We start from the raw sequence: 115,343 nt of genomic DNA on the forward strand, positions 1-115,343 counted from the left end.
GATGCGCTTCACGTCGCCCTCGTCGGTGCCGATGCGAACGAGATCGCCGATCTTCACCGGCCGCTCGGCGAGCAGGATCAGGCCGGACACGAAGTTCTGCGTGATCGCCTGCAAGCCGAAGCCGATGCCGACCGACAGCGCCGACAGCAGCAGTGCGATCCGCTCCATGCCGATGCCGAGCGAGGCGAGCCCCCACAGGACCGCCAGGATGATGGCGATGTACCGGGCGATCATCGCGAACGAATTGCGCGCGCTGACATCCATCGCCGTCGTCGGCAGGTAACGGTCGTTCAGCCAGCGCAGGAACAGCCTTGCCAGCGCCAGTCCGACGACCAGCACGACGACGGCGCGGATGATCGCGCCGGGCGAGATACTGACATCGCCCACGGTGATGCCGCTCGCGACGGTGCCGAAGCGCTCGACGGTGCTGTCCACGCCCGAACCGAACGGCGTCAACAGCATGACGATCGCGACCAGCGCCAGCCCGAGCCGTAGCGCTCCGGACATGAGTACGCCGAACTGGTCGATCGCACTCGGCCGGATGCCGACGCCGCGCGCCAATACATGGCCGGTGCGGCTGTCGGCGGAGAACACCGTCGTGACGACATCGTCGACGAAGGCGAGCAACAGGTAGAAGGTACCGATGACGATCGCCAGCCACTCGATCGCGATCCGGGTCAGGAACAGGCTGAACGTCGTATACCCGATCAGCAGCGCCCCGGCGCTGGCCAGCGTCACCAGCCACACGACCAGCGTGATGACGCCGACCCCTGCTCGTGCCGCGCCCGCGCCGCTGACCGCCGGCGCTTCGGTCGCGACGGCCTGCGCCTCCGCTTCGGCGCGCGCACGGCTGCGCAGCCGGCCCAGCGTGAACAACAGGCCGCCGATCGCCAGCAGTCTCACCGTGGCGATCGCCGAATCGGTCACGAAGACGGCGGTCGTGCTCAACCGCATCGCCTCCACCGTCGCCGACAGCAGGATGTCCGCGGACGTCAGGACCGCCAGCACCCACACCCACGGCATCAACGCGCGGGCGACCGCGTCGTCGATCGGCAGCAGCCGCCACGATCCCTGGCTGCGCATCAGCAGCGCCCCGCCGAGCGCGCCGATGAATGCGCCCATCCCGATCGCGAACAGCGCTGCGCTCAGGATCGGCTCGACGGTCGCGCCCGTCAGGCCGGACCAGCGCAAGCCCTGCGCCACCGCCAGCGCCGCCAGCGTCGGCAGCGCCGTCCCCGTGACCAGCCGCCACATCGCGTATCCGGTGCGCCGCACCCGGTGGCCGGGCGCGGCACCGATCGCGTAGCGCCGCCCTGCCTCCCTCAAGGCGATCCTTGCCGGCCAGCCGAGCACCACCGCCACTACAGCGCCGAGCAGCGCGATCCAGCCGCCACCGCCGATCAGGCCCGTGCCGATATCGGCCATCACCTGTTCCAGCACGCGCGCGACGCGGCCGACATCGCGTGGCGTCGCGTCTACGATCGCCGCCCAGAAACCCGGTGTCAGCGGCGAAGGATTACGCGTCCTCCAGCTTCGCCCGAGTTCCGCCGCCTGATCCGCCGCGATCCGGTCGGCGAGCTGCTGCGCCTCGACGTTGAGCAACTTGCCGCGGCGGATCGCGGAGTCGATCGTCGCGCGCCGCTGCGCCAGCAGCTTGCGCTGCGCGGCGATGTCCGGCGCGTCGACGATACCGGGCGTCACCGGGCCGATCTCCGCGATCTTGGCATCGACCAGCGCCATCTGCGCGTCCAGCGTCGTGCCCGCGTCGGCGGCGGTGGCGCGCACCGCCGACAGGCGATCGGTCAGCGCGGCGCGATCCTCGCGTGTGTCGACGGTGTCGGCGGCACGCTCGACCGCGCGCACCTCGTTCGACGCCGTCGACAGGTGGGTGACCACGCCACCGACCGGATCCTCGGTCTGCGCAGCCAGCGGCGAGGCCACGAGCAGCGCGGCGATCAGCCACGTTAGAAGCGCAGCGACGAGAAGGTTGGAACGACGAAACACGGGCCGCTCCTTACCCGCTCGCACTCGCTGGAGCGACCCCGAACCCGTCAGTCCGCCTTCGGATGCCCACCGACCAGCTGGCGCACCGTCTCCATCATCACGCGACCGGCACCCTTGTCGCCCTTCGCCATGGACGACATGAACGCCTTTGCCTGCTCGAACGTGACGTGCGGCGGCAGCGGCGCGACCTCCGGATCGGTCTTCACCTCCAGCACCACCGGCCGGTCCGCCGCCAGCGCCCTGTCCCACGCAGCACCGAGCTGTTCGGGATCGTCGACGAAGATACCCGTCAGCCCGATCATCTCCGCGAACTGCGAATAGCGCACGTCGGGAATGTCCTGCGTCGTGGCGAAGCGCGGATTGCCCTCCATCACGCGCTGCTCCCACGTCACCTCGTTCAGGTCCTCGTTGTTGAAGACGCAGACGATCAGCCGTGGATCGGCCCAGCGTTGCCAGTATTTCTGGACGGTGATGAGCTCCGCCATGTTGTTCATCTGCATCGCCCCGTCGCCGACCAGCGCCACGACCGGCTTGTGAGGAAACGCGAACTTCGCCGCGATTGCATAGGGGACCGCCGCCCCCATCGACGCCAACCCGCCCGACAGCGACGATCGCTGCCCCCGCTTCACCTGATAGTCGCGCGCATACCAGTTGGCGCAGGACCCCGAGTCGGACGTGACGATCGCATCGGCGGGAAGGCGCGGCGACATCTCGTACACGACCCGCTGCGGGTTGACCGGGTTGGCGGCGGCGAACGCCCGCTTCTTCAGCGTCTCGTGCCAGTCGCGCATCCCGTCGACGATCCCGTCCAGCCAGCCACGATCCGTTTTGCGCTGAAGGAAGGGCAGCAGCGCGCGCAGCGTCTCCGCAGCGCCACCGTGCAGGTTGACCTCCACCGGATAGCGCAGGCCGAGCATGTCGGCGGCGATGTCGATCTGCACCGCCCGCGCCTGTCCGTCCGCCGGCAGGAACTCCGCCCACGGAAAGCCGGTGCCGATCATCAGCAGCGTGTCGCACCCCTCCATCATGTCCGACGACGGCTTCGTGCCGAGCAGCCCGATCGACCCGGTGACGAAGGGCAGGTCGTCGGGCAGCACGTCCTTGCCCAGCAGCGCCTTGGCGACGCCCGCACCCAGCAGGTCGGCGACATGCTCCACCTCCGCCGCCGCTGCGCGCGCGCCCGCGCCGATCAGGATCGCGACCTTCGACCCGGCGTTCAGCACCTCGGCGGCGCGGCGCAGGTCCGCCTCCTGCGGCACCACCAACGGCCGCGAATAGCCCGGGCCGGAGCGCGTGAAGCCATGTGCGCGCGCCGGCTCCTCCCACGGCTCGTCCTGCACGTCCTTTGGGAAGATCAGTGCGGTGACGGTGTTGCCCGCGATCGCGACGCGCAGGCCCCGGTCGATCAGGTGCCGGATCTGCGCCGGCGCGGCGGCCTCCTGCACGAACGCCGCGACATCGGCGAAAACGCGGTCCAGGTTCAGTTCCTGCTGGTACACCGCCCCGCGCACCGTCGACTCGGCCTGCCCGCAGATCGCCAGCAACGGCGCATGATCCAGCTTGGCGTCGTACATCCCGGTCAGCATGTGGGTCGCGCCCGGCCCGCCGGTTGACAGGCACACGCCCAGCTCACCGGTGAACTTCGCATGCGCAGTGGCCATGAACGCCGCCATCTCCTCATGCCGGACCTGGATGAACTCAATGCCCTCGCCCGCCTTTTCCGCGCGTTGCAGCGCGCCCAGCACGCCGTTGATGCCGTCGCCGGAGTAACCGTAGATCCGCGTTACGCCCCACGCCTTCAGACGCTCGACGATGAAGTCGCTGGTCGATTTGCTCATGCCGAAGTCCTTGGGGTTGTTCGGGACTCAGTACGTCAGGAGAGTCGGGGGGTTCCGGGCGAGCCTGAATGAGCGATCTGGACACGAAACATACCTGTCGGTACACAATGCTATTGACGAACCTGTCACGCCGTTTATATACCGTTCAGTATAGAACGTGACGGCCCCACCGACCGATCGCGTCCCAGCGTAACGCACGGCCTTCGCGGAGTGGGAGGGCCGGCTTGTCCTTTGCCGGAGCGATCCACGGCGCGCGACTGCGTGGCCGAACATACCCCTGTGCCGAATTTCATCCGCCACGGACGCCCCGTCGCAACAGGGCCCGCGGGCAACGACCCGCTGTGCCCATCAGACATGATCGAGGGAGATCATCATGGCCCACCAAAACGTCACCGCCGCCCCTACGCCGAAGGGAAACCGCGCATGAACATGTATTCACCCGTCGAGGCCCCGCAGGGTCAGGCGCGGGACGACCCGTCGCCAGCACACGCCAAGCCACGCTGGCGCAAGCCGGCGCTGCTGCTGCTGCCGGTAGCCGCCGTCGCGCTCGGCTACACGCTGATCGACCGCGACGCCCCCGCCGCCGCGGCGCCGCCGCCACCCGCCGTCACGGTCGCCCAGCCGCTGCTGCGCGAGGTCAACGAATGGGACGATTATGTCGGCCGCTTTGAAGCCAGCCGCAGCGTCGAGGTACGCCCGCGCGTGTCGGGTGCGGTCACCGCGGTCCACTTCACCGACGGCGCGATCGTGCGAAAGGGCCAGTTGCTCTTCACGATCGATTCCCGCCCCTTCGCCGCCTCGCTCGCCGAAGCGCGAGCCGGTCTGGCGAGCGCACAGAGCGACGTCGCCCTTGCGCGCGCCAATCTCGACCGCGCCAACCGGCTCGTCGCCGATGATGCGGTGTCGAAGAGCGACGTCGACCAACTCAACGCCCGCCTGCGCGCCGCGACCGCCAGCCTCGCCGCAGCACAGGCTCGCGTCCGCTCGCGCGCGCTGGACATGGAGTTCACGCAGGTCCGCGCGCCGATCGCCGGCCGCATCTCCGACCGTCGCATCGACGCCGGCAACCTGGTCGCCGCGGGCGACTCGAACGGCACGCTGCTAACCACGATCAACGCGCTCGACCCCATCTACTTCACCTTCGACGGCTCGGAAGCGCTGTTCCTCAAGACCAGACGCGCCGCCGCCTCGGGCGCCGACGTGACGCCGGTCGAGGTCAAGTTGCAGGACGAGGGCGACTATCGCTGGAAGGGTCGCCTCGATTTCACCGACAATGGCCTCGACCCGAAATCGGGCACGATCCGAGGCCGCGCAGTGCTCGCCAACCCCGGCCTGTTCCTGACGCCGGGCCTGTTCGGCAACATGCGCCTCGGCAGCGGCGGCACCACGCGCGCGCTGCTGGTCCCCGACTCCGCCGTCCAGACCGATCAGGCGCGCAAGACGCTGCTGACCGTGGCGCAGGACGGCTCGGTCGTCGCCAAACCGGTGCAGCTCGGCCCCGTGCTGGGCGGGCTGCGCGTGATTCGCGCCGGCCTGTCGCCGAACGACCGCGTCGTCATCAGCGGCACGCAGATGGCGATGCCCGGCACCAAGGTCACCGCCAAGCCCGGCCGTATCGCCCCCACGGCGGATGCCGCGCCGCCCGGCGGCGGCGCTGCGCCGGTTGCGGGCGAAGTCACCTTCGCCCGGTAACATCCACTCACCCTCACCCGCGCACATCGCCGGTGAGGGTGAGACCGACACACCTGTCGAATTCCATCCTCTTCCGGGGAGCCTGCCATGCGCTTTTCGCGCTTCTTCATCACGCGCCCGATCTTCGCCGCGGTCATCGCGGTCATCATCACGATCGTCGGCGCGATTGCCTATTGGGGCCTGCCCGTCTCCCAATATCCCGACATCGTGCCGCCGACGGTGACGGTCACCGCAACCTATCCCGGCGCATCGGCGGAAACTGTCGCGGAGACGGTCGCCGCGCCGATCGAGCAGGAGATCAACGGCGTCGACAACATGCTCTACCAGAGCAGCCAGTCGACCGGCGACGGCACGGTCACGATCACCGTCACCTTCAAGCTCGGGACCGATCTCGACGCCGCGCAGGTGCTGGTCCAGAACCGCGTCGCGGTCGCGGTGCCCCGCCTGCCGGAAGAGGTGCAGCGCCTCGGCGTCGTCACGCGCAAGACGTCGCCCGACTTCCTGATGGTCGTGAACCTCGTCTCGCCCGACCACAGCCTCGATCGCGGCTACATCTCCAATTACGCGCTGACTCAGGTCCGCGACCGGCTGGCGCGCATCGATGGCGTCGGCGACGTGCGGCTGTTCGGCGCGCGCGACTATGCAATGCGTGTGTGGATCGATCCCGGCCGCGCCGCCGCGCTCAACCTGACCGCGGGCGACATCGTGTCGGCCCTGCGCGCGCAGAACGTGCAGGTCGCCGCCGGCACGCTCGGCCAGCCGCCTTATGCGAACGGCAGCGCGTTCCAGCTCAACGTCGAGACGCAGGGCCGCCTCGTCGATCCGGCGCAGTTCGCTCAGGTCGTGATCCGCACCGATGCGGACGGTCGTCAGGTCCGCGTCGCCGATGTCGCGCGGGTCGAGCTCGGCGCGGCCGATTACGGCTCCAACACCTATCTGTCGGGCGAGCCGACCGTCATCGCCGCCGTCTTCCAGCGCCCCGGATCGAACGCGCTCGCCGCCGCCGAAGCGGTCAGCGCCGAGATGAACGCGATGGCGAAGGACTTCCCCAAGGGGCTGGAATACCGCGTCATCTACAACCCGACCGAGTTCATCGCCCAGTCGATCGACGCGGTGAAGCATACCCTCGTTGAGGCGATGATCCTCGTCGTGCTCGTCATCCTTGTCTTCCTGCAGAAATGGCGCGCGGCGATCATCCCGATCGTGGCCATTCCCGTTTCGCTGATCGGCACCTTCGCGGTGCTGGCGGCGCTCGGCTACAGCCTCAACAACCTGTCACTGTTCGGACTGGTGCTGGCGATCGGCATCGTCGTCGACGACGCGATCGTCGTGGTCGAGAATGTCGAGCGCAACCTGGAGCGCGGGTTGACCCCGCTGGAGGCGGCACGCACGTCGATGGACGAGGTGTCGGGCGCGCTGGTTGCGATCGTGCTGGTGCTGTGCGCGGTGTTCGTGCCCACGCTGTTCCTCACCGGCCTGTCCGGCGCGTTCTACCGCCAGTTCGCGGTGACGATCTCGACGGCGACGATCATCTCGCTGCTGCTGTCGCTGACGCTGTCGCCGGCGCTCGCCGCGATGCTGCTCAAGGCGCACGTCCATGCAGAAAACGGCAATCGCCTGACCCGCACCGTCCGCCGCGCGGGCGATGCGTTCAACCGCGGCTTCGAACGGATGAGCGCCCGCTACGCCGCGCTCACCGCCGCGCTCGTCGCCCGTCCCAAGCGGATGATGACCGTCTATCTCGGCCTGATCGCCGCTACCGGTGCGCTGTTCTGGGCGACGCCGTCGGGCTTCATCCCGGCGCAGGATCAGGGTTACTTCCTGACCGTCGTCCAGCTTCCCTCCGGCGCCTCGGTGGAGCGCACCGACGCTGTCGTGCAAAAGGTCGCCAAGCGCATCCTGCCACTGGCCGGCGTCAAGGGCGCGGTGATGCTCGCGGGCTTCGACGGTCCGTCGCAAACGCTCGCCCCCAATGCCGCCGCCGCCTACATCCCGTTGAAATCGTTCGAGGACCGTCAGGCGCTCGGCGTCACCCTCGCCAGCATCATGGCGGAAGCCCGCAAGGTCACCGCGGACATCGACGAGGCGCGTATCCTCGTCATCCCGCCGCCGCTCATCCAGGGTATCGGGTCGGCCGGCGGCTATCGCCTGATCGTGCAGGACAAGAACGGCGGCAGCTACCAGAAGCTGGGCGAGGAGACGGGCAAGCTGCTCGCCAAGGCGAACCAGACCGAGGGGCTGGCGCAGGTCTTCACCTTCTTCGACAGCGCCACGCCGCGTATCTTCGCCGACATCGACCGCGCCAAGGCCGACATGCTCGGCGTCCCCCCGGAACGCGTGTTCGAGGCGTTGCAGGTCTATCTCGGCTCGGCCTTCGTCAACGACTTCAACCTGCTGGGTCGCACCTACCGCGTCACCGCGCAGGCCGACGCCCCGTTCCGCGCGACCACGGCGGACATCGCCAACCTGAAGACGCGGTCGAACAGCGGCGCGATGGTGCCGATCGGATCAGTGTCGACCTTCCGCGACAAGACCGGGCCGTACCGCGTCACCCGCTACAACCTCTTTCCCGCGGTCGAGGTCGATGGCGACACCGCGCCCGGCTATTCCTCCGGCCGATCGCTGGTGACGATGGAAAAGGTCGCGGCCGAGACGCTGCCGGCGGGCTACGGCACCGAATGGACCGGCATCGCCTTCCAGCAGAAGGCGGCGGGCAGCACGGCGGCGATCGTCTTTGCGCTGGCGGTGGTGTTCGTCTTCCTCGTGCTGGCGGCGCAGTATGAAAGCCTCGTGCTGCCGCTGTCGATCATCCTGATCGTGCCGATGTGCCTGCTCGCGGCGATGATCGGCGTGAACCTGCGCGGCATGGACAACAACGTCCTGACCCAGATCGGCCTGGTCGTACTGATCGCGCTCGCCGCGAAGAACGCCATCCTCGTCGTCGAATTCGCCAAGCAGGCGGAGGAACAGGACGGCCTGTCCCCGGTCGAAGCCGCGGTGCGCGCGGCGCAGGACCGATTGCGGCCGATCCTGATGACCAGCTTCGCGTTCATCCTCGGCGCGGTGCCGCTGCTGATCGCGAAGGGTGCCGGTGCCGAGCTTCGGCAGGCGCTGGGTACCGCGGTGTTCTTCGGCATGATCGGCGTCACCGGGTTCGGCCTGTTGTTCACGCCCACCTTCTACGTCGTGTGCCGCGCGCTGGGCGATCGTCTCGCCCGCCGCCGGCACGCCGCCAGCCCCGCGCCCCACGCGCTGCCGGCGGAATAAGGAGCAAAACCATGCGTGCCATCCTCGCCACCGTTTCCGCACTGGCCACAGCACTGGCCCTCGCCGCCTGCGCGACCGGCCCAGACTATGTCGCCCCGCAGACGCCCGTCGCCGCGGCAGGGCCGTTCCTGTCGACCAGCACCGCGGTCGACCCGACCGCCCCCGCCAGCCAACGCTGGTGGCAACTCTACAGCGACCCCGTCCTCGACGGCCTCGTCACCGACGCGCTCGGGGCGAACACCGACCTGCGTGTCGCCGCCGCCCGCCTCGCCCGTGCCCGCGCGTCGCTGCGGGAGGTTCGCGGCGCCCGCCAGCCGCAGGGCAACGTCAGCGCCAGCGGCAATTACGGCCGCGTGTCCGAAATCCAGACCATCCCCGGCGTCGATCGCGAAGGCTGGCGCGTCGATGGCGGCCTCAACGTCTCGTACGAAGTCGACCTGTTCGGCCGCATCAGCCGCAACGTCGAGGCGGCGCGCGGCGATGTCGGCGCGGCGCAGGCGGACCTCGACGCGGTGCGCGTCTCGATTGCCGCCGAGACCGCCCGCGCCTATGCCGACGCCGCCTCCGCCGCCGAACGCATCGCCGTGGCGGAGCGGATCGTCGCGCTGATCGACCGTTCGCTCGGCGTCACGTCGAACCGCGCCAAGGTCGGCCTGACCACCGGTCTCGACACCGCCCGCATCGCCGCGTTGCGCGACCAGCGCCTCGCCGACATCCCCGCGATTCGGGCGCAGCGCCAGGCGGCGTTGTTCCGGCTCGCGACGCTGACCGGCCGCGCGCCCGCCGACCTGCCGCCGATCGCCGCCGCCCGCACGACGACGCTGCGGCTCGATCGTCCCATCCCGATCGGCGACGGCGCGCAACTGCTCGCCCGCCGCCCCGACGTGCGCGCCGCCGAACGCCGCCTCGCCGCCGCCACCGCACGGATCGGCGTCGCCACCGCCGACCTGTATCCGAAGATCAGCCTCGGCGGCTCGATCGGCCAGACCAGCGCTGGCCTTGGCGACCTGTTCGGCGGCGGTCCGTTGCGCTGGCTGCTCGGCCCGCTCATCAACTGGAACGTCAACCCGACCAGGGCGCGCGCGCGCATCGCCGGCGCGGAGGCGGACACGCAGGCCGCGCTTGCGACCTTCGACGGCACGGTGTTGCAGGCGCTGGAGGAAAGCGAGACCGCGCTGTCGGCCTACGCCAACGCGCTGCAACGCCGCACCGCCCTGCAATCCGCGCGCGATCAGGCTGCCGCCGCCGCACGCATCACCCGCGCGCAGCAGCGTGAGGGCCAGATCGACAGCCTCGTCGCGCTCGACGCCGAACGCACGCTGGCCGACACGGAGGCGACGCTCGCGCTCGCCGACGCACAGATCGCCACCGCGCAGGTCGACGTCTTCCGTGCGCTCGGCGGCGGTTGGGGCGCCTGAGAACGCACGACCCCCCTTGCGCCAAGTCCCGTGTTCCCCGCATGAAAGCGCAAATGCTATAGGATTGGGGAGAGTGCCGATGCGCCGTGTGATCCTGTCGGCCTGCCTGTTGCTCGCCGCTCCCGTCGTGGCGCAGACCTTCACCGCGCAGGACCCCGCGCCGGAGTCGCCCGCGACCTACACCGCGGTGCCGCTCTGGCCGCAGGGAGCACCCGGCGCGGCGAAGCGTCGCGGGCAAGCGGAAGTCGGGCGCGATTACTGGGTGCGCAACATCCACGACCCGTCGCTGCTCGTCTTCCCCGCTGCGGCGAAGAACCGCAACGGCGCGTCGGTCGTCATCATGCCCGGCGGCGGACACAAGCTGCTGGTCTGGACCAACGAGGGCACGAAGGTCGCAACCGCGCTCAACCGCATGGGCATCACCGCGTTCGTCCTGAAATACCGGTTGGGGAACGAGCCCGGGTCGCCCTATTCGGTGGACGGCGATGCCGCCGACGACGCCCGCCGCGCGATCCGCTGGGTGCGCGCGCATGCCGCCGATTACGGCATCGACCCCGCCCGCGTCGGCGCGATGGGCTTTTCGGCGGGTGGCGAGCTGGTGTCGCTGATCGCCGACAACCCGACTCCCGCCGGCCGCCCCGTCGTCGATGCGATCGACCGGCTGTCGGGCCGCCCCGATTTTCAGGTCCTCGTCTTCCCCGGCCCGCGCGGCATTCCGGCGAAGGCCATCGCCAGCGCCCCGCCCGCCTTCCTCGTCGCGGGCAGTCTCGACGCATGCTGCGCCGCGCCGTCCGTGGCGCTTTACGAACAGCTGCGAAAAGCCGGAGTGTCGGCGGAACTGCACATGTACGCGGACAGCGATCACGCCTTCAATCTGGACGAGTCGCCGCGCATCTCGATCCTGCATTGGCCCGACCGCCTGTACGACTGGCTCTCGGACGGCGGCTGGCTCTCCCCCCGGCCCCTCGGCAAAGCGGCACGATGATGCTGCGGTCACTCTTATCGTTCTCGCTCGTTGCGGTCGCGACCGCCGGCGTCGCGCAGAACCCCGCCGCCGACGCGGATCGCGCGGCGATGATGCGGGCGCTGGGCATCACCGCACTGATCCCCGGCGCGAACGGCGACCCGAAAGCACCGGATGCCGCCAGCACCGACGAAGCGACCGCCAACCCCTATCCGCTGCCCGACGCGTTGCGGACGACGGACGGTCGCCCGGTCCGCACCGCTGCGCAGTGGCGCGACGTCCAGCGCCCCGCCATCGCCGCGATCTACGAGCGCGAGGTGTATGGCCGGGTGCCCGCCGACCTGCCGCCGGTCCGCTGGCACGTCGATGCCAGCGATGCGGAGACGATCGGCTTCGGCCGCGCCGTCACTGCGCGTCGCCTGATCGGGGAGGTTGCAGATCCGCGCCCCGGCATGCCGCCGGTCCGACTGCGGATGCTGGTCGTGCTGCCCGCCCGCGCGACAGCCAAGGTGCCGGTACTGATGATGTTCGGCCCCGCCGCCTTCCCCGCCCCGTCGCAGCCCACGGCGGACGAAAGCGAGCGGATCGACGCCGCGCTCAAGGCGCTGCTCGCCGAGCGCGATCCGGCCCTCAAGCCCATCTTCGCCCGTCATCAGGCGCACATGCTCGCCGGACCCGCGGCGCCGCGCCGCTTCGACCCGACCCCGTCCGTCCCAGAACAGATCATCGCCGCCGGCTGGGGCTATGCGATGATCGACCCGCTGAGCGCGCAGGCCGACGACGGCTCCGGGTTGCGATCGGGCATCATCGGCCTAGCGAACGGCGGTGCCCCGCGCCGGCCCGACCAGTGGGGCGCGCTGCGGGCGTGGGCGTGGGCGGCGAGTCGCGGCTTCGACTGGCTGGCGACCGACCCCGCCGTCGACGCGACCCGCATCGGGATCGAGGGCGTGTCGCGCTACGGCAAGGCGGCGCTGGTGACGATGGCGTTCGACCCGCGGTTCGCCGTCGCGCTGCTGGGATCATCCGGCAAGGGCGGGACGACGCCGCTGCGCCGGCATTTCGGGGAGGAGGTCGGCAATCTCGCCACCGGCGAATACCACTGGATGGCCGGCAACTTCCTGAAATACGACACGAAGGGCGTGTCGCCCCCGCAGCTGGATGCCAGTGCGCTCCCGGTCGACGCCAACGGCCTGATCGCCCTGTGTGCACCGCGCCCGGTCTATGTCAGCTACGGCATCCCCGCCGCCGGCGACGCGCCGTGGCTGGACCAGCGCGGTAGCTGGATGGCGACGGTCGATGCCAGCCGCGTCTACCGCCTCCTCGGTGCGAGCGGTGTCGCGGACGGCGATTACCGCAATATGCCGATGCCCGCCGTCCTGGAAGCAAGGGACGCAGGCGAACTCGCGTGGCGGCAGCACGACGGCGGCCACACCGACGCGCCCAACATCCCGCATTTCCTGACCTGGGCCGACCGTGTGCTGAAGCGGGTGCGGTAGCGCGATTATCTCGCTCTGTCCGCCGGCGCGGTCACGCCGGCATCGGTCTGCACCACCGGGATCATCGTACCATCGGGGTTGTAGCGGAGATGCTCCACCGTCACGGCGCGCCGGCCGATCGATCCGTTCAGGTCGCCGATCGCCAGCGTGGCATTGTGCAGGAACAGGTACCAGTTGCGCTTATACTCGACGATGCCGGGGTGGATCGTGAAGCTGTACTTGCCCGATCCGGTCAGCTCACCGCGATACGTCCACGGCCCGTTGATCGACGGCGCAGTCGAATAGGACACGCGCTCGTCCCGGTGCGTCTTCCGGTCGAGCGAGGCGTAGGTCAGGTAATACATCTTGCCGCGCTTGTGCAGCCACGGGCCCTCCTCGAAATGCGGCGGCGTGATCTCGCGGATCGGTCCGTCGATCTCGATCATGTTGGGCTTCAGCCTGGCGATGTAGCATTGCCGGTTGCCCCACGCGATCCACGTCGTTCCGTCGTCGTCGGTGAAGACGGTGGGGTCGATATCCTCCCAGCTATGCGTGCCCTTCGGCGTCATTGCGTTGGTGACGAGCGCCGATCCCTTGGCATCGACGAACGGCCCCGTCGGCTTGTCCGATACGGCCACCGCGATCGCCTTGCCCGAATGCGTCGCGTCATGCTCGACCGCCGCGTAGAACCAGTATCTGCCGTTCTTGAAGATCGTCTGCGAGGCCCAGGCATCCTGCTTCGCCCACTTGAAATCCTTGACCTTCATGATCGGGCCGTGGTCGGTCCAGTGCTTCATGTCCGTCGTCGAATAGACCAGCCATTCGCGCATGTTGAACATCTCGTCGCGCTGCGCCTCGTCATGGCCGACATACAAATACAGGCGATCGCCGACGACCAGCGGGGCCGGATCGGCGGTGAACTTGTCGCGGATGATCGGGTTGGATCCGGGCTGCGACGGATGCTGATCCGCAGGTGCGGCGGCGATCGGCGACGATGCCAGCAGGAGCATGGCAAGCAGGCGGGACGGGTTCACGGGCATCTTCTCCTTACGACGTTCTCGGCAGCACCGGCTTCACCGATCCGTAGCGGGATTCGCTGCGGAAGTTGAGCCGGCGACGCGGTGCCGATGCGGGTCTTTACGCCTGCCTATATCGCAGCTATCGTCGATCATATAGGATATTATGCGGGATTACCGCAGATCGGGGAGAGGGCCATGGCGACCGTCGAGCGGCGCACGAACATCCGCATCCGGCTTGTGGCGATGCTGTTCGTCATCAGCGCCATCGCGTTCCTCGATCGCACCAACATCTCCGTCGCCGGCGTCCAGATGCGCCGGGAATACGGAATCGACCAGATCCAGCTCGGCTGGGTCTTCAGCGCCTTCCTGATCGGCTATGCCGCTTTCCAGGTGCCGGCCGGTTGGCTGGCGGCGCGGATGGGTCCGCGCAAGCTGCTGACGATCGCGCTGATCTGGTGGGGCGTGTTCAGCGTTGCGACCGCACTGGTCCCGCCGCAGGGCGCCTACGCGATCCTGATGCTGGTCGTGGTCCGTTTCGCACTGGGGATCGGCGAGGCGGCGGTGTACCCGTCCGGCAACCAGTTCGTGTCGCGCTGGGTGCCCGCGCACGAACGCGGCAAGGCGAACGGCCTGATCTTCGCGGGCGTCGGCGCGGGCTCCGGGCTGACGCCTCCGCTGATCAGCGCGGTGATCGCATTCGGCGGCTGGCAGGCCTCGTTCTACGTCTGCGCCGCAATCGGTCTGGTCGCGGCGTTGGTCTGGTACACGATCGCGCGCGACCGGCCGCAGGATCATGCCAAGGTCAACGCGGCCGAACTCGCCTATATCGAATCCGGCCTGCCACCGCGCGTGACGGAGGCGGACGGCCCGATTCCGTGGCGCGCGATCTTCGCCAGCCGCAACGTCTGGGGGCTGTTCCTCAGCTATTTCGCGTTCGGTTACGTCATCTGGATCTTCTTCAGCTGGTTCTTCATCTATCTCGCCGAGGCGCGGGGCCTGGACCTGAAATCGAGCGCGCTGTTCGGCATGGCGCCGTTCCTGGCGATGACGGTCGGGTGCCTCGCGGGCGGGTTCATCAACGATGCGGTGTCGCGGCGGCACGGTCTGTACTGGGGCCGGTCCGGTCTCGCGATGGTGTCGTTCGTGCTGACGGCGCTGTTTCTGGTGCTGGGATCGCAGGTCGACAATGTCCCGCTCGCGGTGATGACGCTCGCGCTCGGCGGCGGCGCGATCTATCTGTCGCAGAGTTCGTTCTGGTCGGTGACCGCCGACATCGCCGGCCGCCACACCGGCGTCGTATCGGGCCTGATGAACGTCGGTTGCCAGCTCGGCGGTGCGCTCACCTCGTCGCTGACGCCGTGGATCGCCGCGCGATACGGCTGGGCGGCGGCGTTCGGAACCGGGGCTGCGGTCGTCGTCGTCGGCACCCTCGCCTGGGCGATGGTCGATCCGCGTCGCCTGATCGGGGTGGAGGAGGCATGATGCCCATGGATATGAAATCCGACGTGATCGAGCGCGCGTCGATAGTGGCGCTGGCATCCGCCCTTCTCGCCAGCACCGCCAGCGCGCAGGTCGCCGCCCCGATCCCCTTCCGCGACGCGTCGCTACCGGTGGAACGGCGGGTCGACGACCTGATCGCCCGGCTGACGCCGGAGGAAAAGGCGTCGCAACTCGTCAATCAGGCGCGCGCGATCCCGCGCCTGAACATCCCCGAATATAATTGGTGGAGCGAGGCGCTGCACGGCGTCGCCAACAACGGCTACGCCACCGTCTTTCCCGAACCGATCGGCCTCGCCGCGACCTTCGACACGCCCGCGATGCTGGCGATGGGGGAAGCGATCGGGACCGAGGGCCGCATCCGCTGGAATCAGGTCGAACGGAGCGGCGCACCGCACCGGATCATGCAGGGGCTGACTTATTGGTCGCCGAACATCAACATCTTCCGCGATCCCCGCTGGGGCCGCGGTCAGGAGACGTACGGTGAAGATCCGTATCTGACTGGTGAACTGGGCGTGGCGTTCGTGCGCGGGATGCAGGGCGACGACCCGCGCTATTACCGCGTCTCCGCCACCGCCAAGCATTATGCCGTGCACAGCGGGCCGGAGCCGACGCGGCACAGCGACAACATCACCGTCAGCCTCCACGATCTGGAGGACACCTACCTTCCCGCCTTTCGCGCGCTCGTCGTCGACGGAAAGGTCGAATCGGTGATGTGCGCGTACAATTCGGTCAATGGCGACCCCGCCTGCGCCAGCGGCTTCCTGCTCAACGACCGGCTGCGGGGCGCCTGGGGGTTCAAGGGCCATGTCGTCTCCGACTGCGACTCGATCGCCGACATCCAGCGCGGCCACCACACCGTCGGCACGATGGCGGAGGCGGCAGCGCTGTCGATGAAGTTCGGCGTCGACAATGACTGCGCCGAATATGGCCGCGGCCCCGGCGCGACCTCCGATTACGACCGCTATCTCGACGCGATGAAGAGCGGCCTGTTGCCGCAGGCGGACGTCGACGCCTCGCTCCGCCGCCTGTTCACCGCGCGCCTGAAGCTCGGCCTGTTCGATCCGCCGGCGCAGGTGCCGTATGCGCGCATCCCCGACACCGCCCTGAACTCGGACGCGCACCGTGCCCTTGCGCTGAAACTCGCCGACGAGTCGATGGTGCTGCTGAAAAACGACGGCGTCCTGCCGCTGTCGCCCGGCCGAATAAAGCGCATCGCCGTGGTCGGGCCGCTGGCGGATCAGGTCGACGTGTTGCTGGGCAATTATCACGGCCAGCCGCTGAAGCCGGTCACCGCGCTCGACGGATTGCGCGCCGAGTTTCCCGACGCGCAGATCGTGTTCGAACCCGGCACCGATTTCCTGCGCCTCGCGGAACCGGTGCCGACTGCGGCACTGTCGACACCGGACGGCGCACGCGGCCTTCGCGGCCAGTATTGGAACAACGGGGCGCTGACCGGCGCACCCGCTTTGACCCGCACCGATGCGCGCGTCAGCTTCGACCGCAACACGCCCGCGGCGCTGCCGGGGGCCGCCGCCACCTCGATCCGCTGGACCGGCTTCGTCGCCGCACCGGCCGACGGTACGTATCGCATCGGCATCGACGGTCGCAGCGCGCGGCTTTGGATCGACGACCGGCTGGTTGCGGACAACACCGACCCACAACAGCGCGGCGCCAATCTGGTGACGATGACGCTGAAGCGCGGCGCGCGCCACGCCGTGCGGATCGAACAGACCAACAGCCGCTTTCCGCCCCGCTTCGTCTGGAACGAGGTGCGCGCCGATGCGCTGGCCCGTGCGGTCGCCGCCGCCAAGGCTGCGGACGTGGTGATCGGCGTCGTCGGCATCACCTCCGCGCTGGAGGGGGAGGAGATGACCGTCAACCTGCCCGGGTTCATCGGCGGCGACCGGTCGAGCCTCGACCTGCCGCGCGACGAGGAGGACCTGCTGAAGGCGGTCAAGGCGACCGGCACGCCGCTGGTGACGGTGTTGATGAACGGATCGGCGCTGTCGGTGAACTGGGCCGCCGCCAACGCGAACGCCATCGTCGAGGCGTGGTATCCCGGACAGGAGGGGGGCACCGCCCTCGCCCGCACGCTGTCGGGCGCGAACAATCCGTCCGGTCGCCTGCCCGTGACCTTCTACAAGAGCGCGGCACAACTGCCGCCGTTCCGCGAATACGGCATGCAGGGTCGCACCTATCGCTATTTCACGGGCACCCCGCTCTACCCGTTCGGCCACGGGCTCAGCTACACGCGCTTCGCCTATTCGCCGGTGTCGCTGTCGCGCAAGACGCTGAAGGCCGGCGAGACGCTGGAGGCGACGGTGACGGTCGCGAACGCCGGCACCGTCCCCGGCGACGAGGTCGTGCAGGCGTATCTCAGCTTCCCCGACGCCCCCGGCATGCCGGTCCGCGCCCTGCGCGGATTCCAGCGCGTGACGCTGACGCCCGGCGCACGCCGGCAGGTCCGCCTGTCCTTCGACGCCCGCGCCCTGTCCAGCGTGTCGCAGGCGGGGGAGCGGGCGGTCGTGCCGGGCCGCTACCGCCTGACGGTCGGCGGCGGTCAGCCGGGGACCGGGGCACCAACCACGGCCGTCGACTTCACCGTGCGCGGGCGACAGCTCCTCCCGAAATAGCCCTTACCCGTACGCGTCGGCGGTGAGCTGCCCCGTCGCGCGCAGCAACGCGGCCTGCGCGATCAACACGTCGCCGCGACTGCGCGCCACCGCCAGCTGCGCCGCGCGGAAACTCTGGTCGGCGACGAGGATGTCGATCGTCGAGCGCAGGCCGAAGCCATATTCCGCCCTGACGCCGCGCAGCGCCAGATCGGCGGCGCGCAGCCCCTCGACATTGGCGGCCAGCCGCCCCTGCGCCGCCGTCAGCAAGGCCCAGCCCGCGTCCGCCCCGCGCTCGACCTCGCGCGCGGCGGCATCGACCCCGAACCGGTCGGCGCGGTTGTTCGCCTCCGCCTGCCGCACCCGCGCCGCGACGAGACCACCGGTCAGCAGCGGCACGCGCAGCGCGACGCCCCCGACCGCCCCCGCATCATAACCGCGCAGGTCGCCGCTCCCAAACCGTCCGCCATAACCGTAGCTGCCGACCAGCCCCAGCGACGGTGCACGCTCCGCCCGCTCCTGCGCGATCCGCGCGGCGGAGGCTTCGGCGGCACGGCGCTGTTGGAGCAGCAGCGGGTTGTCCGTCGCCGCTCGCTCGCGCGCCTGATCGCGCGTCGTCGGCAGACGCACCGGCGGCGGCACCTCCGCCGTCAGCACACCCGCCGACTGCCCGACGATCGCACGGTACGCCGCCTCGACCGTCGCCAGCGTTCCCTCCGCATCCGCCAGATTGGCGACGACGCTGGCGCGCTGCGCCTCCAGCTGCGCGACGTCGGTCTGCGTCGCCTGCCCCAATCCGAAGCGCGAGCGCGCCTCCGCGACCTGCGCATCGAGCCGCTCGATGCCGACCCGCGCCACCTCCACCGCCTGCTGGTTGTAGAGCAGGTCCGCATAGGCGGCGACGACGCTTTCCAGGATCGCCGCCTCGGTATCGCGCAGCCCCTCCGCCCCCGCTGCGACGTCGCGGCCGGCGGCGTGGACCGCGGCCGGCACCCGTCCGCCGGTCCAGATCGGCAGCGCCGCCGACACGCTGGCGATCCCGCCCTTCCCGTAGCCGAACCGGTCGTAGCCGGCGGTCCCGTCCCCCGCCGCCGTCAACCGGCCGAGCGCGCGCGCCTGTTCCGGCGTCTCCGCCAGCGCCTCCTGCCGCGCCCGCGCCGCCGCCAGTTGCGGGTTCCCGGCATAGGCGGCGACGACCGCCTCGCGCAGCGTCTCCGCCGACACAGGGCTGGCGATCAGCAACGCCGCGATGCAGACCCACCTAGTCATGACGCAACGCCCAGGCCGGTGCGGCGCGGCTCGCCCGCAGGGACTGGCCGATCACGGTCAGCACCGCGATCAACGTCGCCGCCACGCTCGCGCCGACGAAGAACAGCGGCGACAATGCGATGCGGTCGTCGAACCCCGCCAACCACGTCCGCATCGCCACGAACGCGAGCGGCCACGCGACCACGTTCGCGATCAGCACCGGGCGCAGGAACTGCCCGACCAGCAGCTTGACGATGTCGGTGGACGACGCCCCCAGCGTCTTGCGGATGCCCACCTCCTTCACCCGCCGCGCGGTATTGAACGACGCCAGCCCCCACAGCCCGACGCAGCCGATCAACACCGCCAGCCCCGCCCCGATCGCGAACAGCCGCGTCGCACGCTCGTCCGCTTCGTAGAATTGCGCCAGTCGCTGGTCCGCCGTACCCCCGACGAACGGCACCTGCGGCACCATCCGCTGCCACACGCCGCGCACAGACGCGACCATTGCCCGGGGATCGCCCGTAAAGCGCAACGTCGCGACGCTGGAGCCCAGTTCCTCGGGCTTGCGCGTATACACGTAATAGGTCGCCGTATTGGCCTGGCGCGGCGAATCGAACCGCATGTCGTCGACCACGCCGATGATCGTACGCGGCCGGTCGACGCCAACGGTTTTGCCGATCGCCTCCTCCGGCGACCTGAAGCCCAGCGCCGGCACGGCCCGTCGATTGATGACGATCGCCCGCGGCTGATCCTTGGCGACGCCGTCGCTGTCGTCGGCCCGGTGCACGTCGTCGAACACGCGCCCGGCGATCAGCCGGCTGCCGTAAACCGAAAAGAAGCGGGGGCCGACGACGATCCAGCGTAGCGACGGACCGTTACCGGCGACGCCGGGCAGCTTGACGTTGTCGCTGCTGTCGTTGCCGCTCCCCCCGACCGCACTGTCGGCAACGGAGACGGTCTGGACTCCGGGCAGGGCGGACAGGGCCTGCACCATCGCCCGCTTCTGCGGAGCGGAAACCAGACTCTCGGCCAGCGAGCGCACGACGAGCAATCCGTCCCGCTTGAACCCCAGATCGGACTGCCGGACGTGCCGGGTCTGCGCGAACAGGACGATGGTGCCGACGATGAAGGCGATGGCGAGCCCGAACTGGAACACGACCAGCGCCTCGCGCGTGCGCGTTCCCGCACGACCGCCGCCCGGCGACCGCGCCGACGCCAGCACCGCCGCTGCCGGATAGCGCGACAGCAACAGCGCCGGGTAGAACCCCGCCGCAACGCCGACCACCAGCACCAGCAACATCAAAAGCGGCACGACCACCAGATACGGGATCGTCAGCGACAGACCGCCCGCGGCATTCACCAGCGGCAGGCTCAGTTCCGCCAGCATCAGCCCGATCAGCGCGGCGAGCGCGACCGTCAGCACCGCCTCGCCCAAAAACTGGCGGACCAGCGCGCCGCGATCCGCACCCAGCACCTTGCGCATCGCGACCTCGCGCGCCCGCAATCCTGCCCGCGCCGTCGCGAGGTTCACGTAATTGACGATCGCGATCAGCAGCGTCAGCAGCCCGACGATCCCCAGCGTGACGACGGTCAGCTTCTGCCCGGCGCTCTGCGTGCCGGTCGGCTCCAGATGCCAGCGTTCGATCGGCAACAGGCCGAGACTCAGCGTCTTGGACGCGTCCTTGCCCATGTCCTGGGTTGCGCGGCGATCGACGAACGTGCCGGTCTTGCGCTCGAACGCCCGCGCCGCCTCGGGCGTTTCGAAGCGCAGGAATGTCTGCAACTGGCTGCTGCCCCAATGGTACCAATTGTCGGTCGGCGGCGTCTTCGCCAGCGGGATCAGGATCGACAGCTTGAACTCGCTGTTCTTCGGCAGGTCGCGGAACACGCCTGCCACGCGGTAGCTGTTGGCGCTGTCCATCGCGACCGTCATCGTCTGACCGATCGGATCGCTCGACCCGAAATACTTCTTCGCCGCGCTCTCGCTGATGATCGCGTTGGCCGGCGACGTCAGCGCGGCGCGGCCGTCACCCTGCGCCATCGGCAGGTCGAACAGGTCGAAGAAGGTCGGATCGACCTGCGCGACGTCTTCGCTGACGGCGGCACCGCTGCGCACGACGCTGCCGGCATCCTCGCCGCCGCGCACCCGCGTGCCGACCGTGCCGGGGAAATCCTCCCGCATCTGGTCCAGCAGTCCGCCCATCGTCCACGGAATCGCGCCATTGAACGCGCTACCGGGCATGTTCCAGACCGATTGCACGAGGTAGATGCGGTCATACCGCGGCAGCCATTTCTCGTAGCTCGTCTCGAACCGCGCATAGAGCGACAGGACGAGGAACACCGCGATCCCCACCGCCAGCCCGCCGATGTTCAGCGCGGCGTAAAGTTTGTGGCGGGTGAGCGAACGATACAGGGTCAACAAGGCAAAGCGGTTCATCGCGAACGCTCCAGACCAGAGGAAAGGGTGAAGACATCAGTCATGGCGCAGCGCCCGGGCGGGTGCGGCGCGGCTCGCCCGCAGCGACTGGCCGATGACGGTCAGCGTCGCGATGACGAGGGCGAGCAGGCTCGCCGCCACGAAATACAGGGGTGACAGCGCGATCGGGTCGGCGAACCCAGCCAGCCACAGGCGCATCGCCGCATAGGCGATCGGCCAGGCGAGCAGATTGGCGATCAACACCGGCCGCAGGAACTGGCCGACCAGCAGCCGGACGATGTCCGCCGCCGACGCGCCCAGCGTCTTGCGGATGCCGATCTCGTGCATCCGCCGCGCGGCGTTGAACGAGGCGAGGCCGCACAATCCGATACAGCCGATGAAGACCGCCAGCCCCGATCCGATCGCGAACAGTCGCGCCGCCCGCTCGTCCGCCTCGTGCAACGGAGCAAGGCGTCGATCGGCGCTCTCGACGATCAGCGGCACGTCGGGCGCGATCCGCCGCCACGCGCGGCCGATCGCATCGGTCATCGTGCGTCGGTCGCCCGTGAAGCGGATCGCCGCCACCGGCGTCGGCACGAACTCGCGGTAGTAGACATAATAGGTCGCCTCGTCGGGCGTGCGCGGCGAGAAGAAGCGCAAGCGGTCGATCACGCCGACGATCGTGCGCGGCATCGACCCGCCGACCGTCTTGCCGATCGCCTCCGCCGGCGTGCGGAACCCCAGCGCGACCGCCGCCTTCGCGTTCAGGACGACGTTGCGCCCCTTCGGCCAGCGCTGCCAGTCCGTCGAATCGTCGGCACGGTGCGCGTCGTCGAACAGGCGGCCGGCCAGCAACGTCGGGGCATAGGTGCGGAAGAAATCGGGTCCGGTCACCAGCGTCATGACCGACAGGCCGGGCGCGGGTCGCCCCGGCATCTCGACCACGTCGACGTTCGCACCGCCGTCGCCACCGGGCCCGGCACCGCCCACCCCCACCGACGCGACGCCGGGCAGCGTGCGAAACGCGGCGAGCAAAGCGCGCGTCCGCTCCGGCCCGACGCCTTTATCGGCGAGCGACGGCACCATCAGCAGGCCGTCGCGCCGGAATCCCAGATCGGCGTTACGGACGTGCGCGACCTGCACGACCAGTACGATCGTGCCGATGATGAAGGCGGTGACGAGGCCGAACTGGACGACGACCAGCGCCTCGCGCAGGCGCGCTCCCGCCCGACCGCCGCCGGGCGCGCGTGCGGATGCCAACACCGCCGCCGCGGGGAAGCGCGACAGCAGCAGCGCCGGGTAGAAGCCGGCCGCGACCCCCACCAGCAGCGCCAGTACGGCCAGCGCCGGCACGACGAGGGCGTAAGGGATCGTCAGCGCCAGTCCACCGGCCGCGTTGACGTAGGGCAGCCCGAGCTCGGCGATCATCAACCCGACCAGCGCGGCGACCGCGACTGTGGCCACCGCCTCGCCCAGAAACTGCCGGACCAGCGTGGCGCGATCCGCGCCCAGAACCTTGCGCATCGCGACTTCCCGCGCTCTCAGCCCGGCGCGCGCCGTGGCGAGATTCACGTAATTGACGATCGCGATCAGCAGCGTCAGCACGCCGACGATCCCCAGCGTCGCCACCGTCAGCGACCGGCCGGCACTCTCCGGGCCGACCGGGCGCAGGTGGCCGTCCGCGATCGGCATCAGCGGCAGGGAAATCACGTCGGTCGGCCGCGGCCCCAGGTCCATTCCGGCATGACGCTGGATGAACGCGGGCATCGCGCGTTCGAAGGCGCGCGCCTGCGCTGGCGTGGCGAAGCGCAGGAAGGTCGCGGCGGACGCGGTGCCCCACTTATACCACATCCAGTCACCCGCCGGCGGCGTGCGCGGCATCGGCAGCAGGATCGAAAAGCGCAGGTCGCTGTTCGCCGGCAAATCATCGAAGATACCGGCGACGCGGTACGTCGCGGGCGCATCCACTGCGATCGTCATCGTCTGACCGATCGGGTCGCTGCTCCCGAAGAACTTGCGCGCCGCCGACCGGCTGAGCAGCGCAGCCGTGGGATCGGCCAGCGCCTGCGCCCCGTCGCCGCGAACCATCGGCAGGTCGAACACGCGGAAGAACGCGGCATCGACCTGCGCCACGTCCTCCTTCGTCGCGGTGTCGCCGCGAAGGACGCTGCCGCCCTTGCGCCCGCCGCGGATGCGGGTGCCGACGAGACCGGGGAAATCCTGCCGCATCTGTTCCAGCATGCCCGTCATCGTATCCGGGTACGCGCCGTTGAACGCGGTGCCGGGCAGGTGCAACTCGGTCAGCATGCGGTAGATTCCGGCATGGCGCGGCAGCCATTTCTCGTAACTCGTCTCGAACCGGACATAGAGGCCCAGCACCAGGAACACCGCGATTCCGACCGCCAGCCCACCGATGTTGAGCACGGCGTGCATCTTGTGCCGCGTCAGCGATCGATAGAGCGTCAGGAGCGCGAAGCGGTTCATGATCCGGAGTCCGGTTCGAGACGGGGGATCAGCCGCAGGACACGTCGGCGGTGCCGGTCTTGCGCACGCTGCAGCGCGGATGCCCCGCGACCGTCACGTCGCCCGTTCCCCCCGCGGCGACCCGCGCCGTGTCGCTGGCGAAGGTCTTCACATCGCCCGATCCGCTCAGGTCGACCTGAACGCGCGCCGTCCGGACCGCACTCGTGTCGATGTCACCGGATCCGACCAGCCGCACGGCGACATTCCCGGCGTTGCCGCGCGCGACGACATCGCCCGACCCCAACAGGTCGATCGCCAGCACCCCCGCGACATTGCCGTCGAGCGTGACGTTGCCCGAGCCGCCCACCTCGATCCGCGCATCGCCAACGCGAACGTCGTGCAGCCGCAGGTCGCCCGAGCCACCGACCTTTGCCGCGAACGCAGCCCCGGCGACGCGCCCCACGTCCAGATCCCCCGATCCGGTGATCGTCGCGGCGCGGATCGCGGGCATCGTCACCGTGACCACGGCGCCCTTATCGCGCCAGTTGCCCGGCCGCCGCCCGACGCGCAGCGTGTTGCCCCGCACGTCGACGGTCAGCGCCGCGACCGCGCGCGGATCGCCGCTCGCCACGACGGAGAATGCCGCACCCGGCACGACGCGAACCGTGTCGGAGCCGGTCAGCTCGACCGCGTCGAAGCGCCCGACCTCGAACCGGCGCTCCCCGGACTGGGCGATGGCAGCGGTGGACGTGGCGAGGATCAGGGCGGCGAGTGCGAGACGGTTCATGGTCGGGGTCCTTGCTTCAGGGATCAGAGGGCGCGGGCGACGGAGGCGACGATGCGTCCGTCGAGCATGTCGATGCGGCGTTTCGCCATGTCGGCGTGGCTGGGCGAGTGGGTGACCATCACGATCGTCGCCCCCTCGGCATTGAGGCCGTTCAGGATGTTCATCACCTGCGCACCATTCTCGGTGTCGAGGTTGCCGGTCGGCTCGTCCGCGAGAATCAGCTTCGGATCGCCGACGATCGCGCGGGCGATGGCTGCGCGCTGCTGCTGACCGCCCGACAATTGATGCGGATAATGGCGCGCGCGGTGCGCGATGCCGACCTTGTCCATCGCCGCCGCGACGCGCGCGCGCCGGTCGCCGCTCCGGTCCTTGCGATACGCCAGCCCGAGTTCGACATTCTCGGCGATCGTCAGTTCGTCGATCAGGTTGAAACTCTGGAACACGAAGCCCAGCGTCTCGCCGCGGAACCGCGCCAGCGCCGCCTCGTCCAGCGCTGCCAGATCGCGGTCGCCGAACATGTACCGCCCCCCGGTCGGACGATCGACGGTGCCCAGCGTGTTGAGCAGCGTCGACTTGCCGCACCCCGACGGTCCCATGATCGCGACGAACTCGCCCGACTGGACGTGCAGGTCGATGTCGTGGAGCGCGGTCGTCTCGACCTCGTCGGAGACGTAGCGGCGCTGGATATTCTCTAGGCGGATCATGACGGGGCCTTTCAGCGGATGTTGAGGATGTCGCCCTTCACGGCCGACGTGTTGCTGGTGACGATGTGTTCGCCGGGTTCGAGGCCGGACAGGATCTCGACCTGTTCGGGGTTGCGGCGGCCGATCTTGATGGTGCGGCGGCGGGCATGCGCGCCGTCGCTGTCGAGGACGAAGACCGACGATCCGCCGCCCGCATCCACCCAGCCGCCGACCGGCACGACCAGCGCGGGGGCGGTGCTGCCCAGCGTGACGCGCACGTCCATCGTCTGGCCGCGGTTGAGGCCGTCGGGTGCCCGGTCGAAGGTGAGTTCGACGCGGAAACGACCGTCCTTGACCGCGGGCAGCACCTTGCTGACCGTCAGCCGCGCGTCGTTCGCCGTCGCCTTCTGCCCGACCGCGACCCGGCCGAGGTAGAATTCGTCGACATCCGCCTCCAGCTTCCATGCGCCTTCGCTGTCGACCTGTCCGGCGGGATCGCCCGGCTTCAGCGTCTGGCCCGGCTGGATCGCGAAATTGGTCAACCGCCCTCCGGTGGGCGCGCGCACGACCAGCGCGTCGAGGCCCGCGCGCACCGCCGTCAGGTTCCCCGACAGCCGGTTGCGCGTGTCCGCGAGACGCGACTCCTGCAACGCCGTGATCCGCGCCTCGGTCGCGCCGCCCGACTGCAACTGCGCCAGCCGCTTCTCCTGATAGGCGGCCTCTTCGGCGAAGCTCTTCACGCCCGCATCGGACACGAAGCCCTTGTCGTGCAGTTGCTGGCGGATGCCGAGTTCGCGGCGCGCCTTGATGAGGTCGTAGTTCGCCTGCGCGATCTGGCTGGCGCGATCGAGCCGGTTGCGCTCGATCCCCAGATCCTGCCCGGACACGTCGCCCAGCTGCCCGGCGATCTGCGCCTCCCGCGTCAGCACCTCCAGCCGCAGTTCCGGGTTGGCGAGCCGCGCGAGCGGCTGGCCCGCCCCGACCATCGCACCGTCCTGCACCAACAGGCTCTCGACCTGTCCGCCCGACAGCACGCCGACCAGCGTCGTCACCTTCGGCGCGACGGTGGCGCGCACCGGCAGATAGTCGGCGAAAGGCGCGCGTGCGACCAGCCCGGTCTCCACATCGGCGGACGCGATATCGGTCGATCCCGCCGCTGGCAGGGAGCGCCACACCGCCACCGCGACCAGCACCACCGCCACGGCGATCAGCGCGGCGCGCGACCGCCACCACGGCCGCGGCTTTTTCGCGACCTGCCGGTCCATCCCTGCACCGGGAGAGAGGTTTGCGTGTATGCTCGGTTCGGTCATCATGCGGACAGTGTCGCGCAGGAACTCGAAAATGCCGAAAACACGTGAAATCAATGACTAAGCACGATCCCGCCGACAGTCCTCCGTCCGTGGCCGGACAGGGTGTCCGCGACCGGACACCGCACGACGTGTCAAGCGGACACCGGATCCTGCTCGTCGACGACAATCGTCAGATCGCACAGGCGGTCACGCTCGCCTTCGACTGCGCCGGCCACCGCGTCGACACCGCGGTCGCCCCGCAGGAGGCGTTCTCCCACCTCGCGCAGTACCGCTACGACGCGATCCTGCTCGATCTGAACTTCACGCAGGGGCAGACCAGCGGCGAGGAGGGCTTCGCCTGCCTCGCCCGGATCGTCGCCGACGATCCCACCGCCGCCGTCGTCGTCATCACCGCGCACAGCGGCATCCGCATCGCGGTCGCGGCGATGCAGGCGGGCGCGTCGGACTTCGTGATGAAGCCGTGGCGCAACGCCGACCTGATCGCCCGCGTCGACGCGGCGGTCGGCAAACGCCGCCGCCCCAGCTCGCCCAGCCTCGCATTCGGCAGCGCTGCGACCGCCACCCCCGCCGGCCTCCACCGCCTGCTCGGCGATTCGCCTGCGGTCGCCGGACTGCGCGACCTGATCCGCCGCGTCGCGCCCAGCGCCGCCGGCGTGATCGTGTCGGGACCGTCCGGCTCCGGCCGCAGCCTCGTCGCGGCGCTGCTGCACGCCGGCTCTCCGCATGCCGATGCCGATGCGATCACGATCGATGTGCGCGATCCGCTGGCGTGGGAGAAGATCGGCGGCACCGCCGGAACGCTGATCCTGCGTCACCCCGATCGCCTCGACGAGGTGCAGCAGGCGCGCCTGCTCGACCGCTTGCCCGCGACCGCGCGCACCGTCGCGATCGTTGACGACCCCGCCATGATGACGCCGCGCCTGCGCGCCCGGCTCGGCACCGTCGATCTCACGATGCCGCCGCTATCCGCGCGCCACGCCGACGCGCTGCTGCTCGCCCGCCATTTCGCTGGCCTCGCCGCCGCCCGCCACGGCCGCCCGGTGCCCCCCTTCACCGCCTCCGCAGAGGCGCTGATCCTCGCGCGCCACTGGCCCGACGAGGTCCGTGGACTGGCGCAGGCGATCGAGCGGGCGGTACTGCTGGACGACGACGGCGTCATCGACGCCGCCGCGCTGACGCCGCGACTGGTGGACGCGGTATCCCCCGTCACGACCGCCACGCCGCCGCTCGACGTGTCGCTCGAACAGTCGGAACGTGTGATGATCGAAGCCGCCCTCCGTCACCACCACCACAACGTCTCTCACGCCGCCGCCTCGCTCGGGCTCAGCCGTCAGGCACTCTACCGTCGCATGACCCGACATGGGCTATAGTGCCCTCCTGATCTCCCCTCCCCTCGGGGACGGGTTGGGGCAGGCCCTGTCCGCACGCGCGACCTTCGACGCCGCCCGCAAGGCACGAGTCCGGCATGACGACGCCCCGGACACGTCCCCAACGCGACACCCCCACCCCACCGGCGCCCCGCTGTGAGCCCACCGCCCCCACCCCGAACCGCCCGCCACCTCCGCAATCTCGGCACGCTCGCCGCCGCAATCACTCTCTCAGCAGCCGGCGGCACGGTCGTCTGGGCGAGCGGGCACCGCTTCTGGGGCACCGTCGTCGTCGCGCTGCTGGTCATGCTCTGGCTCGCCATCCTGCTCTGGGCCGCCGTCACGCGCGCCGACCCGCGCGGCCAACCGGCACCCGCGAGCCACCCTGACGACGAACGCATCATGCTGCGCGTGCTGCTCGACCAGGCCCCCGGCGCGCTGCTCGCGGTCGAAAACGGCGGGCATGTCCGCGCCCTCAACCGCGCCGCACGCCGCCTGTTCGCGACCGACGACCGCGTGCTGCCCGCCCCGCCGGCATTGCTGTCCGCCGACACCACGCGACTGCGCCACGGCGGGCGTAGCTGGCGGATCGACCGCGCCGTCGTCGATGCGCTCGGCACACCGCGCACCCTCGTCGCGCTGGTCGACGTCGAGCCCGAGGAACATGCGGCGGAGGCGCGCGCCACCCGCGAACTGCTGCGCGTACTCGGCCACGAAGTCATGAACGCGCTCGCCCCGATCACCTCGCTCGCGGAGAGCGCGCTCGGCGTGCTCGATGCGCCGGCGGAGCGGCGGGAGCGATTGCTGCCCGATATTCTGGGAACGCTCGCCCGCCGCACGGACGGGCTGCAACGCTTCACCGAAGCCTACCGACAGGTCGCCCGCCTACCGGAGCCGACGATCGAGCCCGTACGCTTGCGCGACCTGCTCGCCGACTGCGCGCGCCTGTTCGACGGCGAGTGGCAGGATCGCGCCACCCTGACGATCGACGATCCTGGCGATCACGCCGCGCCGCTCGACCGCGGACAGGTCACGCAGGCACTGCTCGCCGTCCTGCGCAACGGCGCGGAAGCCGGCGCCGGCGACAGTGCGGACGCAACCGTCCACCTCGCTGTGACCGACACCCCCGCCCGCCTGATCTTCGCGATTTCCGACAACGGCACCGGCGTCGCACCGGCGGATCGCGCGTCGATCTTCCTGCCCTTCTTCACCACCAAGCCCGACGGCAACGGCATCGGCCTCGCCGCCGCGCGCCAGATCGCGCAGGCGCATGGCGGCGAGCTGATCCTGAAAGACGGCCTGCCGACGACGTTCGCGCTGACTCTGCCCAAATAGGCTGGATCAGCCGCGCAACAATCGCATGACCAGCGCGCGGATGCGTCCGTAATTCTCCTTAGCCGCGCCGAGGATGCCGTGCTGCTCGGGCGGCAGGAACGCGAGCGGGTGCCCATCCGGCCGGAATACATAATGGTCGAACCACGCCCGCCACGCGGCCCGCTCCGCCGCCGGCCGGTCCGCGATGGCGATCAACGCCAGCATCATCGCCGTGTACGGCTGATCGGGACCGCCCGCGAAGCCGTCCCACCAGTAATTCACCAGGATGTTGACGTCGCCCGTCGCCTCCACCTGATGCCACCACAGCTTCGGCAGATACAGCGCGTCTCCCGCCTCCAGTTCCACGACGATCGCCCGCCCGCGCGCCTGTTCGAACCGGGGATAACGCGGATCGCCCGGCGCGCTGCCGACCGCCAGACCCACCGGTTGCCCGGCCATCGTGTGATCGATCGGCCCGACGTACAGGTCCTTGATCGTATCCGGGGGGAACAGCGTGAAGCGCCGCCGCCCCGCCGCGACGCAGGCGACATTGTCCATCGTATCGTAATGGCAAGCGACCGTCGACGCGTGCCCGATCCAGAAGCGCGGCCGCACCGTCGCGGGCACGAACGGCAATCGCACGCTGTCCTCGATCCCCGGAAAGAACGTCTCGGCGGTCAGCGATCCCATGTAGAGGCTCGGGCGATCGCCCTGTCCGGCGGTCGTCAGTATTGCGCTCAGCGCGTCGCGGAACGGCATCGTCCGCCGCTCGAAATTGAACCCCGCCAGCGTGTCGTCATAATGGTAGCGGGCACCGATCGACGGTGCCCCGACGAACACCTCCGCGGATCGTCCCGCGTCGAACCGCTCCAGTTCCGCCGCCGCCGCGGCGACCGTCCCGCCCGCCAGCATCGGCCAGTCGCGCGCGATCCCGCGCAGCACCACGGGTTCGCCGCGCGCCATCACCTCCGCGCGAAACCGTTCGGGATCGCGCACATGCTCGGACGCGGCCTCCCGGATCATAGCCCCCCGTCCAGCAACCGCTCGTTCCTGATTCGGCCCAGCGTGCGCAGATGCCGGATCGAGCCCGCCTGCGCATAGGCGAGTTGCAGATCGCCCGACCGGAACAGCGTCACCGCGACGTCGTCGGGCAGTGCGTGAAGCGCGTCGAGGCTGACGGTGTAGAGGCCGTCCAACCGCACGTGCTGCCCATCGTCCGAATGCAGCGTCACGTCGATCGGCTCCAGCAGCCGGTGCGTCAGCCACCGCCGGATGATCGCATCCGTCGCCGGGATGCCCTGCTCCAGCGTCCGCAACGCCTGCTGCACCCGCTTCAGCGCCGGCTCCGCCTCACCGTCGGGTCCAAACAGCGGCTGGCCCGCCGGATCGGCGAACGCGACGTGGTCGGGATCGATCACCACCTGCCCCTCGGCGACGAAGAAGCCCTGTCGCTCCAGATCGGCGGGCCGATAATCCGGTAGTGCGCCGTCGACGGTCAGCAGGTTGCGGCCCGGCTCCACTCCCATCACGACGCCGGCATAGAACGCGCCCGTCTCCGCATTCTTGGTGAACAGGATCGGATAATGCGGCGCGGCGAGCGGAAATTCGTCGGCGACGATCTGCGCGAAATGGCGCGCTCCGTCGATGCGGCGCGAGGCGCGCAGGTCCGCGTGCTGCTCCCGGTTCAACACCTCCCATGCGGGCATGCACCCCTCCTCCCGATCGTGTTTTGCTGCGCGTCTGCTGCATCAGATCGCACAGCGGAGGTCCAAAACAAAGGCGCTACGATCGCTCCGACAAATGCTTGCAATCATCCTATATGATCGTATTGTGAGCGCTACCGTAGATTCGCTCGGCCCCGCCAACGGGACTGGAACGGCTCTGCACACTGGATCGCCTGCGACTACCTCGCATCAGAAGAGGAGCCGCAGCGGACATAGAGGGGATGTTGAAATGCTTCCGAATACGCGTGCCGTTTCGATCAATCCGGGCCTGTCGCGGCGTATGCGCGCGCTCGCCTGCGCTACCAGCGTGGCAGCGCTGACGTGCGCGACGCCGCTCCTGGCGCAGGATCAGGGCAACCTTCAGAACAGCACCACCGGCCAGCCCGCCGCACCGCAGCCGGCCGTGCCCGCAACCGCCAACACGACCAGCGCCGCCGAAGCCGGTCGGCCGCAGGACGCGGCGACGGCGCAGGACGAGTCGCAGGGTAACACCGCCCAGAACGACGATATCGTCGTGGTCGGCCTGCGCGGATCGCTCCAGCGCAACCTCGACATCAAGCGCACATCGTCGGGCGTCGTCGACGTCATCTCCGCGGAAGACATCGGTAAATTCCCCGATTCGAACGTGGCCGCCTCGCTCCAGCGTCTGCCCGGCGTGTCGATCCAGCGCTCCGGTTCGCGCGGCGAGCCGACCGGCATCACGGTCCGGGGCTTCGGCGGCGATTTCAACACCACGCTGTACGATGGCCGCCGCATCTCGACCGCGACGGGTGGTCGCCAGATCGACTTCAGCACCGTCGGCGTCGACTTCATCGGCCAGCTGAGCGTGCTCAAGACGCCGGACGTGTCGCTCTCGGCGAGCTCGATCGGCGCGACCGTCAACATCCAGTTTCCGAACCCGTTCGATCATCCCGGCTTCCGTCTCGCGGCGACCGCATCGGGCTCGATCCAGGACCGCGCCGACAAGATCGTGCCGACCGCCGGCCTGCTCATCAGCAGCACGACCGCGGACGACCGCTTCGGCATCCTCGCGGACGTGATCTACACCCGCCGTGATACCGATACCAACCGCGTCTACGTGTCCGGCTGGCCCGGCGGCAACTACGCGCCGTGCCAGCTCACCGCGAACTGCACCGCGGCGCAGGCCGGCAGCAAGACCATTGCCGGCTGGTTCCCCCAGCAATATGGTGCGGAACAGCAGCGGGTGGAGGACGAGCGCGTCGACGCCCGGATCTCGCTGCAATACCACCCGACCGACGCGCTGATGGTCACGATCGACAACAACTTCTCGCGCCAGACGATCGACCAAAACAACTATGCGTTCGGCGTCTGGTTCAACCAGGGCGACCTCCGCAACGTCACGCTCGACGCGAACGGCACCGCCGTCGACTTCACGCAGGCCGGCACCCCGACCGACTTCACCGCCGCGCTCAACAAGCAGGTGCTGCAGACCAACCAGACCGGCCTGAACGTCAAGTTCGACGCGACCGACAACCTGACGCTGGAGGGCGACGCCGCCTATGCGAAGAGCTGGCTGAACCCCGGCGACATCATCGGCAGCCGCAACGGCGACATCGGTTACGGCGGCAACCTCGGCAACACGCTGCGCTTCCAGGTCGGCGGCAACAGCAAGGACGCCTTCCCGTCGATCAGCAATTTCGGCCCCGCCGGCGACAGCGCGCGCTGGGCGGACCAGTCGGTCATCGGTTCGCACGTCACCGTCAACCAGACGCAGCACAACACCGACGAACTGATGCAATTCCGCGGCAACGCCACGTGGAAGCAGGACAATCTGACGCTGAAGGCGGGTGGCCAATATTATCAGGACACCTTCAACTTCCGCAACCAGAGCACCTTCACCAACAATTTCTGGCAGGCTTATGCCGGCTACGGCGCGCCGTCCGGCCGCACGTCGGGTATCTCGCCGCTGCCGGGCGACCTGTTCCAGGGCAATGTCAGCCTGAACAACTTCATCCCCGGCTTCAACGGCTCGCTGCCGCCGTCGGTGTTCATCTTCGATCCCGTTGCCTATCAGAACTACCTGACCGGCCTCGGCAATCCATCGGCGCAGAACATCCCCGGCTTCAACTATGGCAGCGTCAACGGCTTCACCGGGACGTTCGACGAGGCGGTCGATCCGGGCAGCGTCCTGCGCGTGCGGGAGAAGACGTGGTCGCTGTATTTCAGCGCGAACTTCAAGACGGAGATCGGCGGCCTGCCGTTCACCTTCAACGCCGGCATCCGTAACGAGGTCACCAACCTGTCCTCGACCGGTCAGGGCCGCCAGCCGGTCCGGATCGTCACCAGCTCGGCCGATCCGACGCTGCTCACGGTCGACCAGTATACCGAGATCCAGCCGGTCACGAACACCAGCTCCTATTCGTACCTGCTGCCCAGCCTCGATGCGAAGCTGGAGCTGACCGACAATCTCGTGCTGCGCGTCGATGCGTCGCGCACGCTGACCCGGCCGGGCCTCAACCTGCTGACGCCGGTACTCAACGTCGGCAGCGGCCAGCGTGTCGGCGCGCTGACCGCCAGCGGCGGCAACCCCAATCTGCGGCCGTATCTGGCGGACAATTTCGACCTCGGCGCCGAATGGTATTACCGTCGCAACTCCTATCTGGCGGTCAACTTCTTCCTGAAGAACGTCAGCAACTTCATCATCGGCGGCGTGACGCGTCAGGCGATCAACGGCGTCGTCGACCCCACCACCGGCCAGCCCGCATCCTTCGCGGTGTCGCAGCAGGTGAACGGCCCCGACGCCACGGTGCGCGGAGTGGAGCTGGCATGGCAGCAGGTGTTCGGCGACAGCGGCTTCGGCTTCCAGGCGAACGCCACCTTCGTCAACACCAACCGCCCCTATGACGAAACCAACATCTCGCAGACGGGCTTCGCGGTCACCGGTCTGGCGAACTCGGCGAACTTCGTCGGCTTCTACGACAAGTCCGGCTTCCAGTTCCGCGCCGCGGTCAACTGGCGCGACAAGTATCTGCTGCAATTCGGTCAGAACCAGAACACCGGCTCGTTCGGTGCGGAACCGACCTTCGTCAACCAGAGCTTCCAGGTCGATCTGACCACCAGCTACGACATCAGCAAGAACTTCAGCATCTTCGGTGAAGCGCTGAACGTGAACAACAATCAACAGAGCACCCACGGCCGCTTCAGCAACCAGCTGCTCGACGTGTTCGATTACGGTCGCCGCTATACGTTGGGCGCCCGCTACCGCTTCTGACGGTCCCTCCCTCGGGCGGAGCACGACGCTACGTTGTGCTCCGCCCTTTTTTGATTACGCTTCCGCCCATGCGCCCAATCCAGAATATCGTGATCGTCGGGGGCGGCACCGCCGGCTGGCTGACCGCGGGCGTCATCGCCGCCCGGCACAAGGCGCGGGCGCCGCACGGCTTCACCGTCACACTGGTCGAATCGCCGACCGTCCCGATCATCGGCGTGGGCGAGGGCACCTGGCCGACCCTGCGCGATACGCTGCGCCGCATGGGCGTGTCCGAAACCGAGTTCTTCCGCCAATGCGACGCCTCGTTCAAGCAGGGCGCACGCTTCAACCGCTGGACCACCGGTGCGCCCGACGACGGCTACTACCACCCGCTGATGCTGCCGCAGCAGTTCGGCAGCGTAAACCTCGCCCCGCACTGGCTCGCGCACGATACGGAAGACAGCTTCTGCGACACCGTCACGCCGCAGGGCCGGATCTGCGACGAAGGGCTGGGCCCGAAGACGATGGCGACGCCCGAATACGACGCGCACGCCAACTACGCCTATCACCTCGACGCGGGCAAGTTCTCGACCTTCCTCCAGCGGCATTGTTGCGACACGCTCGGCGTCCGCCACGTCCTCGCTGATGTGACCGGGGTGACGCTGGACGATCAGGGCGACATCGCCAGCCTCGCCACCGCACAAGGACCAACAATCACCGGCGACCTGTTCGTCGACTGCACCGGCTTCCGCGCGCTGCTGATCGGCGAGGCGATGGGCGTGCCGTTCAAGAGCTGTAGCGACATCCTGTTCTGCGACACCGCCCTGGCGATGCAGGTCCCCTACGACGCGCCCGACGCGCCGATCGCCAGCCACACCATCTCCACCGCGCAATCCGCCGGCTGGATCTGGGACATCGGCCTGCCGACCCGCCGAGGGGTCGGCCATGTCTTCTCCAGCAGCCACATAAGCGCCGACCAGGCCGAGAGCGAGTTGCGCGCCTATATAGGCCCCGCCGCGCGCGACCTGTCGGCCCGCACCCTGTCGATCCGCGCTGGCCACCGCGAAACCTTCTGGAAGGGCAATTGCGTCGCGGTCGGCCTCGCCGCCGGGTTCCTCGAACCGCTCGAAGCCTCCGCGATCGTGCTGATCGAATTGTCTGCGAAGATGATCGCCGAACAGATGCCCGCCTGTCGGGAGGTGATGCCCGTCGTCGCGCGCCGCTTCAACGACACGACGCTGTATCGCTGGGGCCGGATCGTCGACTTCCTGAAGCTCCATTACGCGCTGACGAAGCGCACCGACACCGACTTCTGGCGCGACAATGTCCGGCCGGAATCGATCCCCGATCGCCTGCGCGGGCTGATGGAGCTGTGGCGCTACCAGTCGCCGTGGTTGCACGACGAGTTCGACCGCGCCGAGGAGGTCTTCCCCTCCGCCAGCTACCAATATGTCCTGTACGGTATGGGCGCGCGCACCGCGGTGCCGCCCGGCACGGTGGACCGCGATGCCGACCTCGCGAGCCGCGCCCGCCGCGAGAACCGCGCACAGACCCAGCGGTTGACGAGCAGCCTGCCCAAACATCGCGACCTGATCGAGCGCATCGTCCGCCACGGCCTGCAACCGATCTGACCTCGTCCCGAAGGAGCAAAACCCCCATGCGATCCGTCGCCGCGCGCCTGACCCTGACCGCCATCATGACCGGCGCTGCGTGGGCCGAACCGGCCGGTGCCGCACCCCGCCTCGACGGCGTCGTGAGCGATCACGCCGTACTCCAGCGTAACCAGCCGATCGATCTCAGTGGGCAGGCCGCCGTCGGCGAGACCGTGATGATCTCGCTCGCCGGGCGGAGCGTCAGCGCGAAGGCCGGGCGCGACGGTCGCTTCACGGCGCAGCTCCCGGCCCTGCCCGCCGGCGGCCCCTACGACCTGACGATCGCCGCCGCGAGCGGCGCGGCGGTGCTGCACGACATCCTGATCGGCGACGTCTTCCTGTGCTCCGGCCAGAGCAACATGGAACTGAAGGTCAGCGATGCGCAGGACCTGATCCCGGACGCGCACGCACCCACCGACGACAGGCTGCGCCTGCTGACCGTACAGAAACGCGCCGCGCCGATTCCGCTCGGGACCTTCGCCGATCCGCCGCGCTGGGTCGTCGCTGGTCCGACCACGCAGCCCGACTTTTCCGCCGCCTGCTTCTACATGGTGCAGGCCCTGCGCCGCACCGCGGACGTACCGATCGGCGCGATCCATTCCAGCTGGGGCGGATCGCGGATCAGCGCGTGGATGAGCGACGCCGCGCTGCGCCGCACCGGCATGGCCGATCAGGCCGACCTGCTCGCCCTCTACGCCCGCGACCCCGCCGCCGCGAACGCCCGCGCGATGACGATCTGGGAGGGGTGGTGGCGCGCCGGCTCGGGCGACGCCGCCGGTCGCGAACCGTGGCAACCGGCGGCCGCGCTCGACTGGCGTCCGGTCCCCGCGATGACCAATTTCGAGACGTGGGGCGTGCCCGAACTCGCCGACTACAACGGCATGGTCTGGTACCGCCGCGAGGTGGAGCTGACCGCCGGGCAGGCGCGCGGCCCCGCCACGATCGTCCTCGGCGCGGTCGATGATGCCGACCGCACCTGGGTCAACGGCAAGGGTATCGGCGGCAGCAGCCTGGCGTCGCAATCACGCGTCTATGCCCTCCCCGCCGGCACGCTGAAGGCCGGGCGCAACGTCATCACCGTCAACGACGACGACGTGTATGCCAATGGCGGCATGACCGGACCGGCGGATACGATGCGGATCACCTTCGCCGACGGCAGCAGCGTACCGATCGGCAGCGAATGGCGCTACGCCGTCGCGAAACCATTCGCCGGCTCCGCCCCCCGCGTGCCGTGGGACGACATCAACGGCGCGGGCACGCTCTACAACGCGATGATCGCGCCGCTCGGCCGCACGCATGTCGCCGGCATGGCGTGGTATCAGGGCGAGTCCGACACCGGCATTCCCGGGTATGACAAGCGACTGGCGACGATGATCGCCGACTGGCGCACGCGGCTCGGCAGTCCCGACGCCGCCTTCGGCATCGTCCAGCTCTCCTCCTATGGGAAGCCCGCGACCGCACCGTCGGACAGCGGCTGGGGCGACGTGCGCGACGCCCAGCGCCGTGTCGCCCTACAGGACCCGCATGCCGGCCTTGCCGTCACGCTCGACCTCGGCGATCCGCTCGACATCCACCCCGGCGAAAAGCACGCGGTCGGCCAGCGGCTCGCCCGCGTCATGCGCGCGGCCGTCTATGGCGAGCGCATCGCCCCGTCCGGTCCCTCGATCGCCGACGCGCAGGCGGGTGCGGGCGCCGGCGTCACGCTGCGCTTCACCGGCGTCACCGGCACGCTGCACGCGCTCGGTGCGGGACAGGCGATCGGCTTCGAACTCTGCGGCACCGCGCCCGCCTCGTGCCGCTACGCCGCCGGCCGTGTCGACGGCGCGCAGGTGACGCTGCCCGGCGACGGCCAGCCCGTCACCCGCATCCGCTACGTCTGGGCCGACGCCCCCGCCATCAACCTCGCCGACGACGCCGGACTCCCGGTCGGCACGTTCGAAGTGCCGGTGATGGCCGCGCGCTGAAGCCCAGACGCCCCTCCCCTTCGGGGATCGTAGCGAATAGCTTCGCTGCCTGTCACCAAGCCACCACCCCGGCCAAGGCCGGGGTCGTAGAAGATGTTTTTGCGAAGAGCCTTCTCAGGATCGGGGAGGCTCGATCGATTCTCCCCTCCCCTTCAGGGGAGGGGTTGGGGGTGGGGCCTCTCCGCCGGACCGATCGCTGGTGGCTCGACCAGCCAACGTATCCACCAAAGCCGAATCCCTGTCCTACAAGCGCCGACTCGTATATTTCGAGCTCGCGCCCACAATACGCCCGCTCTTTGACAACCGGCTTCCGGTAACCGACCCGACTACCGCCGCGTGACCGCGAGGAGGGAGGCGACACGGCAATCCAGCGCCGTGCCCCATTCCAGACCACCTCACCACGCCCGCGAAAACGACTGCGCGAAAACGCCGCGTAGGACTAACCTTAGCCTAACCTTCCGGACGAAATCGTTCGATATCAGACGCTCGGTGTCAGCCCTCGTCCCCCATGCGCAGCGCCGCGATGAACGCCTCCTGCGGGATGCTGACCGAGCCGTACTCGCGCATCTTCGCCTTGCCCTTCTTCTGCTTCTCCAGCAGCTTCTTCTTGCGGCTGGCATCGCCGCCATAGCATTTCGCGGTCACGTCCTTGCGCATCGCGCTGATCGTCTCGCGCGCGATCACCTTGCCGCCGATCGCCGCCTGGATCGGGATCTTGAACAGATGGCGCGGGATCAGTTCCTTCAGCCGCTCGACCATGCCGCGACCCCGCACCTCGGCGGTGCCGCGATGGACGATCATGCTCAGCGCGTCGACCGGCTCCTCGTTGACGAGGATCGACATCTTGACAAGGTCGCCCTCGCGGTAGCCGATCTGGTGATAGTCGAAGCTGGCATAGCCCTTCGACAGCGATTTCAGCCGGTCGTAGAAGTCGAACACCACTTCGTTCAGCGGCAGTTCGTAGGTCGCCTGCGCTCGGCCGCCGACATAGGTCAGGTTCTTCTGGATACCGCGCCGGTCCTGACACAGCTTCAGGATCGAGCCGAGATACTCGTCGGGGACGTAGATCGTTGCCTCGATCCACGGCTCGCTGATCGTCTTGATCTTGTTCACGTCCGGCATGTCGGCGGGATTATGCAGGTCGATCTGCGTGATCCCGGCCGGATCGGGATGCGTGAACTCGATCTGGTACACCACCGACGGCGCAGTGGTGATGAGGTCGAGGTCGTACTCCCGCGTCAGCCGCTCCTGGATGATCTCCAGATGCAGCAGCCCCAGGAACCCGCAGCGGAAACCGAAGCCCAGCGCGGCGCTCGTCTCCATCTCGAACGAGAAGCTGGCATCGTTCAGCCGCAGCTTGCTGATGCTCTCGCGCAGTTTCTCGAAGTCGTTGGCATCGACCGGAAACAGGCCGCAGAACACCACCGGCTGGACTTCCTTGAAGCCCTCCAGCGCCTCCGCGGCGGGGCGCTTCGCATCGGTCAGCGTATCGCCGACACGGGCCTGCGCCACGTCCTTGATCTGCGCGGTGATGAAGCCGATCTCGCCCGGCCCCAGATCGGCCAGCTGCTCGATCTTCGGCCGGAAACACCCGACGCGGTCGACGAGGTGCATCGTCCCGGCCTGCATGAACTTGATCTGCTGGCCCTTTTTCAGGACACCGTCGATCACGCGGACGAGGATGACGACGCCCAGATACGGATCGTACCAGCTGTCGACCAGCATCGCCTTCAGCGGCGCGTCGGCATCGCCCTTGGGCGGCGGGATACGCTTGACGATCGCCTCCAGGATTTCGGCGATGCCGATTCCCGATTTGGCCGACGCCAGCACCGCCTCCGACGCGTCGATGCCGATCACGTCCTCGATCTCCTTGCGAACCATCTCGGGCTCGGCGGCGGGCAGGTCGATCTTGTTGATGACAGGCACGATCTCGTGGTCGTGCTCGATCGACTGATAGACGTTGGCCAACGTCTGCGCCTCGACGCCCTGCGCCGCGTCGACGACCAGCAGCGCACCCTCGCACGCCGCCAGCGACCGCGAAACCTCATAGGCGAAGTCGACATGGCCCGGCGTGTCCATCAGGTTCAGGACGTACGTCTCGCCGTCCGACGCGGTATAGGCCAGGCGCACCGTCTGCGCCTTGATCGTGATCCCGCGCTCCTTCTCGATGTCCATATTGTCGAGCACCTGCTCGGACATTTCGCGCTCGGTCAGGCCACCGGTCTGCTGGATCAGACGGTCCGCCAGCGTCGACTTGCCGTGGTCGATATGCGCGATGATGCTGAAATTACGGATGCGGTCGAGCGGGGTTGCCACGGATGTCCTGACGATGTGCGGGTTTCGCCGGCCATAGCATCCGCTCGCCCCAAGGCAAACGCGGGTTCCGCCCGGCCTTCACCTTCGCTAAAGGCCGGAGTCGTTACGGGGCAAGTAACAAAGGGGGACAATCAATGAAGACGTTCGCAGTAACGGCTGGCTTGGTCGCGGCCGTTACACTGTCTAGCGCACAGGCCGGTGCACAGGCCCGCGCATCCAAGGGACAGCAGATGCAGGTGCAGGCCGTCAACGACGTGCCGCGCTGCACCCGCAAGCTGGGCACCGTGTCGATCGCGGACGGCGACGATCCCTCCGCCTGGACGCAGAACAGCCTCGCACCTCCGCAGAAGCTGCTACGGGTGCTCGTCCAGCGCTCGGGCTGCTTCAACATCGTCGATCGCGGCACCGGCCTGAACGCCGCCAGCCGCGAACGTGCGATCGGCGGCGGCCTCGGCCTGCAACGCGGCGCGAACGTCGGTCAGGGTCAGATCAAGGCGGCGGACTATGTCCTCGTCGCGGAGATCGCGGGCGCGAACAGCAACGTCAGCGGCAGCGGTGTCGCCGGCGGTATCGGCGGGCTGGTCGGTGGCCGCATCGGCGGTCTGCTCGGCGGGCTGAAGAGCAAGAAGATGGAGGCGAACACCCAATTGTCGCTGACCAACGTCCGCACGACGGAGACGATCGCGGTCGAGGACGGCTATGCCGCGAAGAACAACCTGGCGTTCGGCGCGGGCGGCTTCCTCGCGATCGGCGGCGCGGTCGGCGGCGGCTACGACAACACCGATATCGGCCGGATCGTGACGCTGTCGTTCATCCAGGCCTATACGAAGATGGTCAACACGCTCGGTCTCGTCACCCCCGGCGACGCGGGCACCGCACAGGCCGCACCGACCAAGACCTTCACCGCTCAGGGCCCCGTCGCGATGCGCGCGTCCGGCGTCGCCTCGGCCAGGGTCATCCGCACGCTGCCGGTCGGCTCGATCGTCTACCCGACCGGCCAGAAGGCCGGCCTGTGGTGGGAGGTCGCGGACGAGAACGACAATGTCGGCTGGGTCCTGAACACCAAGCTCGCCCCCAGCAACTGACGATCCGCACAGGTGACGTTCAGCGGTCGCGCACCGATTCGGTGCGCGACCGCTTGCCAGCCCGCAAAGTGCTGGCTATAGGCGCGCCTCCAAGCACCGGCAGGCCCCCGAAAAGGCCGATGACCCGGGACTCCGTCGGGGAGTAGCTCAGCCTGGTAGAGCACTGTCTTCGGGAGGCAGGGGCCGGAGGTTCGAATCCTCTCTTCCCGACCATAACTCAGCGACATACGCCGCACCGCACGCGCAACGTGGGCGTCGAGACCGACCGCGGCTTGACAGCGTACCGACTTCAGTAGCTTACCTGCATCAGGTCCGCCGGGGGGCGGTACGGATAGCGAGATTCGGGTGAGCACGGAACAGGACGCCTCGCGGGCACGCGCGCTGGCCAGCTTGCGGGTGCTCGACACCCCTGAGGAGCAGGCGTTCGAAGACATCGTCTTCATCGCCTCGCAGACCTGCGACGCCCCGATCGCGCTCATCAGCCTGCTCGATACCGATCGCCAGTGGTTCAAGGCCCGTCATGGCCTCGACGTCGGCGAAACGCCGATCGACCAATCGGTGTGCCGCATCGACATCGATGACGCGCACCTGCTGGAGGTTACCGACCTGTCGCAGGACGGCCGCACCCACGCCAATCCGCTGGTCACGGGCGAACGCACCTTCCGCTATTATGCCGGTGCCCCGCTGACGCTGCGGTCCGGCGAGGTGGTCGGACGGCTGTGCGTGATCGATACGACGGCGCGCCCGGCTGGTCTGAGCGATACGCAGAAGACACTGCTGCTCGCCCTAGCCCGACAGGCCAGCGACCATCTCGAACTTCGCCGGATCGCGCGCGCCAGCGAGCGCATGGCGGAATTGCAGACCGCGCTCGTGGAGATCGGTGAGCACATCCGCAACAGTCCCGACGCCAGCCAGATGACCCATGCCGCCGCCAAGATCGTCGGCCGCGTGTTGAACGTGGAGCGGGCCGGCTTCGGGTTCGTCGACGACGATGTTCGCTCGATCGACATCGAAAGCGATTGGACCGCACCCGGTACCGCGAGCATCGCCGGACGTCATCGGTTCGAGGATTACGGCGCAATCCGCGATCATCTCGCTCGCGGCGAACCGCTGGTGATCGAGGACGTGCTGACCGACGAACGCACCGCGGCGGACCCCGCGGCGATGCAGGCGGTCGGGGTCGAGGCGCTGGTCAACATGCCGGTGCGCCAGCATGATCGAACGGTTGCCGCGCTGATCGTCAACTCCGCCCATCGCCGCATCTGGATGCCGGAGGAGCTCACCTTCCTGCGCAGCGTCGCCGACCGGCTGGAGGCGGGCGTGGCGCGCTTCCGCGGCGAACAGCAGCAGGAGATGCTGAACGGCGAAATCTCGCACCGGCTAAAAAACATGCTGTCGATGGTGCAGGCCATCGCCAGCCAAACCCTGCGCGACGTCCCCGATCGCCGCCCGGTCGAGACCTTCGAACAGCGGCTGATGGCACTCAGCGCAGCACACGACGTGCTGCTGCAGAAAAGCTGGATCAATGCCGATCTGCGCACGGTTGCGGACGCGGTGATCGACACCGTCGGCTTCGGCGACCGTGTCCACATGGCCGGTCCGCCCGTGGCGCTCGGCGCGCGCGCCGCTTTGTCCTTTTCCCTCGTCCTGCACGAATTGATGACCAACGCCTGCAAATATGGCGCATTGTGTCGCGAGAACGGGCGTGTCGACGTCGGATGGAGCATCGAGGGTACCGGAGACGACGCCGATCTCGTCATGCACTGGCGCGAAAGCGGCGGCCCCCTTGTCGTACCGCCAACACGTCGCGGCTTCGGATCGAAGCTCGTACGGATGGGCCTGGTCGGAGCGGGCGGTGTCGATCTCCGCTACGAACCGACCGGATTCCAGGCAGACCTGCAAGCGTCGATTCGACATTTGGCGCAGGCGTGACCCGCGTGACGGGTGTGGAAGCCAGACCCATCGTCCTGGTGGTCGAGGACGAGCCGTTGTTGCGCCTGTTCGCGATGGACATGATCGAGGAGGCGGGGTTCGAGGTGCTGGACGCCCGCAACACCGCCGAGGCGCTGACGATGATGGAAACCTGTGCCGGCATTCGCGTCGTCTTCACCGATGTCGACATGCCCGGTGGCGCGGACGGCATCGCGCTGGCGACGAGCATCCGTCGGCAATGGCCAAAGATCGCGATCGTCATCACGTCCGGCAAGCCGTGGCCGATCGGCATCCGCTTGCCCGAGGATGCCGTGTTCTTCAGCAAACCCTATCGGCAGGACCGCGTCATCGCCACGATCAGGGACATGGCCGGCTGACCTAGCGCACCTCCCGAGCAGCTCCACAATCGATTGTTGCACTCCTTGCTCCAGCCGCTAGAATTCCCGGACAACCCGCGGCAGACGAGTCTGTCGGCCCGAGGGGATCCCTTCGCCCATGCGCTTTCCTGACTCCAAGCCGCATCTGTCGCTGCCGCGCATACTGGAAATGAACCTCGGATTTCTGGGGCTTCAGTTCAGTTTCGGCCTGCAACTGGGCAACATGGCGCCGATCTACAGCTATCTCGGCGCGTCGGAGGCGGCGCTGCCGATCCTCAACCTCGCGGGGCCGATCACCGGCCTGCTGGTGCAGCCGCTGATCGGCGCGATGAGCGACCGGACCGACTCGCGCTGGGGTCGGCGAACGCCGTATTTCCTGTGCGGCGCGGTGCTGTGCGCGATCGGGCTATTCTTCATGCCGCTGTCCTCGTCGCTGCTCATGGCGGTGTCGATGCTGTGGATCCTCGATGCCGGCAACAACATCACCATGGAGCCGTACCGCGCCTATGTGTCGGATCGCCTGAACGCGAACCAGCATCAGGTCGGGTTCCTGACGCAGTCGGCGTTCACCGGCCTTGCGCAGATGCTCGCCTTCCTCATTCCGTCGCTGCTCGTCTGGGCGGGCATGAACCAGGACTGGGTGGACGCGCACAACATCCCGTATACTGCACGCATCGCGTTCATGGTCGGCGCGGTGCTGAGCTTCACGACGATCCTGTGGTCGATCCGCCGGGTACCGGAACTGCCGCTATCGCTGGCCGAGCGCGCCCGCATCGCCGCCGAGCCGAAAGGCGTCGTCGCGACCCTCACGGAAATCGTCAGCGCGATCCGCGACATGCCCATGGCGATGCGCAAGCTTGCGGTGATGAGCCTGTTCCAGTGGTACGCGATGGCAGCCTATTGGGCCTATGTGATCTACGCGATCGGACGGTCCGTCTACGGCACCGATGCGCCCACCTCGACCGGCTTCCATTCCGCGGTGCTGACCAATGGAGAAATGGCGGCGTTCTACAACGCGGTGGCCTTCGTCGCCGCGTTCGCGATGGTGCCGCTGGCGAAGCGTTTCGGCGCGGCCGGACTGCATGCCGCCTGCCTCGTGCTCGCCGGCGCGGGTATGCTGTGGCTGCCGCATATCACCGAGAAGTGGATGCTGTTCCTCCCCGCGATCGGCGTCGGCATCGGCTGGGCGAGCATCATGGGCAATCCGTACGTCATCCTCGCAGGGTCGATCCCGCCGCACCGCACGGGGGTGTACATGGGCATCTTCAACATGATGATCGTCATCCCGATGCTGCTGCTCGCGGCGACGTTGCCCTTCTACTACCAGCCGATGATGAACGGCGATCCGCGTCACGTGCTGACGCTGTGCGGGCTGTTGATGATGGCGGCCGCGGTCGCCGTCTGGTCGGTTCGCGAGCGCAACACCGGGGGCCTGCCGGTGGGAGCGACGCAGGCGTGATCGCCCTGCACGGCCCGTCGTCCAGCATCGTGCTGGAGCCGCGCGACGGCGAACCGTCGGCATGGCGCCGGTGGGGACTGCCGTTGCCCGCGATGAAGGCGGAAAGCGTCGCCGTCTTCCACGTCACCGCCGCGTGACGAAAGGCCCGCACAGGACCCCCATGCCCGACCCCCTCTGGATTCCCACCCACTGGTCCACCGCCGATGTCGCCGGCATCCGCGATCAGCGCGGCGCCGCCCTGCCCGTGATCCGCGCCGCCGACCTCGCGCCGGTCGTCGCCGGTCACGATGTCTGGGATATGTGGCCGATCGCCGACCCCGACGGACGCACCGTGTTCGCTGAGGGGCGCAGTTTCTGGTTCTTCCTCGCCACCCCGCGCTTTCCCGATCCCGACCTGCGCCACGACGCCGCGCGCATCCGCCTGACCAGTTATGGCGCGGACGGATGGCGCGACCATGGCGACACCTTCGCAGAGGGGTTCACGCCCGGCAGTCGCGAATGGTCCGGCTCGGCGGTGCTCGGCGGCGACGGCGAGACGCTGACGATATACTTCACCGCCGCTGGCCGCCGTGGCGTATCTCGCAGCTTCGAGCAGCGCCTGTTCGAAAGCACCGGCCGGTTCGTCGCCGCGGCGGCGCGAACCGAAGGCTGGTCTACACCCGTCGAATCCGTCGCCAACGATCGCGCCACCTACGCCCCTGCCGACCAGACGGAGCCTGTGAACGACCGGATCAAGGGATTCCGCGACCCCGGCTACTTCCGCGATCCCGCGGACGGTGCGGAGTATATGCTCTTCGTCGGCTCCGCCGGATGGTTGGACGCCATATTCGACGGTGTGATCGGCGCAGCCCGGCGGGAGGGCGATCGCTGGGTGCTCACGCCACCTCTGATCGAGGCGGTCGGTACCAACAGCGAGATGGAACGCCCGCACATCGTCGTGGCCGACGGCCGCTACTATTTGTTCTGGTCGACACAGGCGAAACGCTTCTCCCCCGCCGCCACCGAAGGCGTGACCGGCCTCTACGCGATGGTCGCAGATCGGATCGCGGGGCCCTGGCGACCGGTCAACGGCACCGGACTCGTCGCGGCGAACCCGGCTGAGGAGCCCTTTCAGGCCTATTGCTGGTGGGTGACGGGCGAAGGCGACGTCATCAGCTTCGTCGATTTCCCGGGTCTGGAGGGCCGATCGCCCGACACGCCGGAGACTCGCCGCGCCCATTTCGGCGGCACGGCCGCACCCTGGTTCCGTCTCACCATCGACGGCGACCAAGTGGCCATCTCGCCCGATCCATCGATTTCATAGGCTGTTGTGGTTTGAGCCATGTTAGGCGGCGCGATGATCGCATCGCCCCTCACCCTCCCGAATGACGGCGTCCGGCGCGCGGCATCGCTGGACCGGGCGCATGAGACATTGATGCGCGGCGCTGCCTATCTCGACCGTCACGTCGCGCCACGGTGCGACGCAGGCGTCCACGCGCCCTTCATCGGCAACGCGCTCGGCGAGCTCGATCGCTTCCTGAACGTGCTGGTGGATGAGGTCGCCGACTGGATCGGCGCGCCGGTTAGGCCCAAGCAGCGGAACACCGCCAATAAACTGTCGGCGCTGCACCGTGTCACCGGCGCTGCGGTGCATCGCCGTACCGGCCACGCACGACTCTCGGCGATCGGCCGCTCGCGCGAATTCTTGAAACATGCCGGGGGCCGCGATGCCACAGGCGCGGGCCGGATGCCGAAGGCGATCCTACCGCTGTCGTCGGCGGAGATGACGGCGATCTGCCGCCTCTACAGCGACACCGCCCGCGATCTCCACGCGACGGCGCTGGCGTTACGCCCCCGCTGATTGCGTCAGGCCTCTGCCGATTCCTCGGCCATTTCGGACACCGGCTCCGCGGAGGTCTTGGAACCCTCACGCTGGGCGCGCATGATCTGCGTACGCTCGGCGCGGACCGCCATCTGTTCCCACGTGCTCGCCGCACGGTCGCAGCGGTCCTTGACGTTCTGGAGCGTCGCGGCCTCCGAGTTGGAGCGCTCTACGGTCGCGCGGTTGCGATAGAAGGCTGCATCGTCGGACATGATATTCCTTCCGCCATCGGGCAGGATCGTCTGGGAAGATCGGACGACGAAACGCCGTAGCGCGCCGTCGCCCGAGCGGACTCAGTCCGCCGGCTGCAGGTTCACTGCCGCCATCTTGCCGCGGCGATCCTCTTCCATTTCGAAGTGGACGCGCTGGTTGTCGCGCAGCGTCACCATGCCGGCGCGCTCCACGGCACTGATGTGCACGAACGCGTCCTTGCCGCCCTCATCGGGGGTGATGAAGCCATACCCCTTGTCGGCGTTGAAGAACTTGACGGTTCCGGTAGTCATGAAAGGCATTCCTTCTTTCGTGTCCGTCGCTCCCCGTGTGGGAACGCCGGCGCCAGGGCAGCAGGGAAAGAAGGAAGAGGGTGCCGCAAAGCGCCGAAGACCGTCGATATGCGACTATAGCGACTCCTATATGCGCCTCGTACGCCGCAATCGCAAGGTGACGCCCCGGTAAGGGCAGGCATGCGCCTCTACGCAGCCTCGCGCATCCATCCCCGCGCGCGCCGCTGCGCGATGTCCGGCGCCGCCCGGTACCGCTCCAGCCGCTCCGGGAGTATCCCGCCGATGACGTCGGTCCAGCGCCCCGGCAAAGGCTCGGCCGGAGCAAGCCGCGCCGGATCATCCATATTGGCGTAGTAGCCGAACCACTCCGCCTCCAGATGGAACACGTCCGGCTCGGCATCCGGGAAATGCCGGTCGACCAGCCCCAGCAGGCACGGTCGCGCGCGTGCGAACTTCGTTCGGTCGCGGGGGTCGAGGTCCATACCCCAGAACGCGCCCGGCGCGGCGCGGATCAGCACATCGCCGGTCAGCATCGCCAGATCGCCCATAAAGGACAACACGATCGCATCACCCGCGCGGTCCGACATCTCCCATGCCTCCCGACGCGCCAGTTCCGGTCGATAGAGCGCGGGCAGTTCCGCCAGCATCACGGGATGCAGCCGCCCAACGAAGCCTGCCGCGTCGGTATAAGCCTCATCCAGCACCAGCCCCAGATCACGCAGCACCAGACGCAGGATGTCGATTCGCACCGGCACGGCGTCGCGATACGCCTGCAGGTTATCCCGCGCCTCGGACGGGGTCAGCAGCGGCGCATCCCCGTCGCCAAGCTTCAGCACCGTTCCACGATGGGGCGGCGACCACGCGGGATATCCGGCGAGACCGTCCCTAAGTCGCGAATCACGACTGCCACCGAACCACAGGGTCACGCCCGCGACAGCCGCCTGGCCGATCGCCGTTCCCGCCAGCGTCGGAACAGCCCCCGCTTCGAAAACACCTCGAACATCTCGTCAGGTCCTTCCGGATCGAGCACCTCGTTATCGGCCAGCCACGTCTCGACGGCGGTCAGGTCGGGCACCTCGTACGGGACCAGCGTCTTGCGCCCCTGCCCTTCCCGCACCCGCAAAGCCTCGATCGTCGCGATCAGCGATCCGTGCTCCGCGACGGCCGCCGCGACCTGGTCGACCGGCAGGCCGAGATGCTCGGCCAGCAGTCCGTCCCGGATCGCGACGATGCACGCATGCTGCCCCTCGTCGGTCGGCGCGATCGACAGGTCGCACTCCGTGTCCAGCCGCAACGAGCGGTTGTTGATGTTCGACGACCCCAGCCGCAGCACTTCTCCGTCGGCGATCAGGATCTTCGCGTGGCAATAGATCGGCGTGCCGCCCGCGGTGTGGGGGTGATACATGCGCAGCCGTCCATGCCGGTCGCGCCGCCGCAGCGCCTCCATCAGCCGCGCCCGCGCCGTATCCATCGCCAGCGGCTCCAGCCAGCCCTGCGCCGTCACCGGGTTGATGATGACGATTTCCGGCGGCTCCGCTTCGTCCAGCCGCCGTGCGATCGCCTCGGCGATCTTGCGCGACGCGAAATACTGGCTCTCGATATACAGCGTGTGGCGGGCGGCCGCGATCTGCGACAGGAACAGCGCCTCGCTTTCGTACACCGGCTGCTGGTCGTCCATCTCGGGGAAGGTGCGCGCGATGCCGACCTCGATGTTCTCGAAATCGATCGGCAGCCCGTCCGGCCAGCATGGCCCGGACGGCTCGGGCTCGGGCAACAGCGCCATGTCGCCGCCCGCCGCCCGCCACCGCTCGCGGAACAGCACGCCAAGTGCTCCCGCGATCGGCCCCTGCACCGCACTGATCGCGTCGTGCCAAGGCTTGTAAGGCTGGCCGCCGGGGCGATGCCGCAGCGGCTGGTCGTCGAGATGCTCGCGCGTGTCCCAACGTTCCGCGGTCATGTCGATGCCCCCGCAAAAGGCGAGGCAGTCGTCGATGATGACGATCTTCTGGTGATGCGACGCCGCAGTCGGGTGGTGCCCGTCCAGCTTGGTATGGATGCGCGGGTGCCGCATCCAACGCAGCACCGTGAAGAACGTCGATCCCCGGAACAGGGATTTGATCGCACCGGTATCCCAGCGCAGCACGAACACCTCCAGCGCGGGGTTCGCCTCGACCAGATCGTGGACGAACCGGCCCAGCGGGCGCGGTTGCGAGACGGTGTTGTCGAGCACGATGCGCGCATCGAAGTCCCAGCCGATCAGCAGGATCCGCCGCTTCGCAGAGAGCATCGCACGCCGCGCAACCCGGAAATATTCATCGGCGTCGATGATGACCGCCATCTTGTCGGCGTGCTCGACCCGCCAGAACTCGTCGCCGGTCCGCATTCCCGTTCATTCCCCCGCATACACGCGTCACGCGCGCCGCCGCTCTACGCATGGCGGTGCCTACTGTCTCCGGCTCCCGCGACCGGGCCGTTCGGGCTTCGTCAGATTTCTTCCACCGGCGCCTCGGGGCCGTTCTTCAGGATGGAGGCGATCGCATTGCGCGCGGCGGCCTTGCTCGAATAGCCCTCCGTCCAGAAGATGACTTCGCTGTTGTGCTTGAAGCGCGCGATATACTCGCCGGCCTTGTTCTGCTCGATCGTGAACTTGTGGGCCACGGCATCGTCTCCTGACGTCAGCCCGCGGCGAAGCGGGCGGGGGCATAGCGCGCCGGATCGACGCCCGGCACCGCGGGATCATGCCCCAGCAGCAACGCCGCCGCCAGTGCCGCCGCCGCGGGCGCGGTCTGGATACCGAAGCCGCCCTGTCCCGCACACCAGAAAAAGCCCGGTTCGGCAAAGCCATAGACCGGCAGCCGGTCGGGCGCGAAGCTGCGCAGCCCCGCCCAGCGCCGCTCGACCGCGTCGACGTGCCAGTCGACCGCACCCTGGAACCGGTCGATCGCCAGCGCCACGTCATACTCTTCCGGCGCGGCGTCGCAGGGGTCGGTCGGCGTCTCGTCGTGCGGCGACAGCCACAGCCGCCCGCCCGCCTCCGGCTTGAAGTAGAAGCGCCCGGCGATGTCCGCGATATGCGGCAGGCCCGCCGGAGGTGGTGGCGAGGTTCGCAGCTGCGCGACGGTCCGGCGATAGGCCCGGATACCAAGCGGGCGCGCCCCGGACCGCTCCGCGACGACATCCGCCCACGCACCCGCGGCGTTGACCAGCATGGTCGCGGCGAACGTCCCGGCTCGGGTGTCGATCGTCCAGCGGCCATCGGCCCGCGTCGCAACATCCAGCCCGGCATCGACCACCAGCGTCGCGCCCCCGCGCCGCGCCCGCGACAGACAGTCGGCATGGACCCCGGCTACGTCGATATACGCACAGCTCGGTTCCATCACGCCCAGCGTCCAGTCGGCGCGCAGGCCGGGGATCAGGCTCGCCGGGTCGACGCGGTGCAGTTCGACATCGCTGTCCGCAAACTCCTCCAGGAACGCATCCACCGCGCCCTCGTTCTCGACCCGCCCGATATGAAGCGATCCGAGCGGTTGCAGGAAGGGCGCGAGCCCCTCGGCGGAGGCGGTGGTCAGCGGCTGGATCAGCGGCCCGCCATAGGTTTCCGACCAGAACGCGGCCGATCGCCCGGTGGCGTGGCGACCGGGCATGTCCTCCGCCTCCAGCAGCAGCACGCGGGCGTGAGGGGCCAGTTCCGCGGCCAGACTCGCGCCGGCGATCCCCGCGCCGACGATCGCGATGTCGTACGTCATCGGCGCGGCGCCTCCGCATCGAGGAAGCCGTCGATCGCGGCCAGCGCACGCAGTCGCACGGGGTCGGCCTCGCGCAGGATCTCGTGCGCCGACTCGGTTCCGAACCGCAACACCTCGACGTTCGGCAGCGTCGCCGCGACGCGCAACGCGGCCCGTGCATCGACCAGTTGATCCGCTTCGGCGACCAGCATCTGCACCGGCGTCGTCACCCCACCCAACCGCGGATCGTTGCGCAGGGCGGCGGTGGCGGCGAACGCCTGCACGATCCAGCCCCAGCTCGGCGGCCCGAGTCGCAACGCCGGATCACGGTCGAACCACGCCTGCTCGTCCCGAAACCGCGTGAGGTCGTGCGTCAGGCGACGCTGACGATCGCGGATCGCCCGCGGCGTCGTTCCGTGCCGCCACGCCGCCCGCCGCACATCGCCCCGCGACGCCAGCAGCCGCGCGACTCCGCCGCCGATCCACGCCCCCAGCGGGTTGCGCAGCCCCAGCATCGGCGCGACGAGCACTACCGCGTCCGGCGCGATCGCGGCCTCCACCAGCGCTTGCAGCGCCACGAACCCGCCCATCGAATGGCACACCAGCACGTGCGGCCCCTCACCCTCCGCCGTCCAGTCGCGCCAGAACGCGGCGAGGTCGGCCACCAATGTCGCGAAATCGTCGAGGTGGCCGATATCGCCCTCGCCCAGCCGACCCGAACCACCCTGTCCGCGCCAGTCGAACGCCGTCGTCGCCCAGCCGCGATCGTGGAAATGCTCCAGCGTCTCCAGATATTTCTCGATCATGTCGGCGCGCCCCGCCTGCAACAGCAGCCGCCCGCGTCCGTGCCCGTCGCGATCGTAGCGTCGGTGCGCCCAGCCATCGGCCGCATGCCACTCGCCTCGCACCGAGTCGGTGGGCCAGTCCTGCAACGTTGCGGTGGTCGGGGGCGGGTTAACGATCACCGGCCCCGGTTACGGTTTCCTAAGCCCTGCCGTCTAGGACGGATGCTGTGATGCTATGGGATTTCGTCCGGATCGGGCTGGCGTTCGTCGCCGGCGGCCTGCTGTTGTCGGCGGGGATCGAGGATGCTCGCACGCGCGAGATCGCGGACTGGAAAAGCGTCGCGTTGTGCGCGCTCGCCCCACTCTGGTGGTGGGCCAACGCCGCGACCTTCTGGCCGGGAGCGGCGGTCCAGATCGCCGCCGCCGCGATACTGTTCGCGATCTTCGCGGCCGCCTTCCACTTCGGCATGATGGGCGGCGGCGACGTGAAATTGATTTCGGCGCTGACGCTGTGGCTGCCTCTCCCCGAGCTGGTGGGGATGTTGGTCGTGATGTCGCTGGTCGGCGGCGGCGTGACCGTGGCGATGCTGATTGATCGGCGATTCGCATGCTCCGACCGGCCGATCGAGGTGCCGTACGGCGTCGCGATCGCCGCCGCAGGCATACTGGCGTTCAGGGAACCCATCCTTAACCATTTTGCCTGATGCTTAACGCCTGAAGAACCGGATTAAGTCGCGAAAGGCGCGGGATACGCAACATGGACAGTCGTAAACTCATCCTGCTGGTCGGCGCGCTGTTCGTCGCCGGTCTGACCGCATTCCTCGCCCGATCGATGATGCAGGGCAGCGCCGCGCCGGTCGCGATGGCCGCGCCCGCCGTCGTGATCGACGGACCGGAGGTGCTGGTCGCCACCCGCTCGCTGCCGGTCGGCACGATCCTCGACGCGACCGCGCTGAAGTATCAGCCCTGGCCCAAGGAACTGGTCGACGGCGCCTATTACCTGCGCTCGCAAAGCGACCTGAAGGCGTTGCAGGGCACCGTCGTCCGCAACGCGATCACCGCCGGTCAGCCGGTCACGCAGGGCGCTCTCGTGAAGCCGGGCGACCGGGGCTTCCTCGCCGCCGCGCTCGGACCCGGCATGCGCGCCGTCACCGTGCCGGTTTCGGCGCAGGCCGCCGTCGCCGGCTTCGTCTTCCCGGGCGACCGCATCGACCTCGTGCTGACGCAGACCGTCGCCGGTGGTGGCGACGGCCCGCCGCTGAAGGTGTCGGAGACGATCATCCGCAACATGCGCGTGCTGGCGACCGACCAGCGCACCGACAATGTCGTGGGCGAGGACGGCAAGACCAAGGTCAGCACGTTCAGCAACGTCACCGTCGAAGCGACGCCCAAGATCGCCGAGCAGATCGCGGTGGCGCAGACGCTGGGTACGCTATCGCTGTCGCTGCGCAGCCTGGCGGACAATTCCACCGAACTCGAAGAGGCGATCGCATCGGGGGCCGTCACGGTGCCCAACGGCGATCCCAAGGCCGAGAAGGCGATGATGATGCAGCTGGCGACCCAGCCGGTGTCCGGCAACTCCAGCTTCGCCACCGGCGCCGACGTGTCGCGGTTCCAGCGGCGCAGCGTCCCCGGCAAGTCGGATCAGGGCGCGGGCGCATCGTCGATGAGCGCCGCCAACCCTGCCACGCCGGCCGGCAATTTCCCGGGCTCCGCGCCCGCAGTCGCCCAGGGGCCGGTCGTTCGGATCGCCCGTGGCAGCAACGTGACGGCCGTGCCCGTCGGGGGTAAGTGAGATGCGCGTTTCCACGATGACTCTGACGGGGGCGCTCGCCATCGCCCTCGCCGGCCCTGCCGCCATCGCCGTTGCCGGCCCCGCCGCCCTCGGCGCACCGGCTCCCGCGCGCGGCAAGCCGAACGCCCGCCCGGCAGTGGTTCGGCCGGCTGCTCCTGTATCGGTGCCCGCCGCGATCGTGTCGGTGAACACCGGTCGCGGCCAGTTGGTCCGCCTCGCCCAGCCGATGACCGACTTGTTCATCGCCGACGACGGGATCGCCGACGTTCAGGTCCGCTCCCCGACGCAGCTCTACATCTTCGGCAAGAAGACCGGCGAGACGACGATCTCCGCCACGTCGAAGAGCGGCGCCGTCGTCTATGCCGCGACCGTCCGGGTCGGCACGAACCTGAATTCGGTCGGACAGATGCTGTCGCTGGCGATGCCGGAGGCGCAGATCACCGCCACGCCGATGAACGGCATGGTGCTGCTGACCGGCACCGTCGCTGCGCCGGACGATGCCGCCGAAGCCGAACGACTGGTGCAGGCGTTCGTCGGGGATTCCACGAAAGTGCTGTCGCGCCTGAAGACCGCGACGCCGCTACAGGTGAACCTGCAAGTGCGCTTCGCGGAAGTCAGCCGCAGCTTCATCAAGAACGTCGGTGTCCGCCTCAACACCAGCGACCGTGCCGGCAGCGGCTTCCTGTTCGGGTCGAACTCCGGCAATGCCGGCACGATCACCTACGACGCGGCCACGGGTGGGAAGACGTCGACCTATTCGGTCGGCACCCAGCGCAGCACGCTGGGCATCGCGGGCCGCCTGTTCGGCACCGACATCCTGTCGGCCATCGATCTGGGCGAGACGATCGGTCAGGTGACCACCCTGGCCAATCCGAACCTGACTGCGCTGTCGGGGGAGACGGGTACGTTCCTGGCCGGTGGCGAGGTCCCCATCCCGATCGCGCAGGCGCTGGGCACGATATCGGTCGAGTACAAGCAATACGGCGTCAGCCTGTCCTACACGCCGATCGTGTTGTCGGACGGGCGCATCTCGCTGCGTGTCCGTCCGGAGGTGTCGCAACTCGACTATTCCAACGCGATCACGATGAACGGCACGCGCGTTCCCGGGCTGACCAGCCGTCGCGCGGAAACGACGGTGGAACTCGGTTCCGGACAGAGCGTGATGATCGGCGGACTGCTCCAGAACAGCCACAACAACTCGATCGAAAAGACGCCGTTCCTCGGCGACCTGCCGATTCTCGGTTCGCTGTTCCGGTCTAACGCCTTCCAGCGCAACGAGACCGAACTGGTCATCATCATCACGCCGTATCTGGTGAAGCCGGTGAACTCCTCATCGGACATCGCGCTGCCGACCGACGGCTACCGCGCGCCGACCGATGCCGGCCGCATTCTCGGCGGACAGCTCAGCGCACCCTATCTGCCGGGTACCCCGATCGACCGGCGTCCGGTGCCGACGATGGCACCCCAGACAGACGCCGCACCCGCGATCGGCGCCACCGCAACGGTTCCCGCCGTCCCGGTCCCGCAAGGGCCGGTTCGCGAAGACCGCGAACGCGCCCTCCCCGCGTCGTCGAAGAAGGGCAGCTCCGTAATGCCCGGCTTCTCCCGCTGATGCGCGCCGAAGGAACCATGATGAAGCAGCCTGTTCTTCTGTCCGCCCTCGTCCTCGCTCCGGCCCTCCTGTTGGGCGCGTGCATGGGCAGCGATGCCCAGCGCCGGGGGATGGAATCGATCCATCAGCCCGTCGTGCAGCGGTCCGACTATCTGCTGGACCTTCAGCTGGCAGGCGACCGTCTCGCCAGTGGCGAATCGCAGCGTCTGACGGGCTGGCTCGACGGCCTGCGGGTCGGCTACGGCGATCATGTCGGGCTGGACGATCAGGGCCGCTCGTCGGCGATGGTCCGCGGCCAGGTGTCGGGCACGCTCGCTGCGCGCGGGATGCTGATCTCGGACCAGATGCCGGTCACCGCCGCGCCGATCGCTCCCGGCACGGTGCGCGTCGTCGTCAGCCGCATGAAGGCGACGGTTCCGGGCTGCCCCGACTGGGAGCATCGGCTGGACACCACGTTCGAAGCCGCCACCTCGCCCAATTACGGCTGCGCCATGAACCGTAATCTGGCCGCGATGGTCGCCCGGCCGGAGGATCTGATCCGCGGCGCGGGTACCGGCGACACCGATCCCACGACCAGTTCGCGCGCGATCAACAGCTATCGCAAGGCAGCGCCCACGGGCGGCGGCGGCACCACGGTGAAGTCGGAAGGAAAGTAAGATGAACGCTCCCTGGAAGCCCACCGGCGTGGGCACGCGCGATCCCTTCTTCGCCTATGTCTGCGACGACACGACCGCCGACTCGCTGCGGCCGATCGTCAGCGAACTGGGCTGGTCGGTGGAGAAAATCCACAAGGGCGGGCTGCGCAACGCGATCCAGTCGCTGTCGGTCTCCGCCAGCCCGCAGATCCTGTTCGTCGATCTCGCCGAATCGGGCGATCCGCTCAACGACATCAACGCGCTCGCCGAGGTGTGCGAGCCCGGTACGGTCGTCATCGCCGCGGGTCAGGTCAACGACGTGCGGCTGTACCGCGACCTGATCGCCAGCGGGATCCAGGATTACCTGCTGAAGCCGCTGCATCCGGACATGATGCGCGACGCGTTCAGCCACGCCCAGGCGATGCTCAACGCACCCAAGCCCGTCGACGCGGTGGTCGACCGGCCGCATTATTCGGTCGGCATCGTCGGTGCCCGCGGCGGCGTCGGCGCGTCGATGGTCGCGACCTCGATCGCGTGGCTGCTCGCGGAAAAGGAGGGGCGCACCACGGCGCTGCTCGACCTCGACGTGCATTTCGGCACCGGCGCGCTCAGCCTTGATCTGGAACCGGGCCGCGGCCTGACGGATGCGATCGACAATCCCAGCCGGATCGACGGGCTGTTCATCGAGCGCGCCATGGTGAAGGCGTCGGAGAAGCTGGCGGTGCTGTCCGCCGAAGCGCCGATCAACCAGCCGCTGATGACGGACGGCGCGGCCTTCTTCCAGTTGCAGGAGGAGATGCGCTCGGCGTTCGAATGCACTGTGGTCGACCTGCCGCGCGGCATGCTGGTCCAGCATCCGCACCTCGTCAGCGACATGCAGGTGATCGTCATCGTCACCGATCTGACGCTGGCGGCGGCGCGCGACACGATCCGGCTGCTCTCGTGGTTCAAGACCAACGCCCCGAACACCTCGGTCACCGTGCTCGCCAACCGCGTCGCGGGGACCGGCCAGCCGGAGATCACGCGCAAGGACTTCGAAACCTCGATCGAGCGCAAGATCGATTATCTCGTGCCCCTCGACATGAAGCTCGCCGCACAGGCTGCCAAGCTGGGCAAGCCGGTCGCCGAAGCCGGCAAGAATTCGAAGACCGTCACGCCGATCGGCGATCTGGTCCGCGCGATCACCGCGATCGTGCCCGATGACGTCAAGGATGCGGGCAAGGGCAAGAAGGGCAAGGGCGACAAGCCGGCCGGCGGATCGTCGCTGCTCGGCGGGCTCAAGGGCCTGATGACCAAGCGCGGGGCGAAGGCGAAGTAAGCCGGCAACGGCGGAAGGGCGCGTCATGGACATGATGCCACTAATCATCGTCACGGTCGGCGGTGCCTTGATCCTGGGGATGATCGCGCTGGCGTTTGCCGGCCCCTCGCCTCAACGAGCGCAGGCGCGCCGCATCGGTGCGCTGCGCGAACGGCACGGCGACTCCGCCGTCGCCGTCGACGCGAAACTGCGCCGCATCACGAACTCGCGCGACACCAGGATGGACGTCGCGGTCGGCCGCCTGCTCCCCAACCGCGCCGCCCTGGCCAAACGGCTGGCGATGACGGGCAAGGACTGGACGGTCGGCAATTACGGCATGGCGACCGCCGGCGTCACCGGTGTCGTCGCGCTGCTGCTGCTGCTGAAGGGCGCACCCCTGCTGCTCGCGCTGTTGCTGGGGCTGGCGATGGGTGCGGGCATCCCGCATTTGGTGGTCGGCAAAGTCATCAAACGCCGCATCGCCAAGTTCACGTCCAAGTTCCCCGACGCGATCGAACTGCTCGTTCGCGGCCTCCGCTCCGGCCTGCCGATCAGCGAGACGATGGGGGTCGTGGGCGCCGAGGTCGACGGCCCCGTCGGCGAGGAATTCCGTGCGATCGCCGACAAGATGAAGATCGGGCGGACGATGGACGCGGCGATGCAGGACACCGCCGATCGCCTCGGCACCCCCGAATTCCAGTTCTTCGTCATCACGATCGCCATCCAGCGCGAAACCGGTGGCAATCTGGCGGAGACGCTCGCGAACCTGGCGGAGGTGCTGCGCAAGCGCAGCCAGATGAAGTTGAAGATCCGGGCGATGTCGTCCGAATCCAAGGCGTCCGCCTACATCATCGGGTCGCTGCCGTTCGTCGTCTTCGGCCTGATCTGGACGATCAACGATACGTACATGCAGAACTTCTTCGTCGATCAGCGGCTGATCGTGGCGGGGCTCGGCGGCATGATCTGGATGAGCATCGGCGCCTTCATCATGGCCAAGATGATCAATTTCGAGATTTAGGACAGCGATGATGACCCCAGCTCATGGCCCAACGCTGCTCGGCATCGACGTCCTGTGGGTCGCGACGTTGCTGTCCGGCGTCGCCGCCTTCGCGGTCATGGTCGCGATCTACGCCGCGACCAGCGTCAAGGATCCGATGGCGAAGCGCGTCAAGGCGCTGAACGATCGGCGCGAGCAGTTGAAGGCGGGCATCACCGCCTCGACGAAGCGCCGCGCAAAGCTGGTCCAGCGCAACGACACCGCCGACCGCATGAAGACGATGCTGTCGTCGATGAAGGTGTTGCAGGACAGCCAGGTCAAGGCGGCGCAACGCAAGCTGTTGCAGGCGGGCATCCGGTCCAAGGAATGGGCGGTCGCGGTCATCTTCGGCCGCATGGTCCTGCCGATCGTGTTCGGCGGCATGGCGGTCTTCTGGGTATACGGCACCGACGGTTTCGCAGACTGGTCGCCGTTGAAGAAATACGGGCTGGTCGCGGTGACCTTCATCCTGTCGTACAAGGCACCCGACATCTTCCTGACCAACAAGATCAAGAAGCGCACCGACCTCATCCGCAAGGGGCTGCCCGACGCGCTCGACCTGCTGGTGATCTGCGCAGAGGCTGGCCTGACCGTCGATGCAGCGTTCCACCGCGTGGCGCGCGAACTGGGCCGCGCCTATCCCGAACTGGGCGAGGAATTCACGCTCACCGCAATCGAGCTCGGCTTCCTGACCGATCGACGTCAGGCGTTCGAGAACCTCGCGATGCGCGTCGATCTGGACGCGGTGAAGGGCGTCACCACGACGATGGTCCAGACCGAGAAATACGGCACGCCCCTGGCATCGGCGCTTCGCGTCCTGTCCGCGGAGTTCCGCAACGAACGCATGATGCGCGCCGAGGAAAAGGCGGCACGGCTGCCGGCGATCATGACGGTGCCGCTGATCCTGTTCATCCTGCCCGTACTGTTCGTCGTCATCCTTGGGCCGGCCGCCTGTTCGATCAAGGACGCGCTGATGACCGGCTGACGCCGGCCATCATAGCCTGACGCCTCGGGTTACGTGGGCCAACCGTCACCCCGGCGAGCGCTGGGGTCTTTCTGAGGAGAGAACCGGTGCTCCTCACCACGAGCCCCCCTTCCCTACGGTGACGTGAAGGGGGGCGGTGGTGCCTGAAACCTCGGTTTTGTTGGCACCATCCTATCCAGAGATGCTGTCAGCGTAACGCGAGCTGCTCCCCACCGGATGCCTGTCGCGCTATGAGGATGGCAGCCCCGCCCTCGCCACCCGCCGGAACGATCTCACCTGCAACGAACAGGTATCGGATGCGTGGATCAGTCCGTGCCTTGCTTTCGTGCGCCATCGATCATCTTCTGCGCGATCGTGCGTACGCCGGCGTCGTTCTTGGTGGCGTCACTGGCAGGATCGCCCAGATGGTCGAGGCTGTTCTCGAGAAAATCGAGCAGTCCGGGGTGTTGCGCCTCGACATACTCCATCACCTTGAACAGCAGGTGCTCGGTCGCGATTTCGCGTTGACGGGTCTGCACGGCGTCGGCGTCGTTCATCATTCTCTCCTGACTGGAGGCTCCATAACGCGCCATCGACGCGTGGGTCCCGGCCGCCGTGCAACCCGGTGCGTGCGATCGTCGCGTCGACGACGCTTCGCGGATGCGACCAACGCGGGCTCCGCATCGTTATCCGCCTATGGACAACGACCCCCTCGCCGCCGCGCTCGAACATGCCCAGGCATTCGCGCGATCCTACAGCCCCGGCGATCTGATCGACGAGGACAGCGGCTTCACAGTCGACAACCTTCTTGCGCTGATCGCGGCGGCAACGCCGCCGACGCCGGAAGACAAGATCACCGACGAGCTGGGCGATCTTGCCTGACCGGAACGCGTGACTGCGCCCGCCATGATCACGCGTCCCCGCGACTTCCCTTGATCGACATCATAGCGAAAGCCCATTTGCTTCGGTGGCGTTGTCTCCCCTGCCGCGTTGTAATGATCGGAGAACCGCCATGAACCAGCCCGTATATGATGAGCCGTCCGATGTAGATGCCGTCGACGGCGTGGTACTCGTCAGCGGACCGGGCGGGGTGGTAGCCTCGTTTACGCCGGATGCCGCAGCCGACACCTCCGATCGATTGCTTCAGGCTGCGGCGCAGGCGGAGGGCCAGACGATCGAGATGCGGTCGAAGTCTGGCCACTGACGGCGTGCAGGCCAACGGCCGGATTGCAAGAAAGCCGCCGACCATCATGCGTGGTCGGCGGCTTCGTGTATCCCGGACGACGGAGTCGGTCAGGCGAAGCTGACGGTCGTCCTGACCGGGCGACGACGGCGCAGGGCGCCACCCGTTGCACCGACGCCTGCGATCATCAGCGCCCAGGACGCGGGCTCGGGCACGGCCCCTGCGGACAGAACGACATTGTCGAGGGCGAACTGCGCAAACTCGGGTCCGCCGGTGATCGTCAGGGACGAGAGATTGACGAAGTCGTTAAGGGCGAAGGTAGAGAATGTTTCAGCCGCCTGCGGGTCGGCGAAGATCGTGGCGGTGATGACGGCGCCAGCCTTCACCCCGGTCACCGTCAGGGTCAGGGGATTGCCCGACCCGGTAAACGTCTGCGCCGCATCGAGCGAGACCAACGAAAACAGCCCCCCGTTCACGCCGAAGAACGATACGCTGGTTTCGTTCATGCCGTAATAGGCTGTCGTCCCATTTGAAGGACAGCTTGGATTGCACATTCCGAGGTGTTTCGAGGGATCGTTCAGCAGATACATCCCGAAGATGCTTGTAGGGACGATCTGCACCTGAAAGCCGTCTTCATTGAACTTGTACTTTTGAGATCCGAAACCATCGAGGGCTTGTGTATTGAAGTCGATCGTTGCTGCCTGAACACTTGTCGCTGAGAAAGCGGCCGCAATGGCCAGCATTGAAAATCGTATCATCGGCGATCCTTTTTGCGCGATTGATGGACTTGCTGGTTGCAGCTCTGACGTCCTGCCGGCGTTCTTGTGCACCATGCTGCTTCGACTGGATCGTCCAACGCCAACGCTTCTGCGAGGACGGTCGAAACATGCGGCTAGGCTGCGCCGCTATAGCTCGCGGCAATGCTCCGTCGTGTCAATATGGTTAATAACTATCTATTATTGCATCGATTTTAGTGTTTCGCGGGGAGCATCGGATCGTTAACCTCCACCCTCTTCCGGGAAGCGCGGATCATCCGCGACGGCTCGTCGCGATCGCCCTGTTCGCATCGTATTCGCTGTTCGCTCGGAGCTCGCGAGCCGTCCGGTTCGCGGAGACTGCACTGGCGCCATCGACGTCCCGCAAGATCCGCGCGCGCCGACCCACTGCCGCGTCAAGGCTCTGGCCTTCGCCGATGAAGGCTCATGGAACGCCCGCGACACGCGGCGCGCCCGGCGGGACGCCGTCCTGACCTCGCGCGCAGCGTTTACGGCTCGCCCGATCAGCGCGACGCTTGAGCCGCCGGCCCCTGCAACCCCGGCGGCGGCGTGGCCTTCGCGTCCGGGTCGACGCCTCTCCGCTCGTCGAGCGAACGCATGATCGGCGTCACCGTCAGCCCGTGCAGCAGGATGGACAGCAGCACTACCAGCCCGACGATTCCCCACAGGCGTTCCGGATCGGCCACGTCCATATGGTTGATGCCGTACGCCAGATAGTAGATCGACCCGACGCCGCGGATGCCGAAGAACGCCAGCGTCATCTTCTCACCCCGATCCGCGTGGTGGCCGAGCAGACCCAGCCAGCCCGTGACCGGCCGAACCACCAGAAGGATGAGGAGCGCGACGCCTGCATCCCTCCACGTCACCGGTGCCAGCAGACCGCTGACCAGCGCTCCGCCAAACAGGATCAGCAGCACCATCATCGCGAGCCGTTCGATCTGCTCGGTGATCGCATGCATGTCCGCCTGGAAGTCGTGCTCGCGGTGCGTATGACGGACTGTCAGCGCGGTGACGAAAACCGCCAGGAACCCGTACACGTGCACGATCTCGGTCAGACCGTACGACACGAATGTTGCCGACAGGGCGATCAGACCGTCGCCCGTCCGCGCCAGTTTCGTCTTCGCCGGGATGTGGAACGTCAGCCAGCCGAATATCCTTCCGACGATCCAGCCTCCGGCGATCCCGCCGACGATCTCCCACAGCACCCGGTATGTCAGCCACTCGGTCAGCCACGGCTTGCCGGCGGGTACTGCGACCGCCAGCAGGATGGCGAGATGCACGAACGGGAAGGCTGCGCCGTCATTCAGCCCAGCCTCCGAGGTCAGCCCGAAGCGCACCTCGTCCTCGTCCCCCGTTTTCGGGGGGCCGACCTGCACGTCGGCGGCCAGGACGGGGTCGGTCGGGGCGAGGCTGGCGGCGATCAGCAACGCCACCGCCCACGGCAGGCCGAGCGCCCACCCCGTCAGGAGAGTGATCGCCAGAATACCCAGCGGCATCGTGATCGCGATCAGTCGCCAGGTGATCGACCAGCGTCGCCAGCCGAACACGCGATCGATCTTCAGGCCTGCGCCCATCAGCGCGATGATGACGACGAACTCGGCAAACCGCTCGGTTACATCCGGATAGAGCATCGGTAGCGGACGCAACGTAACCTGCGGCAGCAGGAACAGGCCCGCACCGATGCCGATGCACACGATCGGCAGTGACAGCGGCAGGCGCTTCAACGCCAGTGGCAGCCACGCCACCAGCGCGATGAGCAGACCGGCACCGGTCATGACAAGAATATAGGGATCGGGAAAAACGCTGGCTGGCATGACGGCTCAACGACTGCGTTCCGCAGACGGCCCCATCGGTCACCCGGACCGCGGTGCCACTCGCCGGCTAGCGTTCGTCGAAGGCAGCCAGATCCATGAAGTTCCTGGCGGCATCCCGGTCAGCGGGATCGGCGAACGCCACATCCAGATCGGGCGCGGCATCCAGCATGTAGAGCAGAGCCCACAGGGCGAACCGCCGCGATCGGTCCCGTTCCAGTCCGAGATCGACGCGGATGTGCTCGATCCCCGCCGCCAACGCCTCGCGAGGCACGGCGGCCAGATCGTCCGTGCCAAAATAGCGGCGCACCTGATCGTCCAGATCCATGTCGATGCGTACCGTCCGATCGGGGTTCGACATAGGCCAAAAATAAGGTCGGGTTTTCACAGCCGCAATCATATAGGATTTACCTTCGCATAGCCCGCCTGCGCTTCACCGTGCGGATCGGAAGCGCCGTCTGCCCGCGGCGCTTCAGGATCGTGGCCCTATTGGAGGATCGAAGTGTCTATCATCCTGCTGCTCGGACTGGCGCTGCTGAGTCCCTCTCAGACGTCCGCGCGACCTGCGATCGAGCAGGGGAGTGGCGCGTCGCCCGCACTGTACGAGGAACGACCGGATCTACCCGACCATGTCGTCTACAGACCCCGCGACCTGACCGCCGTCAAACCCGCGTCGCTGGGCATCTACGTCTTCGGAAATGGCGGGTGCAGCGCGGACGGAACGAGCTCGCGCAATCATCTGCTGGAGATCGCCTCTCACGGCTATCTCGTCATCGCGTCGGGAACGATCCCGCGCCTCGGGAAGACCACCGAACCCGATGCCGCACCCGGCAAGCTCACCGCGGCGACGCCCACCCATGCCCTGATCGACGCCATCGATTGGGCCCAGCGAGAAAATAGCCGCGCCGGCAGTCCGTTTCGCGGACGGATCGATACCAAGGCGATCGCAGTGTCGGGCTGGAGCTGCGGCGGCCTGCAGGCTCTGACGGCAGCGCAGGACCCGCGCGTGCGAACGGCCGTCATCATGAACAGCGGCTTCTTCCCGGAAGGCGCGAACCCGATCGGCGGCGTCGTGTCGGACAAGACGCTGCTCGCAGGATTGCACGGCTCCGTGCTTTATGTCCTGGGCGGCCCTACGGACATCGCCGCGGCGAACGGAACCGATGATTTCCGACGCATAAACAAGCTCCCGGCCGCCCTGATCAACATCCCCGTGGGGCATGGCGGTACCTACACGCAGCCGCACGGCGGCTTGGGAGCGGAGGTCGTCACCGCTTGGCTCGACTGGCGGCTTAAGGGCGACAGCACCGCGGGAGCCCGCTTCGATGGTCCGAAGTGCGGGTTCTGTGGCGATCGCCGGCTTACGCTCGAGCGGAAGGGCTTCGACTGAGCCGCCGGCTATCCCCGAAACGGGGGGAAGCGCCCACTGGCGCTCCGCCGGTCGCGATGTAGGTGACGGAGGTTTCGCGGCATGCCACGCGCGCACTACGTCGCGCCCGTTCCGCCATGACAGATCGCGACGGGGCGGTTATCGCCCGGTGGGGCGACCGGCACAGGCAGGGGGCGAGATGATTGCATTTCTGAAGGACATGATTGCAGCGTTACGCGAGGGTGCCAGCGAGGGCCTGGCGGAAGCGCGCGAGGAAATCGACGCTGACAAGGCTACTAAGGCACTGACTGTCACGGAACAGCTGGCGGCATTGAGAACACGCCTCGCTCTTGCGCCGCCCGTGGAGCGGATCGTCACGGCCTTGGCCGCACCCTATCGCGAAACGTTTCTCAGCGAACTCAGTGCTGCGGCAACCGAAGAGCGCCCGTCGATCTACCTTCTGTGCATGGAGCTCCCTGCCAAGGAATCGCACTCTTGGAAGAACATGATCGCACGGGATTTCGCAGTGGAAAACGCTGGCGCCGCCGAGGCGCTGACGCGCGCACTGATCGAAGGGGCTCGAGACGCGCCAGAAGGAGAATGCGCGGTTTCGCTGGTCAGGGCATGCCACGTCGCAGCCGCTGCCGCCGGTCTGGGATATGCAGACGTCGATCATGCACTGGGTTGGGCGGCACCCGCCGTCGCCATCGCAGCAGAACGCTTCACCTCCTGGAACGCGTACGGAGAGGCGTTCCTGCACGGCGAGCGTGATGCGGCGGGCAGCAACGTCCTTGGTCGCAAGGTGCTGGCACGCACAGTGCAGCGCTTGCGGGATGATCCAGCCAGCCCCTGGCGAACCCTGTCATGGCTCACGGCATGAAGATCCGGCATAAGGCGCGCCTCACATGATCCTCGGCATCGATCTCGGCACCACCAACTCCCTGGCGGCAGTTTGGCGCGACGGGGTGGAGCTGGTTCCCAACGCGCTCGGCGATGTGCTGACGCCATCGGTGGTCAGCCTCGATCGAACGGGCGAGATCGTGGTGGGTGCCGCGGCGCGCGAGCGACTGACGAGCCATCCCGAGATGACCGCCGCTGCGTTCAAGCGCTACATGGGAACGTCGCGCCGCATCCCTCTCGGCACGCGGTCGTTCCGTGCAGAGGAATTGTCGTCCTTCATCATCCGCTCGCTTCATGCCGACGCGGAGGCGTTGCTGGGGGCGCCGGTCGACGAGGCGGTGATCACCGTGCCGGCCTATTTCAGCGATGCCCAGCGCCGGGCGACACGGACGGCAGGTGAACTGGCCGGGCTGAAGGTCGAGCGCGTCCTGAATGAGCCAACCGCTGCTGCACTGGCCTATGGGCTCGCCGAACGCGACACCGCCGATGGGCCGGTGCTGGTGTTCGATCTTGGCGGCGGCACATTCGATGTGTCCGTGCTGGAGATGAACGACGGCATCGTCGAGGTCCGCGCAACGGCGGGAGACAACTTCCTGGGTGGCGAGGATTTCGACGACGCGGTGGCCATGTGGTTCGCCGGGGCGGTCGGTATGGCGTTGCCCGATGCGCTGACGCCGGAGGGGCAGGTGCCCGCGGCCCGACTTCGTCGCGCGGCCGAAGCTGCGCGCCGTCTGCTGAGCAACGCGCCGACGGCGAGCATGTCACTGACGCTGCCCGACGGAACGATGCGTGAGGCGGACCTGACGACTGAGATCTTCGCGCGCATTGCCGAGCCGCTGCTCGAACGCCTGCGCACACCGATCGCGCGTGCGCTGTCGGATAGCCGCATCCGCCCGGAGGAACTGTCTCACGTCGTGCTGGCCGGCGGCGCAACCCGGATGCCGATCATACGGCGCGAGGCGGCGCGATTGTTTGGCCGCCTGCCCCTGCAACGGCTGGATCCCGACGAGGTGGTCGGGCGCGGTGCCGGCGTACAGGCGGGGCTGAAGATGCGGTCTGCTGCGTTGTCCGACATCGTACTGACCGACGTCGCGCCGTACACGCTGGGCATCGAGGTGAGCGAAGGACGACCCGGCGCATCGTCCCCGGGACGGATGTTGCCCGTGATCGAGCGCAATACCGTCGTGCCGGTAAGCCGGATGCGACCCGTTGTGCCCGGTCGGGACTTCCAGCGGCAGGTGGAGGTCCGCATCTTCCAGGGCGAGGCACGACTGGTGCGCGACAATATTCCGCTCGGCAGCTTCGAACTCGCGCTGTCGCCCCGTCGCATCTCCGAACAGTCGATCGAGGTGCGCTTCACCTACGACGTCAACGGTATCCTGGAGGTGAGTGCCAAGGCTGAGGCTGATGGCGCATCCGAGCGTATCGTCATTCAACATGGATCGGACGCGGCGACGCCCGAAGAAGCGGAAGCCCGGCTGGCAGCATTGGCTGCGCTGAAGATCCATCCTCGCGATCAGTCGGCCAACCGGCTGCTGCTGGCACGTGGCGAACGGGTGTTCGAGGAACGGCTGGGCAGTGATCGTGACCAGTTGGGCGTCGTGCTGGGCCAGTTCGAAAGCGCGATCGACACGCAGGATCCTGCAACCATCGAGCAGGCGGGCGCCGAACTGACCCGCCTGCTCCACGAACTGGAGGCGTCCCGATGAGCGAACTGCCGACACCGGACGACTGGGCCAGCCTGGGCATCGCGCCGACCGATGCCACCGACGTCATTCGTCGGGCCTATCGTGAACAGTTGAAGAAGACGGGGCCTGAGACCGATCCAGAAGGGTTTCAACGACTGCGTGCCGCCTATGAGGCCGCCCTGCAGGCTTGCCCCTCGACACCCGCAGCTGTTGTCGGGAGCACGCTGGATGCGAATGCCTTTATCGCTGCGCTGGCCGCACGCCGTGCCGCCGGTGACGAGGCGGGCGCGATCGCGTTGGTCGATGAAACCCGTGCAGCGCATCCGCCGGGATCCGCCGCCAGCGAAGTGATCGAGAACGCGTTGCTCGACCATGTTGCACTCGAACGGATGCTTTCGCCTGCTCTGTTCCTGCATCTAGCGCGCGTGTTTGATTGGCGCGACACGCAAGGCCATGCAGCGCGTCGCGACCCAGAGCATCATGCGGTCGTGCTCGATCGGATCGCAGCGGAGGATTTCTTCGCCGCCTTCTCCGCCTATGCGCAGACGCCGGAAGGAAAGCTCGAGGCACTGGTGCTTGCACCGCATGGCGAGGCACTGGAACGACTGACCAAGGACGGCATCGGACCCGAGCAACGCGCCGAGATACGCGGCATCTTCGATCAGTTCCTCTCTCACGGCGCGTTTCTGATGGGGCGACTGGATGGAGGAACGCTCGCGCTGCTACGGCAGGCGGTTGAGGGCCCGCCGCTGCTTGGCGAGTCCGTCACCACACCCCGGCCAGCGGCTGTGGCACCGCCAGCCAGTGCGGCGCCACGCGTCGTTCCGACCTTGTCGAAGAAGACGCAGTGGAAGATCCGCGCCGCAACGGTTGCACTCATTGGCGCGGTCGTACTTGGCAGGGCCTTGTATAAGTCCGATCGTCCCACTTACGGCGGCAACGACACCGCACTGGCAGCCAGCGTCGCCCTGCCCCTCCTGAAGGATCCCAAGGTCCCCTGGGTCGATATGGTGCAGGAGCCGGACGGCGTTCGCGTGGACTGGGCACCGGTCATGCGGATGCGGCATGCAATTCGCGACCTGCGGATCGGCTACAATGACGGAAAGCCAACCACGGTGTTCCCGCTGCCCCAGTTCGATGCGCCGATCGGCTTTCTGGCGCCGCCCAACATCACGGCGATCTCGATGCGGATCCGAACGACCGATGGCGTGTGGTCGGAAATCCGACGCTATCCCGTGCGGCAGGAGAAGAAGTGATGCCGGACATTGCGGTCTTCGGAGCCAAGCACCCGTTGCGTTCGATCGAGCAGCGATGGGCCTATGCGGTGGGCGCGCCCTATCACGTCGGCCACGGTCACCCGATCGACGGACTTCCCGAGGCTGTCGATGCCGATGATGAACGTGCCAAGCTGGCGCGCGATTGGGGTATCGATGACCGCGCGTCGCTGATCGAGGCGATGAATCATCTGGGCAGCGAAGGCCATCGTCATCGTCTGGCGTTGAAGCTGCGGTATTTCGCGATGATCTGGCGCCCGGCGGTTGCATCGATGCGAGAGGAACTGCGCGCCACGATCCGCGAGGGTGGCGACGAGGCCGAGGAAGCCAAGGCCGATTTGTGGCGACTGGATGCGGTACAGGCCAATCTTCCGGGCATCCGGTCGTCGTCATTGCTCGCGTTTGACGCCGCGCGTGGGATCATGCTGGCGCGTGACGGGCTGATGCTGGGCTGGCTCCAGGAAGACGAGGCCTGGGCGTACATGGGCGAGGTCGCCCGTGACGTCCGCCGCAGCTACTCGTCCTGGGCGGCATTCGGCGCCGACTTCGTGCTGTCACGCAATATCTGGGCGGGGGACGGTGATCCGGACGTCTTCGACGCGGTGATAGCGATGCTCGGGCGCGATGCGGCCAGTCCGTGGCGGACGTTGGAGTGGGATGCAGGCGACCTTGCCGTACCCGCGCCGGTGCGCTTCGGCGCGGAATTGGCGTGGACGCTGGAGCGGCGCTGATGCGAAGCGTTGCGCGACGGTCACTCGCGCTGCCTTGCGCGCTGGCGTTGCCGATCGCGATCGCGGTCCCGGCTTCGGCGCACCCGGCCTTTCCGCCGGGGATCCAGCCGGTGTACCGAGAGATCGGTGACTGGCTGATCGCTTGCGACAACACCCGCCAGTGTGTCGCCAAATATGTGCTCGGCGACCATGACGACGACACCAATCCGTACGACGAGGACGCCGGCATCGTGATCGAGCGTGCGGCTGGCCCTGCCGGTGACCTGTCTGTCGACGTGACCTCGGGTTATGGCTTCGACCCGATCACCCTCCGGATCGACGATGCGATGCCCCGACACCGACCGCAATGGCAACGGTCCGACGAGAACCGCGGCGCCAGCATCGACGGCGACGATGCGCTGGCGTTCGTCCGCGAATTGCGGGACGCGAAAACAGCATCGTGGTCGGGCGAAGGGCACACCTCTCGCGTTCCGCTCCGCGGACTGGCCGCCGTCCTGATCGCGATGGACGAGGCGCAAGGGCGGATCGGCAACGTCAGCGCGTTGGGCCGCCCCGGAACCCGCCCAGCCGCGAGCACGCCTGCGCCGATCCTGCCCCCGATTATCAGGCAGGGACCAGAGCCGGCTCCGCTGGCGAACCCGGCCGCGCTCGCCGGAACTGTCCGTCGGCTGCAAGCTCGCGCACTGGCCGCGCACGAATGCGACCGGGAGGCGGGCGTTGGCGACAGCGCGGACCCGCTCGACGCGTCCAGTGCGATTGTCTTGCTGGGATGCGGGCGCTTCGCATACCAGAGCTCGGTGCTCGCCTTCGTCGTGCCGCGGGCAAGTCCCGGAAAGGCACGGCTGCTGGTGCTGCCGGATCCCCTGCCCTCGACCCCGCCGGATCCGGAGAGCCGTGGCGAGTATGTCGAGGGAAGCTACGACGCGGCCCGCCGCGTGTTTGGCGAATATGCGAAGGGTCGCGGCATGGCCGACTGCGGCTCCGCGCAGGAATGGACCTATGACGGGACCGGGTTCCGCCTGTCGTCCCTCACGCTCCAGCAGCGCTGCGGCGGCGGGCCCGGCGACTGGCCGACGTTGTTCCGCACCCGCGCGCAACCGTCACCCGACGAGGCCAGACATTCGTCGCCAGCCCGATAATACCGGCCAGGCGTGCCGCTGGCGTATCCAGCCTGTGAGTTCTTGCTGCTGTCGCTCGTCACGTCTGGCGTACATCGGTGTTGGCGATGATCCTTCGCCGCCATATCGGCGGCACCGGGATACCCCCTACCCGCCGAACCGAACGCCATTTTCCGTCGGTCCTCGTCTGCAGGGCGACCCAGAAGGGTGACGGCGCGCGCACCGCCTGCCGGATCACGATGCGCCCCGTGCCGCGGACAAGCGCATCGAGCGCCGCTTCGAGATCGGGCGGCAGCCCCTGTTCGGGACGGCGCAGCTCGCTAGGGTTCAGATCCCACCCTTCTCCCCAGCAGTGGATCATACCCTTCTCCAGGGCCAGCGACAGCTCGAACGACAGGCCGGGTTGAACGCGGAACGTACAGGGCACCTCGAGCGGCAAGTCGCTGCGCCAGGACAAGTCGAGCGCATGGCGTCGTGCGAACGCCTCGATCGAGGCCCGGGTAGTGGGCTGATAACTTGCCCACGTCCGCCGGCCATCCGCCCAGACCCGTTCGGGCGTGAGAGCAGCAGGGATCGGCGACGATATCGGCCATGCCAGGATCTGTACCTTGCCCTGCGCGAACTCGTCATCGGTGATGAGACCGCGCTCGCGCATCTCGGCCAGCGCCTGAATCTCGTCGACGATGGACCGCATCGGGACGGGTGACGGCGGGGCGAGAGCCGGTCGCATCGACGGCTTCCCTCCCTTTTGGTCTGAGAGGCACAAGACCAGTGCCACGGCGATCGGACCTATACAGAGGCCGAGACTTATCCAGAGTGCCGGCGATCGCCCTTTGAGGGACGCAATTACGCCGCCGACGCCCGCACTGAGCAGCATCGAAAGGGCGAGCATGTTCATGCCGCCATTGTCTTAACCGACACGGCGCGGTTCGACAGCGGCACGGAGGGCGGGACCGGCGACAGGACATGGGCGGCGAGCGGCACCACCCCGAGACTGGCGCTGAACGTCGTTACCGCACCACGGAAGGTCATGTCGACATTCACCCTCCCCCGCTGCCTCACGAATGTCGATGCCTTCGACGTCGCCCATGATCGTCGGTGACGGCGAGCCACACGGAAGTCGAGACCACCGGGCGCGACGACCATCGACGGCTTGGCGCTTGGCGCCCAGGCACTCCCGGCCAGCAGCGGCTGGAGCTCGCCATGCGCCCTCCACGCGGCTCTCCCGCAAGCCAGCGCGCCGTGCCTGTGCGGCGGCAGACAGAAAGCCTGCGCCGGAGAGTAGCATCAGAACGCAAGCGCGGCGTAACATCGACGGCATGTAACCGGGCCGCTCTCCGACGTCGACGCTCAAGGGGTGAGCCTGCGGCGATAGGTATCGCTGTTTGCGCGCGGCAGACAGGTTACGTTGTGACTCACCCATCCACGGACATTCATGCCCACTTCTCCGCTCCCGAACGTTGGTAGTTAGCGGACGCTATCCGCAAGCCACCACGGCGTTTGTCGTTGCGCGTACACAACGCGATTGAATCGAACGCTGCGTCCGTGTCCGGTTCACCGCGAATTCAACTCGTCCGCAATCAGGGCTGGCGGTACGATGCCAGCCTTCAGGATTTCGGCCATCGTGCTGCTCAGCGAGAATGACTGTCGCCGCTGATCGGCATCATAGCTGGCCGTGGCCAGGAGATGATCCAGCTGAAGCTTGCCGACGATATAGCTGGTGCCGTAGCCCGGCTGACGCAGGTACAGGAGTTGCTCGAAACCGACCAGTCTGCTCGCCGGGTCGGACCAGCCCCGTGGTGTCCACTCGGCGTGGTAGCGGCCGGCCGTCGCCAGATCCCACTCGTTCGCCTGGACCTGCAACGACGCAAGCCCACGCGCGGCGCGGTTGGCGAGCATGATCCACACCAGCTCGCGCCCGTGGGGAATGTCGTCGTACAGCCCCGCCTGCATGACGACCTCTTCCATCGCCGTTGCAAACCCCTCGGAGCGGTCGGCGAAGATGTTGAACAATGGTGCCGTTCGGCGGACCGGGTCCGGATGCGGTTCATGCCGGAGGCGCGCCAGCTCGATCCAATGCGTCGAATGGCTGAGCAGCGGCAGCGGATCGAGCGCGCTGCCGTGCGAGAAGAAGTTGCGGTCGGCCGGCGCGACATAGCTGCTGGTCTGCGCCTCCAGCGCCGCCCGGAAATACGGACGATCGGGAACGATGCCCGTCGCGACGAGGAAGTCGTTGAACTTGCGCGTCTTCGCCTGCGCCATCCGAGCGTAGGCGACGGGATCGTCGATCGGTGCGATCGGCGGAAGCGCCCGGTTGCGCACCTCCTCCAGTCGCAACGAGGTCAAGGCGCGATCGAGTTCGCGTTGCAGCAGCAGTTGCTGCGCATCCCAATCATAGGGCGAAAGCTGGACGTTCTTCGCGAACCAGTCGTAATTCGCCTTGCCGACGCCGGACGGTCCACGCCGGCCCGGCGCCTCCGCCTCCACCCATCGCGCGAAGTCGTCCGTTGCTGTCCGCGCCCCGGCGATGGCCCGCCGCAGCGCTGCGCTGGCGCCGGTCATCGTCGCCGGGCGACGCCCCGCCAGCGAGCGCAAGGTCAGCGTACCCTTGGCAAGCGCATCCAGTGTCTCGCTCTGCTCGTGAAAGCTGCGACCGCCATAGCGCCACAGATCGCCTGCCTGACTGCCCGCCAAATTTGTGCGAGCCGCCTTCAGCGTGTCCGGCACCGTACGAAGCAAGGCCGTCAACTTGCGATCGTCGGCCGATGATAGAGGCCAGTCAAAGGCCCACAGATCGATGTTCGGTTCGGCCGAAGGTCCCTCGTGCGCGGGCACGTCGCTTTGATCGGCGAAGACGGTCGCGTAGAAGCTCGGATCGCGCGCCCACGGCTTCAGCACGCGCAGGAAGAAGTCGAAGCCGTTGATCTCCGCGTCGATCAGCCGCGCATCGTCGATCGCCTGTTGCGGCCAGCCGGTTCGCTCAATCCGTGCCGATCGTGCCCGCCACTCCGGCAGCGCCGCCAGCTTCCGCGCCATGGCATCCGCCCCGTAATCCGACGCTACGCCAGCGTTGGCGGGAGACGCCCGGACGAATGCGCGCCAGTCGGCGAACATCTGCTCCAAAGCCGGCTGCGCCGAAGATTCCGGCGTCAGCTGGGCAGGGAGCGGTGCCGCCACCATGAGCGCGAGGACGGTCGCCAATGGCAACGCAAAATACTTTCCGATCATAAGCCACCCCCACCTGAACCTACACCGCTAACCAAACTCGTCAATTATGTTGCGCCGCGGTGACACTCACCGAAAGATCGTTGCCCTCTTCGGACCGAAACGAGCCTTTCTGTTGCAGTGCACCATGATCTGCGGAACATCGGCCTCATCAATCAGGGGGCTTTACGACGATGATGAACCGAACCGCGCTGCGCTATGGCCTGTGCCTTCCCGCCATCCTGCTCGGATCTGCCGGCGCGCACGCCCAGGCTGTGGAGGTAGGCCCAGCAGTAGCGACCACCGCCGCTGCTGACGACGCGACGGAGGCGGGCGACGACATCATCGTCACTGGCTCTCGCATCCGGCAGAGTCCGCTGGAGCAGCGCTCTCCCGTCGTCACGCTCGACTCCGCGGCAATCGCGCAGACCGGCCTCACCTCGGTGGCCGACATCCTGCAGCGTTTGCCCAGCGCCGCCGGCGGCCTGAACACCAAGGCGAACAACTCGGGCAACATCGGCAATCCGCAGGACGGTGGCGGTGTCGGTGCCGGCTCGGCCGAGATCGACCTGCGCTATCTCCTCGCGAAGCGCACGCTCGTGCTGGTGGACGGGCTTCGCTACGTCAACGGCGCCTCCGCCAGCGGCATTCCCGGCACCGTCGATCTGAACTCCATCCCCAACAGCTCGATCGAACGCATCGAAGTGCTCCAGTCTGGCCAGTCGCCGCTCTACGGATCGGACGCCATTGCCGGCGTCGTCAACATCATCACCAAGAGCAGCCAGCAGGGGCTGCGAGCCTCCGGCCAGTTCGGCACGTTCCGCGCGGGCGACGGACATTCCTACAATGGTGACATCAGCTACGGCGTCAAAGGTCCGTCGACGTCGATGGTCATCGGCGCCAGCTATGTGAAGGAAGGCAGCGTCCGCACCGCGGATCGCGCCGGTTCGCAATTCCCGAATCCAGACCAGACGAGCTGCACCGATCCGCGCGGCGGTTGCTCGGGCGCAGCACTGGGCGGGCGCATCGTGTTCAATCCGGGTAATGCCCTGCGTCCCCAGGGTGGCACCATCACCGTCCGCCAGAACGGCCTCACCACCCGCGGCGTCTATGATCCCACGCTGGTGGGCGGCGATTTCCGCGCGTTCACGACGGCAGACCGCTTCAACTTCGCACCGTTCAACTACTTCCTGACGCCGTCCGAGCGCTACGGCGCCTTCGGCAGCTTCAAGCAGGAACTCGGCTCCGACATCAACCTGCGGGTCAAGGCGGTCTACAACCGACGCAACTCGGAAAATCAGGCCGCCTTCCTGCCGCTGAACGTCGGACCCGATGCGGGTACCGGCACGCTGACCGATCGCATCTCGATCGATGCGACCAACCCGTTCAATCCGTTCGGCGTGACGCTGTCGGCGGGCGGCCCCGGCCAGCCGCCGGCGAACTATGCCCTGATCGGTCGCCGCCTGGTGGAGGCGGGCCAGCGGACCTACAACCAGAAGGTCGACACGATGACCGTCAGCGCGACGCTGGACGGTAAATTCCAGATCGGCGACAAGCGCTTCTACTGGGACGTGAACGCCGTGCAGGGTTTCAACGACGCCAAGCAGGTCTTCACCGGCAACATCAACACGCAGCGGCTGGCACAGGCGCTCGGCCCCGTCTCCCAGTGCACGGGCGCGTGCGTCCCCTTCAACATCTTCGGCGGCGCGGGTTCGATCACGCCGGAGATGCTCGCCTATGTCGGCTTCGTCGAGCGCGCGCGGAGCAGCCAGGAGCTGCGGGACTATACCGCGAACGTCACGGGCGAACTGTTCGACCTGCCCGGCGGCCCGGTCGGCGTCGCCATCGGCTACGAGCATCGCTACCAGAGGGGATCGTTCACCCCCGATGCGCTCATCCAGGCCGGCTTCGGCGCGGACATTCCCGCCCAGGCCGCCAGCGGCAAGTTCAATTCGGACGAAGTCTATGGCGAGGTGCGTATACCGCTGCTGAAGGATGTCCCGTTCTTCAGCTCGCTCGAGGCATCGGGCGCAATTCGTCACGTCAACTATTCGACCAGCGGCAGCAACACGACGTTCACGGCGACCGGGCTGTGGAAGCCCGTCCCCGACCTGCTGCTGCGGGGCTCCTTCGCAGAGGGCTTTCGCGCGCCGAGCATCGGCGAACTGTTCGGGGCGCAATCACGCTCCGACATCGGCGTCCCCGATCCGTGCAGCAACATCGCCGGCTCGCGGTATCAGGCCTCCGCCACGGTGCGCGCGAACTGCACCGCGGACGGCGTACCGGCGGACGGCAGCTATCAGGAACCGACCGGCCAGCTCGGCGTGACCACGGGCGGCAACCGCGCCCTTTCGCCGGAAACCTCGAAGACGTGGCTGTTCGGCGGCGTCATCAGCCCAGCCTTCATGCGCAACAGCGGCATCGCCAGCCAGTTCGCGATCGAAGCGAACTATTACGACATCAAGGTGTCCGGCGCGATCGCCTCCACCAACCCGCAGGTGACGCTCTCGCGCTGCGCCGAGACGGGTGACGCGCTCAGCTGCTCGAACGTGCTGCGCAGCAGCAGCGGCCGCATCTCCAGCATCGTCGGCCTGTTGCAGAATATCGGCGAGATCCGCACCCGCGGCATCGACCTCACGCTCAACTATCGCTCGCCCCAGACGGGGGCCGGCATCTTCGGCCTCTCGCTCAACGGCAACCACCTGATGAAGTATACGGAGACCACGCCGACGGCGACGGGGTTCAGCGCGATCAGCTACAGCGGCACGACCCGCGGTTCCCCCGACCAGTCCTACCCCAAGTTCAAGGGCACCGGCGTCGTCAGCTGGAGCATCGCCGATTTCGAGGCGTCGTTCACCGGCCGCTACATCAACCACGTCACGGAAAACACGGGCGCCCGGCTGGACAACACCTTCTACGGCGACGTCCAGCTCATCTTCGCACCCGCCTTCCTCGACAAGAAGTTCGACTTCACCGTCGGCGTGCGCAACGTGTTCGATCAGGACCCGCCGGCCTGCACCAGCTGCACCGGCCCGAACTATGATCCGACGACCTATGACGTGCCGGGCCAGTTCGGATACCTTCGCATCACCTACAGGATGTGAGGAATTCCACGCACCGCCCTGTGAGATCTTAGTGCAGCGCTTGCATGACGCTCAGGGAAGGCCTCGACCCTCCCTCAGCGTCATGCCGTCTCATGGGTCCGGGCGGGCGACAGTCTCAGCTTTATAGTTTTCGATCTAGGCATCGGATCGGTGATGTACGCGGGAATGCGGGCGACAGCGTGATCGCCGCTCGTCCCCTGTCCAACACCAGATATCCCCTCGATCATCGAACGAAGGAAGGGATCGCACAGCATGCTCGACGGCTAGTTCGACGCTCCACCCACGTCGATCATCGCAACCGCTGCGATGACCAAATCGCCGAGGAGCGTAGGTCGCGAGAAAATCACCTGAATACGATCAGCTGGCAAAGGCCAAGCTGAGCGGAGGATTGATGCGCCCGCAGATCATCCCGCCCCAATCATCCCGCTCGAAGCGGGACCAGCTGACGACCCAGATAAAAAAAAACTAAGCGGTAATCTTCAAGCATTGAAGGCCAAGAAGCTGACCAAAAACAGCTAAGAGCTAAATCTCAACGACGATCACCGTGCTGTCATCTTTGACACCAGACATTAGAAGCCGTTGCCGAAAACGTTCCAAAGCCTCTTCAATTAAAGATGATTCTTGTAGCTCCTGCACGACATGAGCCTTATTGATAATATCATATGCTCCATCTGTCATTGGAACAATGTAGTCGCCCTCATTTACGGACAAACAATCTTCGCATAAGCCAAGCTTCGCAATCGCGCTTTAGTAAGAGGTAATCACATTTCGCCGTGGGTAAACTCTCGCTTAAGCTTTTGACAAAACTCCGTCGCGTAGCAAAGCCGCAACTTCGGCTTGATCCTCAGTGCGAGACAATCCCGCTGCCTCGCACGTGATAAATCCCAGTATCTCCCACATGTGCAACGTACGCATCACTTCCAAGCAGATGGATCAGAAGCATAGTTGTTCCCGGAACGGACTGGCCGGTTCGCGTCGGCGTAGCATTCGGCGCCCCTACCCGCTTCAGATTACCCTGACGTGCATTTGTCCTGACGAGCCCAAAAAGAACGATAAGGCCGCCACGCGGACGAATCACAATCGTGATCCTCGCCGTTGACGCGAGATCATTTGCTACGTTCCCGAAGCTTGTAGCGCGCCTTGCACCGCATTGCGCTGGCATGGATCCAACGCCCTGTGAGGCGGCTGGTAAGGGAAAGCAAACCAGCCGCCTCGGTTGCCTGATATCGGATGCCATGAGCGGCCGCAACGTTTGTCCCAAAATGGGACGGTACGCCCAGGTTATGCTGAAGACGGCGAAGCAAGCCCTAGGTTGAAGGTCCAATGAGGATGGTCTGCTGCATATGCACCGAGTTTGAACCCAACCAATGGCCGTCCCACGAAGTTTCGCAATATACTTTATCTACAATCGTTTGACCGCCTCAAGCCTATGGTTCCGGCGCATCGATCCTCCCGACGCAAGCAGCGACCCTCCTGCCGCAAAAAGGTGCTTTAAACGGTTTTTATCAATCTTGGTTCCGCTACCCTCATCACGAGCCGATAGAGAATGTCGTCGCGGCTCGGCGACTGCCTTGAATGAGCAGCGCTCAATAAGGGGGCTATCAACGGTGCATCAAACTGCAACTTCCTCGACCCTCGCAGCGCCCTCAGCCGGCCTGCTCTCGACCCGACGAGGCTCCCTCGCGAAGGACCAGCAAAGCAGCGACATATCCGTGCATCTTGCGGACTGTGAAGTGATGAAGAAGGAGGCCAGTCTCCTTCTGAACCGTATGTATCAATCCCGCGGCTACGGATCCAAACACCAGCTAGCCGATGGGAAGCACTGCGCTGTATTTACGAGTTGCACTGATAACGATGTCGTTGGAACGCTGACGCTAACTGTAGATTCTGAAGCGGGCCTAGCGACGGATCATACTTTCTCGATCGAGCTGAACAGCCTCAGGGACGAACCTGGCACCCGGCTGTGCGATTTGACCAAGTTCGCTGTTGACCCCGACACGAGTTCGCCCGCCGTTCTCGCTGCCTTGTTTCACGTCATACTTCTCTACGGGATGCAGGTTTTCGGGTGCACAGATGTCGTTATCGAAGTGCATCCAAGACACACGCGCTATTATGAGGCAATGATCGGCTTCGTGCGGGTTGGCGACCCCAAAATCGATGAATCGGTCGAGTGGTGGCCCAGCGACACGCCCGTGCAGCTGATGCGGCTTAATCTTCGCGATATGCGCAGACGCATTGAGTGTACGCGGGCGGGAGTAAAGGCGAACAGCCGTTCGCTCTACCCGTACTTCTTTTCACAAGAGGAGGAGCTCGGCATCGCAGATCGCATCGCGCGTCTGTGCAAGGTAGATGACGAGATGATCTTCGGCATGCCGAGGAGCACGTGCGGACGGCTCCCCGCTGAGTGGCGCGCAGCAGCTTGAGCTCGCGCCCGCCCGCCACCGATACCATTTCGCGTGCGGGCGACGCTGACCGGCACCTCAGACCAACACGCCCGGAAGCCTCTTGGTGTCTTGCTGCCTCGCACATCGCGGTGTGACTCGATCATCGGTCGAGAACGCGAAGGCATGGATTGCGGTCAGTCTCAGCCCGCCGAGAACAGGCCTGCTGAGGAACCGATTCGTTGTCATAGTCTCGATGCGGCGACCGCAGGCAGCTCGCGGCATCTTGAATCAGCTACTATAAAAAAAGGGGCGACAACCGCAGCTGCCGCCCCCGGATAACCGATATTCTGTAACGCGATCAGGCGAACTGAACGCGCGCACGGCGACGGCGCAGAGTGCCGCCGACCATTCCAAATCCACCGATCATCAGTGCCCAAGCGGCGGGCTCAGGAACGGCACCAGGAGTGAACGAGAGATTGCCACCATACGAGCCGAGACCATCGGACGTGTAGTTGATGATCAGCTGGTTCAGCGCACCCGCCGTGATCGCAATGCCGGAACGGCCACCGAACTCGATATCGCCCGTTGGTGTCAGAGTAACGACCAGGCCGTTGAACGTTGCACTCGTGAAGTCGATGTTGGTGCCCGGTCCGGAAAGGCTGGTCGAGAACGAGCCACTACCGATGCCGTTGATGTCGACGATGAACTGATAGATGTCCGTGAAGGTACCGCTGCCGACGCCATTCCGACCAATATCCGCAGACACTTGTCCGGTAATCGGAAAGGTCGTGTCGCCGCTGGTCTGGAATTCGGTATCGCCAGGAACATACGTGCACACGTTGCCGACGCAGGCAGCCGACGCCGACGTGCTAGCCATTACGCCTGCGACGGCGAACGCTGCAAATGCGAGCTTCTTGTTCATAAAACGATACCCCTTTACTGACCGAGCTTGAAATCCAAAACCTGATCAAGCACCCTCGCACGGTGCAAGACGGGACTCGAACAGGTTGAACCTTCTTAACCATATGGCTCATATGAGCCGGCGTCAACAAGATTAATGCTTGATTAACAACCATCTATTCAGATCAAAAAGTGACTTGGAACGCGCTCGTATGCGCGAGCGAGCATCGTCGAAGCCCTGGTTCTGAGCGGGGCAACCAACGAACCTCCGATCCGTTCCTCGACTGGAGCGAATCCATCAGATACGCTCGGTTTCATGGCATATGCCGCTACCGGTTCGAATAGCAGGCTGCGCGCTCTCCGCGATGAACCGGGAAACGGCGCCTACGTTAGCACGGACAGGCCGATTGCTCGGAGCGACGCGCTGAGGTGGTGTGACGGGCTGTCTGACCGGCGCGGAGGGCGCACCGTCCGCGCTTACTGAGCCCTACCCCGACAATCCCTGCCTTTGGTCTGACGATGCCCGCAAGACCGAACCACTACCAAGGACGGGCAATGCCGCCAACTCGACTGCTGGGGCCTGCTCGATCGTATTGAGTTGCTCCCGGCTCGCCCACTGATCGGTCGTGCCGCAAGGCACCTGTCAGGCCTCCTTGAACCGCCGCTCCGACCGGTCGTGTTCGTCTTGTTCCGCTGGGGCCTGCCGGCGGTCCAGGTCCGAAGCCGCTGCTTCGTAGGCTGCCCGTGCTTCGGGTTGACTGTCGCTGGTGATGAGTTCCCGCACGCTTCTGGCGAGGTCACCAAGCTCTGCGCTCCGGTCGCGGCGCTCGCCTCCCATCATCCTCATCGGCCAGCTTCCTTCGGTGCGGGAAAGTGCTGCACCTTCCGCACTCCGCTCCTTAATTCCATGCCATAGGAGTGCGAGTGCTGATCTGTCGCAGCCAGTGCGTGATCGTCGTCCGGGTGATGTAGATCGAATGCCTTGGCGATGCGGCCGTAGCGTCCGAGAATGTAGAGCCGGTAGTGGACCATCAGGGTATCCCGGCGGCCGAGCCTCTCCCGCCGCTGCCCGGAAAGTGGGCGCTGGTGGTTAACGACATCTTAAAGAACCGGGGCGATGATCGATGCCGTCAGGTCGATCCGAACTGACCCTAATGCTGGGTGAATTTCCGTTTGTTGCGAATGGCTTGGTAGGCCAGTAGGCGTGACGTAGTGGTTAATCGAAGTCAGGACCCGAGTATGTGCCACGTGCTGGTGATCGAAGACGAGCCCATGATTGCCGAGATCATCTGCGACTTCCTCAGGGATGAAGGAGCCACGAGCTTCGACGTTGCGGAGACGGCGGACGATGCGATCCGGATGGCCGCCGCACATCAACCGAAGGTCATCACGTCCGATATCCGATTGGCGAAGGGGCGCGGTCCCGATGCGGTCAACGTCATTCGCGCCAGGCATGGAGAACTGCCCACCATCTTCATTACCGGCACACCGGACGAGTGTGGTCCGTGTAAATACGCGGTCGCCGTGCTGGCCAAGCCCTTCTCGCCTCTGATGCTGGCAGACGCCTTCTCAAAGGCGCTGGCTGCCGCATAGTCGCCCCACGGCAGCGAGCAACGCCTCTCGACCTACCCTTTTGTTGAGGAAGACGTCGGCGCCCGCCTTGTAGCAAGCATCCTCATCGTCGATCGTGTTGAGAACGGAGAGCGCCAGCACCGGAATATGATTGGTGTCGTGTCTGGCCTTCAGGGTCCGGATGACCTCGCGACCGTCAAGATGTGGAAGGCGGATATCCGCGATGATGACATCCGGCCGAACCTTCGCCGCCTCCACGTAGGCCACGCGCTCGTCCGTCACGGTATGTACCGTGTGTCCGCCGAGCTGCAGCCAGATCGTGTAGAGCTTTCGGTGCAGAGGCTCGTCCTCGATCAGCATCACCCGCTTCGACATGTGCTTCCTGCCCCGTCCGCTCATGAGTCCGTGCAGTTCGCCAGGCGCCCGTCGTGACGGGGACTTGCTACACTGATGCCGCCGGATAGCAATGCACCCTCAACGGCTTGCGGCATCTTGCCCCCACCCCTCAGCCCGCCGAGGCGACGTTGCGCTATGGAGCTTGCCCCCGAGCTACCTCGTGATAGGCTGCGCTCAACCAGCGGGACGCCTCACCTATGCATCGTGGCCATTCTCTCCTCTTCCTCGCTGCTACCTCGCTAGCAGCCCCTATGTCCGCCCGCCCCGCCACGCCGCAGGAGCCCCAGGCCATTCCAGTCCAAGAGGCTCAGGTGGAACTCGCCGGCTATGCGGACTGCGTGGTTTCCAGGAAGAGTTTCAGAAAGCCTGTCGCAGCGTTCCTGCGCACCGTGCCTGGCAGTCCCAGCTATTTTCCCACGGCCCTGAAAGCCGCTGACATGACCTGTCTCAACGCAGCAGCCATGCGGCGCCGTGCATCCAAGCTCGAGATGAAGATACAGCCCGACACCTTCAGGGACGCACTGTACCCCGCGCTTTACCGCCGGGACTTTGGAAAGCTGGGGCCGCCAACGGGCCTCGTGGACCTTCAGCCCCTCAGCCTTGCCGCCGAGTTCGAGGGCGGTAGTGCGTCACTCCCGGCCGAATACAAGCCTGGACGGGCGTTTGGAGACTGCGTAGCCCGGAAGGCGCCTCAGGACGTCCACGCGCTGCTCATGGCCGAGCCTTACTCAGGGGCGGAGACGGCAGCTGTTGAGAAGCTGAAGCCGGCGCTGGGTTACTGTCTGTCGAACGGTCAGACCGTGAAGCTGAGCCGAGGGGCGTTAAGGGGCTTTACGGGCGAGGCGATGTACAAGCTGGCGGTGGCGGCTCAGCCGGTGGCAGCCAAAAAGGCAGGCTGACTGGGATTGTCCGTCATCGGTCCTTGAGGTGCACGTCGCTTAAGTGGGGCGACTGTGGGCGGCAGCATGATAGGGCACGATGATGACCACGATGCACAGCCACTCACCTCTGTTGACCCGCTACCGTTGGAAAACGACACTGTGGATACTGCTTGCTGCGTGGAGTTGGTCGGCGGCTTCGCAGGCGCAGGACGTTGCGCCGCTCGCCCCCACGCCGGTTCCCGAAGTCGTTCCCCCGCCGCCAATGCCCCAACCGGTAGCGCTGCCGCAGCTATCGACCGGACAGCTGATCCAGTTGGCCAGTCTGGTCGGCAAGGACGCTGTGGCACAGGGGTTGAGCGATACGCCCCCTGCCGTCCCAACGGACAATGACGGGCTGGTTCGTGCAGCGTTGGACCACGCCAAGGCCGTTCATTCCGGGCGACTGGCGGAGGCCGACTTTCAGCGCGACTGGGCGATGCGACCCACTGCCTATGATCCCCTGCCGGCTTTTCGAAATGCCGTCGCCAGCGATCGGCTGGCTGCCTGGATCGCATCGTTGCCGCCGCCCTACGCCGGGTACGACACGCTGGTCGCGGGGCTTGCCCGCTACCGCGCGATTGCGGCGGCCGACGGCTGGACAATGATGACTCCGGGGCCGGAACTTGCCTTCGGAATGACCGGCGCCCGCGTGACGGCGCTGCGCCGACGGCTTGCCGTGGAGGATCTGCAGGTTACGGGCTCGGGCGATCGCTTCGATGCCAGCTTACTCGAGGCAGTGCGACGCGCCCAGCGTCGGTACGGGCTGAACCCCAGCGGTAAGGTCGGTGCACAGACGCTGGCCGCGCTCAATGTACCGGTCGACGCTCGCATCCGGCAGATCAAGGCGAACATGGAGCGGTGGCGTTGGTTGCCACCCGAGTTGGCGAAGAACCGCGTGCAGGTCAATATCGCCGCCGCGGTGTTGACGCTGTTCGACGGCGACGCGCCGGTCCTGTCGATGAAGGCGGTGACCGGGAGACCCGGTGACGAGACGCCGATGATATCCTCGCAGATCCACAGTATCGTTCTCAATCCACCGTGGAACGTGCCATCCGGGATTGCCAACCGTGAACTCTGGCCGAAGGAAAAGGCGAGCCCCGGCTATCTCGTCCGCAACGGCTTCCGCATCATCGAAGCTCCGGACGGGACCAAGCGGCTGCAACAATCCTCCGAGCGTAGTGCTTTGGGCAAGTTCAAGTTCGACTTTGCCAACGCGTTCTCGGTCTACCTTCACGACACACCCGCACAATCGGGGTTCGCGCGATTCGATCGGCTCGCGAGCCACGGTTGCGTCCGCCTGGAGAAGCCGGCCGTACTCGCCAAGGCGTTGATGAGCAGCACGCCAGAATGGACGCCCGACGCAATCGACAAGGCTGTCGCGACCGGCAAGACCGTTCGCGCCAAGGTGGCCGATCCGGTGGCCGTTTATCTGCTATACTGGACGGCGTTCGCCAACCCGGCGGGGCAGGTCAGCTTCCGCAGTGATCCTTATACTTGGGATGGAACACTGGCCACGAAGATAGAGGCACGGTCCGCGCGTCAGGCGCTCGCCGCCCGCTGAAAGAGGAAGAACGATGATACGGAAAGCACCCCTGGCATTGGCGGCAATGCTGTTGACCATCGGTCTCGCGGCATGTTCGAGCTCGAGCGAAGAGCCCGCGCCAACCGAAACCAATCAGGTCGAGGCACTCGATCCGCGCGAACCCGCGGCCACTCCTTCACCCGAACCCTCCCCCACTCCGTCGGCCACACCCGACACCAACCTTACGGCAGAAGCTCCGCCTGAAGCTGCCCCCCGACCGGACGAGCAGATGCTGGACGATGCGTCCGCCACCGGCATGACTGCAAGGGCCTCTCGCGAAGAGGCTCCTGCGACGGAGGACACGCCCGTCGAGCAGACCGAAACGAAATAGCGTTTCTAATTATCAGCGGCCAGCTTCAGTAGTTATGACGCAGATTCTGAGATGCCTACCCATCGATATAGTGCGGGACGAAGCGTGCCAGGTTCCGCGTGACGAGCGCATCGTCCTCGCGGATGCCGATACCGGCAGGCTCGTCGCCAACAATCCACGCGCCGACAACCGCATGACGGTCATCGAACAACGGCGCAGGGTGGAAGGCTTGACGAACGAAGCCTTCCGCGCCGTACCCTTCATCGGTTTCCGTGACCGCGGCATCGGCACGGACCACCTCTACGTTGGCACCTTCGCGTGAGAACAATGGCTTGCGGACGTAATCGGCGCCCAATGCGGCGGCCGCGGGATCGCCGTCGAAAAACGCTGGCAACAGATTGGGGTGGCCGGGGTGCCGTGCCCAGAGGAGAGGCAAGATGCCCTTATTGGACAGGATCGCCTTCCACGGTGGCTCGATCCATTGCACGCCCGCTGAGGCGAGGTTCGCAGCATAGGGCTCGCGGAACATGATCTCCCACGGGTAGAGCTTGAACGCCGCCTGTAATTCCAAATCGTCTGCATCTACGAAGCGGCCGGCTGCGTTCAGACCGATCGCCTGCATCTCGACGAACTTCGGCTCGATGCCCGCCTGCGTCGCAAGATCCTCGAAGAAGCGTACCGTCTGACGATCCTCGAGCTCGGCGGCATCGGCCGCGAAGTGCACGAAGCCGCCTTGCGGAAAGATTGCCGCAAAGCGCGCCCGAAGCTTGTCGAACACGCTGTTGAACTGATCCGTCCCGGCTGGGAGGTCGCCGCTGGAGATAAGCTCTTCCAGCCACAGCCACTGGAACGTCGCACATTCGAACACCGAGGTGGGCGTGTCCGCGTTATACTCGTAGAGCTTGGCCGGACCCTTGCCATCATAGGCAAGGTCAAACCGGCCATAAAGCGATGGCTGACGCGTACGCCAGCTTTGCGCCACCAGGTCGTGCTGGGCCGCCGGAATCGCGAGCCGCGTCAGCAGCGTCGCATCTCGGGTCGCTGCATCGACGAGATCGAGGCACATGCCGTGCAGTTCGGCTGCGACCGGCTCGATGTCCTCCTCGATCTCGCGCAACGAGAAGGCGTAGGCCGCGCTCTCGTCCCAATAGGCAACGCCCTCATGGTCCTTGTAGACGAAGCCTATGGCATCGGCTTTGGCCCGCCAGTCGGCGCGAGGATCGAGGGTGACGCGGCGCACCTGTCAGTTGTCGCGCGATGTATCGTCACGCTGCTCGATCTGCAGCGTCGGCTTGGGTGCGCTGAGTCGCGCCAGGACATCGTCGGCGGAGGATTGGCCGGGGAGAATGCCGGCGAGCCGCAGTTTCTCGTCGAGATCGGCACCAGTCCGTCGATCCTCAAGCTCACCGGCAGCGCGGATCGTCTCGCCCCGGATGGCCTGCCGTTCACGGATGCGGGCGAGACTTTGCGCGGCGGATCCGATCGACGATCCCGCGGCGCTCGACGCGACGGTGGCCTGTGCCCGTTGCACGGACTCGTTGACCTTGACCACTTCGACTTCGCGCCGCAGCTGCTCGATCTTGCGGTCCGTCGCGGCAACGGCCTTGTGGATACTGTCCTCGGCTGCGCGCATCTCGGCAACCTGCGGCGCCTTCATTGCGATGTCCTGCTCGAGATCGGCTACGCGTTGCGCCACCTGGCGGGCGAGATCCATGTCGCCCTTCTCCATCGCTATCCGCGCCGAGCTTTCATACTTCGCCGCCTGAGAACGGAAGCTCTCGACCTCGGTTTCGAGGATGCGGCGGCGTGCGACCAGGCCGGCAAGATCGTCACGCGCCTTGCCCTGCGCCTTGTCGGCGTCGCGGATTTCCTGATCGAGGATGCGGAGCGCGTTGGCGTCGACCACCGCGGTTGCCGCTTCGTTCGCCCCGGCGCGGCCGAGCGTGAACAGCTTGCTCCAAATAGCCATATCTGTACTTCTCCGAGAAAGGGGTCAGGCCGCGTTGGCAAAGCTGGTGCGCAGATCGGTTGCCGCCTCGATCGCATTCTCCGCCAGCGCACGAAGTTCGATGATGATCGTGTGTGGCGACGAGGTCGTCGCGAGTTCGCCGAACAATTCGTAGAAGTCGCGACCATCCACGGTGGCAATGCCGAAGTTCGACAGGGGCACGAGCTTCTGCGCCTTCAGCAGGAACTCGTTGAACGCCGCGCGATCAGGCTGCTCGTCGCACGGCCATAGCAGTACCGAGGCGGCGATCTGCTCCGCGCTTACGTTCACATACGCTTCGAGATCACCGTGGTTGTGCATCGTCACCAGCAAAACCGGATCGGCGCCCTCCACGATACGCAGGCCGAACTCGCCCCCCTGCACAGGCTCGCTCAGGTCGAGAGCCGCCTTCAGTGTGCGAACGGTCCAGGCGATGTCGGTCATGCGCGTCTTCTCCCGTGATGCGGGTTCCTACATAGGGTTTCGTGCAACACGCGCTAGCGGCTGTCGCCACGCTGTTCTAAGCGGGGTCGAGCATTCAGCGGGGCCTTCCTATGTTCGACCGCCTGTTCGGGCGCAAATCGGCCAACGATGCGCCGGGCCTGCCCGCCATTCGCAACGTGACGATCGGGCGTACGGTGGTGCTGGATCCTCTGGCGTGGCGGCGGTTCGGCGGCGCTCTGCTCTTTCCGTTCGATTCCGACACGTTGCAGATTGTCGCGCAGGGCGTGGTCGCGCTTGACGAAGGCGGCTTCATTCACCGGTTCTATACGGACGACGACGTCATGTTCCAGGCGGTGAGCAACGATCGCGCCGGGCAGGATATCACCGACGTGACGATCTTCGCGCCGTGGCAGAGCCGCTACCCCGGCAGGGCGTCCGAGCGGCCGGCGTGGCGTGAGCGGCTGACCGCCCGCAGCTTCACCGACGACGGTCTGCCGGAGTATCGTCGCGCATGGTTCGGCGACGAGGCCGAACGGCAGGAGCCTGTCTCCTTCTGGGAAGACGTGCATGACGACCGCGATGGCATCGTCGATCGGCGCATCTTCCAGACGTGCATGCTCTACGCCCGCACGGTCGAGGGTGACGGCCGCGAGTTGCTGCTGGCGATCGATCAGGAAAACGAAGCAGGCGAGGTTTCGTTCGAGATCATGCTAGGCATGGCGCTGGAGCTCGGCGAGTTTCGCGCATGAAGGAAGAAGCATGAACGACGGGTATAGTTTCGGGGACAGCGCGATCGCGTTTCTCGTCGCATTCATCGCGGCGGGACTGTTTACGATTGCCTTCAAGCTGATCTATCAGGCGGCTACACCGTACAACGAACGCAATCTGATCCGGGACGGGAACGTCGCAGCGGCGATTACGCTGGGCGCTGCGCTGCTGGGGTATATCCTGCCGCTCGCGTCCGCGCTCGAACATACCGTCAGCCTGCTGGAATTCGCGATCTGGGCACTTCTGGCAGGGTTCATCCAGATCGTGACCTTCACGATCGTCCGCCTCGCTGTGATGAGGGATTTCAGTGATCGGATCGTTCGCGGCGAACTGGCCGCAGCGATCTACATGGCCAGCATTTCGCTGGGCGTGGGCCTGCTCAATGCCGCCTGCATGAGTTCGTGAGGATCGACCGATGAAGCGTTCCCAGTCCATCGTTCTCACGACGCTGATGGCCGGCACCGGCCTGTCGCTGACCGCCTGTGACGGCCCTGCCGATACCCCGGTCGACGCGCGCAGCTATACGAGTGTCGCCGAATGCCGCACCGCCGGTGCCATCCCGGCCGACCAGTGCGAAACGGCGTTCGCGCAGGCTCAGAAAGCCAACGAACAAAACGCACCGCGCTTCGACAGCAAGCAGACGTGCGAAGAGCAGTTCGGCCCCGCGCAGTGCGCGCCGCGTAACAACGGCAGCTTCTTCACGCCGTTGCTGACGGGCTTTATCGTCGGGCAGATGCTCAACGGGGGCAGCGGTTACCGCGGCGCGCCGATGTACCGTGATCGTGACGGCAATTATTTCGGGGGTGGCGGCACCCGGATCAGCCGCGATTATGTCAGTGGGCGCACACAAGTGGGCTCATCGGCATTCAATCCGGCCGCGCGTGCGCCTACCCGCGTGCAGTCGCGCAGTTCGGTGATCTCGCGCGGCGGATTTGGCGGCGGCTTCGGTCGGGGTGGCTTCGGCGGCTAAGGGTTAGGCTCAGGACGGTGCTGTTTGTCTAACGCGAACTGCTCTCCGCCGGATGCATCTCGGGCTTTGAGGATCGCCGGCTAGTCGGCGAGCACCTGCCACTCCGCAAGCGCTGCGGAGCGTCGCTCCCGGTAAGTCTGCCGGCCGGTGAGATGGCGTTCCAGGCTGAAGTGGTTGTGGATGTTGGCGTGCACGGATGCGAACTTCCGCAGCGTCTTCATCTGCCGGAAGCGCAGCATGGCCAGCTCTCTTCGTCGGAACGGCAGGTGTGAGTTCTCCACCCGGTTATTGGCCCAGCGGCCCACCTCCTGCTTCTCAGCATTGCCAAGCTCGTTCATGGCTGCGCGGTAGGACCGCAGGCCGTCGGTGGCGATCGCCTCTGGTGAGCCGTGGCGCTTCAGCGCCTTCTTCATAAAGGTGAGCGCTGCCGCCTTGTCCCGGCTCTTGGTGACGTAGCGCTCCAGCACCTCGCCCTCATGATCGACGGCTCGCCAGAGGTAAACCATCTCGCCATTCAGCTTCACGTACATCTCGTCCCGGTGTCAGCGCTAATGACGGAAGCCACGCATTTGGCTGACCCGCTTCCTGCGCACCTCGCTGCGAACAGCGGCCCGAACCTGTTCCATCACAGCCGCCGTCTCGTGGCAGATGTCGATTCCCCGCTCGAACAGCAGGTCCTTTACGCTGCATAGCGACCGCGGGAAGCGGACGTACATCAGCACCACCAGCCGGATCACCTCGGGCGAAGAGTTGAAGTAGCGGAATGGGTTGTCAGGCTTGCGAGGGCGGGGCATGCAGCGCCCCTACCCTGCCCAGATTACCGGCTGGTACATTAGAACTGACAGGGCCATCAGGGGTTAGTGCGTTTGGTTTGACAGCACCGTTGTGGAGGATACACCGTTTGCACTGGCCTTGATCGTACAGACGACGCCAGTGTGCAGGTCCTTTGCGGGCGACGCCACCAGCGCGATGGCGTTGTTGCTTTCGTACAATGCACGCGGCGAGGTGCACTCTGCCGACACCGGCGTGTGGACACCGATCGAACTGTTGAACACCAGAAAGACGTCCGCCTCGTCTGGGGCGGTTCGGTGGAGTTCGGCCGCAAAGGTGCTGTCAGTCTAACGCGAACCGCTCTCCACCAGATGCACCTCGGGCTTTGAGGCTAGTCGCCTAGCTAGCGAGCACCTGCCACTCCGCAAGCGCTGCGGAGCGCCGTTCCCGGTAGGTCTGTCGGTCGGTGAGATGGCGCTCCAGGCTGAAGTGGTTGTGGACGTTGGCGTGCACGGAAGCGAATTTCTGCAGGGTCTTCATCTGCCTGAACCGGAGCATCGCCCGCTCTCGTCGTCGGAACGGCAGGTGAGAGTTCTCCACCCGGTTGTTGGCCCAGCGGCCCACCTCCTGCTTCTCGGCGTTGCCGAGGTCGTTCATCGCTGCACGATAGGAGCGCAGACCGTCGGTGGTGATCGCCTCTGGTGAGCCGTGGCGCTTCAGCGCCTTCTTCATGAAGGTGAGCGCCGCTGCCTTGTCGCGCGTCTTGGTGACGTAGCTCTCCAGCACCTCGCCCTCGTGATCGACGGCTCGCCAGAGGTAGACCATCTCGCCGTTCAGCTTCACGTACATCTCGTCCAGATGCCAGCGCCAGTGACGGAAGCCGCGCATGTGACTTACCCTCTTCCTCCGCACCTCGCCGGCAAACAGCGGCCCGAACCTGTTCCACCACAGCCGCACGGTTTCGTGGCAGATGTCGATCCCGCGCTCGAACAGCAAGTCCTCCACATTGCGCAGGCTAAGCGGAAAGCGGACGTACATCAGCACCACCAGCCGGATCACCTCAGGCGAGGAGTTAAAGTAGCGGAACGGACTGGCTGGCTTGCGCGGGCGGGGCATGCGCCCCGGCCTACCGTGACCTGATTACCAGTCGGTGCATTAGCTCTGACATAGCCGGGCATCGCCATCAGGCATCTATCGTGCGAGTGTCTGCAGATAGCTGATGTAGACGGACCTTCCTGCACACTGGCCCTTGCACGGGTTGATGAACGTCAACCGCCTGCAATAATCGAATCCAGGTGTTGGGACGCCAATGTTCGACAAACGCCCCACTTAGGCAAACTACTGTCGCGGGCAGCGGCGCAGGACACGTCGTCAATCGACTTCAACGTAGCTCGCTCATCCACGGCATCCTTGCGGAGCCTGAATTAGATCGACGCTCACATCAACGGGTCCTCATCCCTAGAAGGATTATCTCGACGTCGTGGCCCATTTCGGGACAGAGGTGAACGATCTGTAGATTAAGATGGTCGAGCGCTGAGATCCTCTGTATTGTCCAACCTTTGGGGGAGAATCATATGTCGAAGCTTATCAACAAAATGCTGCTCGCCGCTGTTGCGGTGGTTGCCGCTCCAAGCAGTGCCTATGCCGCAGATGCCTTCACCAGCTTCAACGGCACCCAAGGGGCCGGTGGCTTCTTCTATGGCGAGACCTCGAACCCTAACGTCGGCTTCCAGGGCTTCACGGCCAACACGAACTGCTTCATCAGCGGTTCCACCTGTCTCCAGCGCGCCGCGAACGGCGACGTCCCCGGCTTCACGAAGTCGACCACGCCGTCGTTCCAGTACGGCACCGTCAATGTACCGGCTGATCGCCTGTTGATTCATCCGGCTCAGGACGGTTCTATTCTGACTTCACTGTATCGTACGCCGACCGCCGGCAGCTACAACATCCGCGGCACGTACACGATCCAGGACATCAATCCGACCGGTGTGAACGTCGGCTTCGTGGCCGCCCCGGGTGGCGCGGTGTCGAACACGGCGCTGGGCCAGATCGGCGCTGGCAACACCTCGGGCTCGTTCTTCACAACGTTGTTCCTGAATGCCGGCGACTTGGTCGGCTTCACGTTTGACAATGCCAGTAACTACTCCAACGATTCGGTTGGGTTTAACTTTACCGTCGTGTCATCGGTTCCTGAGCCGGCCAACTGGGCGATGATGATCGCCGGTGTCGGCATCGCCGGCGGCGCTCTCCGTCGTCGTCGCTCGGTGAAGACGACCGTCAGCTTCGCCTAACAGGCTTCACCCTCCCGGGTGATAAGGAGCCGCTGATCGCATCGGGTGATCGGCGGCTTTTCTGTGCTTGCGGTCGGGCCGGCCGCACGGCGCAAAGTGTTGCACAAGGTATACACGGGGTGCTGTGCGTCCGACGATACGAAGCGCTCAACCAACCGGGCCTCACCGACGATGTACTCTCGCCGAGGTGAAGATCGGCCCAACTGCTTGTCGCAATGTCGCGCGACCGAGCAGAGAATCCCGCTGGCCTATGCGGTGGGTCCCAGTTGTCACCCATGCCGTAACGGAAGGGCCAAGCATCAGGCCCTGAAAAGGACTCAACTGGTCGAGCTAGTACTAAAAGACCAGTGTCAGAAGCCTGGACCTAAGATAGGCACCTGGTCAGCGCCTGCCCTGACGGCTCGGTGCCAAGGGGAAAACTTATGAAGACGGTCAAGATGCTCGCGCTTGCCGGTGCCTGTGCGGTTGCGATGGCTGCTCCCGCGACAGCCGATACGATCACCTACGATCTTACGGGCAGCTTTACCGGCGTCAACGGCGGTCCGTTCCGGGACGTCAGCGCGGTTTTCACGGGTATCGGTAACACCGACGACGCGTTCTCCTTTGGAGACAACGTCACTGTCGTTCCGCTGTCGTCCTTCACTGCCCTTGCTGGTGGACTGACCTACACCTTCACAACTTCAATCAGCTACTTCGTCAATCGCCAGTTCAACCTCTCGGGCTTCGTCAGCAGCGACATCGAGCGCGGCTTTATCCGGTTCAACAGCACGTCCGGCGCGGGTTTCGCGAATTATGATGGCACTTCGAACCTAGCTCCGACGGCGCTGGACTTTTACACCGACGGAGCCACCTCCGCTTTCGTGACCGATCGCGGCGACGTGCTTGTCACCAGCGCCTCGAACCTCGTGCTCACGGCTTCGACCGCCGGCGCAGTTCCTGAGCCGGCCACTTGGGCCATGATGATCGGTGGTATGGGCGTAGTTGGTGGCGCGATGCGCCGTCGTCGCTCGGTCAGCACCAAGGTCAGCTTCGCCTGATCAGTTTCCCGAAGAGGGGATGAGGAGCCGCTAGCCGAAAGGCTGGCCGCTTCGCTGTCTGCAGGATCCGTCGACTTCTTCAGTCGATGCCTTCGATCGCCATACGGATGTCGTCGGTCGGCGTCCTGTCTGTCGGTAAGGCCGCGCGGGCGTGACGTTGCCGCAGTTCGCTTGGCGAGGATCCGAAAGCCTTGCGAAAACTGCGCAGCAGCGCGGCCTGATCGCGGAAGCCATAGCGCGCGGCCAGCTCGACCAACGTGCTCGTATTGAGCGGATTGCTCATGGCGCGGTGGGCGGCACGCAGGCGGCGCATCCGATCATAGGCCAGAAGGCCGCCCTCTCGCTCGAATAGCCGATACACGACCGACCGTGAGATACCGAGCGCTGCTGTGATGCCGGCAACCGACAAGGTTCCAGGCGGCTGCGCCGCGACATAGGCTTTGGCCGAGGCCAGCAACGATGTGTGATCGATGCGCCCGCTGGCCCCTGCGCGTACCATGGCAGCAGCAGCAAGATCGCGCAGGATCGTCGCATAGAGCGGTGCGCTGCTTGCAGCCGCGGCGGGGAAGAAGCGGATCATCTCCATCGCGATGTCGCGCAGCAAGGTTAGTTCGGGAACCGAAGCGAGTGGGCCCTGAAAGGCAACCGGGCCGACGGCTTCCTCTAGAAAATCGCGCGAGAAGTACAGGATCAAACAACGCATACGGTCGGAGGTCGCGGTGCTAGGCTGCCCATAATCGCGCAGGAAGGCGACGGGCGCTTCGAGTTGCATCGTCTTTCCTTCTGTCTCGAAGGCGATGCCGCCTTCAAGAAGCAGAACCAGTTGCAGGTAGTCGGACTCGACCGCGTTGACGAGCGCGCGATCCCTGACCGCGATAAATGGATCGACCTCGGTCAGCGTGATCTGCAAGCCACCGAGATTCCAGAGGTCGCCGCGCGCAAGGAACGGTCCCGGCACACGCTGATGTAATCGAGCACCACGCGAGTGTGCGGCCCAATAGGCGAACTGCTCGGCCTCGGGCACGTTAGATGTGTCCATCGCAATCATCGGGATCGTACCGCGAGTGTCGCTGTGCATTGCAGATCCACAGAAGTTTGCCCTTGGCAGGCTCTGTCTTGCAGGAGGCGCGCTCGCGCAAGCCGGTGTTTTCAGATTGCAGCTACGATGGCGAGCCCCGGCTTCGAGCGGCCTGAATAAGGTCAGCATGCACAGAATCCCAGCCGGCTAGGCCCGGCGTCCCAAATGGCTGCATTGCCCCCCGAAACCGACCTTCTACGGAATGGCCCCTGTTGCGAAACTGCGCCGGTTGGATATTCGCACTGAGCGCACTGGTTGGGGCGTTCATCGAATTAACGCGGCGAGAACAAGATCATTGGTGTCGGATTTGACCGGTAATCGCTGCGCAGGTCGATAGAAGTACAGTGACGTTTGTCCGGTGACTGGCGCCGACCGGGGGGGGGGGGGACCGGATGACGGTCGGCTCGCCAGACTGAGTTCTCTCGCGGGGGCGGGAGATCCTCTAAGCCGTTTCTCCCGCGGGGGCGGGAGCAAGGGGAAGCCGCTGGTCGGAAGACCGGCGGCTTTTTCACGTCAGCCGAAGGCCATTCGACCGCCGCTAATCGCGACCCTTGCTTCGATCGTGCATGATATTTCGCCGCACGCCGAGCAGGTTCTCGCGACCTTCTACGGATTTCGAGCGGTTGAGCGATGCTGCCGGCTTTGCGATGGGCGCGCGCCACAACCACAGTTCACGAAGCAGAGCATCTTTTGCCGGTGTTAGCCTACGAGGCTGGCAAGCTAAGGCGACGGTGGCGCTAAGAATACGGAAATCAAGGTTTTTTTGCTTGGGCGATCCTGACGCGCCATCAGTATGGACCCAGATGAATAGGCAACCGTTGGCAGACGTCACGATTGGAAGGTCCACCAATGCGCTATGTCAATCTCATCCTGATCGCCGCGCTGGCAGGTGCCACGCCGGCGATCGCACAGCACGGCAAAGTGCCCGATCAGGATCCTGTGCGAGTGAAGTACGCGGACAGCCGTCAATATCGTAACGAGCCGAGGGGCAACGCGGCGAAGCGGATGACGCGTTGCAAGATCGTTGTCCGTAAGGGGCAGGATAAGCGCGTCTGCGGTGTGCCGACGAACCGTAGCCCCGGCGATGGCAGAAACAGGTAGGTGCCACACGGACGCCTTGTGGAAATACTAACCGCTATCCACGGCTCAAGAGTTCGCATGCGTCCGAAACACTGGCTCCCAGATCGTCGTTGATTGGCTGGATACGGCTGCCGGAGAAACCTAGGTCGGAGTGGCCCAGGACGCTGAAGGAGACGTTCTTCGTACTTAGTCGACAGCTGGTGCGTTTGATTTGACAGCACCCAGATTACCGATCGCAAGGTCAGCGGCTGAATTTCCAGTAGTCGAGATCGAACATCGACCCGCCATCGCCGCGGAATACGAGATACAGGTCTCGTATTCCGATCGCTCCGGACACGGCTGTGGACTGCGCCTCCCAACCGGACCCCCGCGTAGCGGCGACCTTCATCACTCCGATTACCGGACCATCAACGCGGTCGACGTGCAGCTCGATCGACGAGTTCGGCCGCGCGTTAGCGATACTGGCCATGAACCTTCTCGCTTCCGCTTTCCCGAAGTCGACCCCAGCAACCTTGATGTAGCTGCGGTCCGTGATCCGCGTGACGTACACGCCTGCACGGTCGTCCTGGTCCGTCGTGACGCCCGGTGCCCAGGAATAGTCGCGGTCGCGATCACGTTTCAGCCGGGACGTCCACGCGATCGTCTCGGCCTCGACGCGTGCATACGGATCGAGGGTCCCGACCTGCGGTGCGCTCGCCACATCCCACCACTTCAGATTTGGGATGGTGCCATCGGCATTGTATTGGAAACGCGCGACCGAGACTGATCGGCGCTCATGATGGATCGGCGTCAGCGCGAAATTATGCTCGTAGCTGAAGCCGAAAACATAAGAACTGCCCTTGTAGTCAATGATGCCCGGATGATTACCCGTAGCCCGGGCGTCATGCTCCATGATCGGGCCTATGTAGACCCACGGCCCGGTCGGGCTGTCGCTCATCGCGTACCCGATGCCTTCCGAGCAGCAGGTGGATGCGAACGCCATGTAGTATCGGCCGCTACGCCCGTAAAACCACGGCCCTTCCTGATAGTCGAGGATCCTCGGCTGGACCTTCGTGATCGGACCGGAATATGAGGTCATGTCCTTGTTGAGCTTGACGTACCAGAGGTCGGGATTGCCCCAATAGAGATAGGCTTGCCCGTCCTTGTCGATCCAGACGGTGGGATCGAAATAGCCATCGGCGGGACCAACCAGCGGCTTGCCCAGCGCGTCGCGGAACGGCCCGGCCGGATGGTCGGCAACCGCGACGGCGATGACGTTCTTCGGCGATCCGGCGATGCTGATGGGAGCATAGAGGTAGAACTTGCCGCCTCGTGCAATCACCTGCGGCGCCCACGCGTCGTTGGTCTGCACCGCCCACGGGAACGTCTTCAGCGACGCGACTACGCCGCGATCGGTCCAGTTCGCCATGTCGGTCGAGCTGTACAGGCGCCAGTCGAGCATCCTGAATCCGTCCGCGTCGTCCTCGTCATGGCTGGTGTAGAGGTACACCACGCCGTCATGGACCATCGGAGCCGGGTCCGCCGTGAAACGGGTCTGGATGATCGGGTTCTCGGCACGAACGGTACTCGGCGCACCCGACAGGCATGCGACTGCCATAGCAACCATCAGGATCGTTCTTCTCGCCATCCACCACCTGATCGCTCTGACTGGACGCAACCACTAGCCTGAACGCTGCTCAAGGCCGAGCTCAAACTGTTGCTATATGATATGATGGAGCTACGCGGGTCGCGGTATCTGTCACGATCATGCCAATCAACCCGGCCCGACGATCCATCGCGAACGCCCTTCACCGTCTATCGAGCAGGCGGCTGAAAAACACCCGAAGATTAACCGGCTTCGCGCGGCGTTCCCGCTCACCGTTTCATCAACGCCGCATCGGCCCAGCTTGTGGGTAAAGGCGCAGCATTGCTCCCGTTAGCGCGGGTAACGAGTTCAACGATCCTGACGCCCGTGACGTCGGCTGAGATCAACTGCCCGGGATCACCCCACTTCAGGGCCCGGCTTGTCGCCAGGAGCTTGCCATCCCCGTAGACGGCGAACGTTGCCGCCCGATTCGTATCGCGCGCCGAGTCATTGATTCCGACCACAGCTGTGAAGCGGCGGTAGCCCTGGTTGCGGACCTCCAGGCGTGAATTGGCCAGAACGCCGACTCCCGTGTCGAACCGCGCCCCCTTGATCGCCAGCACTTCGCCAAAAGGAGCACGGTCGGCTTGGGCACCGCCCCAGCCGGCGTAGATCGGCCCCTCACCCGTACCCCGGGTGCCTTGCCAGCCAGTCGCCGACCGGTGAATCGTCGGGTCGGGCATTGGCTCGACCACCCCGTCGACCGCCGGATTAACGTTGCCGGGCTGCTCGGAAAGGTAGAGCCCGTCCGTCAGGACACGCGTGCCGTTCGCCCGGAACAGCAGCGTTTGATGCCCCTGGATCTTGAGCTTCGTCGTCGCCCGGAAGCTGCGTCGCTCCCCGCTCCACAAGTCCACGAGCTTCACGTCGGCATCGTCGCGAAACTTCATCTGCGCAGCGGTGAGGTCGACGTCCAGCGAGGCCGCGCCACGATTGAAGATCGCGACAGCCTTTTCGCCCGTGGAGAGCGTCTTGACGAAGATCTGTACGTCGTCGCTGTCGAACGCGACGATCGCCTGATGCCCCGCGGGATCCTGATCGAGCGCGATAACCTGCGCATTGCCGAAGATGTCGAGCAGCGATCTGGGCGCCTGCCGCAAGTCCATGCCGATCATCAGCGGAGCGTTGATCATCGCCCACATCGTCATGTGCGAACGAGCCTCCGTGAGATGATCAGCGTCAAAATCTCCCTTGCCGATGAACAACATGTCTGGGTCGTTCCAGGAACCGGGATGGGCGTAGAACGCCCGCTTTGCGGCGGTGTCGAAGTTGGTCAGCATACGACCCCAGCTCGGATTGATGTCGTCACTGGTGCGCGAGATGTTGCCGACGTTCTTGCCCCACGACCTCACGTCGGCGGCTCCCCAGATGCACAGGGACAGGAGATAATCGCCGTCGGGATTGTCACGGGCCAGCGCCGCGTTGATCTGACCGAATAGCGCCTGCACAGCCGGGATATCCGACCGGTTTACGAAGTCCATGTTCAGGATCGGGGGCAAAGCGCGGTATTTGCCGGAACGTACCTTCTCCGCGTCCGCACCAAAGGCGCGCAGGCCACAGCCATCGACCTTGATGAAGTCGAACCCCCATTTGGCGAAGAAGAGGTCGATGTCCTGATCGATGTGCCCGTACAAGCCGATCTCGCGCTCGAGCACCGATCCCTTGGGAAGATCGGTATCGTCGGGAGAATAGGCTTGAGAGCAGGTGTTGCGCCCAAGATCCGAGTAGATACCCGCCTTGAGCCCCATCCCGTGCAGCCTGTCCGTCAGCGGACGGAAAGATGCGTCGGCGTTGGATTGCACCGTGATCGGAAAACGCCCGGGACGGATGATCAGCGCACCGTCACGAACGCGGCGTTGCAGCGCCCAGCCATCGTCGATGTTGACGTAGCGATAGCCCTTGGCAGCCAGTCCGTCCCGGACCAGCGCCTCCGCGGACCCGAGTATCTTGCTTTCGTCGATGTCCGTCGCAAACGCGTTCCAGCTGCTCCAGCCCATCGGCGGGGTTTGCGCCCGTCCCGCGGTGTAGGTGCTCCACCGCCCCGTGGGCGCAAGTGTGTCCTGCTGTGCCTGCGCCGGGACGACGGGCAGCGTCATCATCGCAGTGAACACGGCCGCCGTCGTCTTGCTCAGTCTCATACGCCTCCCTCGGATGCCTCGTTTGGCCTCGGGCCAACATACCCCCGCTTCCATGATGATCGCCAGCGCTCAGAAGATTTTGGCGGCAGCCCTTCCTCACGGTCCTTCTCCACGCCCCCTATCGCTGCTCGCTGTTGCCCTGACGACCGCCCCAGATCGTCTGGATTCGTTTCGCACAGAGCGTGCACTTAGTTCTTTGAGGAGCGATCGTTATCCATGCTGATCAACGTCGCTCGACTTCAGCGCCCACCAGAGCGACAGGATGCTCGACTCGGATGCGCAGCGAGGGCGCGCGAGCCAGAGCCCTGATCGGCGTGACCGACAGGGCTGCAGGTGGTGGCAGCGGCACTGGAGCCGCTGCGAGCCGAGGAACACCACCATGCCAAAACTCAGCGACACGCAGGCCATCCTGCTGACCCACGCCGCTCAGAACGAGACCGCCAGCCTGTATCCCCTGCCGCAGACGCTGCGTCGCGGCGGCGGCATCACCAGGGCCATCGCCGCGCTTGTTAGCGCCGGCTACGTGGAAGAGCGCGAGACCCAAGAGCCGGGTGCAGTGCACCGCACCGACGCTGAGGTCCGCTACGGCATTTTCGCTACTGCTTCGGGGCTTGCCGCCATCGGCATTGTCGATGGCGAGCAAGGCGCGGCGCAGCCGCCATCGCCTGAGCCTGCTGCTGCCGCACCACGGATCACCAAAGCCGGCACCGTGGTGGCACTGCTATCCCAGCCCACCGGCGCAACGCTGCCGGAGCTGATCACCGCCACCGGCTGGCTGCCGCACACCACCCGCGCTGCGCTGACCGGCCTGCGCAAGAAGGGCCACACCATCGTGCGGTACAGCCGCGATGGCGCGACCTGCTAACGCATCGACGCTGCGGCGGCCGCAGCATGAGCGCTGTGGAGGCGGAGATCGCCGCGCTGGAGGTGCTGTCCTCGGCCGTCCTGCGGGAGCGCTGGTCCGCGCTGACCGGCAGTCCGGTGCCGCGGATCAGCCCGAAGCTGCTGCGGCTGGCGCTTGCGTGGGAGCTGCAGGCGCGCAGCTTCGGCGGCCTGTCGCGCGCGACCACGCGCACGCTCGACCAGCTTGGCCGCGGCGAGACGCTGACCGCCCCTGCGCGGCCCGGCATGCGGCTGGTGCGCGAGTGGCAGGGCCGCGTGCATGTGGTGACGGTGGGAGAGGATCAGGTCGTCCGCTGGGAGGAGCGGCCATACCGCTCGCTGAGCGAGGTCGCCCGCGCGATCACCGGCACGCGCTGGTCGGGACCTGCCTTCTTCGGGCTGAAGACGAAGGTCGCGGCATGAAGCCTGTCCTGAGCAGAGCCGCGACCACGGTTCGCTGTGCGATCTACACGCGCAAGTCGAGCGAGGAGGGCCTGGAGCAGGACTTCAACTCGCTCGATGCGCAGAGAGAGGCGTGCAGCGCCTACATCCTCAGCCAGGCGAGCGAAGGCTGGCTGCTGAGCGGTGAGCGCTATGACGATGGCGGCATCTCGGGCGGGACGCTCGCCCGCCCTGCCCTGCAGCGGCTGCTGGCCGATGTCGCAGGCGGCGAGATCGACATCATCGTCGTCTACAAGGTCGACCGGCTGACGCGCTCGCTGCTCGACTTCTCGAAGCTGGTGGAGGCCTTTGATGCCGCCGGCACCAGCTTTGTCTCGGTCACCCAGTCGTTCAACACCACCACCAGCATGGGGCGGCTTACCCTCAACATGCTGCTCTCCTTTGCCCAGTTCGAGCGGGAGGTCACCGCCGAGCGCATCCGCGACAAGATCGCCGCCTCGAAGGCCCGGGGCATGTGGATGGGTGGTACGCCGCCGCTTGGCTACGCCCCTGATGGACGATCCCTCAGAATCGTCGAGGAGCATGCCGCCATCATCCGGCATATCTACGCGCGGTATCTGGCGCTTGGCTCGGTGCGCAGCCTGTCAGAGGAGCTGGAACGCACCAATATTGGCGCGCCGGTCCGCACCACCCTCGGTGGCAAGGCGTTTGGCGGTGTCCGCTTCTCGCGTGGCAACCTCTACTCGATCCTGCGCTGTGCGACGTACGTCGGCGAGATCCACCATCAGGGACGCGTCCACGCCGGCCTCCATGCGCCGATCATCGCGCGCGACATGTGGGACGCGGTGCAGGCAAAGCTCACCGACAACCGGCAGGGCGAGCAGCGCCGCGGTGGCCGGGCAGCCGCCAGCCTGCTGGCGGGCCGGGTGGTGGATGCGCAGGGGCAGCCGCTGGTCGCCACCCATGCCGCCAGGGGGAAGGCCCGCTACCGCTACTATGTCAGTCGCGATCTGCAGACCGGCTCGAGCGACACCGGGCTGCGCGTGCCCGCGACGGAGCTGGAGGCGGCCGTCACCCAGCGGATCGCCGAGCTGTTCGCCGACCCGGTCGAGCTTGCTGCTGCCGCGCAGCTCGAGCTGACGCCCGACAGCTTTGCCGCAGCGGCCGCGCGAGCCGAAGCGATTGCAAGCGGTACGCCCGCTGTCCTGAAGGACGCCACCCGCAGCATTGTCACCTCGGTGCAGATCCATGACGGGCGCATCGATCTGGTCTGCAATGCTGCAGCCATTGCTGCGGTCCTTCAACTCACCAGCAGCGCCACAACATCGGAAAGCATCACCATCCGCTCGGAGGTGCGGCTCACCCGTTCAGGGCGCGTCATGCGGCTGGTGCATGCCAGTGGCAGCGGCGTGACCGCGACCGCGAACGGATCGCTCGTCCGCCTCATCCTCAAGGCGCGGCGCTGGTGGAGCATCCTCAAGGCTGGCGAGCTTGATGTCAGCGCGCTCGCTGCCCGCGAGAGCGTGCAGGCGGGTTATGTCACCCGGGTGCTGCGGCTGGCGTTCCTGGCACCGGCGGTCGTGGAGGCGATCCTTGCCGGCAACATCAGGGCTGGTGTGGATGGGGCAACGCTGACTGCCACCGGCGCAATGCCAGCGCTCTGGGCGGAGCAGGTGGCGGCGGTGTTGCCACATGATGGCCAGACAGGCGTCCGACCATCCATGCGGTCGATGGGCCACTCTGTCACAACCTGATGTTGCGCTTCCGCATTTCGGCCGCCGCTATACCCTTCAGCGTCGATGGTGGAGCTTCCACAAAGATATCGGCGAGATCCAGGAGATCCTCATCGTTTAACAGGGCAATAGAAGCATGGATGTCAGCGACTTGAGCAACTGCTTGCTCAATCCTCGCTGTTCGCCTCCGATTTCGTATTTTCAGCATAGGCGCCAACTAGCAGGAAGGTGGCAGCACAGTCAGCTACCTTGGCTGTTCTGCGGCACGTAAGCGCGCCGCCGCCTGGACGCGCAGCCAGCGAGCATGTTCTCCTTGCGCATCTTGCAACGCGCGGTGCGCGGGAACGACATCGTCGCCGACTGCGGAATGTGCAACGATGATGTGGACCTCGGCGTCGAGCTTAGCTGGCGTTATGACAGCCCGCAGGATGTCCGAAGCCGTCTCCCGCAATGCCTCATCCGTGTCGCGCAAACGGAGCGTGTGTCGGGGAAGTCCCGCGGCCCGGAGCAGCGTGCTCAGCCATTTGCCATCCCATGATGGCGCGCTGGCAAACAGGTCATGATCCGTCAGCGCTTCAATCATGCGTGTCGCCACCGAACTCACCGGTTCACCCCGCGCGACGAGAGTGTCGCGCGTGATGCCGTGGATCGCCTGCGACTCCTCGTCCCAGTCGGTCCAGTCTGCTGCTGGTGCGATCAGGTGCGTCTCACTCCGACCATCCTGGAACACCCAGGCGACCTCGATGGGATAGCTGTTCCTGGCCAGCGAAGACGCCTCAAAGTCGAGAAAAACCTTCATGTGCGGCGTAGTGGCGTGCGCTCATCACCCGAGCAAGTGGCGTGTTCAGTCGGCGGCGCGACATAAGATGGATATGGATAGCCCAAGACGCTGAGGAGCCGTTACTCCCTACTCCGTCTCGGCTTGTTCGTTTGCTTTGACAGCACCCTGACGCACGATCGAGACTGCCTGCATTCCAACGACGATAAGGTGTGACCCAACTTCGGGCGCCCGTTCATCGTCGCGATAGATGTTTCCCATTGAGTTCGGGAAACGAAATATTCGGCTGGCAAATCACCTGATGGCGGCAGCGGTTGATCGACAAGGAAGGCTGGAAGCCCGGCGGTGCCGACTTGCGCAACCCTCCATACCGGTGAAGCCTGCTACCAATTTAAGTTCAAGCGGCCGTAAATCTGGCGGCCGTTGAAGCCGAACGGCGAGTAATAGGGAAACGCCGTCACGCCGTTGTTGTTGAGAGCGGCCGGCGAGGTGGCCGGATAGACATCGAACAGGTTGTCCGCGCCGATCGCCAGCGCCACGCTGTCGTTGAACCGGTACCGCGCCTCCAGATCGACCAGCGTGTGTCGTCCGGTGTCGATGTCGCTCGCGGCAGTCGTGCCCGGCTGCAGCACGTTGCCATAGTGGATCGCGCGCAGCGTCACGCCCAGATCCTCCAGCCGCCAGTCGACCGAACCGACCAGCTTGGTCCCCGGCGTGCCGTCCTCGATTGTCAGGATGCGGTTGCGACCGAACAGGCTGGGCGCCGGGTCCAGCGTGGCAGTCGAGGTCGGTATGCGGTTGACCTTGATGTCGTTGAGGTTGGCCGCCGCACTGAGCGCGAAGCTGCCGAGCGTACCGGTGCGCAGCGTATAGGCCGCCACGACATCCAGCCCCTTGGTCGTGGTGGTGATGCCGTTGATGAAGAAGCGCGCCGCCTGAACGCCGAACGGTGCCAGCAGCGACGCGACGGCGGGGCTCGCCGCCGCCTGGATGTTCTCCGACAGCGCGATCTGATCACGGATGCGGATGCGGTAGGCGTCGACGGTCAGGCTGAAGCCGCCGGCGCGGATGACCGTACCCAAAGAATATTGACGTGACTTTTCTGGATCGAGCGGCAGCGCCCCCAGTGCGCGGGCGATGTCGCTGGAGACGGGATACAGCCCGGTTTCGAGGATCTGGTTGCCGGTGACCAGCGTCTGCGTCGACGTATAGAATTGTTGCTGGAGCGACGGGGCGCGGAAACCGGTCGAGATCGATCCGCGAAACGCCAGCCACGGCGCGATATCGTAGCGGGCCGAGACCTTGCCGGTCGCGGTCTCGCCGAAGTCCGAATAGCTTTCCCCCCGGGCGGCGACGCCGATCGTCAGGCGATCCCAAAGCCGCGCCTCAACATCGCCGTAGATGCTGCCGTTGCTGCGATGGACGTCGACCTCGTTGGCCGGCTGGAAGCCGAGGAACCCCTGCGCACCGGATCCCAGATTGGCGGCGGCACCCGGTGCCCGGTTGTAGCTTTCGGGCTCGCCTGCACCGATCTTGAACCCCTCGCGCCGATACTCCCCGCCCGCGGCAAAGTTGATGACAGCCGGACCGAAGCTGTATTCGCGCGCGACGTCCAGGCCGGCGACGAACTGGTCGTAATTCAGCCGGCCGGAATCGAAATCGGTCAGCGTCGCATTGCCATAGGTCGCATTCGCCGAGTTGCGCGTGGCGAAATTGATGGTGTTGCGGCCATAGGTCGCGCTCAGATCGACGTTCCATCCGCCGAGTTCGCCGCGCACGCCGCCGGTCGCGTTGTAATCCTTCGACCGCGTGGCGATCAGCGGCAGGAATCCGCCGGAATAGAGCCCGCTCACCGCCTCCGCATTGGCGTTGCCAGCCCCGACAACCCGCGGGAATGCCGCGCTCTCGCTATCGCGCAGCTGGAACCCGCCATTGGCATAGGCGGTCCAGCCGCCATCGCCCAGCGGCACGGCGGCGTTGACGTACCCTGTCCCCTGCTCGACCTCCGGGTCGCCAAAACGAGCCCGAATGCGCAGGGGCGCGGGACCACGCGGGTCAAGATCGGCGCGGTTGGTCGGCTGACGCGTGACATATTCCCCTGACACGGTCAGGAAACCGTCGGCACCCAGTCCGAAGCCCTGCCAGCCGCTGACGGTCAGCGACTCGCCGTCGCGCGCGTCACGGGAAATGCGTGCTGCGTCATAGCTGGTCACGAACTGGCCGAAGGTTACCGATCCGCCTCCGCCGGAGCGCGCTTCGCGCAGGCGCAGGTTGACGACGCCGGCAATTGCGTCCGACCCGTATTGCGCGGACGCCCCCTCCCGCAGCACCTCGACCCGGTCGAGCGCAACAGTCGGGATCGTGTTGAGGTCGACTGCCGCCGAGCCACGACCGACCGAGCCGTTGATGTTGAGCAGCGCCGAGGGGTGGGCGCGGTTGCCATTGATCAGGACCAGCGTCTGATCCGGCGAGAGACCACGCAAGGTCGCGGGTCGGATCGCGTCGGTACCATCGACGGCCGCCTGCCGCGGGAAATCGATCGACGGCGCGACGGTCGCCAGCGCATCGGCGAGTTCCGTTGTTCCCTGCGCCCGCAAGGCGTCGCCGCTGAGAACGTCAACCGGCGACACGCTGTCGAGCCGGCTGCGTCCTGGTGCACGCGTCCCGGTCACGATAATCTCGTCGTCCTCCTGCGGAACGACGGCAGGGTCCGTACCCGGCGAGGCAGCCGCAGCACTGTCCGCTACGCCTTCCGAAGCCGGCGAAACCGTCTGCGCGAACGCAGGCATGGCGATTGCCGTCGCGAGCAGCGACGCGGTGACGAGCAGGATGTAACGCGAGTAAGGCAAAGCGGAGTCCCTTGAACCGTGCCCAGCTTTATTCGACTTCCGCAGTGGGAATTAGAAGCCATGGTTTTTTGCGGCGCAGCAAGCGTAGCTTCAGCATCCCCCGCTTGCACATCGCACCGGGATTTCCGCAAACGCGCCAGGCCTAAGTTGCTGATCTACATTGCGTCGATCGCAACAGGGGAGCGCCGAGCGGGCATCGGCCGCAGCGGCCCGCCACCGGCGATTGGCGCCTTCGATAGCAGCTCTTGTCCGGCACAAAGATGCGTGGAGTTGGATATCCGACTAACCGGATGGAGTATCTTGTGCTCGGAAGGATGGACCCGGACATGACAGAATATCCGACCAATCGTGAACGAGCCGGACCACTGATGGAGTGGCCGACGATGGCGGTCGCGGTCACGATCTATAGCGGTTGGCTGATCGCAACCCGGTGTCACGCGGCAATTCCGACGCCGCTCATAATCCTCGCCGGTGGCTGGATCATCGCTTGGCAGGGATCGCTCCAGCACGAAACGATCCATGGTCACCCGACGCGCAGTCGGCGCCTCAATTCAGCGATCGGGTTTCCGCCGCTGGCGCTATGGCTACCTTATGCGATCTACCGCCGGAGCCATATCGCCCATCACGGCAGCCACGCCATCACTGATCCCCGCGCCGACCCGGAGTCCCGGTACGTCGATCGTTCTCGCGGGCTCACCTGGATCGCCGCAACGCTGCAAGCCAGCTTGTTAGGGCATATGTTGTTCGGACCACCGATCACGATCGGCCGGTTTGCGATCGACGAAGCACGGCGTGGTGTGCGGAAGCCCGGTCGGGTGGCGCGGGACTGGCTGCCTCATCTCGTCGGAGTGGCCGCGCTGATCGCCTGGCTGGACCATGTCGGGATGGGGCTGGGGCACTACATCCTCGTCTTCGTTTATCCCGGCATGGCGCTGACGGCGTTGCGTGCGCATGCCGAGCATCGTGCTGACCTCACCAGCCGGGCGCGTGCGGCAATCGTCGAGCATCGTGGGGCCCTCGCCCTGCTGTTCCTCAATAACAATCTCCACGTCTCGCATCACGAACGACCGCAGCTCGCCTGGTATCAGTTGCCCGCTTATTACCGGAGCCAGCGGACCCGGCAGATCGGCGAAGGTGCGATCGTCTATGCCGGCTATGGCGATGTCGTTCGCCGGTTTGCGTTCCGGGCGCACGACGCCATCGTCCACCCCGGTCACCGACCGGACCGCGAACGTCCGTGACCCGGTGCGCGTCCTTGGGCATGTACGATCATCCCGCGCAGCGTTTGGCCAACGACGCGCTGTGGGCAAGGATCGCCGATGAATTGCGGCGTAGCGGGGTTGCCGACCTGCCAGCCACGTTAGACCGCGACCGCGACCTAGACGCCATCTGGCGCGATCCTGAGCTAATCCTCGGACAGGCGTGCGGCTACCCGATGATCACTGACGCGACGCTACCGCTAAGAATCGTCGCGCTGCCAGTCTATGAATGCCCTGCCTGCAGGGGCAGTACCCACCACAGCCTGATCGTCGTCCGTCACAATGATCAGGCGTTCGGACTAGGCGATCTGCGCGGCCGTCGCGCCGCGATCAACGATCCTGCCTCGAACACGGGCATGAACCTGTTCCGTGCAGCAATTGCGCCGATCGCAAACGCTCAAGCCTTCTTCGCTGCGGTCGAGCATACGGGATCGCACCGTGCCAGCGCGCTGGCCGTCGCATCGGGTGACGTCGATGTTGCCGCGATCGACTCCGTGACCTTCGCCGCGCTCGACCGGTACGAGCCCGATCTTACCGACCAGTTGCGCATCCTCCAGATGACGGCACCTTCGCCGACGTTGCCGCTGGTTACTGCGGCAACCACGGACGAGGCGACGCGCGCGGTGCTGCAACAAGCGGTGCTTGCAGCGCTGGCAGACCCGGCGCTTGCGGACGCGCGGGACGCACTCTTCCTCATCGGCGCCGCGATCAGGTCCGAGGACATCCTGACGCCGCTGGCATCTCTCTCTCTTCAAGCGTCGAAGCTCGGATACCCTTTGTTACGCTGACGGAAGCTGGTTGGCTTCGCTAACGGTAAGGCCGTCACTTCTTACCGGATACGACAAAGGCCGAACACCGGCGTTTGCCGTTACTCAGGCTTTGGTGGTGCAGGCACAGTCCGCTGCCCGCCCAGGTCGATGCATGCGCTGACGCGAGTACTGCAAGCCCGGGAAGCGACGCCTCGATCTCCGCTGGGTCAAGGCGATAGTGTCGACACGGTCCACACCCGGCTTCACCCGTTGCAAACGAAGCGCAAACAGCGGACCATATGGACATGAGCGTCACTGCCCGAGCGTCTCCCAATGCCATCCGAATACATGGACAGATAAAACGTACCCCAGGATAACATTGACTGCCACCCCCGCGGTGAAGGCTATTAGTGGTTTGCGCCCTGCTGCTGCCAAGTCGCGGAAGCGTGTGGTGAGTCCGATAGAGAGGAAGCAGAAGATAAAGCACCAGGTACGCAGATCCTTGACGGGCGCGATGAACCCGGGTGATGCGATGGTATTGTACTGAGCAAGCGAGTAGCTTGCAGTCGCTGCGGTGACGATCGCGGACGTGATGAAGAAGCCCAGCACGAACTTGGGAAAACGCCGCCAGATCTCCCGTGCGTCCGGTGCGCTGCCAGCTGACTGCCTCTCCCAGCGTGTCGTCGACACGATGGCAAGCGCGACAGCCCAGATCCCAATCCAAACGTCCCGGCCGACAACCTTCACCAACGTAAAGGCTTGTACAGCCTGATCCGCCGTGCCCGCGATGCCGGGGAATTTGCCTGCGAAGCCGCCATAAGCCTGAGCCGCAGCGATACCTGCTGCATCGGCGAACTCCGAGGTTCCGATCCAGGCCCCTGCAACTCCCGTCGGAAGACTGAGGGCGCGCGACGCGAAGGGCAACACGAAGATCATCACAATGGCCCAAAGCACCACCGTCGAGATGGTGACGGCCCGTCTCCTCCTTCTTCGCCCCCACAGCGGCTGCTACCGCAATGGCAGCGGAGACACCGCAAACCGCGCCGCCAACTCCCAGCGTAGCGGCGAAGGGACGCTCGAGACCGAGCCGCCTGGCAACGAGGAAGATGACACTGAAGGTAACTACCGAGACGATCGACGCCTGAACAATGGCGATCGGCCCGGCCAGGGCAATAAGTGACAGCGGCACGGTGGCGCCTAGCAGCACAATCCCGGTTTTGACGTAGAGCTCGCCGCGGAAACCGGCATCAAGCCAGCGCGGCAGACGCAGCAGATTGGCTGCAACCAGCCCAAGGAAGAGCGCGAGCAGCGGGGGCTCGAGGTTATAAGCCGTAGCCTTGTCCCACTGGCCGGCGACGAAGACGACCCATGCGGTTGCATAGAGCAGCGCGAACGCAAGGACGAAATCTCGTGATCTAAAGCCGAGCGCCTTGAGCGGAATAGAGAATGCCACCAGCCAGAAGATAAATTGGGCCAGGTAGCGAGACCAGTTGGCCGTCATATCGGCGCCAACCTGCACAAGGCTCGACCATTTCGGTGGTGTTACCGCCAGCCAGCGCAGACTTGCCCCACTGGAGAACAGCGCGATCGCCATCACCACCACGCGACGCCGATCCAGATCGCCCACCAGTCCTCCTTCCGCCACAGCTCGCGCCAGAAATTGGGGTGGGGAGCAGCGGTAGTGTCCGTCATGGCGAGCTCCTCAGGCAGTTGCTGCGGTTTTGATCTCGTTGATACGAAGCCTAGATCCAGCGGCAGGGCAACCAAGAGCCGAGACATTCAGGAAGGTTGAGCCGTCCTTCGCCAGGCAACGCCGCCTTAGGGTCAGGACCCATTGAGGGGAGCGCCGCGATCTGATTCATGCTCCGTGAGGAGAGCGTGGATGAGCGACCTGTACTGGTTGACGGATGAGCAGATGGCGCGCCTGCAGCCGTACTTCCCCAAGAGCCATGGCAAGCCGCGGGTCGATGACCGGCGGGTGCTGAGTGGCATCGTCTTCGTCAATCGCAACGGACTGCGCTGGTGTGATGCACCGAGCGCGTATGGTCCGCACAAGCCTGTCTCGAGCGCAGTCGAGAGGACGCTGTACAACCGGTGGAAGCGCTGGGGTGAACGGGGCGTTTTCCTGCGCATGATGGAAGGTCTGGCGTCAGCGGAGGCCGTGCCGAAAACAGTCATGATCGATGCGACCTACCTGAAGGCACACCGCACGGCATCGAGCCTGCGGGTTAAAAAGGGGATCTCGGCCGCCTGATCGGCCGCACGAAAGGCGGCATGAACACCAAGCTGCACGCCGTCAGCGATGCAAACGGGCGGCCCTTGAGCTTCTTCATGACCGCCGGGCAGGTCAGCGACTACACCGGCGCGGCAGCTCTGCTTGACGATCTGCCAAAGGCGCAATGGCTGCTTGGTGATCGCGGTTATGATGCGGATTGGTTCAGGGACGCCCTGGAAGCCAAGGGCATCCAGCCCTGCATCCCGGGCCGTACATCGCGCAACGAGCCGGTCAGGTACGACAAGCGGCGCTACCGGCGCCGCAGCCGCATCGAGATCATGTTCGGCCGCCTGAAAGATTGGCGCCGCGTCGCCACACGCTACGACCGATGCCCAACGGTCTTCTTCTCGGCCGTTGCCCTCGCGGCCACAGTCATCTTCTGGCTATGACCAATGAGTCCTGACCCTAGCCAGCAGATGCTCGCTCGAACGCTGCGTGCACTTGAACGCGATGGCATGGTGACCCGCACCGTTCACCCCACCGTGCCGCCTCAGGTGGAGTACGCCCTCACCGCTCTCGGCCAGTCATTAGCCAATCCGATCCGCGAACTTGGAACCTGGGCCGGCACGCACATTGCGGAAATTGAGAGCAATCGGTCGACGTTCGACGAGGCAAGGGACAGCCGCTAACCCGCCCGACACCGCAAGGACCTCGCCTTCGCAGCGTTCTACAACCGGCGGCAAGACCCACGCCCAGACATTCAGAGCACCCTGCCCTCCACCCAAGCTCTGCCACTCGTTCATGTGTACCTTCAACCGCCACATACAGCCGCGTTGGAAATCAGAACGGAGCTGGGCCGGGGTCTGGCGGACATCGTTGATCTGCTAAGTTCGTGCTTTCAAGTATCCGTCATGGGACCGCGGCTATGCGCTCTAAGGATCATCGGACAGCATTGGCGGCTACGTTTGAGCTTCTCCTTCGTGCGTCTGTTCACCTAGGTGGTGGTCAGCATCTCCGCCGTTCTGCCGGATATCCGAGCCAGCACTTTCAGATCGGATCGTACCGGCCGTCCCGGCGGGCAGTTGACGCGCATGGAACGGGTATGGCCTAGCTGACAGGCGCTCAGCCCGATCAGGCCGAGCGCAGGGGGCACGGAAGACCATGAATTCAAGCGAACGCCGTTTGAACGCCATCGTAAATAACAGCACGGCCGCGATCTTCCTGATGGATGAGCGTCAGCACTGCGTGTTCATGAACAAGGCCGCAGAAGCGTTGACTGGCTACCGTTTGGAAGAGGCTGTCGACCGCCCCCTGCACGATGTCGTTCATCACCAGCGCCCGGATGGAACACCTTACCCGTTGGCGGAGTGCCCGATCGATCAGGCATTCCCCGAACGCGAACGGATGACGGGCGAAGAGATGTTCGTCCATAAGGACGGCCACTTCTATCCCGTTGCCTTCACTGCTTCGCCGGTCGCGGGCGATGACGGTCAGCCCGTGGGCACGATCATTGAAGTGCGGGATCTTACCGAAGAAAAGGCCAGAGAGGCTGCGCTTAGGGAAAGCGAGGGCCGCTTCCGCAACATGGCGGATCATGCCCCGGTGATGATGTGGGTCACCGATGCGACTGGCTATTGCACTTACCTGAACCACCAATGGTATCAGTTTACTGGCCAGACGGTAGAACAAGCCAGTGGCTACGGCTGGCTGGAGGCCACGCATCCAGACGACCGGCAGCGCACGGAAGATGCCTTCGTGGCGGCCAACGCGGACCACACGTCGTTCCGCTTCGAGTACCGTCTCCGACATGCGTCCAGCGCTTACCGCTGGGCGATCGACGCCGCGAGTCCCCGCTTCGCCGATGATGGCGAGTTCCTCGGCTATGTCGGCTCCGTCATCGACATCGATGAGCGGCGTAGTGCCGAAGAGCGGCTGGCGGTAAGCGAAGAGCAACTGCGCCTCGCCTTGGAGGTTGCCGAGATTGGCCAGTGGGATGTCGACCAGGCCACCGGCAGCATGTTCTGGCCGCCTCGGGTGAAGGCGATGTTTGGCATTTCAGCCGACGTCCCGGTCACGCTGGATGACTTTCATGCCGGCGTGCATCCAGAGGACCGGGACAAGACACGCGAGGCCTACGAGTCCGCAAGCGACCCTGAACTACGCGCTTTGTACGACGTCGAATACCGGACCGTCGGCAAGGAAGACGGTGCCATCCGGTGGGTGGCAGCAAAGGGTCGTGGGCTGTTCGATGCACAAGGGCATTGCTCTCGCGTCATCGGCACCGCGATCGACGTCACGGCGAGAAAGGCAGCCGAGATCCGGCTCCACCAGCTCAATGAACGGCTGGAACACGAAGTCACTGCGCATACCGCCGAGCGGAACCGTGTCTGGGAGATGAGCCGTGACCTGCTTGCGATCATGGGCTTTGACGGCTTTCTGAAAGCCATCAATCCGGCGTGGGAGGCGACGCTGGGCCGCGATGCCGAGACACTGATGGCTCTGTCGTTTCGTGAGCAGGTCCACCCCGATGATCATGACGCCGCCCGAGACGTCATGGAGCGGTTGCTGCGCGGTGAAACCGTCGAGCGGTTCGAGGAAAGGATCGCTCATGCAGATGGATCCTGGCGCTGGATATCCTGGACGCTCGTGCCAGAAGGCGATGTCTTCTATGCAGTCGGACGCGATGTAACGCCGGAGAAGGCGGCTGCCGAAGAGCTGGAAAATGCGCAGGAAGCATTGCGCCAGAGCCAGAAGATGGAGGCAATGGGCCAGCTCACTGGGGGCGTCGCACACGACTTCAACAATCTGCTCACACCGATCCTCGGCGCACTCGACATGCTTCAGCGCCGAGGCGTTGGAGGCGACCGCGAACAGCGTCTGATCGAGGGTGCTCTCCAGTCCGCTGACCGAGCCGCCACGCTCGTTCAGCGCCTGCTCGCATTCGCGCGGCGGCAGCCGCTGCAATCGGCTGCGGTCGACGTCGGCAAGCTCGTCGAGGGAATGGCGGACCTTCTCGCCAGCACAACCGGCCCGCAGGTCGAAGTGGTGGTGGAGGTGGCAGCCGATCTGCCGCCGGCAAAGGCAGATCCAAACCAGCTCGAGATGGCGCTCCTGAACCTCGGCGTAAATGCGCGCGATGCCATGCCACGGGGCGGCACGCTCAGGATAACCGCCACCCGCGACAGCGTCCGCACCCCTCGCGGTGCGCTCAAACGCGGGCACTACGTTCGCTTGTCGGTTGCTGACACGGGCGTTGGGATGGACCCGGCGACACTGGCTCGCGCTATAGAACCCTTCTTCTCCACCAAAGGCATCGGGAAAGGCACAGGCCTTGGCCTCTCGATGGCGCATGGCCTTGCAGCTCAGCTGGGCGGGGCCCTCATCATTCACAGCCGGGAGGGCGTCGGGACTAACATCGAGCTATGGTTGCCGGTGAGTGCGGTGTCTCCTGACGGCGCCGCGCAATCTTCGGACCTTGCACTCGTCGAGCCAGGGCGCGGCCTGGCTCTCCTCGTTGACGACGAGGACGTGGTTCGATCCATCACAGCGGACATGCTCGAAGAGTTTGGGTATGAAGTCCGTGAGGCGAACTCCGCTGAAGCGGCCTTGGCGCTCGTCACCGCCGGATTGTCTCCAGACCTGCTGGTCTCGGACCACCTCATGCCCGGCATGAGCGGTGTGGAACTCGCGTTGGAGCTCCGCAAGAGCAAACCGGATCTGCCTGTGCTGATCGTCTCAGGCTATGCCGATGTTGAGGGCCTTACTCCCGGCCTGCCGCGATTGGTGAAACCGTTCCGAAGCACCGAATTGGCTGCGAGCCTCTCGGCACTATGAGCTTATCGCAAATCCGCTCTGATCTGCTCGCAATAGATTATCCATCTAATCTATTCTGATCATAGCCGAACGTATTCACGCGATGCCGCGGTATACTAGGCTAGCTATCCGGCGAATGCCGGATCACACGAGCATCAATTCGAATTGCTATTTATACATGTTACTGCTGAAATTACATGTTCATTTTTGTGACTTGTAAAATTTGTTGAGAATATATTATAACGACGTTATTTAGCATGAAAGCAAATCTAAACTCTATCTGCCCACAATCTTCCGCCTCATTGGGGCAAGTTTGGCAAGCAACCGGTTCTGAGCGTTAAAAAGCACGCCTTCCATCTGCATCGCAGATTGGAGATTTTCCACTACTCGGTTCATATCACTTTGCTGGACGCCCATATCTTTGTGGGCAGCTCTCATGTCGCGTCCGGTGTAGGTGCATCCAGCGTTGAGGATGTAGCAGAATTGCTCAAAGAGCACACGTTTCAGTCGCACCTTGTCCTGATTCATAAAAATCTCGCCAACCCGGCGATCAGCGAAGTTCAAGCTGACGAACTGCTCGACAACGCGACGAATGCCTTCCTGTCCATGAAAAGCCTGTGCCATGTCAGCGCCTGCAAAAGGCTGCGCTCCCGCGTTTGTGGGATCAACCTTGTACGGCTCAACGACCTCTTCTCCCGAAGCCGACTGCGAAACTGACGACTCACGCTCCTGCGGCAGAGCGAGCATGAGGACCAAAGAGGCGAATAGCATCAACTGAGTTCCTAAGTGATGTTTTAGAAGCTGCCCTGCAGCTGAAGGAGTAATCCGCGCTGGCGATCAAATGTCGCAATCGAACCCAAGTCGGTATAGGCTACTGTCGCAGTCAGGTGCCGGTTAATCCCATACGCAGCAAACGCGTCCCACCAGTCATCTTCGCGTGCGATCGTAAGATTGCTGGGTTTCGAGCGGTATTCGGCGCCGAGCACAAACCGACGTGAAAACTGATACGCAACCGATCCTTCGCCTTGCAGGCGGTGATCATCACCGGTTGTGCCGCCGTGACCAAGGAGGCCATTCTGGTTTGCCTTCGTCGCACGCACGGTGATGCTAGCTAACACTGACCAGTCCAGGAAAAGCTTGGTGGCTGACGCATAATAGTCAACGCCGGCATCGTGCGACGCTCCGACAGCCTTGACGGTCGCCGCATCCAGGCTCTTTTTGTATTGCAAACCCAAGGCGAGCGCTGGCATCCAATTTGGGCCATAAACGACATCGCCGGCAATGCGGACCTTGGCAGCATATACGTCCTGATCGAACCTGAAGTTGTTGCCCAGTCCAAGCGCCCCACCGACTTTGTTGGTGTCGAACACCTGCCGAGCGTAGCTCACTTCGATACGATCCCACGCACCGACTGCGGCCGAAAAGCTGGAGAAGCGGTAATCCGGTAGCTCAACGACGGTGGCGCTGACCTGCCCGCCAATGCCATCCTTCGTCGCGTTGCCGGCAATCACCGCCCAAGGCGTCAAGCCGCCGCCAGCAGCACCCTCTACCGTGCTAATGCCATTAGTCAGAAGTAGCTTGCCCGGTCCGCCGACCTCTTGCGCTGTTGCGGCTGCCGGGGATGCAGCGATCGCGGCGACGCAGATTAGGAGGTGGTGACGACAGCGGAACATGCGATCCTCATGGTCCGATCGTCCTTAATATCCCGTAATTCCGCTACTTTTTCCATCAGTCAAATATCAACCAGTGCAGCCGTTTACCGAGGGTTGACCAGTATGAGGCAATAGGGAGCCATGAAGGTTGCCCATCTTTTTGCCGCAGCGTTGCTCGCCCCCAGCCCAGCACTTGCAGGGAGCGTCAGTATCCGCGTTGTCGACGCTAACGGCCGCCCGGTTCCTGACGCCGTCATCACCATCCATCCGGCTTCCAAGCTGCCTACAGGG

Annotated in this window: 96 protein-coding genes, 1 tRNA gene and 2 pseudogenes (2 of these 99 only partly in view); 55 read left to right on the top strand and 44 right to left on the bottom strand. The window is 65.9% G+C overall.

Going from position 1 to position 115,343, the window contains the following annotated elements; genetic code table 11:
- Positions 1-2,004 carry the 5' portion of a DUF3772 domain-containing protein gene (locus tag ILT43_RS14365; RefSeq protein ID WP_204199668.1) on the bottom strand. 447 nt of this gene lie to the left of the window's left edge, so only the first 2,004 of its 2,451 coding nucleotides appear in the window; it begins with the start codon at positions 2,002-2,004; its stop codon lies beyond the left edge, outside the window.
- Positions 2,005-2,051: 47 nt separating this feature from the next.
- On the bottom strand, positions 2,052-3,842 hold the full coding sequence (locus ILT43_RS14370) for a thiamine pyrophosphate-requiring protein (RefSeq protein ID WP_204199669.1): 1,791 nt from the start codon (positions 3,840-3,842) through the stop codon (positions 2,052-2,054).
- A gap of 423 nt (positions 3,843-4,265) precedes the next feature.
- Between ILT43_RS14370 and ILT43_RS14375 the strand changes: the two genes are divergently transcribed.
- From ILT43_RS14375 to ILT43_RS14395, 5 genes are all read left to right on the top strand, one after another.
- Complete coding sequence (locus tag ILT43_RS14375; protein WP_204199670.1) at positions 4,266-5,534, top strand: efflux RND transporter periplasmic adaptor subunit; 1,269 nt, start codon at positions 4,266-4,268, stop codon at positions 5,532-5,534.
- A gap of 87 nt (positions 5,535-5,621) precedes the next feature.
- Positions 5,622-8,801: an efflux RND transporter permease subunit gene (locus tag ILT43_RS14380; RefSeq protein ID WP_204199671.1), complete on the top strand. Its 3,180-nt coding sequence runs from the start codon at positions 5,622-5,624 to the stop codon at positions 8,799-8,801.
- An 11-nt stretch (positions 8,802-8,812) separates the two neighbouring features.
- Complete coding sequence (locus ILT43_RS14385) at positions 8,813-10,219, top strand: efflux transporter outer membrane subunit (RefSeq protein WP_204199672.1); 1,407 nt, start codon at positions 8,813-8,815, stop codon at positions 10,217-10,219.
- A gap of 79 nt (positions 10,220-10,298) precedes the next feature.
- Positions 10,299-11,204 (top strand): alpha/beta hydrolase, encoded by a 906-nt coding sequence (locus tag ILT43_RS14390; RefSeq protein ID WP_204199673.1) that lies wholly within the window; start codon positions 10,299-10,301, stop codon positions 11,202-11,204.
- Positions 11,201-12,679, top strand: coding sequence for a glucuronyl esterase domain-containing protein (locus tag ILT43_RS14395; protein WP_204199674.1), 1,479 nt, complete (start codon positions 11,201-11,203; stop codon positions 12,677-12,679). Before ILT43_RS14390 ends, ILT43_RS14395 begins: the two co-directional genes overlap by 4 nt.
- 5 nt (positions 12,680-12,684) lie before the next feature.
- On the opposite strand, the gene ILT43_RS14400 is transcribed toward ILT43_RS14395, so the two are convergent.
- Positions 12,685-13,692, bottom strand: coding sequence for a family 43 glycosylhydrolase (locus ILT43_RS14400; RefSeq protein WP_204199675.1), 1,008 nt, complete (start codon positions 13,690-13,692; stop codon positions 12,685-12,687).
- 180 nt (positions 13,693-13,872) lie between these two features.
- Between ILT43_RS14400 and ILT43_RS14405 the strand changes: the two genes are divergently transcribed.
- Together ILT43_RS14405 and ILT43_RS14410 are read left to right on the top strand one after the other, a co-directional pair.
- Positions 13,873-15,159 (top strand): MFS transporter, encoded by a 1,287-nt coding sequence (locus ILT43_RS14405; protein ID WP_204199676.1) that lies wholly within the window; start codon positions 13,873-13,875, stop codon positions 15,157-15,159.
- Positions 15,160-15,164: 5 nt separating this feature from the next.
- Positions 15,165-17,810, top strand: coding sequence for a glycoside hydrolase family 3 C-terminal domain-containing protein (locus ILT43_RS14410; protein WP_204199677.1), 2,646 nt, complete (start codon positions 15,165-15,167; stop codon positions 17,808-17,810).
- Between the two features lie 3 nt (positions 17,811-17,813).
- Here the strand turns inward: ILT43_RS14410 and ILT43_RS14415 are convergent, their stop codons facing one another.
- The 6 genes from ILT43_RS14415 to ILT43_RS14440 are packed head-to-tail and all read right to left on the bottom strand — an operon-like array spanning position 17,814 to position 26,699.
- Complete coding sequence (locus ILT43_RS14415) at positions 17,814-19,058, bottom strand: TolC family protein (protein ID WP_204199678.1); 1,245 nt, start codon at positions 19,056-19,058, stop codon at positions 17,814-17,816.
- Positions 19,051-21,474 (bottom strand): ABC transporter permease, encoded by a 2,424-nt coding sequence (locus tag ILT43_RS14420; protein WP_204199679.1) that lies wholly within the window; start codon positions 21,472-21,474, stop codon positions 19,051-19,053. Before ILT43_RS14420 ends, ILT43_RS14415 begins: the two co-directional genes overlap by 8 nt.
- A 36-nt stretch (positions 21,475-21,510) precedes the next feature.
- Complete coding sequence (locus tag ILT43_RS14425; protein ID WP_204199680.1) at positions 21,511-23,937, bottom strand: FtsX-like permease family protein; 2,427 nt, start codon at positions 23,935-23,937, stop codon at positions 21,511-21,513.
- Between the two features lie 28 nt (positions 23,938-23,965).
- Positions 23,966-24,703, bottom strand: coding sequence for a head GIN domain-containing protein (locus tag ILT43_RS14430; RefSeq protein ID WP_204199681.1), 738 nt, complete (start codon positions 24,701-24,703; stop codon positions 23,966-23,968).
- Between the two features lie 23 nt (positions 24,704-24,726).
- The gene (locus ILT43_RS14435; RefSeq protein WP_204199682.1) at positions 24,727-25,407 is read right to left on the bottom strand and encodes an ABC transporter ATP-binding protein; all 681 of its coding nucleotides are present in this window, start codon (positions 25,405-25,407) and stop codon (positions 24,727-24,729) included.
- Between the two features lie 11 nt (positions 25,408-25,418).
- Positions 25,419-26,699: an efflux RND transporter periplasmic adaptor subunit gene (locus tag ILT43_RS14440; protein ID WP_204199683.1), complete on the bottom strand. Its 1,281-nt coding sequence runs from the start codon at positions 26,697-26,699 to the stop codon at positions 25,419-25,421.
- A gap of 50 nt (positions 26,700-26,749) precedes the next feature.
- On the opposite strand from ILT43_RS14440, the gene ILT43_RS14445 reads away from it, so the two are divergent.
- Together ILT43_RS14445 and ILT43_RS19795 are read left to right on the top strand one after the other, a co-directional pair.
- Positions 26,750-28,066, top strand: coding sequence for a sigma-54-dependent transcriptional regulator (locus ILT43_RS14445; protein ID WP_204199684.1), 1,317 nt, complete (start codon positions 26,750-26,752; stop codon positions 28,064-28,066).
- Positions 28,067-28,219: 153 nt separating this feature from the next.
- Complete coding sequence (locus ILT43_RS19795; RefSeq protein ID WP_204199685.1) at positions 28,220-29,398, top strand: ATP-binding protein; 1,179 nt, start codon at positions 28,220-28,222, stop codon at positions 29,396-29,398.
- A 6-nt stretch (positions 29,399-29,404) separates the two neighbouring features.
- On the opposite strand, the gene ILT43_RS14455 is transcribed toward ILT43_RS19795, so the two are convergent.
- Both ILT43_RS14455 and ILT43_RS14460 read right to left on the bottom strand, forming a co-directional pair.
- Positions 29,405-30,400, bottom strand: coding sequence for a cupin-like domain-containing protein (locus tag ILT43_RS14455; RefSeq protein ID WP_204199686.1), 996 nt, complete (start codon positions 30,398-30,400; stop codon positions 29,405-29,407).
- Positions 30,397-31,083, bottom strand: coding sequence for a SapC family protein (locus ILT43_RS14460; protein WP_204199687.1), 687 nt, complete (start codon positions 31,081-31,083; stop codon positions 30,397-30,399). Before ILT43_RS14460 ends, ILT43_RS14455 begins: the two co-directional genes overlap by 4 nt.
- Positions 31,084-31,330: 247 nt before the next feature.
- On the opposite strand from ILT43_RS14460, the gene ILT43_RS14465 reads away from it, so the two are divergent.
- The 3 genes from ILT43_RS14465 to ILT43_RS14475 all read left to right on the top strand — a co-directional run bounded on the left by ILT43_RS14465 (position 31,331) and on the right by ILT43_RS14475 (position 37,928).
- The gene (locus tag ILT43_RS14465) at positions 31,331-34,333 is read left to right on the top strand and encodes a TonB-dependent receptor (protein ID WP_204199688.1); all 3,003 of its coding nucleotides are present in this window, start codon (positions 31,331-31,333) and stop codon (positions 34,331-34,333) included.
- A 68-nt stretch (positions 34,334-34,401) separates the two neighbouring features.
- Positions 34,402-35,943 (top strand): tryptophan halogenase family protein, encoded by a 1,542-nt coding sequence (locus ILT43_RS14470; protein WP_204199689.1) that lies wholly within the window; start codon positions 34,402-34,404, stop codon positions 35,941-35,943.
- Positions 35,944-35,969: 26 nt separating this feature from the next.
- The gene (locus tag ILT43_RS14475; protein ID WP_204199690.1) at positions 35,970-37,928 is read left to right on the top strand and encodes a sialate O-acetylesterase; all 1,959 of its coding nucleotides are present in this window, start codon (positions 35,970-35,972) and stop codon (positions 37,926-37,928) included.
- Between the two features lie 492 nt (positions 37,929-38,420).
- Here the strand turns inward: ILT43_RS14475 and lepA are convergent, their stop codons facing one another.
- Positions 38,421-40,244 carry a translation elongation factor 4 gene (gene lepA / locus ILT43_RS14480; RefSeq protein WP_204199691.1) on the bottom strand — a complete coding sequence of 608 codons (1,824 nt, stop codon included), beginning with the start codon at positions 40,242-40,244 and terminating at the stop codon, positions 38,421-38,423.
- A gap of 134 nt (positions 40,245-40,378) precedes the next feature.
- On the opposite strand from lepA, the gene ILT43_RS14485 reads away from it, so the two are divergent.
- The 8 genes from ILT43_RS14485 to ILT43_RS14520 all read left to right on the top strand — a co-directional run bounded on the left by ILT43_RS14485 (position 40,379) and on the right by ILT43_RS14520 (position 46,937).
- Positions 40,379-41,329 carry a CsgG/HfaB family protein gene (locus tag ILT43_RS14485; protein WP_204199692.1) on the top strand — a complete coding sequence of 317 codons (951 nt, stop codon included), beginning with the start codon at positions 40,379-40,381 and terminating at the stop codon, positions 41,327-41,329.
- A 136-nt stretch (positions 41,330-41,465) separates the two neighbouring features.
- A tRNA-Pro gene (locus ILT43_RS14490) sits at positions 41,466-41,542 on the top strand.
- Positions 41,543-41,674: 132 nt separating this feature from the next.
- Complete coding sequence (locus ILT43_RS14495) at positions 41,675-43,261, top strand: GAF domain-containing protein (RefSeq protein WP_204199693.1); 1,587 nt, start codon at positions 41,675-41,677, stop codon at positions 43,259-43,261.
- Between the two features lie 5 nt (positions 43,262-43,266).
- Positions 43,267-43,638 carry a response regulator gene (locus ILT43_RS14500; RefSeq protein ID WP_204199694.1) on the top strand — a complete coding sequence of 124 codons (372 nt, stop codon included), beginning with the start codon at positions 43,267-43,269 and terminating at the stop codon, positions 43,636-43,638.
- Positions 43,639-43,756: 118 nt separating this feature from the next.
- Positions 43,757-45,097: an MFS transporter gene (locus tag ILT43_RS14505; protein ID WP_204199695.1), complete on the top strand. Its 1,341-nt coding sequence runs from the start codon at positions 43,757-43,759 to the stop codon at positions 45,095-45,097.
- Entirely contained in the window at positions 45,094-45,234 is a 141-nt protein-coding gene (locus ILT43_RS14510; RefSeq protein ID WP_204199696.1) for a hypothetical protein, read from the top strand. The genes ILT43_RS14505 and ILT43_RS14510 overlap by 4 nt, the downstream gene beginning before the upstream one ends.
- A gap of 23 nt (positions 45,235-45,257) precedes the next feature.
- Positions 45,258-46,400: a glycoside hydrolase family 68 protein gene (locus tag ILT43_RS14515; RefSeq protein ID WP_204199697.1), complete on the top strand. Its 1,143-nt coding sequence runs from the start codon at positions 45,258-45,260 to the stop codon at positions 46,398-46,400.
- Positions 46,401-46,433: 33 nt separating this feature from the next.
- Positions 46,434-46,937: a hypothetical protein gene (locus tag ILT43_RS14520; RefSeq protein ID WP_204199698.1), complete on the top strand. Its 504-nt coding sequence runs from the start codon at positions 46,434-46,436 to the stop codon at positions 46,935-46,937.
- 5 nt (positions 46,938-46,942) lie between these two features.
- Here the strand turns inward: ILT43_RS14520 and ILT43_RS14525 are convergent, their stop codons facing one another.
- From ILT43_RS14525 to ILT43_RS14555, 7 genes are all read right to left on the bottom strand, one after another.
- Positions 46,943-47,170 carry a hypothetical protein gene (locus ILT43_RS14525; RefSeq protein ID WP_204199699.1) on the bottom strand — a complete coding sequence of 76 codons (228 nt, stop codon included), beginning with the start codon at positions 47,168-47,170 and terminating at the stop codon, positions 46,943-46,945.
- A gap of 81 nt (positions 47,171-47,251) precedes the next feature.
- Positions 47,252-47,461, bottom strand: a complete 210-nt coding sequence (locus ILT43_RS14530; protein ID WP_204199700.1) for a cold-shock protein — start codon at positions 47,459-47,461, stop codon at positions 47,252-47,254.
- Positions 47,462-47,649: 188 nt separating this feature from the next.
- Positions 47,650-48,297 (bottom strand): hypothetical protein, encoded by a 648-nt coding sequence (locus ILT43_RS14535; protein WP_204199701.1) that lies wholly within the window; start codon positions 48,295-48,297, stop codon positions 47,650-47,652.
- Positions 48,298-48,383: 86 nt separating this feature from the next.
- Positions 48,384-49,844 (bottom strand): phospholipase D-like domain-containing protein, encoded by a 1,461-nt coding sequence (locus ILT43_RS14540; RefSeq protein WP_204199702.1) that lies wholly within the window; start codon positions 49,842-49,844, stop codon positions 48,384-48,386.
- Positions 49,845-49,945: 101 nt separating this feature from the next.
- Entirely contained in the window at positions 49,946-50,119 is a 174-nt protein-coding gene (locus ILT43_RS14545; RefSeq protein WP_204199703.1) for a YegP family protein, read from the bottom strand.
- Between the two features lie 17 nt (positions 50,120-50,136).
- Positions 50,137-51,207 (bottom strand): NAD(P)/FAD-dependent oxidoreductase, encoded by a 1,071-nt coding sequence (locus ILT43_RS14550; protein ID WP_204199704.1) that lies wholly within the window; start codon positions 51,205-51,207, stop codon positions 50,137-50,139.
- Positions 51,204-52,151 (bottom strand): alpha/beta fold hydrolase, encoded by a 948-nt coding sequence (locus ILT43_RS14555; protein WP_204199705.1) that lies wholly within the window; start codon positions 52,149-52,151, stop codon positions 51,204-51,206. Before ILT43_RS14555 ends, ILT43_RS14550 begins: the two co-directional genes overlap by 4 nt.
- A 50-nt stretch (positions 52,152-52,201) precedes the next feature.
- On the opposite strand from ILT43_RS14555, the gene ILT43_RS14560 reads away from it, so the two are divergent.
- From ILT43_RS14560 to ILT43_RS14590, 7 genes are read left to right on the top strand one after another with little or no spacing between them, the layout of a single operon-like run.
- Entirely contained in the window at positions 52,202-52,675 is a 474-nt protein-coding gene (locus tag ILT43_RS14560) for an A24 family peptidase (protein WP_204199706.1), read from the top strand.
- A 53-nt stretch (positions 52,676-52,728) separates the two neighbouring features.
- Positions 52,729-53,766 carry a Flp pilus assembly protein CpaB gene (gene cpaB, locus ILT43_RS14565; RefSeq protein ID WP_204199707.1) on the top strand — a complete coding sequence of 346 codons (1,038 nt, stop codon included), beginning with the start codon at positions 52,729-52,731 and terminating at the stop codon, positions 53,764-53,766.
- A 1-nt stretch (position 53,767) separates the two neighbouring features.
- A complete protein-coding gene (locus ILT43_RS14570; protein WP_204199708.1) occupies positions 53,768-55,378 on the top strand; it encodes a type II and III secretion system protein family protein in 1,611 nt (536 codons plus the stop codon).
- 17 nt (positions 55,379-55,395) lie between these two features.
- A complete protein-coding gene (locus ILT43_RS14575; RefSeq protein ID WP_204199709.1) occupies positions 55,396-56,034 on the top strand; it encodes a CpaD family pilus assembly protein in 639 nt (212 codons plus the stop codon).
- A 1-nt stretch (position 56,035) separates the two neighbouring features.
- Positions 56,036-57,331: a CpaE/TadZ family protein gene (locus tag ILT43_RS14580; protein ID WP_204199710.1), complete on the top strand. Its 1,296-nt coding sequence runs from the start codon at positions 56,036-56,038 to the stop codon at positions 57,329-57,331.
- Between the two features lie 25 nt (positions 57,332-57,356).
- A complete protein-coding gene (locus tag ILT43_RS14585) occupies positions 57,357-58,328 on the top strand; it encodes a type II secretion system F family protein (protein ID WP_239474801.1) in 972 nt (323 codons plus the stop codon).
- A 10-nt stretch (positions 58,329-58,338) separates the two neighbouring features.
- Positions 58,339-59,331, top strand: a complete 993-nt coding sequence (locus tag ILT43_RS14590; RefSeq protein ID WP_239474857.1) for a type II secretion system F family protein — start codon at positions 58,339-58,341, stop codon at positions 59,329-59,331.
- 305 nt (positions 59,332-59,636) lie between these two features.
- Here ILT43_RS14590 and ILT43_RS14595 read toward each other — a convergent pair whose 3' ends face one another.
- The gene (locus tag ILT43_RS14595) at positions 59,637-59,870 is read right to left on the bottom strand and encodes a hypothetical protein (RefSeq protein ID WP_204199713.1); all 234 of its coding nucleotides are present in this window, start codon (positions 59,868-59,870) and stop codon (positions 59,637-59,639) included.
- Between the two features lie 136 nt (positions 59,871-60,006).
- Here ILT43_RS14595 and ILT43_RS14600 point away from each other — a divergent pair, with 136 nt between their 5' ends.
- Both ILT43_RS14600 and ILT43_RS14605 read left to right on the top strand, forming a co-directional pair.
- Positions 60,007-60,192, top strand: a complete 186-nt coding sequence (locus ILT43_RS14600; protein ID WP_204199714.1) for a hypothetical protein — start codon at positions 60,007-60,009, stop codon at positions 60,190-60,192.
- Between the two features lie 130 nt (positions 60,193-60,322).
- The gene (locus ILT43_RS14605) at positions 60,323-60,514 is read left to right on the top strand and encodes a hypothetical protein (RefSeq protein ID WP_204199715.1); all 192 of its coding nucleotides are present in this window, start codon (positions 60,323-60,325) and stop codon (positions 60,512-60,514) included.
- A gap of 89 nt (positions 60,515-60,603) precedes the next feature.
- Here ILT43_RS14605 and ILT43_RS14610 read toward each other — a convergent pair whose 3' ends face one another.
- From ILT43_RS14610 to ILT43_RS14620, 3 genes are all read right to left on the bottom strand, one after another.
- Positions 60,604-61,326: an NF038120 family PEP-CTERM protein gene (locus tag ILT43_RS14610; protein ID WP_204199716.1), complete on the bottom strand. Its 723-nt coding sequence runs from the start codon at positions 61,324-61,326 to the stop codon at positions 60,604-60,606.
- Between the two features lie 446 nt (positions 61,327-61,772).
- Entirely contained in the window at positions 61,773-63,044 is a 1,272-nt protein-coding gene (locus ILT43_RS14615; protein WP_204199717.1) for a cation:proton antiporter, read from the bottom strand.
- 106 nt (positions 63,045-63,150) lie between these two features.
- Entirely contained in the window at positions 63,151-63,408 is a 258-nt protein-coding gene (locus ILT43_RS14620; protein ID WP_239474859.1) for a hypothetical protein, read from the bottom strand.
- A gap of 174 nt (positions 63,409-63,582) precedes the next feature.
- Here ILT43_RS14620 and ILT43_RS14625 point away from each other — a divergent pair, with 174 nt between their 5' ends.
- The 6 genes from ILT43_RS14625 (at position 63,583) to ILT43_RS14650 (ending at position 70,181) form a co-directional block, all read left to right on the top strand.
- Positions 63,583-64,470 carry a poly(ethylene terephthalate) hydrolase family protein gene (locus tag ILT43_RS14625; protein ID WP_204199719.1) on the top strand — a complete coding sequence of 296 codons (888 nt, stop codon included), beginning with the start codon at positions 63,583-63,585 and terminating at the stop codon, positions 64,468-64,470.
- 178 nt (positions 64,471-64,648) lie between these two features.
- Positions 64,649-65,329 (top strand): DUF1266 domain-containing protein, encoded by a 681-nt coding sequence (locus ILT43_RS14630; RefSeq protein ID WP_204199720.1) that lies wholly within the window; start codon positions 64,649-64,651, stop codon positions 65,327-65,329.
- 25 nt (positions 65,330-65,354) lie between these two features.
- On the top strand, positions 65,355-67,058 hold the full coding sequence (locus ILT43_RS14635; RefSeq protein WP_204199721.1) for a molecular chaperone HscC: 1,704 nt from the start codon (positions 65,355-65,357) through the stop codon (positions 67,056-67,058).
- Positions 67,055-68,293, top strand: a complete 1,239-nt coding sequence (locus tag ILT43_RS14640) for a J domain-containing protein (RefSeq protein WP_204199722.1) — start codon at positions 67,055-67,057, stop codon at positions 68,291-68,293. The genes ILT43_RS14635 and ILT43_RS14640 overlap by 4 nt, the downstream gene beginning before the upstream one ends.
- On the top strand, positions 68,293-69,042 hold the full coding sequence (locus ILT43_RS14645; protein ID WP_204199723.1) for a DUF1266 domain-containing protein: 750 nt from the start codon (positions 68,293-68,295) through the stop codon (positions 69,040-69,042). Before ILT43_RS14640 ends, ILT43_RS14645 begins: the two co-directional genes overlap by 1 nt.
- Positions 69,042-70,181: a DUF1176 domain-containing protein gene (locus ILT43_RS14650; RefSeq protein WP_204199724.1), complete on the top strand. Its 1,140-nt coding sequence runs from the start codon at positions 69,042-69,044 to the stop codon at positions 70,179-70,181. The genes ILT43_RS14645 and ILT43_RS14650 overlap by 1 nt, the downstream gene beginning before the upstream one ends.
- Before the next feature lie 58 nt (positions 70,182-70,239).
- Here ILT43_RS14650 and ILT43_RS14655 read toward each other — a convergent pair whose 3' ends face one another.
- The 3 genes from ILT43_RS14655 to ILT43_RS14665 all read right to left on the bottom strand — a co-directional run bounded on the left by ILT43_RS14655 (position 70,240) and on the right by ILT43_RS14665 (position 73,388).
- Positions 70,240-70,854 (bottom strand): SHOCT domain-containing protein, encoded by a 615-nt coding sequence (locus ILT43_RS14655; protein ID WP_204199725.1) that lies wholly within the window; start codon positions 70,852-70,854, stop codon positions 70,240-70,242.
- 200 nt (positions 70,855-71,054) lie between these two features.
- Positions 71,055-71,192, bottom strand: coding sequence for a hypothetical protein (locus ILT43_RS14660; protein WP_204199726.1), 138 nt, complete (start codon positions 71,190-71,192; stop codon positions 71,055-71,057).
- 522 nt (positions 71,193-71,714) lie between these two features.
- Complete coding sequence (locus ILT43_RS14665) at positions 71,715-73,388, bottom strand: DUF885 domain-containing protein (protein WP_204199727.1); 1,674 nt, start codon at positions 73,386-73,388, stop codon at positions 71,715-71,717.
- Between the two features lie 170 nt (positions 73,389-73,558).
- Here ILT43_RS14665 and ILT43_RS14670 point away from each other — a divergent pair, with 170 nt between their 5' ends.
- The gene (locus tag ILT43_RS14670; protein WP_204199728.1) at positions 73,559-76,468 is read left to right on the top strand and encodes a TonB-dependent receptor domain-containing protein; all 2,910 of its coding nucleotides are present in this window, start codon (positions 73,559-73,561) and stop codon (positions 76,466-76,468) included.
- 522 nt (positions 76,469-76,990) lie between these two features.
- Here the strand turns inward: ILT43_RS14670 and ILT43_RS14675 are convergent.
- Positions 76,991-77,146: a hypothetical protein gene (locus tag ILT43_RS14675; protein WP_204199729.1), complete on the bottom strand. Its 156-nt coding sequence runs from the start codon at positions 77,144-77,146 to the stop codon at positions 76,991-76,993.
- A gap of 1,058 nt (positions 77,147-78,204) precedes the next feature.
- Between ILT43_RS14675 and ILT43_RS14680 the strand changes: the two genes are divergently transcribed.
- Positions 78,205-78,891 (top strand): N-acyl amino acid synthase FeeM domain-containing protein, encoded by a 687-nt coding sequence (locus ILT43_RS14680; RefSeq protein ID WP_204199730.1) that lies wholly within the window; start codon positions 78,205-78,207, stop codon positions 78,889-78,891.
- A gap of 319 nt (positions 78,892-79,210) precedes the next feature.
- Here the strand turns inward: ILT43_RS14680 and ILT43_RS14685 are convergent, their stop codons facing one another.
- The gene (locus tag ILT43_RS14685; protein ID WP_204199731.1) at positions 79,211-79,774 is read right to left on the bottom strand and encodes an FxDxF family PEP-CTERM protein; all 564 of its coding nucleotides are present in this window, start codon (positions 79,772-79,774) and stop codon (positions 79,211-79,213) included.
- A 621-nt stretch (positions 79,775-80,395) separates the two neighbouring features.
- The gene (locus ILT43_RS14690; protein ID WP_204199732.1) at positions 80,396-80,599 is read right to left on the bottom strand and encodes a hypothetical protein; all 204 of its coding nucleotides are present in this window, start codon (positions 80,597-80,599) and stop codon (positions 80,396-80,398) included.
- A 392-nt stretch (positions 80,600-80,991) separates the two neighbouring features.
- Here ILT43_RS14690 and ILT43_RS14695 point away from each other — a divergent pair, with 392 nt between their 5' ends.
- Positions 80,992-81,345: a response regulator gene (locus tag ILT43_RS14695; RefSeq protein ID WP_204199733.1), complete on the top strand. Its 354-nt coding sequence runs from the start codon at positions 80,992-80,994 to the stop codon at positions 81,343-81,345.
- On the opposite strand, the gene ILT43_RS14700 is transcribed toward ILT43_RS14695, so the two are convergent.
- Positions 81,322-81,699, bottom strand: a complete 378-nt coding sequence (locus tag ILT43_RS14700) for a response regulator (RefSeq protein WP_204199734.1) — start codon at positions 81,697-81,699, stop codon at positions 81,322-81,324. The two genes, ILT43_RS14695 and ILT43_RS14700, sit on opposite strands and share 24 nt — an antisense overlap.
- A 332-nt stretch (positions 81,700-82,031) precedes the next feature.
- On the opposite strand from ILT43_RS14700, the gene ILT43_RS14705 reads away from it, so the two are divergent.
- A complete protein-coding gene (locus tag ILT43_RS14705) occupies positions 82,032-82,619 on the top strand; it encodes a hypothetical protein (protein ID WP_204199735.1) in 588 nt (195 codons plus the stop codon).
- A 79-nt stretch (positions 82,620-82,698) separates the two neighbouring features.
- Positions 82,699-84,201: a L,D-transpeptidase family protein gene (locus ILT43_RS14710; RefSeq protein WP_204199736.1), complete on the top strand. Its 1,503-nt coding sequence runs from the start codon at positions 82,699-82,701 to the stop codon at positions 84,199-84,201.
- A 407-nt stretch (positions 84,202-84,608) separates the two neighbouring features.
- On the opposite strand, the gene ILT43_RS14715 is transcribed toward ILT43_RS14710, so the two are convergent.
- From ILT43_RS14715 to ILT43_RS14725, 3 genes are read right to left on the bottom strand one after another with little or no spacing between them, the layout of a single operon-like run.
- On the bottom strand, positions 84,609-85,772 hold the full coding sequence (locus ILT43_RS14715) for a glutathionylspermidine synthase family protein (protein WP_204199737.1): 1,164 nt from the start codon (positions 85,770-85,772) through the stop codon (positions 84,609-84,611).
- Between the two features lie 3 nt (positions 85,773-85,775).
- On the bottom strand, positions 85,776-86,501 hold the full coding sequence (locus tag ILT43_RS14720) for a PspA/IM30 family protein (protein ID WP_204199738.1): 726 nt from the start codon (positions 86,499-86,501) through the stop codon (positions 85,776-85,778).
- Positions 86,502-86,525: 24 nt separating this feature from the next.
- A complete protein-coding gene (locus ILT43_RS14725) occupies positions 86,526-86,963 on the bottom strand; it encodes a YjfI family protein (RefSeq protein ID WP_204199739.1) in 438 nt (145 codons plus the stop codon).
- A 110-nt stretch (positions 86,964-87,073) separates the two neighbouring features.
- Here ILT43_RS14725 and ILT43_RS14730 point away from each other — a divergent pair, with 110 nt between their 5' ends.
- The 3 genes from ILT43_RS14730 to ILT43_RS14740 are packed head-to-tail and all read left to right on the top strand — an operon-like array spanning position 87,074 to position 88,701.
- Positions 87,074-87,712, top strand: a complete 639-nt coding sequence (locus ILT43_RS14730) for a DUF2491 family protein (protein WP_204199740.1) — start codon at positions 87,074-87,076, stop codon at positions 87,710-87,712.
- Positions 87,713-87,722: 10 nt separating this feature from the next.
- Complete coding sequence (locus tag ILT43_RS14735) at positions 87,723-88,136, top strand: DUF350 domain-containing protein (protein WP_204199741.1); 414 nt, start codon at positions 87,723-87,725, stop codon at positions 88,134-88,136.
- Positions 88,137-88,146: 10 nt separating this feature from the next.
- Positions 88,147-88,701 (top strand): DUF1190 domain-containing protein, encoded by a 555-nt coding sequence (locus ILT43_RS14740; protein ID WP_204199742.1) that lies wholly within the window; start codon positions 88,147-88,149, stop codon positions 88,699-88,701.
- Positions 88,702-88,781: 80 nt separating this feature from the next.
- On the opposite strand, the pseudogene ILT43_RS19910 reads toward ILT43_RS14740, so the two are convergent.
- Positions 88,782-89,495, bottom strand: a pseudogene (locus ILT43_RS19910) (IS6 family transposase).
- A gap of 376 nt (positions 89,496-89,871) precedes the next feature.
- The gene (locus ILT43_RS14755) at positions 89,872-90,588 is read right to left on the bottom strand and encodes an IS6 family transposase (RefSeq protein ID WP_204199745.1); all 717 of its coding nucleotides are present in this window, start codon (positions 90,586-90,588) and stop codon (positions 89,872-89,874) included.
- A 458-nt stretch (positions 90,589-91,046) separates the two neighbouring features.
- Here ILT43_RS14755 and ILT43_RS14760 point away from each other — a divergent pair, with 458 nt between their 5' ends.
- Together ILT43_RS14760 and ILT43_RS14765 are read left to right on the top strand one after the other, a co-directional pair.
- Entirely contained in the window at positions 91,047-91,763 is a 717-nt protein-coding gene (locus ILT43_RS14760) for a PEPxxWA-CTERM sorting domain-containing protein (protein ID WP_204199746.1), read from the top strand.
- A gap of 422 nt (positions 91,764-92,185) precedes the next feature.
- A complete protein-coding gene (locus ILT43_RS14765) occupies positions 92,186-92,800 on the top strand; it encodes a PEPxxWA-CTERM sorting domain-containing protein (RefSeq protein WP_204199747.1) in 615 nt (204 codons plus the stop codon).
- 79 nt (positions 92,801-92,879) lie between these two features.
- On the opposite strand, the gene ILT43_RS14770 is transcribed toward ILT43_RS14765, so the two are convergent.
- A complete protein-coding gene (locus ILT43_RS14770) occupies positions 92,880-93,848 on the bottom strand; it encodes a helix-turn-helix transcriptional regulator (RefSeq protein WP_204199748.1) in 969 nt (322 codons plus the stop codon).
- An 879-nt stretch (positions 93,849-94,727) separates the two neighbouring features.
- Here ILT43_RS14770 and ILT43_RS14775 point away from each other — a divergent pair.
- Positions 94,728-94,979: a hypothetical protein gene (locus ILT43_RS14775; RefSeq protein ID WP_204199749.1), complete on the top strand. Its 252-nt coding sequence runs from the start codon at positions 94,728-94,730 to the stop codon at positions 94,977-94,979.
- A gap of 220 nt (positions 94,980-95,199) precedes the next feature.
- Here ILT43_RS14775 and ILT43_RS14780 read toward each other — a convergent pair whose 3' ends face one another.
- Positions 95,200-96,564 (bottom strand): glycoside hydrolase family 43 protein, encoded by a 1,365-nt coding sequence (locus tag ILT43_RS14780; protein ID WP_204199750.1) that lies wholly within the window; start codon positions 96,562-96,564, stop codon positions 95,200-95,202.
- Between the two features lie 248 nt (positions 96,565-96,812).
- A complete protein-coding gene (locus tag ILT43_RS14785; protein WP_204199751.1) occupies positions 96,813-98,720 on the bottom strand; it encodes an NPCBM/NEW2 domain-containing protein in 1,908 nt (635 codons plus the stop codon).
- Positions 98,721-99,099: 379 nt separating this feature from the next.
- Here ILT43_RS14785 and ILT43_RS14790 point away from each other — a divergent pair, with 379 nt between their 5' ends.
- The 3 genes from ILT43_RS14790 to ILT43_RS14800 are packed head-to-tail and all read left to right on the top strand — an operon-like array spanning position 99,100 to position 101,758.
- The gene (locus ILT43_RS14790; protein ID WP_204199752.1) at positions 99,100-99,585 is read left to right on the top strand and encodes a DUF3489 domain-containing protein; all 486 of its coding nucleotides are present in this window, start codon (positions 99,100-99,102) and stop codon (positions 99,583-99,585) included.
- Between the two features lie 26 nt (positions 99,586-99,611).
- On the top strand, positions 99,612-100,025 hold the full coding sequence (locus ILT43_RS14795; protein ID WP_204199753.1) for a DUF2924 domain-containing protein: 414 nt from the start codon (positions 99,612-99,614) through the stop codon (positions 100,023-100,025).
- Entirely contained in the window at positions 100,022-101,758 is a 1,737-nt protein-coding gene (locus ILT43_RS14800) for a recombinase family protein (RefSeq protein ID WP_204199754.1), read from the top strand. The genes ILT43_RS14795 and ILT43_RS14800 overlap by 4 nt, the downstream gene beginning before the upstream one ends.
- A 223-nt stretch (positions 101,759-101,981) precedes the next feature.
- Here the strand turns inward: ILT43_RS14800 and ILT43_RS14805 are convergent, their stop codons facing one another.
- Positions 101,982-102,536, bottom strand: a complete 555-nt coding sequence (locus ILT43_RS14805) for a 3'-5' exonuclease (protein ID WP_204199755.1) — start codon at positions 102,534-102,536, stop codon at positions 101,982-101,984.
- A 362-nt stretch (positions 102,537-102,898) separates the two neighbouring features.
- Positions 102,899-105,304 carry a TonB-dependent receptor plug domain-containing protein gene (locus ILT43_RS14810; protein WP_239474863.1) on the bottom strand — a complete coding sequence of 802 codons (2,406 nt, stop codon included), beginning with the start codon at positions 105,302-105,304 and terminating at the stop codon, positions 102,899-102,901.
- Between the two features lie 386 nt (positions 105,305-105,690).
- On the opposite strand from ILT43_RS14810, the gene ILT43_RS14815 reads away from it, so the two are divergent.
- Both ILT43_RS14815 and ILT43_RS14820 read left to right on the top strand, forming a co-directional pair.
- Positions 105,691-106,605, top strand: a complete 915-nt coding sequence (locus tag ILT43_RS14815) for a fatty acid desaturase (RefSeq protein ID WP_204199757.1) — start codon at positions 105,691-105,693, stop codon at positions 106,603-106,605.
- 20 nt (positions 106,606-106,625) lie between these two features.
- Entirely contained in the window at positions 106,626-107,411 is a 786-nt protein-coding gene (locus ILT43_RS14820) for a phosphate/phosphite/phosphonate ABC transporter substrate-binding protein (RefSeq protein ID WP_204199758.1), read from the top strand.
- A 273-nt stretch (positions 107,412-107,684) separates the two neighbouring features.
- On the opposite strand, the gene ILT43_RS14825 is transcribed toward ILT43_RS14820, so the two are convergent.
- Positions 107,685-108,308 carry a putative sulfate exporter family transporter gene (locus ILT43_RS14825; RefSeq protein ID WP_239474803.1) on the bottom strand — a complete coding sequence of 208 codons (624 nt, stop codon included), beginning with the start codon at positions 108,306-108,308 and terminating at the stop codon, positions 107,685-107,687.
- A 100-nt stretch (positions 108,309-108,408) separates the two neighbouring features.
- A pseudogene (locus tag ILT43_RS19915) lies at positions 108,409-108,966 on the bottom strand (putative sulfate exporter family transporter); the annotation flags it as partial.
- A 288-nt stretch (positions 108,967-109,254) separates the two neighbouring features.
- Between ILT43_RS19915 and ILT43_RS14835 the strand changes: the two are divergent.
- From ILT43_RS14835 to ILT43_RS14845, 3 genes are all read left to right on the top strand, one after another.
- Positions 109,255-110,036, top strand: a protein-coding gene (locus ILT43_RS14835; protein WP_204199760.1) for an IS5 family transposase whose coding sequence is annotated in 2 segments (ribosomal slippage) — positions 109,255-109,612 and positions 109,612-110,036 — 783 coding nt in all. Because the reading frame shifts where the segments join, the coding sequence is not laid out codon by codon here.
- A gap of 3 nt (positions 110,037-110,039) precedes the next feature.
- Positions 110,040-110,276: a winged helix-turn-helix transcriptional regulator gene (locus ILT43_RS14840; RefSeq protein ID WP_204199761.1), complete on the top strand. Its 237-nt coding sequence runs from the start codon at positions 110,040-110,042 to the stop codon at positions 110,274-110,276.
- 472 nt (positions 110,277-110,748) lie between these two features.
- Positions 110,749-113,421 carry a hybrid sensor histidine kinase/response regulator gene (locus ILT43_RS14845; protein WP_204199762.1) on the top strand — a complete coding sequence of 891 codons (2,673 nt, stop codon included), beginning with the start codon at positions 110,749-110,751 and terminating at the stop codon, positions 113,419-113,421.
- A gap of 255 nt (positions 113,422-113,676) precedes the next feature.
- Here the strand turns inward: ILT43_RS14845 and ILT43_RS14850 are convergent, their stop codons facing one another.
- Both ILT43_RS14850 and ILT43_RS14855 read right to left on the bottom strand, forming a co-directional pair.
- Entirely contained in the window at positions 113,677-114,171 is a 495-nt protein-coding gene (locus ILT43_RS14850) for a group I truncated hemoglobin (RefSeq protein ID WP_204199763.1), read from the bottom strand.
- 23 nt (positions 114,172-114,194) lie between these two features.
- Positions 114,195-115,073: a DUF3034 family protein gene (locus tag ILT43_RS14855; protein ID WP_204199764.1), complete on the bottom strand. Its 879-nt coding sequence runs from the start codon at positions 115,071-115,073 to the stop codon at positions 114,195-114,197.
- Positions 115,074-115,193: 120 nt separating this feature from the next.
- Between ILT43_RS14855 and ILT43_RS14860 the strand changes: the two genes are divergently transcribed.
- Positions 115,194-115,343 carry the start of a cupredoxin domain-containing protein gene (locus ILT43_RS14860; RefSeq protein WP_204199765.1) on the top strand. It continues 453 nt past the right edge of the window, so 150 of the gene's 603 nt are visible here — the first part of the coding sequence; its start codon is at positions 115,194-115,196; its stop codon lies off the right edge, out of view.

This window comes from Sphingomonas longa, from assembly GCF_016892685.1.
GTDB classification, from domain to species: domain Bacteria; phylum Pseudomonadota; class Alphaproteobacteria; order Sphingomonadales; family Sphingomonadaceae; genus Sphingomonas; species Sphingomonas longa.

What these genes read in the sequence shown, in the direction of transcription:
- ILT43_RS14375 (WP_204199670.1), top strand. Translation starts at nt 4,266, where the DNA reads ATGAACATGTATTCACCCGTCGAGGCCCCGCAGGGTCAGGCGCGGGAC.
- ILT43_RS14855 (WP_204199764.1), bottom strand. Translation starts at nt 115,073, where the DNA reads ATGTTCCGCTGTCGTCACCACCTCCTAATCTGCGTCGCCGCGATCGCT.
- ILT43_RS14580 (WP_204199710.1), top strand. Translation starts at nt 56,036, where the DNA reads ATGAACGCTCCCTGGAAGCCCACCGGCGTGGGCACGCGCGATCCCTTC.
- ILT43_RS14505 (WP_204199695.1), top strand. Translation starts at nt 43,757, where the DNA reads ATGCGCTTTCCTGACTCCAAGCCGCATCTGTCGCTGCCGCGCATACTG.
- ILT43_RS14840 (WP_204199761.1), top strand. Translation starts at nt 110,040, where the DNA reads ATGAGTCCTGACCCTAGCCAGCAGATGCTCGCTCGAACGCTGCGTGCA.
- ILT43_RS14430 (WP_204199681.1), bottom strand. Translation starts at nt 24,703, where the DNA reads ATGAACCGTCTCGCACTCGCCGCCCTGATCCTCGCCACGTCCACCGCT.
- ILT43_RS14530 (WP_204199700.1), bottom strand. Translation starts at nt 47,461, where the DNA reads ATGACTACCGGAACCGTCAAGTTCTTCAACGCCGACAAGGGGTATGGC.
- ILT43_RS14485 (WP_204199692.1), top strand. Translation starts at nt 40,379, where the DNA reads ATGAAGACGTTCGCAGTAACGGCTGGCTTGGTCGCGGCCGTTACACTG.
- ILT43_RS14805 (WP_204199755.1), bottom strand. Translation starts at nt 102,536, where the DNA reads ATGAAGGTTTTTCTCGACTTTGAGGCGTCTTCGCTGGCCAGGAACAGC.
- ILT43_RS14615 (WP_204199717.1), bottom strand. Translation starts at nt 63,044, where the DNA reads ATGACCGGTGCCGGTCTGCTCATCGCGCTGGTGGCGTGGCTGCCACTG.
- ILT43_RS14610 (WP_204199716.1), bottom strand. Translation starts at nt 61,326, where the DNA reads ATGGTGCACAAGAACGCCGGCAGGACGTCAGAGCTGCAACCAGCAAGT.
- ILT43_RS14455 (WP_204199686.1), bottom strand. Translation starts at nt 30,400, where the DNA reads ATGATCCGGGAGGCCGCGTCCGAGCATGTGCGCGATCCCGAACGGTTT.
- ILT43_RS14845 (WP_204199762.1), top strand. Translation starts at nt 110,749, where the DNA reads ATGAATTCAAGCGAACGCCGTTTGAACGCCATCGTAAATAACAGCACG.
- ILT43_RS14800 (WP_204199754.1), top strand. Translation starts at nt 100,022, where the DNA reads ATGAAGCCTGTCCTGAGCAGAGCCGCGACCACGGTTCGCTGTGCGATC.
- ILT43_RS14475 (WP_204199690.1), top strand. Translation starts at nt 35,970, where the DNA reads ATGCGATCCGTCGCCGCGCGCCTGACCCTGACCGCCATCATGACCGGC.
- ILT43_RS14820 (WP_204199758.1), top strand. Translation starts at nt 106,626, where the DNA reads ATGTACGATCATCCCGCGCAGCGTTTGGCCAACGACGCGCTGTGGGCA.
- ILT43_RS14790 (WP_204199752.1), top strand. Translation starts at nt 99,100, where the DNA reads ATGCCAAAACTCAGCGACACGCAGGCCATCCTGCTGACCCACGCCGCT.
- ILT43_RS14785 (WP_204199751.1), bottom strand. Translation starts at nt 98,720, where the DNA reads ATGAGACTGAGCAAGACGACGGCGGCCGTGTTCACTGCGATGATGACG.
- ILT43_RS14665 (WP_204199727.1), bottom strand. Translation starts at nt 73,388, where the DNA reads ATGATCGGAAAGTATTTTGCGTTGCCATTGGCGACCGTCCTCGCGCTC.
- cpaB (WP_204199707.1), top strand. Translation starts at nt 52,729, where the DNA reads ATGGACAGTCGTAAACTCATCCTGCTGGTCGGCGCGCTGTTCGTCGCC.
- ILT43_RS14440 (WP_204199683.1), bottom strand. Translation starts at nt 26,699, where the DNA reads ATGATGACCGAACCGAGCATACACGCAAACCTCTCTCCCGGTGCAGGG.
- ILT43_RS14825 (WP_239474803.1), bottom strand. Translation starts at nt 108,308, where the DNA reads ATGATCTTCGTGTTGCCCTTCGCGTCGCGCGCCCTCAGTCTTCCGACG.
- ILT43_RS14710 (WP_204199736.1), top strand. Translation starts at nt 82,699, where the DNA reads ATGATGACCACGATGCACAGCCACTCACCTCTGTTGACCCGCTACCGT.
- ILT43_RS14370 (WP_204199669.1), bottom strand. Translation starts at nt 3,842, where the DNA reads ATGAGCAAATCGACCAGCGACTTCATCGTCGAGCGTCTGAAGGCGTGG.
- ILT43_RS14570 (WP_204199708.1), top strand. Translation starts at nt 53,768, where the DNA reads ATGCGCGTTTCCACGATGACTCTGACGGGGGCGCTCGCCATCGCCCTC.
- ILT43_RS14795 (WP_204199753.1), top strand. Translation starts at nt 99,612, where the DNA reads ATGAGCGCTGTGGAGGCGGAGATCGCCGCGCTGGAGGTGCTGTCCTCG.
- ILT43_RS14765 (WP_204199747.1), top strand. Translation starts at nt 92,186, where the DNA reads ATGAAGACGGTCAAGATGCTCGCGCTTGCCGGTGCCTGTGCGGTTGCG.
- ILT43_RS14395 (WP_204199674.1), top strand. Translation starts at nt 11,201, where the DNA reads ATGATGCTGCGGTCACTCTTATCGTTCTCGCTCGTTGCGGTCGCGACC.
- ILT43_RS14590 (WP_239474857.1), top strand. Translation starts at nt 58,339, where the DNA reads ATGACCCCAGCTCATGGCCCAACGCTGCTCGGCATCGACGTCCTGTGG.
- ILT43_RS14445 (WP_204199684.1), top strand. Translation starts at nt 26,750, where the DNA reads ATGACTAAGCACGATCCCGCCGACAGTCCTCCGTCCGTGGCCGGACAG.
- ILT43_RS14470 (WP_204199689.1), top strand. Translation starts at nt 34,402, where the DNA reads ATGCGCCCAATCCAGAATATCGTGATCGTCGGGGGCGGCACCGCCGGC.
- ILT43_RS14380 (WP_204199671.1), top strand. Translation starts at nt 5,622, where the DNA reads ATGCGCTTTTCGCGCTTCTTCATCACGCGCCCGATCTTCGCCGCGGTC.
- ILT43_RS14655 (WP_204199725.1), bottom strand. Translation starts at nt 70,854, where the DNA reads ATGCGGTCCATCGTCGACGAGATTCAGGCGCTGGCCGAGATGCGCGAG.
- ILT43_RS14585 (WP_239474801.1), top strand. Translation starts at nt 57,357, where the DNA reads ATGGACATGATGCCACTAATCATCGTCACGGTCGGCGGTGCCTTGATC.
- ILT43_RS14850 (WP_204199763.1), bottom strand. Translation starts at nt 114,171, where the DNA reads ATGCTATTCGCCTCTTTGGTCCTCATGCTCGCTCTGCCGCAGGAGCGT.
- ILT43_RS14815 (WP_204199757.1), top strand. Translation starts at nt 105,691, where the DNA reads ATGACAGAATATCCGACCAATCGTGAACGAGCCGGACCACTGATGGAG.
- ILT43_RS14725 (WP_204199739.1), bottom strand. Translation starts at nt 86,963, where the DNA reads ATGACCGACATCGCCTGGACCGTTCGCACACTGAAGGCGGCTCTCGAC.
- ILT43_RS14575 (WP_204199709.1), top strand. Translation starts at nt 55,396, where the DNA reads ATGATGAAGCAGCCTGTTCTTCTGTCCGCCCTCGTCCTCGCTCCGGCC.
- ILT43_RS14390 (WP_204199673.1), top strand. Translation starts at nt 10,299, where the DNA reads ATGCGCCGTGTGATCCTGTCGGCCTGCCTGTTGCTCGCCGCTCCCGTC.
- ILT43_RS14595 (WP_204199713.1), bottom strand. Translation starts at nt 59,870, where the DNA reads ATGATGAACGACGCCGACGCCGTGCAGACCCGTCAACGCGAAATCGCG.
- ILT43_RS14635 (WP_204199721.1), top strand. Translation starts at nt 65,355, where the DNA reads ATGATCCTCGGCATCGATCTCGGCACCACCAACTCCCTGGCGGCAGTT.
- ILT43_RS14515 (WP_204199697.1), top strand. Translation starts at nt 45,258, where the DNA reads ATGCCCGACCCCCTCTGGATTCCCACCCACTGGTCCACCGCCGATGTC.
- ILT43_RS14520 (WP_204199698.1), top strand. Translation starts at nt 46,434, where the DNA reads ATGATCGCATCGCCCCTCACCCTCCCGAATGACGGCGTCCGGCGCGCG.
- ILT43_RS14630 (WP_204199720.1), top strand. Translation starts at nt 64,649, where the DNA reads ATGATTGCATTTCTGAAGGACATGATTGCAGCGTTACGCGAGGGTGCC.
- ILT43_RS14540 (WP_204199702.1), bottom strand. Translation starts at nt 49,844, where the DNA reads ATGCGGACCGGCGACGAGTTCTGGCGGGTCGAGCACGCCGACAAGATG.
- ILT43_RS14670 (WP_204199728.1), top strand. Translation starts at nt 73,559, where the DNA reads ATGATGAACCGAACCGCGCTGCGCTATGGCCTGTGCCTTCCCGCCATC.
- ILT43_RS14675 (WP_204199729.1), bottom strand. Translation starts at nt 77,146, where the DNA reads ATGACAGATGGAGCATATGATATTATCAATAAGGCTCATGTCGTGCAG.
- ILT43_RS14465 (WP_204199688.1), top strand. Translation starts at nt 31,331, where the DNA reads ATGCTTCCGAATACGCGTGCCGTTTCGATCAATCCGGGCCTGTCGCGG.
- ILT43_RS14755 (WP_204199745.1), bottom strand. Translation starts at nt 90,588, where the DNA reads ATGCCCCGCCCGCGCAAGCCAGCCAGTCCGTTCCGCTACTTTAACTCC.
- ILT43_RS14460 (WP_204199687.1), bottom strand. Translation starts at nt 31,083, where the DNA reads ATGCCCGCATGGGAGGTGTTGAACCGGGAGCAGCACGCGGACCTGCGC.
- ILT43_RS14640 (WP_204199722.1), top strand. Translation starts at nt 67,055, where the DNA reads ATGAGCGAACTGCCGACACCGGACGACTGGGCCAGCCTGGGCATCGCG.
- ILT43_RS14600 (WP_204199714.1), top strand. Translation starts at nt 60,007, where the DNA reads ATGGACAACGACCCCCTCGCCGCCGCGCTCGAACATGCCCAGGCATTC.
- ILT43_RS14680 (WP_204199730.1), top strand. Translation starts at nt 78,205, where the DNA reads ATGAAGAAGGAGGCCAGTCTCCTTCTGAACCGTATGTATCAATCCCGC.
- ILT43_RS14730 (WP_204199740.1), top strand. Translation starts at nt 87,074, where the DNA reads ATGTTCGACCGCCTGTTCGGGCGCAAATCGGCCAACGATGCGCCGGGC.
- ILT43_RS14525 (WP_204199699.1), bottom strand. Translation starts at nt 47,170, where the DNA reads ATGTCCGACGATGCAGCCTTCTATCGCAACCGCGCGACCGTAGAGCGC.
- ILT43_RS14770 (WP_204199748.1), bottom strand. Translation starts at nt 93,848, where the DNA reads ATGATTGCGATGGACACATCTAACGTGCCCGAGGCCGAGCAGTTCGCC.
- ILT43_RS14685 (WP_204199731.1), bottom strand. Translation starts at nt 79,774, where the DNA reads ATGAACAAGAAGCTCGCATTTGCAGCGTTCGCCGTCGCAGGCGTAATG.
- ILT43_RS14405 (WP_204199676.1), top strand. Translation starts at nt 13,873, where the DNA reads ATGGCGACCGTCGAGCGGCGCACGAACATCCGCATCCGGCTTGTGGCG.
- ILT43_RS14435 (WP_204199682.1), bottom strand. Translation starts at nt 25,407, where the DNA reads ATGATCCGCCTAGAGAATATCCAGCGCCGCTACGTCTCCGACGAGGTC.
- ILT43_RS14560 (WP_204199706.1), top strand. Translation starts at nt 52,202, where the DNA reads ATGCTATGGGATTTCGTCCGGATCGGGCTGGCGTTCGTCGCCGGCGGC.
- ILT43_RS14690 (WP_204199732.1), bottom strand. Translation starts at nt 80,599, where the DNA reads ATGAGGATGATGGGAGGCGAGCGCCGCGACCGGAGCGCAGAGCTTGGT.
- ILT43_RS14645 (WP_204199723.1), top strand. Translation starts at nt 68,293, where the DNA reads ATGCCGGACATTGCGGTCTTCGGAGCCAAGCACCCGTTGCGTTCGATC.
- ILT43_RS14415 (WP_204199678.1), bottom strand. Translation starts at nt 19,058, where the DNA reads ATGACTAGGTGGGTCTGCATCGCGGCGTTGCTGATCGCCAGCCCTGTG.
- ILT43_RS14775 (WP_204199749.1), top strand. Translation starts at nt 94,728, where the DNA reads ATGCGCTATGTCAATCTCATCCTGATCGCCGCGCTGGCAGGTGCCACG.
- ILT43_RS14420 (WP_204199679.1), bottom strand. Translation starts at nt 21,474, where the DNA reads ATGAACCGCTTTGCCTTGTTGACCCTGTATCGTTCGCTCACCCGCCAC.
- ILT43_RS14760 (WP_204199746.1), top strand. Translation starts at nt 91,047, where the DNA reads ATGTCGAAGCTTATCAACAAAATGCTGCTCGCCGCTGTTGCGGTGGTT.
- ILT43_RS14385 (WP_204199672.1), top strand. Translation starts at nt 8,813, where the DNA reads ATGCGTGCCATCCTCGCCACCGTTTCCGCACTGGCCACAGCACTGGCC.
- ILT43_RS14650 (WP_204199724.1), top strand. Translation starts at nt 69,042, where the DNA reads ATGCGAAGCGTTGCGCGACGGTCACTCGCGCTGCCTTGCGCGCTGGCG.
- ILT43_RS14605 (WP_204199715.1), top strand. Translation starts at nt 60,323, where the DNA reads ATGAACCAGCCCGTATATGATGAGCCGTCCGATGTAGATGCCGTCGAC.
- ILT43_RS14620 (WP_239474859.1), bottom strand. Translation starts at nt 63,408, where the DNA reads ATGGATCTGGACGATCAGGTGCGCCGCTATTTTGGCACGGACGATCTG.
- ILT43_RS14810 (WP_239474863.1), bottom strand. Translation starts at nt 105,304, where the DNA reads ATGCCTGCGTTCGCGCAGACGGTTTCGCCGGCTTCGGAAGGCGTAGCG.
- ILT43_RS14550 (WP_204199704.1), bottom strand. Translation starts at nt 51,207, where the DNA reads ATGACGTACGACATCGCGATCGTCGGCGCGGGGATCGCCGGCGCGAGT.
- ILT43_RS14425 (WP_204199680.1), bottom strand. Translation starts at nt 23,937, where the DNA reads ATGAACCGCTTCGCGCTCCTGACGCTCTATCGATCGCTGACGCGGCAC.
- ILT43_RS14700 (WP_204199734.1), bottom strand. Translation starts at nt 81,699, where the DNA reads ATGTCGAAGCGGGTGATGCTGATCGAGGACGAGCCTCTGCACCGAAAG.
- ILT43_RS14695 (WP_204199733.1), top strand. Translation starts at nt 80,992, where the DNA reads ATGTGCCACGTGCTGGTGATCGAAGACGAGCCCATGATTGCCGAGATC.
- ILT43_RS14780 (WP_204199750.1), bottom strand. Translation starts at nt 96,564, where the DNA reads ATGGTTGCTATGGCAGTCGCATGCCTGTCGGGTGCGCCGAGTACCGTT.
- ILT43_RS14740 (WP_204199742.1), top strand. Translation starts at nt 88,147, where the DNA reads ATGAAGCGTTCCCAGTCCATCGTTCTCACGACGCTGATGGCCGGCACC.
- ILT43_RS14660 (WP_204199726.1), bottom strand. Translation starts at nt 71,192, where the DNA reads ATGACCTTCCGTGGTGCGGTAACGACGTTCAGCGCCAGTCTCGGGGTG.
- ILT43_RS14735 (WP_204199741.1), top strand. Translation starts at nt 87,723, where the DNA reads ATGAACGACGGGTATAGTTTCGGGGACAGCGCGATCGCGTTTCTCGTC.
- ILT43_RS14410 (WP_204199677.1), top strand. Translation starts at nt 15,165, where the DNA reads ATGGATATGAAATCCGACGTGATCGAGCGCGCGTCGATAGTGGCGCTG.
- ILT43_RS14720 (WP_204199738.1), bottom strand. Translation starts at nt 86,501, where the DNA reads ATGGCTATTTGGAGCAAGCTGTTCACGCTCGGCCGCGCCGGGGCGAAC.